At 52.9% G+C, this 112,520-nt stretch carries 115 protein-coding genes and 1 pseudogene; 65 read left to right on the forward strand and 51 right to left on the reverse strand.

Annotation, left to right across the window (positions count from 1 at the left end; all coding sequences use genetic code 11):
- Positions 1-103: 103 nt before the first annotated feature.
- Complete coding sequence (locus LGT44_RS00990; protein WP_230330862.1) at positions 104-493, reverse strand: hypothetical protein; 390 nt, start codon at positions 491-493, stop codon at positions 104-106.
- Between the two features lie 231 nt (positions 494-724).
- Complete coding sequence (locus LGT44_RS00995; protein WP_230330863.1) at positions 725-2,749, reverse strand: NADPH-dependent 2,4-dienoyl-CoA reductase; 2,025 nt, start codon at positions 2,747-2,749, stop codon at positions 725-727.
- A 113-nt stretch (positions 2,750-2,862) separates the two neighbouring features.
- Here LGT44_RS00995 and LGT44_RS01000 point away from each other — a divergent pair, with 113 nt between their 5' ends.
- Positions 2,863-3,411, forward strand: coding sequence for a PadR family transcriptional regulator (locus tag LGT44_RS01000; RefSeq protein ID WP_145470509.1), 549 nt, complete (start codon positions 2,863-2,865; stop codon positions 3,409-3,411).
- Between the two features lie 128 nt (positions 3,412-3,539).
- Here the strand turns inward: LGT44_RS01000 and LGT44_RS01005 are convergent, their stop codons facing one another.
- The 3 genes from LGT44_RS01005 to LGT44_RS01015 all read right to left on the reverse strand — a co-directional run bounded on the left by LGT44_RS01005 (position 3,540) and on the right by LGT44_RS01015 (position 5,931).
- Entirely contained in the window at positions 3,540-3,716 is a 177-nt protein-coding gene (locus tag LGT44_RS01005) for a hypothetical protein (RefSeq protein ID WP_230330864.1), read from the reverse strand.
- Positions 3,717-3,842: 126 nt separating this feature from the next.
- Positions 3,843-5,258, reverse strand: a complete 1,416-nt coding sequence (locus LGT44_RS01010; RefSeq protein WP_230330865.1) for a heavy metal sensor histidine kinase — start codon at positions 5,256-5,258, stop codon at positions 3,843-3,845.
- Positions 5,248-5,931, reverse strand: a complete 684-nt coding sequence (locus LGT44_RS01015) for a heavy metal response regulator transcription factor (protein WP_145470515.1) — start codon at positions 5,929-5,931, stop codon at positions 5,248-5,250. Before LGT44_RS01015 ends, LGT44_RS01010 begins: the two co-directional genes overlap by 11 nt.
- A gap of 166 nt (positions 5,932-6,097) precedes the next feature.
- Here LGT44_RS01015 and LGT44_RS01020 point away from each other — a divergent pair, with 166 nt between their 5' ends.
- The 8 genes from LGT44_RS01020 to LGT44_RS01055 all read left to right on the forward strand — a co-directional run bounded on the left by LGT44_RS01020 (position 6,098) and on the right by LGT44_RS01055 (position 13,629).
- A complete protein-coding gene (locus tag LGT44_RS01020; protein ID WP_230330866.1) occupies positions 6,098-8,071 on the forward strand; it encodes a copper resistance system multicopper oxidase in 1,974 nt (657 codons plus the stop codon).
- The gene (locus LGT44_RS01025; RefSeq protein WP_230330867.1) at positions 8,068-8,979 is read left to right on the forward strand and encodes a copper resistance protein B; all 912 of its coding nucleotides are present in this window, start codon (positions 8,068-8,070) and stop codon (positions 8,977-8,979) included. Before LGT44_RS01020 ends, LGT44_RS01025 begins: the two co-directional genes overlap by 4 nt.
- 36 nt (positions 8,980-9,015) lie before the next feature.
- On the forward strand, positions 9,016-9,333 hold the full coding sequence (locus tag LGT44_RS01030) for a hypothetical protein (RefSeq protein WP_230330868.1): 318 nt from the start codon (positions 9,016-9,018) through the stop codon (positions 9,331-9,333).
- A gap of 60 nt (positions 9,334-9,393) precedes the next feature.
- Positions 9,394-9,948 (forward strand): c-type cytochrome, encoded by a 555-nt coding sequence (locus tag LGT44_RS01035; protein WP_230330869.1) that lies wholly within the window; start codon positions 9,394-9,396, stop codon positions 9,946-9,948.
- Between the two features lie 168 nt (positions 9,949-10,116).
- Positions 10,117-12,348 carry a heavy metal translocating P-type ATPase gene (locus LGT44_RS01040; RefSeq protein WP_145470587.1) on the forward strand — a complete coding sequence of 744 codons (2,232 nt, stop codon included), beginning with the start codon at positions 10,117-10,119 and terminating at the stop codon, positions 12,346-12,348.
- An 11-nt stretch (positions 12,349-12,359) separates the two neighbouring features.
- Complete coding sequence (locus tag LGT44_RS01045; RefSeq protein ID WP_230330870.1) at positions 12,360-12,716, forward strand: cupredoxin domain-containing protein; 357 nt, start codon at positions 12,360-12,362, stop codon at positions 12,714-12,716.
- A gap of 109 nt (positions 12,717-12,825) precedes the next feature.
- A complete protein-coding gene (locus LGT44_RS01050) occupies positions 12,826-13,275 on the forward strand; it encodes a cation transporter (RefSeq protein ID WP_230330871.1) in 450 nt (149 codons plus the stop codon).
- A gap of 99 nt (positions 13,276-13,374) precedes the next feature.
- Positions 13,375-13,629, forward strand: a complete 255-nt coding sequence (locus LGT44_RS01055; protein WP_230330872.1) for a DUF5676 family membrane protein — start codon at positions 13,375-13,377, stop codon at positions 13,627-13,629.
- Positions 13,630-13,738: 109 nt separating this feature from the next.
- Here the strand turns inward: LGT44_RS01055 and LGT44_RS01060 are convergent, their stop codons facing one another.
- Entirely contained in the window at positions 13,739-14,407 is a 669-nt protein-coding gene (locus LGT44_RS01060) for a DUF4334 domain-containing protein (protein WP_230330873.1), read from the reverse strand.
- Between the two features lie 488 nt (positions 14,408-14,895).
- On the opposite strand from LGT44_RS01060, the gene LGT44_RS01065 reads away from it, so the two are divergent.
- Positions 14,896-15,114 carry a hypothetical protein gene (locus LGT44_RS01065; protein WP_230330874.1) on the forward strand — a complete coding sequence of 73 codons (219 nt, stop codon included), beginning with the start codon at positions 14,896-14,898 and terminating at the stop codon, positions 15,112-15,114.
- A gap of 260 nt (positions 15,115-15,374) precedes the next feature.
- Here the strand turns inward: LGT44_RS01065 and LGT44_RS01070 are convergent, their stop codons facing one another.
- Entirely contained in the window at positions 15,375-16,166 is a 792-nt protein-coding gene (locus LGT44_RS01070; RefSeq protein ID WP_230330875.1) for a crotonase/enoyl-CoA hydratase family protein, read from the reverse strand.
- An 85-nt stretch (positions 16,167-16,251) separates the two neighbouring features.
- On the opposite strand from LGT44_RS01070, the gene LGT44_RS01075 reads away from it, so the two are divergent.
- The 3 genes from LGT44_RS01075 (at position 16,252) to LGT44_RS01085 (ending at position 20,426) form a co-directional block, all read left to right on the forward strand.
- Positions 16,252-16,848 (forward strand): TetR/AcrR family transcriptional regulator, encoded by a 597-nt coding sequence (locus LGT44_RS01075; protein ID WP_230330876.1) that lies wholly within the window; start codon positions 16,252-16,254, stop codon positions 16,846-16,848.
- A gap of 325 nt (positions 16,849-17,173) precedes the next feature.
- Positions 17,174-18,121, forward strand: a complete 948-nt coding sequence (locus tag LGT44_RS01080) for an MBL fold metallo-hydrolase (protein WP_230330877.1) — start codon at positions 17,174-17,176, stop codon at positions 18,119-18,121.
- Positions 18,122-18,392: 271 nt separating this feature from the next.
- On the forward strand, positions 18,393-20,426 hold the full coding sequence (locus LGT44_RS01085; protein ID WP_230330878.1) for a bifunctional 2',3'-cyclic-nucleotide 2'-phosphodiesterase/3'-nucleotidase: 2,034 nt from the start codon (positions 18,393-18,395) through the stop codon (positions 20,424-20,426).
- Positions 20,427-20,489: 63 nt separating this feature from the next.
- Here LGT44_RS01085 and LGT44_RS01090 read toward each other — a convergent pair whose 3' ends face one another.
- Complete coding sequence (locus tag LGT44_RS01090) at positions 20,490-21,389, reverse strand: LysR family transcriptional regulator (protein ID WP_230330879.1); 900 nt, start codon at positions 21,387-21,389, stop codon at positions 20,490-20,492.
- Positions 21,390-21,518: 129 nt separating this feature from the next.
- Here LGT44_RS01090 and LGT44_RS01095 point away from each other — a divergent pair, with 129 nt between their 5' ends.
- The 3 genes from LGT44_RS01095 to LGT44_RS01105 all read left to right on the forward strand — a co-directional run bounded on the left by LGT44_RS01095 (position 21,519) and on the right by LGT44_RS01105 (position 23,429).
- Positions 21,519-21,965, forward strand: coding sequence for a DoxX family protein (locus tag LGT44_RS01095; protein ID WP_145470538.1), 447 nt, complete (start codon positions 21,519-21,521; stop codon positions 21,963-21,965).
- Positions 21,966-22,034: 69 nt separating this feature from the next.
- Positions 22,035-22,988 carry a glutathione S-transferase family protein gene (locus LGT44_RS01100; protein WP_230330880.1) on the forward strand — a complete coding sequence of 318 codons (954 nt, stop codon included), beginning with the start codon at positions 22,035-22,037 and terminating at the stop codon, positions 22,986-22,988.
- 231 nt (positions 22,989-23,219) lie between these two features.
- Entirely contained in the window at positions 23,220-23,429 is a 210-nt protein-coding gene (locus LGT44_RS01105) for a cold-shock protein (RefSeq protein WP_145468155.1), read from the forward strand.
- 117 nt (positions 23,430-23,546) lie between these two features.
- Here the strand turns inward: LGT44_RS01105 and LGT44_RS01110 are convergent, their stop codons facing one another.
- A complete protein-coding gene (locus LGT44_RS01110) occupies positions 23,547-24,407 on the reverse strand; it encodes a PA4780 family RIO1-like protein kinase (protein WP_225692803.1) in 861 nt (286 codons plus the stop codon).
- A gap of 97 nt (positions 24,408-24,504) precedes the next feature.
- On the reverse strand, positions 24,505-25,785 hold the full coding sequence (locus LGT44_RS01115; RefSeq protein WP_145468159.1) for a saccharopine dehydrogenase family protein: 1,281 nt from the start codon (positions 25,783-25,785) through the stop codon (positions 24,505-24,507).
- Between the two features lie 227 nt (positions 25,786-26,012).
- Between LGT44_RS01115 and LGT44_RS01120 the strand changes: the two genes are divergently transcribed.
- Genes LGT44_RS01120 through LGT44_RS01140 form a run of 5 tightly spaced genes read left to right on the forward strand, consistent with a single transcriptional unit; the run spans position 26,013 to position 29,141 of the window.
- Positions 26,013-26,351: a metalloregulator ArsR/SmtB family transcription factor gene (locus LGT44_RS01120; RefSeq protein WP_328296327.1), complete on the forward strand. Its 339-nt coding sequence runs from the start codon at positions 26,013-26,015 to the stop codon at positions 26,349-26,351.
- Positions 26,352-26,369: 18 nt separating this feature from the next.
- The gene (locus LGT44_RS01125; RefSeq protein WP_230330881.1) at positions 26,370-26,834 is read left to right on the forward strand and encodes an arsenate reductase ArsC; all 465 of its coding nucleotides are present in this window, start codon (positions 26,370-26,372) and stop codon (positions 26,832-26,834) included.
- Positions 26,835-26,837: 3 nt separating this feature from the next.
- Positions 26,838-27,869, forward strand: a complete 1,032-nt coding sequence (gene arsB / locus LGT44_RS01130) for an ACR3 family arsenite efflux transporter (RefSeq protein ID WP_230330882.1) — start codon at positions 26,838-26,840, stop codon at positions 27,867-27,869.
- Between the two features lie 25 nt (positions 27,870-27,894).
- Positions 27,895-28,605, forward strand: a complete 711-nt coding sequence (gene arsH / locus LGT44_RS01135) for an arsenical resistance protein ArsH (RefSeq protein ID WP_230330883.1) — start codon at positions 27,895-27,897, stop codon at positions 28,603-28,605.
- Positions 28,602-29,141, forward strand: a complete 540-nt coding sequence (locus LGT44_RS01140; protein ID WP_230330884.1) for a DUF6942 family protein — start codon at positions 28,602-28,604, stop codon at positions 29,139-29,141. The genes arsH and LGT44_RS01140 overlap by 4 nt, the downstream gene beginning before the upstream one ends.
- A 59-nt stretch (positions 29,142-29,200) precedes the next feature.
- Here the strand turns inward: LGT44_RS01140 and LGT44_RS01145 are convergent, their stop codons facing one another.
- Entirely contained in the window at positions 29,201-29,404 is a 204-nt protein-coding gene (locus tag LGT44_RS01145) for a hypothetical protein (RefSeq protein WP_230330885.1), read from the reverse strand.
- 228 nt (positions 29,405-29,632) lie between these two features.
- Between LGT44_RS01145 and LGT44_RS01150 the strand changes: the two genes are divergently transcribed.
- Positions 29,633-30,418, forward strand: coding sequence for a DUF599 domain-containing protein (locus tag LGT44_RS01150; RefSeq protein ID WP_222428527.1), 786 nt, complete (start codon positions 29,633-29,635; stop codon positions 30,416-30,418).
- A 40-nt stretch (positions 30,419-30,458) separates the two neighbouring features.
- On the opposite strand, the gene LGT44_RS01155 is transcribed toward LGT44_RS01150, so the two are convergent.
- On the reverse strand, positions 30,459-31,256 hold the full coding sequence (locus LGT44_RS01155; protein WP_230330886.1) for an alpha/beta hydrolase: 798 nt from the start codon (positions 31,254-31,256) through the stop codon (positions 30,459-30,461).
- 101 nt (positions 31,257-31,357) lie between these two features.
- On the opposite strand from LGT44_RS01155, the gene LGT44_RS01160 reads away from it, so the two are divergent.
- The 5 genes from LGT44_RS01160 to LGT44_RS01180 are packed head-to-tail and all read left to right on the forward strand — an operon-like array spanning position 31,358 to position 34,865.
- Positions 31,358-31,837, forward strand: a complete 480-nt coding sequence (locus tag LGT44_RS01160; protein ID WP_230330887.1) for an FKBP-type peptidyl-prolyl cis-trans isomerase — start codon at positions 31,358-31,360, stop codon at positions 31,835-31,837.
- Between the two features lie 6 nt (positions 31,838-31,843).
- Complete coding sequence (locus LGT44_RS01165; RefSeq protein ID WP_145468176.1) at positions 31,844-32,479, forward strand: hypothetical protein; 636 nt, start codon at positions 31,844-31,846, stop codon at positions 32,477-32,479.
- Positions 32,480-32,499: 20 nt separating this feature from the next.
- Positions 32,500-33,342, forward strand: coding sequence for a M90 family metallopeptidase (locus LGT44_RS01170; protein WP_230330888.1), 843 nt, complete (start codon positions 32,500-32,502; stop codon positions 33,340-33,342).
- A 55-nt stretch (positions 33,343-33,397) separates the two neighbouring features.
- The gene (locus tag LGT44_RS01175) at positions 33,398-34,138 is read left to right on the forward strand and encodes a substrate-binding periplasmic protein (protein WP_230330889.1); all 741 of its coding nucleotides are present in this window, start codon (positions 33,398-33,400) and stop codon (positions 34,136-34,138) included.
- A complete protein-coding gene (locus LGT44_RS01180) occupies positions 34,131-34,865 on the forward strand; it encodes a substrate-binding periplasmic protein (RefSeq protein WP_230330890.1) in 735 nt (244 codons plus the stop codon). Before LGT44_RS01175 ends, LGT44_RS01180 begins: the two co-directional genes overlap by 8 nt.
- On the opposite strand, the gene LGT44_RS01185 is transcribed toward LGT44_RS01180, so the two are convergent.
- Positions 34,866-35,414 (reverse strand): YaeQ family protein, encoded by a 549-nt coding sequence (locus LGT44_RS01185; RefSeq protein WP_225692515.1) that lies wholly within the window; start codon positions 35,412-35,414, stop codon positions 34,866-34,868. It abuts the gene before it with no gap.
- A gap of 484 nt (positions 35,415-35,898) precedes the next feature.
- On the opposite strand from LGT44_RS01185, the gene pdhA reads away from it, so the two are divergent.
- The 3 genes from pdhA to LGT44_RS01200 are packed head-to-tail and all read left to right on the forward strand — an operon-like array spanning position 35,899 to position 39,218.
- Positions 35,899-36,978 carry a pyruvate dehydrogenase (acetyl-transferring) E1 component subunit alpha gene (gene pdhA, locus LGT44_RS01190; RefSeq protein WP_230330891.1) on the forward strand — a complete coding sequence of 360 codons (1,080 nt, stop codon included), beginning with the start codon at positions 35,899-35,901 and terminating at the stop codon, positions 36,976-36,978.
- A gap of 1 nt (position 36,979) precedes the next feature.
- The gene (locus tag LGT44_RS01195; RefSeq protein WP_268866343.1) at positions 36,980-38,017 is read left to right on the forward strand and encodes an alpha-ketoacid dehydrogenase subunit beta; all 1,038 of its coding nucleotides are present in this window, start codon (positions 36,980-36,982) and stop codon (positions 38,015-38,017) included.
- Between the two features lie 43 nt (positions 38,018-38,060).
- The gene (locus tag LGT44_RS01200; RefSeq protein WP_230330892.1) at positions 38,061-39,218 is read left to right on the forward strand and encodes a dihydrolipoamide acetyltransferase family protein; all 1,158 of its coding nucleotides are present in this window, start codon (positions 38,061-38,063) and stop codon (positions 39,216-39,218) included.
- 7 nt (positions 39,219-39,225) lie between these two features.
- Here LGT44_RS01200 and LGT44_RS01205 read toward each other — a convergent pair whose 3' ends face one another.
- The 7 genes from LGT44_RS01205 to LGT44_RS01235 all read right to left on the reverse strand — a co-directional run bounded on the left by LGT44_RS01205 (position 39,226) and on the right by LGT44_RS01235 (position 45,963).
- Positions 39,226-39,714, reverse strand: coding sequence for an AAA family ATPase (locus LGT44_RS01205; protein ID WP_230330893.1), 489 nt, complete (start codon positions 39,712-39,714; stop codon positions 39,226-39,228).
- 90 nt (positions 39,715-39,804) lie between these two features.
- Positions 39,805-40,269 carry a 3'-5' exonuclease family protein gene (locus LGT44_RS01210; protein ID WP_230330894.1) on the reverse strand — a complete coding sequence of 155 codons (465 nt, stop codon included), beginning with the start codon at positions 40,267-40,269 and terminating at the stop codon, positions 39,805-39,807.
- 33 nt (positions 40,270-40,302) lie between these two features.
- Positions 40,303-42,252, reverse strand: a complete 1,950-nt coding sequence (locus tag LGT44_RS01215) for a putative bifunctional diguanylate cyclase/phosphodiesterase (protein WP_230330895.1) — start codon at positions 42,250-42,252, stop codon at positions 40,303-40,305.
- Positions 42,237-43,379 carry an FIST signal transduction protein gene (locus LGT44_RS01220; protein ID WP_225692522.1) on the reverse strand — a complete coding sequence of 381 codons (1,143 nt, stop codon included), beginning with the start codon at positions 43,377-43,379 and terminating at the stop codon, positions 42,237-42,239. The genes LGT44_RS01215 and LGT44_RS01220 overlap by 16 nt, the downstream gene beginning before the upstream one ends.
- Positions 43,380-43,386: 7 nt before the next feature.
- The gene (locus LGT44_RS01225) at positions 43,387-43,641 is read right to left on the reverse strand and encodes a DUF2789 family protein (RefSeq protein ID WP_145468197.1); all 255 of its coding nucleotides are present in this window, start codon (positions 43,639-43,641) and stop codon (positions 43,387-43,389) included.
- A gap of 111 nt (positions 43,642-43,752) precedes the next feature.
- Positions 43,753-44,820, reverse strand: a complete 1,068-nt coding sequence (locus LGT44_RS01230) for a fatty acid desaturase family protein (RefSeq protein WP_230330896.1) — start codon at positions 44,818-44,820, stop codon at positions 43,753-43,755.
- Between the two features lie 93 nt (positions 44,821-44,913).
- Entirely contained in the window at positions 44,914-45,963 is a 1,050-nt protein-coding gene (locus tag LGT44_RS01235) for an AraC family transcriptional regulator (protein ID WP_145468200.1), read from the reverse strand.
- Between the two features lie 132 nt (positions 45,964-46,095).
- On the opposite strand from LGT44_RS01235, the gene LGT44_RS01240 reads away from it, so the two are divergent.
- Both LGT44_RS01240 and LGT44_RS01245 read left to right on the forward strand, forming a co-directional pair.
- A complete protein-coding gene (locus tag LGT44_RS01240; protein WP_145468201.1) occupies positions 46,096-47,817 on the forward strand; it encodes an AMP-binding protein in 1,722 nt (573 codons plus the stop codon).
- A 226-nt stretch (positions 47,818-48,043) separates the two neighbouring features.
- Positions 48,044-49,849, forward strand: coding sequence for an acyl-CoA dehydrogenase C-terminal domain-containing protein (locus LGT44_RS01245; protein ID WP_145468202.1), 1,806 nt, complete (start codon positions 48,044-48,046; stop codon positions 49,847-49,849).
- Positions 49,850-49,921: 72 nt separating this feature from the next.
- On the opposite strand, the gene LGT44_RS01250 is transcribed toward LGT44_RS01245, so the two are convergent.
- Entirely contained in the window at positions 49,922-51,700 is a 1,779-nt protein-coding gene (locus LGT44_RS01250; RefSeq protein ID WP_230330897.1) for a HAMP domain-containing protein, read from the reverse strand.
- 328 nt (positions 51,701-52,028) lie between these two features.
- Here LGT44_RS01250 and LGT44_RS01255 point away from each other — a divergent pair, with 328 nt between their 5' ends.
- Positions 52,029-52,685, forward strand: coding sequence for an OmpW/AlkL family protein (locus LGT44_RS01255; protein WP_230330898.1), 657 nt, complete (start codon positions 52,029-52,031; stop codon positions 52,683-52,685).
- A gap of 95 nt (positions 52,686-52,780) precedes the next feature.
- Here the strand turns inward: LGT44_RS01255 and LGT44_RS01260 are convergent, their stop codons facing one another.
- The 4 genes from LGT44_RS01260 to murI form a co-directional block, all read right to left on the reverse strand.
- On the reverse strand, positions 52,781-53,431 hold the full coding sequence (locus tag LGT44_RS01260) for a chalcone isomerase family protein (RefSeq protein WP_230330899.1): 651 nt from the start codon (positions 53,429-53,431) through the stop codon (positions 52,781-52,783).
- Between the two features lie 101 nt (positions 53,432-53,532).
- The gene (cls, locus tag LGT44_RS01265; RefSeq protein WP_230330900.1) at positions 53,533-54,930 is read right to left on the reverse strand and encodes a cardiolipin synthase; all 1,398 of its coding nucleotides are present in this window, start codon (positions 54,928-54,930) and stop codon (positions 53,533-53,535) included.
- A 41-nt stretch (positions 54,931-54,971) separates the two neighbouring features.
- The gene (gene folE / locus LGT44_RS01270) at positions 54,972-55,523 is read right to left on the reverse strand and encodes a GTP cyclohydrolase I FolE (RefSeq protein WP_230330901.1); all 552 of its coding nucleotides are present in this window, start codon (positions 55,521-55,523) and stop codon (positions 54,972-54,974) included.
- A gap of 54 nt (positions 55,524-55,577) precedes the next feature.
- A complete protein-coding gene (murI, locus tag LGT44_RS01275; RefSeq protein WP_230330902.1) occupies positions 55,578-56,432 on the reverse strand; it encodes a glutamate racemase in 855 nt (284 codons plus the stop codon).
- Between the two features lie 129 nt (positions 56,433-56,561).
- Here murI and LGT44_RS01280 point away from each other — a divergent pair, with 129 nt between their 5' ends.
- The 3 genes from LGT44_RS01280 to LGT44_RS01290 all read left to right on the forward strand — a co-directional run bounded on the left by LGT44_RS01280 (position 56,562) and on the right by LGT44_RS01290 (position 58,977).
- Positions 56,562-57,557 carry a GGDEF domain-containing protein gene (locus LGT44_RS01280; protein ID WP_230330903.1) on the forward strand — a complete coding sequence of 332 codons (996 nt, stop codon included), beginning with the start codon at positions 56,562-56,564 and terminating at the stop codon, positions 57,555-57,557.
- Positions 57,558-57,620: 63 nt separating this feature from the next.
- Positions 57,621-58,481, forward strand: coding sequence for a polyphosphate kinase 2 (gene ppk2 / locus LGT44_RS01285; protein ID WP_230330904.1), 861 nt, complete (start codon positions 57,621-57,623; stop codon positions 58,479-58,481).
- Between the two features lie 274 nt (positions 58,482-58,755).
- A complete protein-coding gene (locus LGT44_RS01290) occupies positions 58,756-58,977 on the forward strand; it encodes a phosphatase (RefSeq protein WP_225692531.1) in 222 nt (73 codons plus the stop codon).
- A 39-nt stretch (positions 58,978-59,016) separates the two neighbouring features.
- Here the strand turns inward: LGT44_RS01290 and LGT44_RS01295 are convergent, their stop codons facing one another.
- From LGT44_RS01295 to LGT44_RS01315, 5 genes are all read right to left on the reverse strand, one after another.
- The gene (locus LGT44_RS01295) at positions 59,017-59,589 is read right to left on the reverse strand and encodes a YceI family protein (protein ID WP_225692532.1); all 573 of its coding nucleotides are present in this window, start codon (positions 59,587-59,589) and stop codon (positions 59,017-59,019) included.
- 45 nt (positions 59,590-59,634) lie between these two features.
- Positions 59,635-60,117: a DUF2489 domain-containing protein gene (locus LGT44_RS01300; RefSeq protein ID WP_230330905.1), complete on the reverse strand. Its 483-nt coding sequence runs from the start codon at positions 60,115-60,117 to the stop codon at positions 59,635-59,637.
- Positions 60,118-60,193: 76 nt separating this feature from the next.
- A complete protein-coding gene (locus tag LGT44_RS01305) occupies positions 60,194-60,379 on the reverse strand; it encodes a hypothetical protein (RefSeq protein ID WP_230330906.1) in 186 nt (61 codons plus the stop codon).
- Between the two features lie 17 nt (positions 60,380-60,396).
- Positions 60,397-62,103, reverse strand: coding sequence for a SulP family inorganic anion transporter (locus LGT44_RS01310; RefSeq protein ID WP_230330907.1), 1,707 nt, complete (start codon positions 62,101-62,103; stop codon positions 60,397-60,399).
- On the reverse strand, positions 62,090-62,446 hold the full coding sequence (locus LGT44_RS01315; protein ID WP_145468222.1) for an ArsR/SmtB family transcription factor: 357 nt from the start codon (positions 62,444-62,446) through the stop codon (positions 62,090-62,092). The genes LGT44_RS01310 and LGT44_RS01315 overlap by 14 nt, the downstream gene beginning before the upstream one ends.
- Before the next feature lie 100 nt (positions 62,447-62,546).
- On the opposite strand from LGT44_RS01315, the gene LGT44_RS01320 reads away from it, so the two are divergent.
- Complete coding sequence (locus tag LGT44_RS01320; protein WP_230330908.1) at positions 62,547-63,434, forward strand: MBL fold metallo-hydrolase; 888 nt, start codon at positions 62,547-62,549, stop codon at positions 63,432-63,434.
- Between the two features lie 82 nt (positions 63,435-63,516).
- On the forward strand, positions 63,517-63,954 hold the full coding sequence (locus LGT44_RS01325; RefSeq protein WP_230330909.1) for a DUF695 domain-containing protein: 438 nt from the start codon (positions 63,517-63,519) through the stop codon (positions 63,952-63,954).
- On the opposite strand, the gene ylqF is transcribed toward LGT44_RS01325, so the two are convergent.
- Positions 63,917-64,828, reverse strand: a complete 912-nt coding sequence (gene ylqF / locus LGT44_RS01330; RefSeq protein WP_268866344.1) for a ribosome biogenesis GTPase YlqF — start codon at positions 64,826-64,828, stop codon at positions 63,917-63,919. The two genes, LGT44_RS01325 and ylqF, sit on opposite strands and share 38 nt — an antisense overlap.
- A gap of 179 nt (positions 64,829-65,007) precedes the next feature.
- Here ylqF and LGT44_RS01335 point away from each other — a divergent pair, with 179 nt between their 5' ends.
- Positions 65,008-65,226 carry a hypothetical protein gene (locus LGT44_RS01335; protein WP_230330911.1) on the forward strand — a complete coding sequence of 73 codons (219 nt, stop codon included), beginning with the start codon at positions 65,008-65,010 and terminating at the stop codon, positions 65,224-65,226.
- 92 nt (positions 65,227-65,318) lie between these two features.
- Here LGT44_RS01335 and LGT44_RS01340 read toward each other — a convergent pair whose 3' ends face one another.
- Positions 65,319-65,945, reverse strand: coding sequence for a hypothetical protein (locus LGT44_RS01340; protein WP_230330912.1), 627 nt, complete (start codon positions 65,943-65,945; stop codon positions 65,319-65,321).
- A gap of 122 nt (positions 65,946-66,067) precedes the next feature.
- Between LGT44_RS01340 and LGT44_RS01345 the strand changes: the two genes are divergently transcribed.
- The 3 genes from LGT44_RS01345 to LGT44_RS01355 all read left to right on the forward strand — a co-directional run bounded on the left by LGT44_RS01345 (position 66,068) and on the right by LGT44_RS01355 (position 68,670).
- On the forward strand, positions 66,068-66,364 hold the full coding sequence (locus LGT44_RS01345; RefSeq protein ID WP_145468233.1) for a BolA family protein: 297 nt from the start codon (positions 66,068-66,070) through the stop codon (positions 66,362-66,364).
- Positions 66,365-66,527: 163 nt separating this feature from the next.
- Positions 66,528-67,187 (forward strand): START domain-containing protein, encoded by a 660-nt coding sequence (locus tag LGT44_RS01350; protein ID WP_230330913.1) that lies wholly within the window; start codon positions 66,528-66,530, stop codon positions 67,185-67,187.
- Between the two features lie 118 nt (positions 67,188-67,305).
- A complete protein-coding gene (locus LGT44_RS01355; protein WP_230330914.1) occupies positions 67,306-68,670 on the forward strand; it encodes a substrate-binding domain-containing protein in 1,365 nt (454 codons plus the stop codon).
- Positions 68,671-68,743: 73 nt separating this feature from the next.
- On the opposite strand, the gene LGT44_RS01360 is transcribed toward LGT44_RS01355, so the two are convergent.
- Positions 68,744-69,319, reverse strand: a complete 576-nt coding sequence (locus tag LGT44_RS01360; RefSeq protein WP_225692540.1) for a YecA/YgfB family protein — start codon at positions 69,317-69,319, stop codon at positions 68,744-68,746.
- A gap of 44 nt (positions 69,320-69,363) precedes the next feature.
- On the opposite strand from LGT44_RS01360, the gene LGT44_RS01365 reads away from it, so the two are divergent.
- On the forward strand, positions 69,364-70,062 hold the full coding sequence (locus LGT44_RS01365; RefSeq protein WP_230330915.1) for a M48 family metallopeptidase: 699 nt from the start codon (positions 69,364-69,366) through the stop codon (positions 70,060-70,062).
- A gap of 341 nt (positions 70,063-70,403) precedes the next feature.
- Here the strand turns inward: LGT44_RS01365 and LGT44_RS01370 are convergent, their stop codons facing one another.
- Genes LGT44_RS01370 through LGT44_RS01380 form a run of 3 tightly spaced genes read right to left on the reverse strand, consistent with a single transcriptional unit; the run spans position 70,404 to position 72,369 of the window.
- Positions 70,404-71,447, reverse strand: coding sequence for a polysaccharide deacetylase family protein (locus LGT44_RS01370; protein WP_230330916.1), 1,044 nt, complete (start codon positions 71,445-71,447; stop codon positions 70,404-70,406).
- On the reverse strand, positions 71,444-72,064 hold the full coding sequence (locus LGT44_RS01375; protein ID WP_230330917.1) for a DNA-J related domain-containing protein: 621 nt from the start codon (positions 72,062-72,064) through the stop codon (positions 71,444-71,446). Before LGT44_RS01375 ends, LGT44_RS01370 begins: the two co-directional genes overlap by 4 nt.
- A gap of 38 nt (positions 72,065-72,102) precedes the next feature.
- Positions 72,103-72,369, reverse strand: a complete 267-nt coding sequence (locus tag LGT44_RS01380) for a PGPGW domain-containing protein (protein ID WP_230330918.1) — start codon at positions 72,367-72,369, stop codon at positions 72,103-72,105.
- A 142-nt stretch (positions 72,370-72,511) separates the two neighbouring features.
- Between LGT44_RS01380 and greB the strand changes: the two genes are divergently transcribed.
- Both greB and LGT44_RS01390 read left to right on the forward strand, forming a co-directional pair.
- Positions 72,512-73,060, forward strand: a complete 549-nt coding sequence (greB, locus tag LGT44_RS01385) for a transcription elongation factor GreB (RefSeq protein ID WP_230330919.1) — start codon at positions 72,512-72,514, stop codon at positions 73,058-73,060.
- Between the two features lie 65 nt (positions 73,061-73,125).
- The gene (locus LGT44_RS01390; protein WP_230330920.1) at positions 73,126-73,620 is read left to right on the forward strand and encodes a hypothetical protein; all 495 of its coding nucleotides are present in this window, start codon (positions 73,126-73,128) and stop codon (positions 73,618-73,620) included.
- Between the two features lie 40 nt (positions 73,621-73,660).
- On the opposite strand, the gene ttcA is transcribed toward LGT44_RS01390, so the two are convergent.
- The 12 genes from ttcA to ccoN form a co-directional block, all read right to left on the reverse strand.
- Complete coding sequence (gene ttcA / locus LGT44_RS01395) at positions 73,661-74,512, reverse strand: tRNA 2-thiocytidine(32) synthetase TtcA (protein WP_145468252.1); 852 nt, start codon at positions 74,510-74,512, stop codon at positions 73,661-73,663.
- Between the two features lie 123 nt (positions 74,513-74,635).
- Positions 74,636-75,130, reverse strand: coding sequence for a hypothetical protein (locus LGT44_RS01400; RefSeq protein WP_145468254.1), 495 nt, complete (start codon positions 75,128-75,130; stop codon positions 74,636-74,638).
- Between the two features lie 272 nt (positions 75,131-75,402).
- Positions 75,403-76,170 carry a fumarate/nitrate reduction transcriptional regulator Fnr gene (fnr, locus tag LGT44_RS01405; protein WP_145468256.1) on the reverse strand — a complete coding sequence of 256 codons (768 nt, stop codon included), beginning with the start codon at positions 76,168-76,170 and terminating at the stop codon, positions 75,403-75,405.
- Positions 76,171-76,255: 85 nt separating this feature from the next.
- Positions 76,256-76,918: a sulfite exporter TauE/SafE family protein gene (locus tag LGT44_RS01410; RefSeq protein ID WP_230330921.1), complete on the reverse strand. Its 663-nt coding sequence runs from the start codon at positions 76,916-76,918 to the stop codon at positions 76,256-76,258.
- Positions 76,915-77,109: a cbb3-type cytochrome oxidase assembly protein CcoS gene (gene ccoS / locus LGT44_RS01415; protein ID WP_230330922.1), complete on the reverse strand. Its 195-nt coding sequence runs from the start codon at positions 77,107-77,109 to the stop codon at positions 76,915-76,917. Before ccoS ends, LGT44_RS01410 begins: the two co-directional genes overlap by 4 nt.
- 3 nt (positions 77,110-77,112) lie before the next feature.
- Positions 77,113-79,557 carry a heavy metal translocating P-type ATPase gene (locus LGT44_RS01420; protein ID WP_230330923.1) on the reverse strand — a complete coding sequence of 815 codons (2,445 nt, stop codon included), beginning with the start codon at positions 79,555-79,557 and terminating at the stop codon, positions 77,113-77,115.
- On the reverse strand, positions 79,554-80,054 hold the full coding sequence (locus LGT44_RS01425; RefSeq protein WP_230330924.1) for a FixH family protein: 501 nt from the start codon (positions 80,052-80,054) through the stop codon (positions 79,554-79,556). The genes LGT44_RS01420 and LGT44_RS01425 overlap by 4 nt, the downstream gene beginning before the upstream one ends.
- A gap of 136 nt (positions 80,055-80,190) precedes the next feature.
- Positions 80,191-81,597 carry a cytochrome c oxidase accessory protein CcoG gene (gene ccoG / locus LGT44_RS01430; protein ID WP_145468266.1) on the reverse strand — a complete coding sequence of 469 codons (1,407 nt, stop codon included), beginning with the start codon at positions 81,595-81,597 and terminating at the stop codon, positions 80,191-80,193.
- Between the two features lie 208 nt (positions 81,598-81,805).
- On the reverse strand, positions 81,806-82,729 hold the full coding sequence (gene ccoP, locus LGT44_RS01435) for a cytochrome-c oxidase, cbb3-type subunit III (RefSeq protein WP_230330925.1): 924 nt from the start codon (positions 82,727-82,729) through the stop codon (positions 81,806-81,808).
- Between the two features lie 2 nt (positions 82,730-82,731).
- Positions 82,732-82,908, reverse strand: coding sequence for a cbb3-type cytochrome oxidase subunit 3 (locus tag LGT44_RS01440; RefSeq protein ID WP_145468270.1), 177 nt, complete (start codon positions 82,906-82,908; stop codon positions 82,732-82,734).
- Positions 82,909-82,913: 5 nt separating this feature from the next.
- Positions 82,914-83,519 (reverse strand): cytochrome-c oxidase, cbb3-type subunit II, encoded by a 606-nt coding sequence (ccoO, locus tag LGT44_RS01445; protein WP_222428554.1) that lies wholly within the window; start codon positions 83,517-83,519, stop codon positions 82,914-82,916.
- Between the two features lie 16 nt (positions 83,520-83,535).
- Complete coding sequence (ccoN, locus tag LGT44_RS01450) at positions 83,536-84,969, reverse strand: cytochrome-c oxidase, cbb3-type subunit I (RefSeq protein WP_145468273.1); 1,434 nt, start codon at positions 84,967-84,969, stop codon at positions 83,536-83,538.
- 371 nt (positions 84,970-85,340) lie between these two features.
- Here ccoN and LGT44_RS01455 point away from each other — a divergent pair, with 371 nt between their 5' ends.
- From LGT44_RS01455 to LGT44_RS01480, 6 genes are all read left to right on the forward strand, one after another.
- Positions 85,341-85,976, forward strand: a complete 636-nt coding sequence (locus LGT44_RS01455) for an alpha/beta fold hydrolase (protein ID WP_230330926.1) — start codon at positions 85,341-85,343, stop codon at positions 85,974-85,976.
- Positions 85,977-86,127: 151 nt separating this feature from the next.
- Entirely contained in the window at positions 86,128-88,491 is a 2,364-nt protein-coding gene (locus LGT44_RS01460; protein ID WP_230330927.1) for a TonB-dependent receptor domain-containing protein, read from the forward strand.
- 230 nt (positions 88,492-88,721) lie between these two features.
- Entirely contained in the window at positions 88,722-89,345 is a 624-nt protein-coding gene (locus LGT44_RS01465) for a PepSY-associated TM helix domain-containing protein (RefSeq protein ID WP_230330928.1), read from the forward strand.
- 10 nt (positions 89,346-89,355) lie between these two features.
- The gene (locus LGT44_RS01470) at positions 89,356-89,895 is read left to right on the forward strand and encodes a DUF2271 domain-containing protein (RefSeq protein ID WP_230330929.1); all 540 of its coding nucleotides are present in this window, start codon (positions 89,356-89,358) and stop codon (positions 89,893-89,895) included.
- Between the two features lie 13 nt (positions 89,896-89,908).
- Entirely contained in the window at positions 89,909-90,736 is an 828-nt protein-coding gene (locus LGT44_RS01475) for a DUF4198 domain-containing protein (RefSeq protein WP_230330930.1), read from the forward strand.
- A gap of 2 nt (positions 90,737-90,738) precedes the next feature.
- Positions 90,739-92,121 carry a sulfite reductase subunit alpha gene (locus LGT44_RS01480; RefSeq protein WP_230330931.1) on the forward strand — a complete coding sequence of 461 codons (1,383 nt, stop codon included), beginning with the start codon at positions 90,739-90,741 and terminating at the stop codon, positions 92,119-92,121.
- 554 nt (positions 92,122-92,675) lie between these two features.
- Here the strand turns inward: LGT44_RS01480 and LGT44_RS01485 are convergent.
- On the reverse strand, positions 92,676-92,957 hold the full coding sequence (locus tag LGT44_RS01485) for an antibiotic biosynthesis monooxygenase family protein (protein ID WP_145468287.1): 282 nt from the start codon (positions 92,955-92,957) through the stop codon (positions 92,676-92,678).
- A 112-nt stretch (positions 92,958-93,069) separates the two neighbouring features.
- Here LGT44_RS01485 and LGT44_RS01490 point away from each other — a divergent pair, with 112 nt between their 5' ends.
- The 11 genes and pseudogenes from LGT44_RS01490 (at position 93,070) to LGT44_RS01545 (ending at position 106,594) form a co-directional block, all read left to right on the forward strand.
- Positions 93,070-93,816 carry an SDR family NAD(P)-dependent oxidoreductase gene (locus LGT44_RS01490; RefSeq protein ID WP_230330932.1) on the forward strand — a complete coding sequence of 249 codons (747 nt, stop codon included), beginning with the start codon at positions 93,070-93,072 and terminating at the stop codon, positions 93,814-93,816.
- A gap of 310 nt (positions 93,817-94,126) precedes the next feature.
- The gene (locus tag LGT44_RS01495; RefSeq protein WP_230330933.1) at positions 94,127-95,845 is read left to right on the forward strand and encodes a class I SAM-dependent DNA methyltransferase; all 1,719 of its coding nucleotides are present in this window, start codon (positions 94,127-94,129) and stop codon (positions 95,843-95,845) included.
- Complete coding sequence (locus LGT44_RS01500; protein ID WP_230330934.1) at positions 95,835-97,481, forward strand: restriction endonuclease subunit S; 1,647 nt, start codon at positions 95,835-95,837, stop codon at positions 97,479-97,481. Before LGT44_RS01495 ends, LGT44_RS01500 begins: the two co-directional genes overlap by 11 nt.
- Positions 97,474-98,604 carry a DUF4268 domain-containing protein gene (locus tag LGT44_RS01505; RefSeq protein ID WP_230330935.1) on the forward strand — a complete coding sequence of 377 codons (1,131 nt, stop codon included), beginning with the start codon at positions 97,474-97,476 and terminating at the stop codon, positions 98,602-98,604. Before LGT44_RS01500 ends, LGT44_RS01505 begins: the two co-directional genes overlap by 8 nt.
- A gap of 13 nt (positions 98,605-98,617) precedes the next feature.
- On the forward strand, positions 98,618-99,145 hold the full coding sequence (locus LGT44_RS01510) for a hypothetical protein (RefSeq protein ID WP_230330936.1): 528 nt from the start codon (positions 98,618-98,620) through the stop codon (positions 99,143-99,145).
- Between the two features lie 96 nt (positions 99,146-99,241).
- Positions 99,242-102,436 (forward strand): type I restriction endonuclease subunit R, encoded by a 3,195-nt coding sequence (locus LGT44_RS01515; RefSeq protein ID WP_230330937.1) that lies wholly within the window; start codon positions 99,242-99,244, stop codon positions 102,434-102,436.
- Between the two features lie 47 nt (positions 102,437-102,483).
- Positions 102,484-103,344: a radical SAM protein gene (locus LGT44_RS01520; RefSeq protein ID WP_230330938.1), complete on the forward strand. Its 861-nt coding sequence runs from the start codon at positions 102,484-102,486 to the stop codon at positions 103,342-103,344.
- Complete coding sequence (locus LGT44_RS01525) at positions 103,341-104,426, forward strand: AAA family ATPase (protein ID WP_230330939.1); 1,086 nt, start codon at positions 103,341-103,343, stop codon at positions 104,424-104,426. The genes LGT44_RS01520 and LGT44_RS01525 overlap by 4 nt, the downstream gene beginning before the upstream one ends.
- Before the next feature lie 84 nt (positions 104,427-104,510).
- Positions 104,511-105,068, forward strand: a pseudogene (locus LGT44_RS20235) (DUF6933 domain-containing protein).
- Positions 105,069-105,131: 63 nt separating this feature from the next.
- The gene (locus LGT44_RS01540) at positions 105,132-105,521 is read left to right on the forward strand and encodes a DUF3127 domain-containing protein (RefSeq protein WP_145468309.1); all 390 of its coding nucleotides are present in this window, start codon (positions 105,132-105,134) and stop codon (positions 105,519-105,521) included.
- Positions 105,522-105,742: 221 nt separating this feature from the next.
- Positions 105,743-106,594 carry a glutathione S-transferase N-terminal domain-containing protein gene (locus tag LGT44_RS01545; protein WP_230330942.1) on the forward strand — a complete coding sequence of 284 codons (852 nt, stop codon included), beginning with the start codon at positions 105,743-105,745 and terminating at the stop codon, positions 106,592-106,594.
- A 15-nt stretch (positions 106,595-106,609) separates the two neighbouring features.
- Here LGT44_RS01545 and LGT44_RS01550 read toward each other — a convergent pair whose 3' ends face one another.
- A complete protein-coding gene (locus tag LGT44_RS01550) occupies positions 106,610-107,092 on the reverse strand; it encodes an RrF2 family transcriptional regulator (RefSeq protein WP_230330943.1) in 483 nt (160 codons plus the stop codon).
- A 144-nt stretch (positions 107,093-107,236) separates the two neighbouring features.
- Here LGT44_RS01550 and LGT44_RS01555 point away from each other — a divergent pair, with 144 nt between their 5' ends.
- A complete protein-coding gene (locus LGT44_RS01555) occupies positions 107,237-108,196 on the forward strand; it encodes an NAD(P)/FAD-dependent oxidoreductase (protein ID WP_230330944.1) in 960 nt (319 codons plus the stop codon).
- Between the two features lie 56 nt (positions 108,197-108,252).
- Here the strand turns inward: LGT44_RS01555 and LGT44_RS01560 are convergent, their stop codons facing one another.
- On the reverse strand, positions 108,253-109,968 hold the full coding sequence (locus LGT44_RS01560; RefSeq protein ID WP_230330945.1) for a beta-ketoacyl synthase: 1,716 nt from the start codon (positions 109,966-109,968) through the stop codon (positions 108,253-108,255).
- Between the two features lie 225 nt (positions 109,969-110,193).
- Between LGT44_RS01560 and LGT44_RS01565 the strand changes: the two genes are divergently transcribed.
- Both LGT44_RS01565 and LGT44_RS01570 read left to right on the forward strand, forming a co-directional pair.
- Positions 110,194-111,180: a GlxA family transcriptional regulator gene (locus LGT44_RS01565; RefSeq protein WP_225692568.1), complete on the forward strand. Its 987-nt coding sequence runs from the start codon at positions 110,194-110,196 to the stop codon at positions 111,178-111,180.
- A gap of 97 nt (positions 111,181-111,277) precedes the next feature.
- The gene (locus tag LGT44_RS01570) at positions 111,278-112,315 is read left to right on the forward strand and encodes a hypothetical protein (RefSeq protein WP_230330946.1); all 1,038 of its coding nucleotides are present in this window, start codon (positions 111,278-111,280) and stop codon (positions 112,313-112,315) included.
- The last annotated feature ends 205 nt before the right edge of the window (positions 112,316-112,520 follow it).

The raw sequence follows: 112,520 nt of genomic DNA on the forward strand, positions 1-112,520 counted from the left end.
CGCCTGCAGCGCGGCTTCCATGTCGAAGGTTGGTTTGGTCATGTGTCATCTCTGTTTTGTATAGGATAAAGAAATGACACAGAATTCTGAACACTACCCTCAGCTATTCCTTTTCATCACCTTCCTGACTCACACCAGAAAACAGCAGCGGCAGCAGCGCTACGAGACTGGTCGTCTCTGACCATAACCCGAAGATGGCCAATGGAACCAGTAGCCAGGCTGAATAGCGGCGCTGTTTCAGAAGTAAAAACCCTGACAACATCATACTTAATGCCGACAGCAGGTGAATTGTCCAGAGCAGATAAAAACCAGTCAGGTCGGTGGAGGGGGCTACCCAGCTCAGGTAGTTAAACTTTGCCAGATCAAAACTTATAAAGGCTTCAATGGTTAAGGCCGTCGCGGCCAGCAGCAGAAGAAAGGCTGAGGCTTTGAACAGTATTTTCAGCCTCGGTGAGAGTTGCAATGCTGGCGCGTTATTTATATTCAGAGTCATGGTGGTGTCATCGTTTTATTATTATCGGGCCATTATAAAGGCGGTTACGGTGACGAATATTACCGCAGATTATACGTTTTATTCATTATGGTACGGCCAGGCCGGTCTGAAGTGGCGTCTGTTTTTCGCAGAGAAGGTCAGGCGGTTGTCATGGTGGCAGAACATTCTGAATAAACAGACTTTATGAATCGCCCCCTTATCTTTTAAAAAAGATAAGGGGGCGGGGCAGCATCAGAGTTTTGCTGCGAGGCGTACACCCTGATCAATCGCACGGCGTGCATCCAGTTCGGCGGCAACGTCGGCACCACCAATCAGGTGAACACTGAGGCCACTGTCCTGCAGTTCGTTAAATAAACCGCGCTCAGATTCCTGACCCGCGCAGATGACGATGTTATCGACGTCCAGCACCTTGGCTTCACCGTTAACAGTGATGTGCAGGCCCTGATCATCAATGAGGTCGTAGCTGACACCCGGCATCAGTTTTACGTCGCGTGCTTCAAGCCCTGCGCGGTGAATCCAGCCGGTGGTTTTGCCCGGCCCGGTCAGTTTTTTCTGCTTACGTTGCAGCAGGAAAATCTCACGCGGCGGCATTTCCACTTCGGGTGCTTTCAGACCACCGGCGGTGGCGTAGCTGGTATCAATACCCCATACCTGATTGAACTTGGCGGTGTTGAGGCTGGCGCTTTCGCCTTCGTGAGTCAGGAATTCAGCCACATCAAAACCAATACCACCGGCGCCAATAATTGCGACTTTTTTGCCGACTGGCTTACGGTCACGCAGTACATCCAGATAGCTCATTACTTTCGGATGGTCGATGCCCGGCACGGGTGGTGTGCGCGGCACAATACCAGTTGCCAGTACCACTTCGTCAAAGCCTGCTGCTTTCAGTTCTTCGGCGGTAACGCGGGTATTGAGGTTGAGTTTTACCCCGGTCAGTTCGATCTGCTTACCGAAGTAGCGCAGGGTTTCGTAGAACTCTTCTTTGCCCGGTACGGTTTTGGCAATGTTGAACTGGCCGCCGATCTGGCTGCCGGCATCAAACAACTCAACATGGTGTCCACGCTGGGCGGCGGTAACGGCGAAGCTTAGTCCCGCAGGACCAGCGCCGACCACCGCAATGCGTTTGGCGGCGGTGGTGTCCTGCAGTGGAATTTCGGTCTCGTGGCAGGCGCGAGGGTTGACCAGACAGGAGGTGATCTTCATGGCGAAGGTCTGGTCGAGACAGGCCTGGTTACAGCCGATGCAGGTGTTGATTTCGTCGGCGCGGCCCTGGGCGGCTTTTTCAACAAAGAAAGCGTCGGCCAGGAACGGACGCGCCATCGACACCATATCGGCACAGCCGTCCGCCAGTATCTGTTCGCCCACTTCCGGCGTGTTGATGCGGTTGGTGGTGACCAGTGGAATCTTCACGGCGCTCATCAGTTGTTTGGTGACCCAGGCGAACGCTGCACGCGGCACCTTGGTGGCAATGGTCGGTACACGCGCTTCGTGCCAGCCGATGCCGGTGGTGATGATGGTGGCGCCGGCCGCTTCAATGGCTTTGGCCAGCTGGATCACTTCGTCAAGGGTTGAACCACCTTCGACCAGATCGAGCATGGACAGACGGTACAGGATGATAAATTCCGGTCCGACACGTTCACGCACTTTGCGCACAATTTCGATCGCGAAGCGGATGCGGTTTTCGTAACTGCCGCCCCATTCATCGTCACGATGGTTGGTGCGCGCAGCAATAAACTGGTTGATCAGGTAGCCTTCGGAGCCCATCACTTCGACGCCATCGTAGCCGGCTTTCTGTGCCAGGCCTGCGCAACGGGCGAAGCTCTCGATGGTTTCCAGAATCTGGTCGTGGCTCAGTTCACGCGGTACGAAAGGGTTGATCGGGGCTTTTAAGGCGCTTGGCGCTATCTGGTTCGGCTGGTAGCTGTAGCGGCCGGTATGCAGAATCTGCATGGCAATTTTGCCGCCATTGGCGTGCACGGCGTCTGTGACCACGCGGTGATGTTCGGCTTCTTCCTCGGTCGTCAGCTTGGCTGAACCCTGAAAAACAACACCATATTCATCCGGTGAAATACCACCGGTTACGATCAGACCAACGCCACCACGGGCCCGTTCGGCGTAGAAGGCGGCCATACGCTCAAAGCCATGTTCGACTTCTTCCAGGCCCAGGTGCATGGAGCCCATAAGCACGCGGTTACGAAGGGTGGTAAAGCCCAGATCCAGTGGCGCAAGCAGGTGAGGGTAAAGCGTCGAGGTCATCACGGTGATCCTTTTATGCAATTAGTTGCATCTTTATACTCACTGGTGTCTTTAATTGCAACTTGTTGCATAAAAGCATTATCCTGCGCTGGAAATCACTAAATGAGTTACCTATGTCATTGCCTCATGCGTTACTGACCTCGTTGCTGGAGCAACCCTGCTCGGGTATGGATCTGGCGCGGCGCTTCGGGCGTTCCATCGGCTTCTTCTGGCCGGCGACGCATCAGCAGATATACAAAGAGCTGGGCAAGCTGGAGGCTGCTGGCTGGGTCCGCTCAACTGCAGAAGAGGGCGCGCGTGGCCGGAAGCGGTGCTACGAGGTCTTGCCTGCGGGTGAGCAGGAACTTAAACGCTGGGTGGCGGAGGCGGATGATCCGCCACCTCTGCGCGATGCCATGATGGTGCGCTTAAGGGCGGAAGCTGCACTGGGCACAGGCGCCGGGGTTGAGAATGATCTGCTGCACAGGCTGGCCCGGCACCGCACACAGCTGGCTTTGTATGAAGACATTGAACAGCGTGATTTCACAGGCCGGGAATTGTCGGCGGCTGAGCAATTGCAGTATCTGATTCTGCAGTCCGGTCTGGCAACGGAGCGCGAGCATATCCGCTTTTGCGAAAAAGCGCTGGCGCTGCTGGAAGCGCTGGAACCCGCAGAGAGTTAAGCGCGGGTAATCTCTTTTGCAGTCAACCAATGTGGCATGGTGGCCAGTTGCCCTGCCTTATAATCCTGCGCGGACCTTATCCCGGAGCAACTGATTTCGCGGCTGTTCCGTCGTCTCACCTTCCTGATTCATAGCAGAAAACGCCAGCGGGTTGATTGCACAGAGCAGGTAAAACCAGTCAGGTCAGCGGATGGGGCTATCCGGTTCAGATCGTTCAGTTTTGCCTGATCAAAATTAAGAAAAGTTTTAATGGTTAACGCAATGGCACTCTGCAGCAGAATCATGACTGCGGTATTGAGCAGCATTTTTTACCGGAGAAATAGTTGCAGAGGTGCTGAGTTTCAGAGGTGCAGAGCTGCGTCTATTCAGAATCACAACCGTATAGTTTGCGCCATACAGCATTTATCGGCTGTTTATTGAAGAGTTGGTATTTACTGATTCGGGCTGTTAATGGGCAGCCTGAGCATGAACCGGGTTTTATCCGGAACCGATGTCACCTCGATAGAGCCATGATGAAGCTCCGCAATGGATTTGACGATTGCCAGACCAAGCCCCACACCTTCACGCTGGCTGTTCCCTCTGGAGGGGTCTGTCTGGTAAAAGCGGTCAAACAGCCGGCTCAGGTGTTTCTCATCGATCTTTTTCCCGCCATTTTCAATCGTGATCAACGCCTGATTTTCCTGCTGTGTTACGCAGATACCGACGTCTGCTCCCGCCGGACTGTGGTTGATGGCGTTGGATATCAGGTTATTCAGAGCCCGCCGGAACATGGTGCGGTCTACCTCAGCCATTACGGCGTCACCCGATACTTTAAGCGGTACCTGTTTTTCTTCCGCCAGCGGTTCAAAGTAGTCGGTAAGCGCTTTGATTTCTTCTGCCAGGTTCAGTGAGGTTTTTTCCAGCGTTAATTGTTTATTGTCGGTTTTTGCCAGCCACAGCATATCGCGGATCATAACGCTGAGTCTGTCGTACTCTTCAAGGCTGGAATAGAGTATGTCGCGGTATTCTTCTGTGCTTCTGTCTTTATTAAGCGCTACCTGAGTTTGGGTGCTGAGGTTGGTAATTGGTGTTCGCAATTCATGGGCAATATCCGCTGAAAACTGGGAAAGCTTCTGAAAGCTCTCTTCAACGTGGCTGATCATCTCATTAAAGGCCTGAATCAGTTCGCTTAATTCTTCAGGTGCGTGGTCGGAATTCAGACGGTGGCTGAGGTTGTGTACATCAATATTCTGAATTTCTTTGCTCAGCCGGTGGAGTGGCCGGTGGCCGATACGAATAGCTACCCAGGCAGCAGCAATTGTCAGGATGCCGGCGAGCAGCATCAGGCCCCACAGGGTTTTACGGAAATTCTGCATAAAATCGTGGTGAAAATCGGTGGTCACCGCGACCGCAATTTTAGCGCCATCAATAAAACGATTCAGTGATTCTGGTGTGAGTATCGCTCCCTGATATTGGTGATCTCCGGTCTGCCATTTATATAAATTGTCTGCCCGAATTGATTTGATTACGGATGCATTGTTGAGCAGTGGCGAAAAGTCTGGCTCGGTACCTGTATAGATGGGTAACCCCTGCTTATCGAACACCGCAAAGTAAATACCGTGATGACCGGAAACGGCATTTTGCAGCCGGGATTCCAGTGTCTGCCCGGTAAATTTATCCAGCCCCAGAATCGCTTTTTCAACCGAAAGGGCAACCACGCGGAGCTCATCGGCATCCTGCTGATTAAAATGGTGCAGCACTGATCGTTGCACCAGCAAACCCAGAATGATAAAGCAAAGCACGATGGCCAAACCGACCAGCAGTGCCATATGCAGCGCTAATGACAGAGGGCGGCGGTCAGATTTCACGCTGAGCGTCCAGAACGTAGCCCATGCCGCGCACGGTATGAATTAATTTGGTTTCAAAATCGTCATCAATTTTTGAGCGTAAGCGCCGTATGGCAACATCAATAACATTGGTGTCGCTGTCAAAATTCATATCCCAGACCTGAGAGGCAATTAAGGAGCGTGGCAGAACTTCGCCCTGGCGTCTTAACATTAATTCCAGTAAGGCAAATTCTTTGTTGGTCAGATTAATACGTTGTTTATTGCGGTGAGCAACCCGGCGTTTGAGATCCAGGGTTAAATCGGCGATGTGCATTTCATCCAGTTCGGATTTGGGCTGTCCCCGCCGTAGCAGGGTTCTTACGCGTGCCAGTAATTCAGCAAAGGCAAAGGGTTTAACCAGATAATCATCGGCGCCAAGTTCCAGCCCTTTAACGCGGTCATCTACCGAATCCCGGGCGGTGAGAAACAGCGTAGCAGTATCGCAATGACGCTCACGCAGCGAACGCAATATCTGCCAGCCATCAATGTCCGGCAACATGACATCAAGAATGATCAGTTCGAAGGTTTCGGTGACTGCAAGGTGGTGGCCGTCCAGTCCGTTATTAGCCAGTGAGACCGAGAACCCCGCTTCGGTGAGCCCTTTGCGTAAGTACTCGCCCGTTTTAGCTTCGTCCTCAATGATGAGTAATTTCATCAGCAGACTCCCAGGTCAGAGGTGGCGCAGTCTAGTTATCGGTGGCTGACGATAAGATGACAGTTACATTACATCAATGTAATCAATGCGTCACTTTGAGGTCAGTTACCGGCTCTTATTCTACAGGCTATCCGTTGAATTCATTTTTTACATTAAGACTGAGTCTATGAATAAAAAATATTCTTTAACACAAGGCCAGGCTCCGCTGTCGAGACGGCGCTTTGTTCAGGGGCTGGGGACTGCCGGAGTTGCTTTATCACTGTCTGGTTTGATGGGAGCCCGCGCGTTTGCGGCCGGCGCAGAGGGTAGTGCGTCTGTTCCGCTGCTGAAGGGCACCAGTTTCGATCTCGAAGTGGCCGAGCAACGGGTTAATTTTACCGGTGTTGTACGGACTGCGACGACGATTAATGGCTCTGTCCCGGCACCGACGCTGATCTGGCGTGAAGGCGAGACGGTAACCATACGCGTGACCAACCGTCTGTCGGTACCTACCTCGATTCACTGGCATGGAATTATTTTGCCGTTTCAGATGGACGGTGTGCCGGGTATCAGTTTCCGCGGCATCGCCCCCGGCGAAACCTTTACCTACCGCTTTAAAGTGCAACAGAGTGGCACTTATTGGTATCACTCCCACAGCGGCTTTCAGGAAATGACCGGCATGTACGGCAGCATCATCGTGTTGCCGGCTGCGGGTGAGCGCTTCCCGGCAGACCGGGACTATGTTGTGCAGCTCTCAGACTGGACCGATGAAGATCCGATGGCGGTGTTCGCCAAGCTCAAGCACCAGAGTGATTACTACAATTTTAACCAGCCAACGGCTGTTGATTTTGCCCATGATGTTTCCGCTGTCGGGGTGCAGCAGGCGCTCTCCCAGCGGCGCATGTGGAATCAGATGCGCATGAGTCCGGGTGATCTGGCCGATGTTTCGGCAGAAACCTTTACCTACCTGATGAACGGTACAACCCCTGCCGGTAACTGGACCGGGCTGTTTAAACAGGGTGAGAAAGTACGTCTGCGCTTTGTTAACGGCGCCAGCAATACTTTTTACGATGTGCGTATTCCAGGTCTGCCGCTGACGGTTGTGCAGACAGATGGCCAGGATGTGGAGCCGGTAACGGTAGATGAATTCCGCTTTGGCCCAGGCGAAACCTACGATGTTGTGGTTGAGCCTGAGGAGGATGCGTACACCATTTTTGCGCAGTCTATGGATCGCAGCGGCTATGCCAGCGGTACCTTGTCAGTGCGCAGCGGACTGACCGCGATTGTGCCGGCGCTGGACCCTCCGCAGCCGCTGACCATGGCCGATATGATGGGCCAGATGAACGGTATGAACCACAGTGGCCACGGCAGCATGCCGATGGGGCAGATGAAGGAGATGAGCCACGACAGCATGCCGATGGATGGCATGAACATGAATCATGAAGGCATGAACATGAATCACGATGGCATGAGCATGAACCACGACGGCATGAGCATGAACCACGATGGCATGAGCATGAACCATGACGGCATGAGCATGAATCACGACGGCATGACCATGAATCACGATGGCATGACCATGAACCACGATAGCCGGGCACTGGCGAAGCCTTCTCAAACCGTACGTCATGCCCGCACCGAATACGGGCCTGGTACCGATATGCGCGTCGATAGCCCGCGTACAAATCTTGATGATCCGGGTGTCGGATTACGTGACCTGAGCCAGAGTGGATTGCGGCCGCCGGGTCACCGGGTGCTGACTCTGGATATGCTGCATACCATCGGCGGTTCGCTGGATAAGCGGCTGCCGGAACGGGAAGTCGAACTGCACCTTACCGGCAATATGGAACGCTACGCCTGGTCCTTTGATGGGCTGGAATTCGGCCAGTCTACGCCGGTGCATTTCCGTCACGGCGAGCGGCTGCGGGTGATTCTGCAGAACGACACCATGATGACCCATCCTATGCATATGCACGGCATGTGGAGTGAGCTGGAAAACGAACGCGGCGAGTTTGTTGCCCGCCGCCACACCATTCCGGTGCAGCCAGCGCAGCGCATCAGTTTTCAGGTTACGGCGGATGCGCTCGGACGTTGGGCCTGGCACTGCCATCTGCTGTTTCATATGGATGCGGGCATGTTCCGCGAGGTGGTGGTGTCATGAGCATGTACAAAGAGCTCTCCGTTCTGGCGGCCGCCATCGTTATCAGCAGTTACAGCCTGTCAGCCCCGGCTGAGAGCATGGCCGGTATGTCACATGATGATATGCCAGCCTCGTCAGCGGCGGACGCAGAATCAGCACCCATGACGATGGGCACGATGCGTATGCAGGGTGGCAAGGCACCGGCCGACGCCCGCGATCCGCACAGCTATGCCAATGGCATGACGCTGGACAGCGGTGCTTATGTGCTGCCGGCGGTCCCCCGTTTACGTCTGGCCGACGAGCACAATTTCTGGGCTGTGGCCTTTAACCGTTTTGAGGCCGTGAGAGCGGATGACGGCGATTACGGACTCTACGATGCCCAGGCCTGGTTTGGTGGCAGCTACGATCGCGCTGTAATCAAGGCTGAGGGCGAGGTGGTGGCCGGCACGCTGGAAGAAAGCCAGACCGAGCTGTTCTACAGCCATGCTGTAACCGCTTATTGGAATGTGCAGGCCGGTGTGCGCCACGACAGTGGTTCAGGCCCGGACCGTAACTGGCTCGGAGTAGGAATTCAGGGGCTTGCGCCTTACTGGTTCGAGGTTGATGCCACGCTTTACGCCGGTGAGCAGGGACGTTCGCTGTTGCAGGTTGAGGCGGAATACGAGCTGCTGTTAACACAGCGCTGGATTGTGCAGCCGCGCGCGGAAATGACCCTCTACGGCAAGTCTGATTCGGATAATGGTATCGGCCGTGGTCTTTCGGCCATCGATGCCGGCGTGCGCCTGCGTTATGAGTTCAGCCGCCAGTTCGCTCCCTATGTGGGCGTGGAATGGCAGGGCCGGTTTGGCGACACCGCCGATGCGGTCCGGGCCGGTGGTGATAGTCCCCGCGCTGCCGACTGGGTGGCCGGATTAAGGTTCTGGTTTTAACGGTAATAACCATTTTTCAACCATAAGGTGTGTGACATGAAAACAATATCAACAGCTGTTTGGGTACTGGTTTCCGGCATTGCATTTTCGGCGCTGGCCAATGCCCATGATCCTTCTGAACATGCGGCGAAAGGTGAAAGTCCTGACTGCAGTGCGATGCCGGACATGCATCAGGCGTCAATGAACGCATCCGATCCGGTGATGCAGGCGATGATGAAAAAATGCGCAGAGGCCATGCACGGTAATGCAAAGGATCAGAAGCAGGATCAGAAACATGGTTCCGCCCATAAAGATGACAGCGGGCATCATCAGACATCCGGCGGGCATGATGACGGTGATCAACATGGGCATTAATCCTGACGGCACAGGATGCATAACCCCTGAAGGGGCTATCAGGACCGGGCAGGAGATATCATGTTGAATATCATCAGGGGCATGATTCTGGCGGGCGTTATTCTGCTGCTGGCGGGCTTTGGCGTTATTTATTCCGGCGTGTATTCCGTGGCTGCCGACACGCCGCATAACCCTTTGACCTATTGGCTGCTGGAGACGTTACGGGAGCGATCGATTGACAGAGCCTCCCGGCCGCTTGATGTGCCGGATCTCAACTCAGCTGATTGGCTGCTGGCCGGTGGTCCGGATTACAACGAGATGTGCGCCGGTTGTCATTTACGGCCGGGAAAAACCTATAGTGATATGAGCCTTGGCTTGTATCCCGTGCCTCCCAATTTAACCGCCGGTCTGGATGAGCATGAACATGCGGATGACGATAAACAAAGCCTTGCCCGTCGTCAGTTCTGGATTATTAAACACGGTATTAAAGCCTCTGGCATGCCTGCCTGGGGTAAGACCCACGACGATCAGCGCATCTGGGCTATGGTGGCTTTCCTGCAACGTCTGCCGGAGCTGACTGAAGAGCAATATCAGATTCTGACGGCGAGGGATAAGGCCGGCTCCGGGCATCACTAGCCTTAGCGGGAAAATTACTGGCTCCGGCAGTGCTGCGCTGATCAGGCCCGGCCTGAAAGCGGGGGAATATGACCTGTTATTTAAGTGGAATATTGCGGACAAGAGGATAACAAAGTGGCTACAGAGACTACGGATAGTGCTGCATCAACGCGGTCACCCGACAAACATCTGCCGCGGCAGGAACTGTTGGTTGAAGGTGCCAGTTGCGCCAGTTGTGTGAAAAAAATTGAGACTGCACTGCAACATGTACCCGGTGTAACTAAGGCCGAAATGAACTTAGCGCAACGCACGGTCAGCATTGAGGGCAGCGCCGATGCCGGTGCACTGATTCAGGCGGTCGAGCAGGCCGGTTACGGTGCCAAAGTTCAGCAGGCGGAAAGTGAAAGCGACGCCCTGGCGGAAAAAGAGCAAGCCGACTGGGCCTATTACAAACGCCTGATGCGGGAAATGACCATCGCACTCGGCCTTGGGATACCGCTGATGATCTATAGCCTGGTCGTTGGCGAAATGACCGTTACCACCACCAGTGAACGCATAGTCTGGTTGATTGTCGGGCTGCTGACACTGGCCGTGATGGTATTTTCCGGCCGGCATTTTTATGTGGGAGCCTGGCAGTCGTTTAAAAATCATTCGGCAAATATGGATACCCTGATTGCTCTGGGGACAGGTACGGCCTGGATCTATTCGATGGTGGTGGTGTTGGCTCCTGATGTGATGCCGGGTATGGCACGCCACGTCTATTTTGAAGCAACTGCGATGATCATCGGTTTAATTAATCTGGGCCTCGCGCTGGAACTCAAAGCCCGTGGCAAAACCTCAGAAGCCGTCAAACGTCTGATCGGACTGCAACCTAAAACGGCGCGGATTATCCGCGATGGTTATGAAACAGATATTCCGATTTCACAGGTTGAACTGCACGATCTGGTGCGCGTGCGTCCTGGTGAGAAAGTCCCGGTCGATGGTGAAGTGACTGACGGCCATACCAGCATCGACGAATCGATGCTGACTGGTGAACCCATGCCGGTTGAAAAAGGTGAGGGCGATGAAGTGGTGGCCGGCACCATCAACAAAACCGGCTCCATAGTGTTCAAAGCAACACGGGTGGGGAAAGACACGGCACTGGCGCAGATTATCGATATGGTAAAACGCGCGCAGAATTCAAAACCGCCCATCGGCCGGCTGGCCGATGTTATTTCAGCCTATTTTGTTCCCATTATTATGATCATTGCGATTGTCAGTGCTCTGGCTTGGCTGAATTTCGGGCCGGAACCTGTGGTGGCTTTTGCGATGGTGTCGGCAACTACGGTTTTGATTATTGCCTGTCCCTGCGCACTGGGGCTGGCCACGCCGATGTCGGTGATGGTCGGCGTTGGTAAGGCCGCAGAAGCGGGAGTTCTGATCCGCAATGGCGAAGCCTTACAAACCTCATCCAGAATTACAGCCATGATTCTGGATAAAACCGGCACTATTACTCTGGGTTCACCTAAGGTGACCGATATTGTTACGGCCGCAGCGATGGATGAAACACGTACCCTGCAATTAGCGGCCAGCCTGGAATCTGGCTCTGAACATCCGTTGGCGCAGGCCATTGTCGAATCCGCCAACGAGCGGGGTATCGACCTGTTAGCGATGAGTCAGTTTAACGCCATCGCCGGCCATGGCGTTGAGGCAATCGTCGATGGGCAGCAGCTGCTGTTTGGTAATGAAAAGCTGATGCAAGAGCGCAGCATTACGCTGGGATCTTTTATTGATAAGGCTCAGCATCTGGCCGCCGATGCCAAAACGCCGATGTATCTTGCCGTCAATGGCACCCTGGCGGGCATTATCGCTGTGGCTGACCCGATTAAAGAGGACTCCATCGCTGCTATCAAACGCCTGCAACGGAGTGGCATTCGTGTGGTGATGTTGACCGGGGATAACCGTGCTACCGCCAAAGCGGTTGCAGAAAAAGCGGGTATCACAGAATTCTTCGCTGAGGTCTTGCCGGAAGATAAATCCAAAAAAGTACAGGAGCTTCAGATGCTGGGCGAGGTCGTGGGAATGACCGGTGATGGCATTAATGATGCGCCGGCATTGGCCATTGCCGATGTTGGTTTTGCCATTGGCACGGGTACTGATGTCGCTATCGAAAGCGCCGACATTACCCTGATGCGTGGTTCGCTGCATGGACTGGCCGATGCCATTGCCATCAGTAAGGCGACGCTGCGTAATATTAAACAAAACCTGTTGGGTGCCTTTTTTTATAACGTTGCCGGTGTGCCTTTTGCGGCCGGGGTGCTGTATCCGTTTTTCGGATTATTATTAAGTCCGGTAATTGCCGGTGCAGCAATGGCATTTTCATCACTGACGGTGGTTACCAATGCCAACCGTCTGCGCTTATTTAAAGCGCAGGAACATTAAGGGGAAATGGCATGATGATCTTAATTAATCTGGCCGGCTTAGCGTTAATTGCACTGATTGTCTGGTGGTTCTGGCTGTATCAGCCGCCGCAAACCACGTTGGCTAACGATGAACTGCTGATCATTGTTGAAAACGGCACCTATCAGCCGGCGCGTATCAGGCTTCCTGCCAACCAGCCCGTCAGTCTTAATTTTTTGCGTAAAGACGCATCGCCCTGTTCGGAGGTACTGCTGATACCGGATTTACATATCAGCGAGACCTTGCCGTTAAATAAACGCAAACGCATTGATTTACCACCGATGTCTAAAGGTGAGTACGCCTTTCACTGCCAGATGCAGATGTATCGCGGCCAGCTTACGGTGGAATAAAGGATGCTATCTGCTCTTTGGTTTGTCCGGGAGCCGTTGTGGTTGCCGAATACCGTACAGAGAAAGCTGAAATTGACTGACCGCCGTAAAACTCGGCTGGCAACGGCGGATGGGTGAAAATATTAAAGATCATGAAAAATATCGGGCACTCTTTTTTAACAAAATTCCATCTGATAAGAAGGAAATAAATATGAGCGATAAAAAACACCGATTAGGCGTATCAGAAGTGAACCTGGTGGTGCGTCATCTGCAACTGGAACCTGTTGACGAGAACAAACGGCAAGCAGCTATTGCTGAAATTGATCAGCTTTATGGTCTCGATTGCATATCCTTTGACGAAAAAAGCCGGGTGCTGAATCTTGCGTATGACGCCTCCAGAGTTAATCTGGACAATATAGAAGACATTTTGAGTGCCCATGATGTCGCCGTCAGTCATGACTGGTGGACGCACTTTAAAGAAGGCTATTACAAGTTTGTTGATGATAATGTTAAAGAAAACGCGATTCGTGAGCCCTGGAGCTGTCATAAATCCCCACCGGGAAGTGGACGAAAACGCTGATAGATAATGCTCAGGGGTGTGCAGATATTGTATCGCTGTGCTGAATACGATGGCTGATGTTTGTTTTGCTATTTTGGATTTCCAAAAGGATGGTGAAATATGAAACTGAATACTCAAAAATTTGCATTGGCTTGTGCTCTGACTGCAGCCGTTTTGTGGCTTGCCTGCAGCGCTTTGGTGAGTCTGTTGCCGGGCCTTATGTTATCTATGTCCGGGCATATGGTGCATATGCAGCTGGAAAATATGGGCTGGCACCTGACGGTAGTTGGCTTTATTGGTGGTTTGGTTGCCTGGTCAGTGATTGCGGGCGCTACCGGGGCACTGCTGAGCGCAATTTATAATCGATTGCTTTAAATTACCGTTCAATATCGGCTTACGCCATAAGCGCAGGTTGTTCTGAACAGCATAATAGCCACCAGTCGCGGGCTGTACTCTGAGCGCGACGAGTGGGATCGGGTCTGATTTATTCAGTATCTTCCAGCGTCAGGGTAAACCATCCTCCGGCAATATGCTTATGGGTCCAGACACCCAAAAGTACAACGCTTCCATTTTCATTACTGATCAGTTTGAAATAATCTTTCCAAGGCTGATGATCATAATTCATTGTTGCCGTGGCTTCTTCACGCCAGCGGATATCTGTCATGCCAACATTGCCCCAGATCGGGATCGGAAAGTACAGCTTGTCAGCCCAGCGGAATAACAGCGGGTCCCCCTGATGTTGTGTACGGTAGCGTTTACCCCACTTAATACCCAGAAGGCTGAGTGGGCGGACGATTACCCATTCGGCAAGATCCAATACAGAACCATTGGTTCTTAAAATTTTTCCTTTCCAGTAGCGACCCACCAGATCTTCTTTGGCGCTTACATTGGGCAGTGAGTCGTACAGGCGAACCAGATCTTCTTCGTTATAAGCGATGTCTTGCTGTTCAAGGATCTCGGTTTTGATTTGATCCAGCGGTTTGCCAGAGCCTTCGAGTCTCCGATTCTGCCACTTGCCTTCATTCCAGACCGATGACTTAGGCTGAAGGTGGCACATGCCGCTGATCAGCATATTCAGCGGAAACATTACCCATTGCGCCACGTCATACAGGATGCCTGGCAGGTTGATGACTAATTTACCTTTGGTATTCATAGGGATTTTTGCCTTTGTTGTTGTTCTGTTGGGCCAGTGGTGTGCCATGCTTTTTAAAACTGAATAGTGTGTCACTCTTGATTTTCAGGGTTTCATAAACAGGAGGGAGGGTCAAGCCATAAATATTTGCACCACCAGAGCCGTTCAGTCGTTCCTCTTCCCAAGTCGGTCGTATGGAGGTGGGCAGTACGGCGCTGCAAATAAGCTGAATAACGTCAGGGGAGATACCGCCCGAGAGAATAGCGGCGCTGTTTCAGCAGTAAACATTCCGGAAACGTCAGATCTGCTGCTGACAACAGGTTGATTGCACAGCGCGGTTGAAGGCCATTCGGGTCCGTGAGTGGGTTACCCGGGTTGTGCAGAACTTCTGCAGCTGGTTATTTATCAACTTTTATCGATGCGAAACGTTTCCGATACTCCGCAGGTGTAATCCCCACAAGGCGAACAAAAGTGCGTCTGAGAATATCGGCATCAGGAAAGCCACACGCGTGCTGCTTGTTCTGGGGCAGGTGGTATCTGTCGTTAAGGCTTTTCCTCGCAGTCCTGATTTTAAGGAGGATATTATTCAAACATTTTATGAGGGCATAAAGCATAAGCCTGATACTACCTTCGGAAATGTGAAGGCGGATGTGATTGCCGATAAGGAGCCTCATTTCCATCGAGGTAATTTCTGTAGCCTGATCCGTTGCTCGGCCTGGGCTGGCTGATATCGTTTTGTATTTGTTGCTTTCTCTGTTGCTGAATTTTATCTGGGCAGATAGGTTTCGGTGAAATATCAGCATCCGGTTTATCAGGAACCACAACAAGGTAAAAATCATGCTGTATAGGATCATTTATAGAATCCACTTGTCAGGCTAAACCACTCATGTGGTTTTTATTAGGTGCATATTCAAACAGTAAAATATTTGAATATGCACGGGGATAACTGATTTCTGAAGTGAACCTGATAATCGTATTTCCCTTAATTTTATCGACCGCTGTAGACAGGCTTTCGGCGCTCAATCCAGGCATCCAGTCCGGTAATAATGTCGTCCGTATGAAGCATGCGGGCGAACTGTTCTTTTTCTATTTCAAGCCCTTCACCAATGGTTGTGTTTAAGCCTCGGGTTACTGCTGAAATGATTCGGGCTGTGGCTAAAGGGGAGTGTTGCAATATACGGTTAGCCAGCTGAATGGCTGTCGGTATTAACTCTTCATGAGGGACAACCTGATTGACCAGGCCCATTTCATATGCCCGTTCTGGTGAGAATCTATCGCCTGTCAGGAGCAATTCCAGAGCGCGCTTTCGCCCGGCCAACCGGGGCAAACGCTGGGTTCCACCAAAAGTAGGGGGGATTCCGATGTTTATTTCAGGCTTGGCGAAGATAGCTTTTTCGCTGGCGACGGCCAGATGTGCTGCCTCTGTAATTTCACAACCGCCGCCAAATGCAATGCCATTCACCGCAACGATAATGGGTTTTGGAAAAGACTCAATTCTTGATGTCATTTGCTGTCCGCGACGAACAAATTCCCTCACAGCGACATCGCCTCCCTGTTTGATACTTTGGGTAAATTCGTGAATGTCGCCACCCGCAGAGAAAGCGCTTTCTCCTGCGCCTGTCAAAATTATGGCGCGAATCGATGTATCGTTTTCAATTTCATCCAGAAGTTTTAGCAAGAGATCATTTGTTGCATAGTTAAGGGCGTTTAATTTTTCTGGTCGATTTAATGTCAGGAATGCTATATCACTCTTTTTTTCGATAATAATCAGCGGTTTCATTATGTAATCCTTATAAGTAATTAGTGGTTGAAAAGATAATATTCGTAGATTAGGATTTTTTACACTCACTATACGGTATACATAAATGGCTGATGCGAAGAAGGATACGAAAACACGCATTCTGAATGCTGCCAAAACGCTGTTCTATATGACAGGAATCAGAGCAACAAGCGTCGATGCCATTGCAGCAAAAGCCGGTGTTACGAAGCGAACACTGTATTATCACTTTCAGAGTAAGGATGAACTGATTACTGAGTATCTGAGGTCCAGAGATCAGTTAAACCTGCAGGCGTATAAAAAATGGTTTGATGACGAAGAAGGTGAGATTACTGATAAAGTTCGGGCGGTTTTTAACGGAGTTTCAGAAACGACAAGTCATCCGAAGTGGAGAGGGTGCGGGTTTCAGAGAACAGTGGGTGAATTAGCTAATAAGCCAGGTCACCCGGCGATAAAAACAGCATCTTTACACAAGAAAAATGTCGAAGAATGGTTCGCTGAAGAATTTCGCCGCTATGGCTTGATAAACTCAGAGGCTACAGCGCGTTACGTCTTTCTTTTACTTGAGGGAGCATTATCATCGATGTTAGTTCACCATGACCCGGCTTATATCCATGAATCCGCTAATGCAGCGATATTACTGATTGCTCAGGGGATGCGTGTTAAGGACGCCACGGATAGTTGAGTCTTTTCAGACAGATATATGTTTAGTCAGTAGTATTTATTATCAAAACAAGGTGTTCTTGCCATTCTTCTATATATGCAAAGCTGGCGGAATTTAAATTATTTCCAGGTGCTATCTTGCAAAGCGATACTTTTCTTTACTTGTCTTATACCGGATATGGGGTTTGTCCCATTTTTACGGAAAGCCTGAGATTGCTGGTTCTGTACTCAAATGAAGCCGACCGTTAAAGCGAACTGTTGATAGCCGACTTTTGACAGCCGACTAATGTGTCATGGTATACAGCGTCAGGGCTGTTTAGTCTGTCAGTCAAACAGAGGAGAGTATTATGATTCAGCATCCGGCGGGCATTATGCAGATCGACGCCGATTACGTCGCGCACGGTCTGGCCAGTGTCTATTTAATCCGTCAGGGGGATCGTCTGGCGTTAATTGAAACCGGCACTGCCCATACGGTGCCGCATGTGCTGGCAGCGATTGCCGAACTGGGGTTAACGCCTGAGCATCTCGACTGGATTATTCTTACCCATATTCATCTCGATCATGCCGCTGGTGCCGGGGCGTTAATGGCACAATGCCCGAACGCCAAACTGGTGGTTCATCCGCGCGGTGCGGCACATATGATTAACCCGGCAAAACTCGAAGCCGGCACCATGGCGGTGTACGGCGAAGAAAATTACCGCAAATTATACGGTGCGTTAATTCCGGTGAGCGCAGAGCGGGTGGTTGAGGCGGCCGAAGGTTTTACGCTGAACTTTAATGGCCGTACCTTTACCTTTTTCGATACGCCGGGACACGCGCTGCACCATGTGTGTATTCATGATTCGCTGAGCAATGCGCTGTTCAGCGGCGACACCTTTGGTGTGTCATACCGTATTTTTGATACCGCAGAGGGTGATGTGCTGTTGTTTGTGACCACCACGCCGGTGCATTTTGATCCGCAGGCTATGCGTGCCAGTATTGAGCGGATTGCTGCGCTGGAACCTGCGGCGGTGTATCTCACCCATTACGGCCCGGTTGCTGCTGATAACACCAATGTGGCGCAACTGCTGGCGTCGCTGGATGCCTTTGTAGCTATTGCCAGCGCCGAAAAAGAGCACAAAGAAGGGCGGGTTGAACGTATGGCCGCTGCCATTCTTGACTGGCTGATGGCCCGTGCGCGAGAGCTGAATCCGGCGCTGGATGACGCCCTCCGCTGGCGCTGGCTGGCGACTGATGCCCAGCTTAATGCGCAGGGGCTTGAGGTCTGGCTCAGCCGTCAGGAAGCCTTATCGTGATCAGCTTTCTTCCTCAACTTTCCGTCATTAACCCTTAGTCATCAACTCTCAGGCATTAACCTTCTGCTATGAGTCTGACGCGGTATAAGCGCGACTGCAGGTGACTGGTGTCACTTGCAGTCTGGTTTATCTGTGTTGCTGTTTCTGACAGATAAATTCTATTGGCTGTGCTGTCATGGCGCAGACTTAATTCTGTTATTTTCTATTAACTTTACTGTCATTAAACTCTTTTAGTGTCATGGGCTTTCTGCTACTAAGGACAGCCCGATCCATGAAACCGACCCGTACACCTTTTCTCCGTCTGGCCCTGTATTCTACCGTTGCTCTGGGGCTCTCGGCCTGTGGTTCTGACGATGACAACAGCGACAATAGCAATAACGGCAATACAGATGCTGCTGGCAAGGCTGCTACCGTTATCCTGCGGGTAATGGAAACCACCGACCTGCACGCCAATATCATGAATTTCAACTACTACCAGAACGCGCAGGACGACACGGTCGGTCTGGTGAAAACGGCGTCGCTGATCAATGCCGCCCGTGCAGAAGTGAAAAACAGCGTACTGGTGGATAACGGTGATTTACTGCAGGGCAGCCCGCTGGGTGATTATGTTGCCAAGGTTAAGGGGCTGAATACCAATGAGGTTCATCCGATTTATAAAGCGATGAACCTGCTCGATTATGACGTGGCGAACATCGGTAACCATGAGTTTAACTATGGTTTGCCTTTCCTGAAAGAAGCACTGGACGATGCCGGTTTTCCTTATATCTCCGCCAACGTTTTCTTTGATGATGCCGACAACGACAGCACGAACGATATTCCTTACTTTAAGCCTTATGTGCTGCAGGATAAGCAGGTGCTGGACAGCGAAGGTCTGGCCCACACCCTGACCATTGGCTATATCGGTTTTGTGCCACCGCAGATTCTGCAGTGGGATAAAAATAATCTGGAAACGCGGGTAATTGCCAAAGACATCGTCGATATGGCCAGGCACTATGTTCCGCAAATGAAGCAGGAAGGTGCCGATATTATTATTGCCATCGCGCACTCCGGTATTACCACCGAGGCCCGTAGCGGCGGCGAAGAAAACGCCAGCCTTTATTTGTCGCAGGTTGAAGGTATTGACGCCATTATGTTCGGCCATGCGCATCGTAATTTCCCGGGTGACAGCGGTTACGATAACGTTGCCGGTATCGATAATGTTAAGGGAACATTAAACGGTATTCCGGCGGTTATGCCTGGTTACTGGGGGAAATATCTGGGTTATATCGACATGACGCTGGCGCTGAATACGGATGGTCAGTGGCAGGTAAGCGACAGCCAGTCGACCCTTAAACCCATTTCGCAGAGCAATCCGGACCGCTCTGTTACCTCGTTGGTGGCGAATCATGCCGGCATTGAAGCGGCTGTTGCGGCGGATCATGCCGATGTACGCCAGTGGGTGAGTGAGCCTTTTGCCAAAATCTCGGCACCGGTAAACAGCTTTTTTGCACTGGTGCAGGATGATCCGTCTATTCAGGTCGTCACCGATGCCCAGACCTGGTACGTGGAATCGATTGTTGCGGGTACGGAGTATGCCAGTTTGCCAATTCTGTCGGTCGGTGCGCCGTTCCGCGCCGGGCGTGGTGGCGCCGATGATTTTACCGATCTGAGTGCGGGTAATGTGTCATACGGTAATGTGGCCGACCTGTATATTTATCCGAACACGCTGAAGGTGATGAAGCTCACCGGTGCGGACGTTAAAGAATGGCTGGAAATGTCAGCCGGTCAGTTTAATACCATCGTGCCTGGCAGCTCAGGTTCTGAACTGATTAATGCCAGTTTCCCAAGTTATAACTTTGATGTGATTGACGGCATTACCTACGAGATTGATGTCAGTCAGGAAGCGCGTTACGACGTGTCCGGTAATCTGATTGACGCGGCGCACAACCGTATTAAAAATGTCCGTTATAACAATGCCGCTATTGTCGATACCGATGAATTTCTGGTGGTCACCAACAATTACCGTGCCGGTGGTGGTGGTCATTTCCCTGGCGTCAGCAGCGATAAAATTGTAATTGATGCACCGAATGAAAATCGTCAGACCGTTGCCGATTATCTGATCGCCATGACCGAACAGAATCCGGTAACGGGTTTTGATCCATCAGCTGATAATAACTGGTCGTTTACCTCGCTGAGCAATACCAGTGTGGTGTTCAGAAGTTCGGCAAAAGACTCGGCAAAAGCCTTTGCTGCCGGTAACGCCGCTGTTACCTATAACAGCACCGATGCCGATGGTTTTGGTGTTTACAGTATTAATCTGCAATAAGCTTTATCGGCGAATTAAAAACGGGAGCCAGCGGCTCCCGTTTTTATTGCAGGCGAGCGGTCGTCAGGAAAAATTATCCCAGTAGGGCGTGTCGCCGTAATAATCGCTGATAAAGTCGAGAAAACTACGTACCTTGCCGGATAATAACTGGCGGTGCGCATACACCGCATACAGGCCGATGGCTTCAGGTTCTGAGCCTTGTAAAATCACCTGCAGTTTTCCTTCCCGGATCGCTGGCCCGGCAATAAAGGTGGGCTGTACCACAATGCCTGCGCCGTTAATGGCTGCCTGGGTTAATACATCACCGTTATTCGCCTGAAAGGCGCTGTTAAGCTGGCCGCTTAAACCGGCCCCGGGCACCAGAATGGTTTCTTCCGTGGCGTAGCTGTAATGCAGATAACGATGGTCTTTCAGCTCTGCGCGGCTTTGTGGGGTTCCGTACTGTTTTAAATAGTCCGGTGAGGCGCAGGTCACCAGTCTTATTGGCGCGATGTGCCGGGCAATGAGTGACGAGCTTTGCAGGCGGCCGATGCGCAGGGCAATATCGAAACCTTCTTCAATAATATCCACCTTGCGATCGTTCAGTTGCAGATCGATGCGTACATCCGGCCATTGCGCCTGAAATTCGGTGAGCGGTTTTGCCAGATGGCTGATGGCAAAGGATACCGGCGCGCTGATGCGTAATACGCCGCGCGCTGTGTTCTGCAGCTCGCCGAGCTGATTTTCCAGATCATCCATATCGGCCAGTATCTGCTGCGCGCGCTGAAAACAGGCGTTGCCGGCCTCGGTAATGCTGACCTGACGGGTGGTGCGGTTAAGCAGTCGGGTATTCAGATGCGCTTCCAGTTGCGACACGTATTTGCTGACCAGCTGCGGGCTCAGATCAAGCCGTTCGGCGGCTCGGGCAAAGGAACCCTCGCTGACGACGGCAACAAAGGCTTTCAGGCTGTCGATGCGATCCATGGTTTGTCTTCATTTTGTTGATAATTAAACAATGATAGCGATATTTATCGCCAAAATGAAAACAACTACAGTGTATTCAAGCAGTGAGGAATTCCCCTCAGCCCAAACGCATCTCAGCGGGAGCACATTATGAACACTCAACTTATTCAACGCGTACTGAACACCAATGCAGGTCTGGCCGCACTGGCCCTGCGTATTCCTGTTGGCCTGATTCTGGCCGCTCACGGTTCGCAAAAACTGTTCGCCTGGTTTGGTGGTTACGGTCTGGAAGGTACCGGACAATGGATGGCCAGTATCGGTCTGGAACCGGGTTACCTGATGGCCTTACTGGCTGGCAGTGCCGAGTTCTTCGGTGGTTTGGCGCTGGTCTTCGGTCTGCTTACCCGTCCGGCGGCTCTGGTCAGTGCTTTTACCATGCTGATCGCGATCTTCAGTGTGCATATCAGCAATGGCCTGTTTATGAGCAATAACGGCTACGAATACGCGCTGACCCTGTTTGCAGTAACCGTTGCGCTGGCGATTCAGGGCGGTGGTGCACTGTCGGTTGACCGTGTGCTGGCGGAGCGTCTGCGCTGAGTTTAAGGCATTCTCAAGCCCGCTTTGGCGGGCTTTCTTTTTCAGTTAATCGTGCGGCGGGAGGTCGTTATGTTAGTGAATGGTGTGTGGACTGCCGACTGGCAGCCGGTGCAGGCAAAAGATGAAGACGGGCGTTTTATCCGTCAGACATCGTCATTCCGCCACTGGATCACCGCCGATGGCAGTGCCGGGCCAACGGGTGATGGCGGCTTTAAGGCCGAAGCCGGGCGTTATCATCTGTACGTGGCTTATATCTGCCCATGGGCGTCACGTACGCTGATGGTGCGCGAGTTAAAACAACTGCAGAAACTGATCAGCGTCAGTGTGGTGAATCCGGTATTGACGGAGCAGGGTTGGGCCTTTGGTGGTTATCCGGGTGCCAATACCGATGAGCTTAACGGCGCACAGTATATGCATGAACTGTACAGCCGTGCTGACAGCCAGTTTACCGGTCGGGCGACGGTGCCGGTGCTGTGGGATAAAAAGACCGGCACCATCGTGAATAATGAGTCGGCCGACATCATCCGCATGCTGAACAGTGCTTTTGATCATCTGACCGGTAATACGCTGAATCTGTATCCGCAGGCGCTGGCGGGGATAATCGATGAGTTGAATGCGCGCATTTACACAGAGCTGAATAACGGCGTCTATCAGGCCGGTTTTGCTTCATCGCAGGCAGCTTATGAAGAAGCGTATCTGCGTGTGTTCGCGATGCTGGATGAGCTGGAAAGTCAGTTGTCTGATGGCAGGGCGTATTTATTGGGTGATGTTTTAACAGAAACCGATATCCGCACTTTTGTGACACTGGTGCGCTTTGATGCGGCCTATCACGGTCTGTTTAAGTGTAACCGTAATACGCTGCGCAGTATGAAGGCTTTACAGAGCTATATGCAGCGTATTGCTGCCTTACCGTCCGTGGCGGCAACGGTGAATATCGATCATATCAAGGCGGGTTACTATTCGGTTAAAGCGCTTAACCCATCGGGGATTGTGCCGCTGGGGCCGGACAGTATTCTGAACTGATCGAAAAATAAACGTTGACAGGGTGGGGGATAGGTATAGACTGCCCCCAGCTTGTTAGTTCGTCCTTATATTTATGGTCACCGCTTGATGTCCGCCCCGCAATGTTGTCTCAGTCTCTGAGCAATCTGCAGAAGCTCTTCATCCTGTTTTGTTTTTCATAAGTTATTTGTACATCTTCCAGCATACCGGCCATCTGGCCATCCAACTTTTGAAAAAACAGGAATATTGATTATGTCTAATCAAATCACCGGCACTGTAAAATGGTTTAACGAAGCTAAAGGTTTTGGTTTCATCGAACAGGAAAACGGTCCAGACGTTTTCGCTCACTTCAAAGCGATCACTGGTACTGGTTTCAAAACTCTGGCTGAAGGCCAGAAAGTTAAGTTTACTGTTACTCAGGGCCAGAAAGGTCCTCAGGCAGAAGACATTATCCCTCTGTAAGTATTTGTCTTTATCTGTCCGACGGGACGATAAAGAATTAAATATCTGAGAGAAAAAAAGCGAACCTTAGGTTCGCTTTTTTTGTGCCTGAATATTTTTAAAAAATAACGTTGTTTATCAGTCGTCGCCTTCTTCTGCTTCTTTCAGGCGTGCGCGGCGTGCTTCTTCTTCAGCCAGTACGGCTTTGATTTCATCCAGTACGGTAGCCACATCGGCACTTTCTTCACTGTCGGCAAATTCGCCGCTGAGTTCGGTGTCGGGCAGTAATTCGCCTTCTTCGTATAATGCCCACATTTCCTGCGCATAACGTGTAGCGCTTAATTGCGGCGCATACTGTGCGTAGTAATTGGTCATATTGTCGACGTCGCGCTGCAGCATACTGCGGGCATGGTTATTGGCGGCGGCATCTACGGCCTGCGGCAGGTCGATAATCACCGGACCGTAATCGTCGACCAGAACGTTAAATTCGGATAAATCACCGTGTACCAGACCTTCGACCAGCATTAATTTAACGTAATGCATGACTTCGTAATGATCTTCCAGCGCCTGCTCTTCGCTCATGGCGACGTCGTTCAGGCGTGGTGCTACGTTACCGGCCTCATCCGTGACCAGTTCCATTAACAATACGCCGTCGAAACAGCCATAGGGCGCAGGAACCCGTACGCCGGCGCGGGCCAGACGATACAGCGCTTCTACTTCGGCGTTGTGCCAGGCATCTTCCTGCTGTTTGCGACCAAATTTTGAGCCTTTCTCCATGGCGCGCTGACGCCTTGAATTACGGACTTTACGGCCTTCCTGATACTGCACAGCCTGTTTAAAGCTGCGTTTATCAGCTTCTTTATACACTTTGGCGCAGCGGATCTCGTCGCCACAGCGTACTACGTAAACAGAAGCTTCCTTGCCACTCATCAGCGGGCGGATGACTTCGTCGATCAGACCATCATCCACCAGGGGTTGTAATCGTTTTGGTATTTTCATCGGCGTGTTATACCCCAGATAAGGGGCAGATGGAATCGGTGGGAGCCGCAGCATCCGCCGCTCAGCAGGATGCTAAGCGGTTGATGCTGCTGGAGTTTCAGGCCAGAACTTCGAAGGTCAGGTCGGCTTTTTCCTGTAAACGCTGGATAAAACGCTCGTCAAACATGGAGGCCGGAGTCCAGAAGCCGCCTTCGCGATCGCATTTTTTCCCGTCGCGGTAAAAATCAAGCGCCAGCCCACTGGCCGCCTGACCCAGTACTTTGGCGGTGGAGCCATAACCCGGGTCACCTTTGCCTTTTACGCGGGTAATGATGGTCTGACCATCGTCGCTGCGGCCGATAAAGCGGATATCAAAATAGCCTTCCTGCTGCTGTTTTGGTGTCGGGCCTTCACCGGGCTTGGGCAGTACGTATTTTTCCAGCAGCCAGCGGCTGGGCTTTAACGCCGCACCGATCATAAAGGTGCCCATACCACCAACCAGTGCCGCCGCCAGTGCATAGCCTTTGGCGCCGCCGCCGGTAAGCATGGCTTCGTCGTACATAAAGTTGTCGCCATAGAGTTTGTTGCGCAGGGCGTTGGAGCGGTGCACCACGCGGGTATTAATGGCGGCCATAATAAAAGGCACAGACCAGCTGAGCAGGTCGGTGTCTTTTTCAACACCTTTCTGGTTGATCTGACGGGCGCGGAAACCGTGCTCCGGCGGACAAAGGGAATAGGGGTTCGCCAGTTCTTTACGCAGTGCCGGATCGGCCATCACTTCTTTGGTGAGCTGGATAATACTGGCCACGGTACCACCGGACATACCGCCTTTGGCGGCTTTTACGCGCATTTTAATGCGGCTGGCGGTTTTGCCGTTCCAGGCCTTTTGCGCTTCGGCCTGCAGAAAGTAGACGCCCATATCGGAAGGCACTGAGTCGAAGCCACAGCAATGCACAATGCGTGCGCCGGAGGCTTTGGCGCTGGCTTCGTATTTTTCCAGCATGCGTTTGATCCACTGTGGCTCGCCGGTTAAATCGCAGTAGTCGGTGCCGCTTTCAGCGCAGGCTTTGACCAGCGGTTCGCCATACAGGGCGTAAGGGCCAACGGTGGAGACAATGACATTGGTCTGTTCGCACAGGGCGCGCACCTGCTCATCGCGCGCAGCATCGGCCAGCAGAATCGGCAGGTGTTTGGCCTCGTCTCCCAGTACCGGCACCAGGCTGCCGCGCACCGATTGCAGTTTGCTTTCTGAACGGCCGGCAATGGCCCATTTCAGTTCGCCATTAAGGCCGTAGGTTTCCGCCAGATAGCGGGTCAGAATCTGGCCGACAAAACTGGTGGCGCCAAATACAATCAGATCGAAATGAGGTGTGGCCGTATCAGGGCTGGTGGCTGTCATCGCTGGGCTCCTTGTTATTTTCTTTTGGGCTGCTGCGTTAGGGTCGATAAACCCTGCTAACGGCAACGCTTTTTATTATCAGAAGCAGGCAAGTTACCTCTAAAAGCGGGGGAATGTAAGGGCTGGGAAGACCGCTGAAGGTGGCATCCGGGTCAGGATGCGTTTGGTGATTGTATATATGAAAAAACATATATATGATTTTCCAGATATTTCTGCTGGTAAGAGTCGTGAACCCGTTAACCCTGTTCAAGTGTCTGAATGATGAAACCCGGCTGGTGATGGTGCTGTTGCTGCAACAGCATGGCGAGCTGTGTGTGTGCGATTTAATGGCGGCGCTGGAAGAAAGCCAGCCGAAAATTTCCCGCCATCTGGCGCAATTACGCACGGCGCAAATACTCAGCAGTGAAAAACGCGGCCAGTGGGTGTATTACCGTCTGCATCCGCAACTGCCGCCATGGGCCGGGGAGGTGATCGCCACCACGCTGGCGGCTAATCATGATTTTATTGCCCCTTACGTCAAACGCTGCAGTGCCCTGACTGCTGCAAATTCGTCTTCCTGTTGCTGAGCCTATCCGGATATTTTTATGAAATTGCTATTTGTTTGTACCCATAACCGCTGCCGCAGCATTCTGGCGGAAGCCATTTGCCGCGCAGAAAGTGGCGGCGTTTTCGAGGTGCGCAGCGCCGGCAGTCAGCCGGCGGGTGTGGTGTATCCGGGTACGCTGAATTTTCTGCAGCAGCAGGGAATCCGCAGCGATGATCTGCGCAGCCAGAGCTGGGATGAATTTGCAGATTTCGCCCCGGATGTGGTGATTACCGTGTGCGACAGTGCCGCCGGAGAGGCCTGCCCGCTGTGGATGGGTAGCAGTCTCAAAGTGCACTGGGGATTACCTGATCCGTCAAAATTACCGGAGGCCGAACAGAGCGCGGCGTTTAATCAGGTAGCGGCTGTTTTACGTGAGCGTATTCGTGCGCTCAGCGCCATCGACTGGTCGGATAAAACAGCGGCCGATATTCAGCATTTATTTCAGCAGCAGAGCGGAGTCTGAATCATGGGTATTTTTGAACGTTTTTTAACCCTGTGGGTAGGCGCCGGCATGGTATTGGGTGTGGTGCTTGGGCTGTTATTGCCTGATCTGTTTGCCAGTATTGCGGCGCTGGAAGTGGCGCGGGTAAATCTGGTGGTGGCGGTATTAATCTGGCTGATGATTTATCCGATGATGATTCAGATTGATTTTTCGGCTATTAAAAATGTCGGTAAAAAGCCACAGGGATTGCTGCTGACGCTGGTGATTAACTGGCTGATTAAACCGTTCAGCATGGCCTTGCTGGGCTGGTTATTTTTTAAAGTCTTTTTCGCCGGGCTGGTCGATGCCCAGACCGCCAGTGAATACATTGCCGGGATGATTCTGCTCGGCGTCGCACCGTGCACGGCGATGGTGTTTGTCTGGAGTCAGTTAACCAAAGGCGATGCCAATTACACCCTGGTGCAGGTGTCGGTTAACGATCTGATTATGATTTTTGCCTTTGCCCCTATTGCTGCTTTCCTGCTCGGCGTATCCGATATTCAGGTGCCGTGGCAGACCCTGCTGATCTCGGTACTGTTGTATGTGGTGCTGCCATTGGTAGCGGGGGTACTGACCCGCAAGTGGTTATCGGCCGATCGTCATACCGAGCGCCTGACGCACTTTATGGCGGCGATAAAACCCTTCTCCATTCTTGGTCTGATCAGTACGGTGGTGATTCTGTTTGCCCTGCAGGCGCAGACCATTGTCGCCAAACCGTTTGACATTCTGCTGATTGCCATTCCGCTGATGCTGCAGACTTACGGCATCTTTTTTATTGCCTATTTTATCGCCCGCAGAATGCGTCTGGCGCATAACATTGCCGCGCCTGCGTGCATGATCGGCACCAGTAATTTCTTTGAACTGGCGGTTGCGGTGGCCATCTCGCTGTTTGGACTGCATTCCGGTGCAGCGCTGGCGACGGTGGTGGGGGTGCTGGTGGAAGTGCCGGTGATGTTATCGCTGGTGGCCTTCGCCAATAAAACCCGCCATTGGTTTCCAGCGGCACTTGGTAAATAAAAACAAAGGTGAATGAGGACAAGCCATGAGCGATTTACCGAACCTGATACCGGAGTTATTTAAAGTACCGGCCGCTGATGAATTATTTTCCCGCCAGGCGGCGAGTCATAAGCCGCGGATTCTGTTGCTCTACGGCTCGCTGCGCAGCCGTTCGTTCAGCCGGCTGGTGGTGGAAGAAAGTGTGCGCTTATTAGAGGCCATGGGGGCCGAAACCCGGGTATTTAATCCCAGCGGTTTGCCGCTGCCGGACGACAGTGACGACAGCCACCCGAAAGTGCAGGAATTACGCGAACTGGTGAACTGGAGTGAAGGCATGGTGTGGTGCTCACCGGAGCGCCACGGTGCCATGACCGGCATTATGAAAGTACAGATTGACTGGATTCCGCTGAATATGGGTGCAGTGCGGCCTACGCAGGGTAAAACGCTGGCGGTGATGCAGGTATGCGGCGGTTCACAGTCGTTTAATGCGGTGAACCAAATGCGCATTTTAGGCCGCTGGATGCGGATGCTGACCATTCCGAACCAGTCGTCGGTAGCCAAAGCCTGGGCTGAGTTTGACGATAACGACCGTATGAAACCGTCACCGTATTACGACCGCATTGTCGATGTGCTGGAAGAGCTGCTGAAATTTACGCTGTTAACCCGCGACCGCAACGATTACCTGCTGGACCGTTATTCTGAGCGCAAAGAAAGCGCGGAAGAATTAATGAAGCGGGTTAATCAGCGCTCAATATGAGTAAGCAGAGAATTGGCCTCGGCGATGCTGACGCCGGTATTCAGGTATTTATCGCCAACCGTCCGCCGCTGGCGGAATACCAGCAACTGCAGATAATGCAGCCGCTGCAGCGCGGAGATATTGCCCGTATTGCCAGCGAAACCGGCAATCATTGGCGCAAGATTTTTAATGTGTACGCCAAGCTGATCTTTGCATTGCAGCAGACCGGTATTAACGGAGATAACAATCAGGACGTGTCTGGCTATACACGCTGGCAGGATCTGCGCGATCAGCAGTTATTGCAGGCGGGCAGTGGCCAGGCGTTATTGTTTTCGCCGCCGGAGCTGAACCGGGATACGACAAAAATCCGTTTATTATTGGCTAAAGGCTATGCCCAGACTCTGGGTTTAAGTACCGAACTGATCTGGCTGGATAATGACTTTGCCCTGCATCAATCATCGGGCATTGTGGTGTGTCCGTATTTTGATTACCGCCAGTTGTCGGATATTAAAATTCAGCGCTTGGTTGAGTGGTTAAAACAGAGAGCGGAGCGGTGAAAGGTAAGAACGGAGCGATAAGCCGTTCGGGGATAGGGTCGGGTAGGGAGGTAAGCCGCTCAGGCAATGATGGTAAATAACAGGCAATAAAAAGGGGAGCTGTTGCCCCCCTCACGCATTGCCTTGTTCAGTTGCCGTTTGGCCTGATTACGTTTGGCCTTGGTCGTGGTTTCGTGTACGCCACCTTTGCGCATAATGGCTGCACAGGCATGCAGGTTACGCCGTACCGGCTGGCCAGCCAGTGCCTTGGTTTTCTTGCTCATATTGCTCTCCGTTATTGTGATCGCTCTGATCATTACTGGTCAGGCCTTTCCTGCTCAGGTCTTTAGACGGCAGTTGCTGCCGCAGCGCTATGATTGCAGAAAGCGGCAGCAGTTCAATCGTTATCTTTATAAACACAGAACTTTCCTGTCAGTTGTTCTGCCTGACTGGTAAAACTACTTAGTCAGGCTTGCGGTACGGGTGTATTCATACCGGGCTTTAATCCGGTTATGCTGACGTATCTTTGTACTGTGATTTATCTGGAGAATGGCTGCATGTCGGAAATTGGTTTAATTAACTGGCTCAGCCTGGCCTGGTTTATCGGTTGCTGGGTAGCCTATACCCAGTTTGCCAAGTACAAAGCGAAAACCTCTGCCTCTCTGTCGTCTGTTTTGCATGTACATCGCATCAACTGGATGAGGCGCCTGCTGCAGCGCGAAGTGCGGGTGGGCGATGCCGCTCTGCTGGCCAATCTTGAGCGTAACGTTAATTTCTTCGCCTCTTCCTGTGTGCTGATTCTTGCGGGTTTGCTGACTGCGCTGACGGCCGTCGATAAAGTTGAGGGCATGTTGTCCGGAGTCTCGTTTGCGGTGGTCGATACCTTACTGGCGCTGGAACTGAAAATCCTGACCTTAATCGGCGTGTTTATTTATGCCTTCTTCACCTTTACCTGGTCGATGCGCCAGTTTGGCTTTGCCTCCGTTCTGGTGGGTGCAGCCCCGTTACCGGGCGATGATTCGGTAACCGCGGCTGAACGCCGCAGCTTTGCGATTTATGGTGCTAAAATCATTGATCAGGCCAGCCGCAGTTATAACTACGGGTTGCGCTCTTTTTATTTTTCACTCGCCATCCTGACCTGGTTTATCCATCCCTGGGCGTTTATTGCCGCAGCAGCATTGGTGGTAGTGGTGCTGTATGAGCGGGAGTTTTTGTCAAACTCGCTGGAAGCTCTGAAAAAGGTTGAGAACGTCGGCGATAAGTTATTTAAGGATGATAAAGAACTGTCGCGTTACTGATGCACAATTCAGTAAAAAACGCCGCATCTGCGGCGTTTTTTTATGCGCTCTGCCCGTGCTTCTGCTCAAGCCAGTCCGCGATATCTCCGGCAATGCTTTGCCAGCCGGGTTCTGCAATCAGCCAGTGGGCATGGTTGGTGTAGTAGCGATACTCGGCGTTGGTATAGCGCGCTGCGACTTTTTTATTGATGGCTGCGGGGGTGATGTGATCGTCGGCGCCGGAGATGACCAGTAACGGCTGGGTAACTTTGCGCTCATCAACCCGGCTGGCCTTATTCCGGTCAAGCAACCAGAAACCAATTTCGAAGGCGGCGCGGCCACTTTCATGGCGCATTTGCTGATAAGCATCCTGTGCGGCGTCATCTGGCAGACGATTAAACAGGGCGTAGCGCGCTGCTGCCGGGGAGAGTTTGTTGGGCTTTTTCCAGAAACCCCAGCGTGTCATCACTGTAAAAAAGCTGCGCACAACGGATGCTGTCAGAGCGTGTACGCCGGCCGGTGATGCCGGGCAAATTAACACCGCAGCTGTTGCTAATTGGCGTGCACACAGCATTTGCGCCAGCAATCCTCCCATAGAGTGACCAATCAGCACCGGCCGCTGTGGCAAGGTGCGGATAAAAGCCTCCAGATCGGCGGCATAATCGCGCAGACTGAGTTGGCCAAGCGCTGTGCTTTCGTTGTCCTGAATATCGTGCTGACGTAATGCCGGGGTATGGCACTGGTAACCGCGCTCAGTAAAAAATTGCCGGTAGGGCTCAAACACCTCTGGCCCGCACCACATGCCGTGAATAAAAACGATGGCTGGGCGCGGTTCTGCTGCGCTGTGAACGGTTGGCATAGTGATATTCCTGTTATTCGGCCGAAGGTCATTAAACGGCATGGTACTGATGACGTCCAGTCGCTAGAATGCCCGATTATTTTATTGCTCCGGGAGTTCGTATGCTGAATATTTTGCTGGTAGTGATCATTGCAGGTCTGTTGTTCTATGCATTACGTCGTGCCGGTATGGGCAGTGGCAAAAGCGCGGTTGACAATGTTGCAGCGGGTGCTGAATTTCTGGCGGAAAATAAAAAGCAGGATGGCGTAAAAGAAACCGCATCCGGTCTGCAATATCTGGTATTGGAACCGGGTACTGGTGAGAAACACCCGGGCCCGCGCGACCGGGTGCTGGTGCATTATCACGGCACCTTGCTGGATGGCTCGGTGTTTGACAGCTCTGTGGTGCGTAACGAACCCATTGCCTTTGGCCTGAATCAGGTTATCCGCGGCTGGACTGAAGGTTTGCAGCTGATGGTGGAAGGTGAAAAAACACGTTTATTTATTCCGGCCGATCTGGCCTATGGCAATCAGCGTGCCGGAACCATTCCGGCCGGCTCATTGCTGATCTTTGATGTTGAATTATTAAAAATTGAGAGTTGAAAAATAATGAGAAAGGGAATTCGTATCACCCTGGCCGGTATGCTGATGGTTTGTGCTTCCGGCTTACATGCCGAAACCTCACGGGAATTCCGGGCGAGTCATCATGTTGGCATTGACGGAGCATTTTCGCTGGTGTCGCTGCCTTTTCCGGCAGCTAAGGGCGTGGCGTTGAATGTCAATCTCAGCGACCAGTGGCAGCTGGGACTGTCCTATATGAACAGTGGTTTTGAGGTGAATTTTTCTAAGTTAAAACTCGCCGGATTTAAAGAACGTCATGCAGGCCTGTTGGTGCGTCGCTTTTTCGGCAACAGTTTTAATCTTAGCGGTGGTTATGTTTATCGCACCAATGAAGTGTATCTTGATCCCGAAGTGTATGGTTTTCCGCTGACAGATCAGGGAATCCGCACTGAAGCTTATACCCATATGGCGCAGTTCAGTATTGCCAATCACTGGCAGCAGGGGCCATGGACGCTGGCGGTCGACTGGCTGACTCTGGTGGTGCCGGTGTCCGGTGAGGTTACCCGTTCTTCTGCTGATCTGGCTGATGAAGACAAGCGTGATGATGTACGTCAGGCCGAAGACGTTCTGACCTGGTATCCGAATATGGCGGTATCAACGTTGCGTCTCGGATATATGTTCTGAGTAACAGGGATAAATACACAATGTGGCAGTGGCTGTTAAATAAACTGGCAATCTGGGCGAAACCCGAGGTTAAGGTATTACCTGTGTGGCAGCCGGAATGGTCTGATTTTCTGTTGTCGCACGTGGCGTTTTATCAGCGTCTGGATGAGTCGCAGCGGCATGAATTTGAGCACCGTTGTCAGCTGTTTCTGGCGACCACTGCGGTTGAAGGTGGTGTCGATGTTGAGGTTACCGATGAAGATCGCCTGCTGGTTGCCGCGAGTGCGGTGATTCCGGTTTGGGGCTTTCCGGGCTGGCATTATTTTAATGTGCGGGCGGTTTTTTTACTGCCGGCAGCGTTTAATCCAGAGTTTCAGTGTGGCGCTCCGGATTCGCGAATTACCGGCATGGTCGGAACCGGTCCTATGGCGGGAAAAGTGGCGCTGAGTAAGCCCGATCTGCATGCCGGTTTTGCCAATCAGAAAGATAAGCACAATGTTGGCATTCATGAATTTGTCCACCTGGTGGATATGGCTGATGGTGCGCTGGATGGTTTTCCGGAGCGGCTGGAAAATTATCGTACCAGTGATGCCTGGTTCAGTCTGGTTCAGCAAAAAATTGGCGAAATGGAGCAGAGCAAAACCGGTATTCCTGAATACGGTGCAACCAATCAGGCCGAATTTTTTGCTGTGGCGTCGGAATACTTCTTTGAACGCCCCCAGCTGCTGAAAAAAAAGCATCCGCAGCTTTATGGGTATCTGAGTGATTTTTATCAGCAGAATCTGGCGGATCTGAGGCGTGATGCCGCGCCACATAAAAACAGCCCGTGTCCCTGTGGCAGTGGTAAAAAATATAAGCGCTGCTGTATGCCGGCAGGGCGTTAGTAACCCCGCGGATTCTGATGTAGCATGACCTCTTCATTTCGGTTGTGGACAGGTTATGCGCACAGGCCAATTACTGATTGTTTTCTGTGTATTGCAGGCGCTTTCTGCCGTGTCGGCCGCGCGCCCCCTGGTGTTTGGCACATTTCCGATTCCGCTGATGGTGGAGTCTGAACAGCAGGGAATTTTCATCGATCTGACCCGTGCTCTGGCTGCCGAAGCCGGGCTGGATATCCACATTACTGTCTTTCCCGCCAAGCGTGCCTTGTCTGAATTTGAGCAGGGCAATCTGGATGGCCTGTTTCCGGCGCTCAGCGTCACTATGCCAGTGGCTTATGAGCGCAGTCTCAGTATTTACAGCAAAGATGACTTTGCCTTCACTCTGAAGGGGCAACCGGTGTTGAGCACTCCGGAGCAGCTGCAGCACAAGCGGGTAGGTATTACCGCAGGTTATCCTTATTCGCCTTTATTGACCGGGCAGCCGGGTATTCAGTTTATGAGTGCCAATACCGATATTCAGAATGTACAGATGCTGCTGGCCGGGCGTATTGATGTGTTTGTGGTGGAGGAACATTCCGGTCTGCGCGCGCTGGAGCAGGCGGGGGCTGTCAGCCGGGTGCAGTATGATCCGGCACGGCCACTGAGCAGGCAGGATACGTTTTATGCCTTCCGGGCGGATCAGGAAGGCCATATTCTCGCCGGGCAGATTAATGCGGCTCTGCAACGTCTTCAAGACAGTGGCACTCTGGCCAATATCATGGCCAGAAGACCTCATGCGGGAGCGCAGGATCATGATTGAGGGCTGCGTGATCAAATATTATCGTCTGACCCTGACAGCGCTATTGGCACTGGCGGTATGCATGCCGCTACAGGCAGAGTCTGTGCGCATGGGGACTTTTACAATCCCGCTGATGGTTGAGTCGGCAACCCGGGGTGTTTTTATCCGCCTCGCAGAAGCGGTTGCGGCTGAAGCCGGCGAGGAGCTGGTGATCAGCCTTTTCCCGACCCGAAGGGTGCGCGAGGTTTTTGCTGAGCAGAATCTGGATGTTATTTTTCCGGCGATTGATCTGTCGATGAACTCGCCATATCTGGCAACAACGGCGGTGTACAGCAAGCGTGTTTTTGCCTTCACCCGCGTTACCGAACCATTGGTAACCAGAGTTGAAGATATGACTGGTAAACGTATCGGCTATACCTCTGGTTTCAGTTATTCCAGCGATGTTTTATCGGTGCCAGGCGCCAATTATCAAAGCACTATTACCGACCCGCAGAGCATCAAAAAACTACTGGCTGGCCGCATTGATGTATTTGTTGGCGATGAAAAGTCAGCTTTGCGTGCGGTCAGTGAGGAGAATGCCGGCCACCTGGTGCATTACGATGCGGCCAGCCCACTCAGCACTCATTCGGTGTTTTTTGCCTTCCAGCCGACAACACGAGGTACCGAGTTACGTCGTCGTTTTAATGAGGCGCTCGGCAGAATGGCTGCGGATGGTCGGCTGGAGACCATTCTGAGTCAGACGCGCTGATCAGCGGCTGCTTTCCTGTAACACCGTCATACCGATTTCTATGGTCTGGCTGCTGTCACCCAGCCACAACATGCCATCCTGAATACTGGCCTGCAGACGCATGGTGCGGCTTGTTAATTGCTGCAGTTGTTCGATGGCGGCCGCATCAAAATCCACCACCTGAAGATTATTGAAACGCCGGCAGCTGTTTTCGATCTGTTGCCACCATAATTGCGCGGCACGTCCGTGGTAGCCGTAAATAATGACCTGTTTTGCACGGTTACAGGCTTTGCGGATGCGTTTTTCATCGGGCTGGCCGAGCTCAATCCACAGATCTATTTCATCACTCAGAGAGTGTGCCCATAAATCCGGTTCATCATCGGTGCTGAGGCCTTTGGTAAATTCCAGCTGCTCACCGGCGTTCAGGGCAAAAGCGGCAAGACGTACCATCATCCGCTCGGTGGTTTCTGACGGATGCTGGGCAATGGTCAGGTTGTAAGTCTGGTAATGATTGCGGTCCATGTCGGACACATTCAGTTCGGCTTTATAAATGGTTGCTTTCAGCGCCATGGGTGTAATTGCCAGAAAAAATAAGCGCGTACTCTAATGGTTTCATGGGCTGACGGCTATGGGCGTAAGCACGGAATACGCCGCAGAGCAGATCGTCTTATATTCGATCACACTATTTGCCATCGTATTGTTTAGCTCAAAGTGGTCTTTCACCTTTCTGGCTGGTCTTTTTTCGGCTACACATTAACTGTGTCTGTTCTGCCAAAAGCAGGGCGGATGCACCTGTTCAATTAGCCGCCCGTCAGGCGGACTCAGGCCAAAAGCCGGAGGTGCAGGATGCGTTTTCATTTGCTTTGTCAGTCTGTCGCCAGACAGATCTTTGTCAGTTGTATGACGTATCGCGTCGCTGCGGATGGCGTGCGGCTTCTGTTCTGTTTTCTTTCCTGTCTGTATCTGAGTGGCTGGCCGGGCAACCGGGCTCGCACATTTATCTGTACCACTGACAAGTGTGCCTGCGCTACCGGCGCTGAGGGAGGGTTGTGTTATGGGTAATGTTCCTGGTGTTCATGCTGCAGCCATGGTGCAGTATCTTGGTGAAGATGGCGTACCGGTGCGGGAAGTTCCGCTCTGGGCCCATGAGCCTGAGCCTTTGCTGCGTGCCTATGAATGGATGATGCTGACGCGGATGTTCGATCAGAAGGCGGTTGCTCTGCAGCGCACGGGTCAGCTTGGCACTTTTCCATCTTCTGTCGGGCAGGAAGCCATTGGCGTTGCCTGTGGCCTGGCGCTGGAAGAACAGGATATTTTTGTTCCTTATTACCGTGATCATGCCACTCAGCTTATCCGTGGTGCGGCCATGCACGATCTGTTGCTGTATTGGGGAGGAGATGAGCGTGGCAGTCATGCTGGCCCGGCACAGGATTTACCGGTTTGTGTGCCGATTGCCAGTCAGTGTGGCCATGCAGTCGGGGCTGCGGCTGCACTGAAGTTCCGTAAACAACCACAGGCCGTACTCTGCACCCTGGGCGATGGTGCAACTTCTAAAGGTGACTTCCTCGAAGCACTGAACCTGGCCGGTACCTGGCATCTGCCGGTGGTGTTTGTGATCAACAATAATCAGTGGGCGATTTCGGTGCCGCGTGCTGCACAGTGCGGAGCCCCCACGCTGGCCCAAAAAGGCTGGGGTGCGGGTATACACAGCGTGCAGGTGGATGGTAACGATATTATCGCCATGCTGGATGTGGTCGGCGATGCACTGGAGCGGGCACGGCACCGTAAGGGGCCGACGCTGATTGAAGCGGTAAGCTACCGCCTGGGGGATCACACCACCGCCGATGATGCCAGCCGTTACCGGACCGATGATGAAGTTAAAGCCGCCTGGGAGCGGGAGCCGGTTCGGCGTTTATGTCAGTTCCTGACAACTCAGGGCGCCTGGAACGAAGCCATGGATGCGCGCTGGCAGGATCACTGCCATACGGTTGTCAGCAAGGCCGTTGAGCAGTATCTGGCAACACCAGCGCAGGCAGCAGAGGCCATGTTCGACCATCTGTACGCCGAATGGCCACCTGCACTGGATGAGCAGCTTGATCTGTTTGCAGCACGTATGACGGCACGGGAGGTGTGACATGGTCAATCAAACAACAGACTCATTCAGCAGTGCATCTGCATCCCGTGATCTGACTCAGGGCGATCTGACTCTGGTCGAAGCGGTGAACCTGGCGCTGGCACGGGCGATGACCGAAGATCCGAACGTCGTCCTTCTGGGCGAAGATATCGGCCGCAATGGCGGTGTGTTCCGCGCCACACAAGGGCTGCAGGATCGCTTTGGCCGTGAGCGGGTAATGGATACGCCATTGGCAGAGACGCTGATTGCCGGTACGGCGATCGGTATGGCCAGTCAGGGACTGAAACCGGTCGCTGAAATTCAGTTTATGGGCTTTATTTTCCCGGCCATGGAGCAGCTGGTGACCCATGCCGCGCGGCTGCGTAACCGCACCCGCGGACGGTTGCATTGCCCGCTGGTGGTGCGTGCTCCTTTTGGCGGCGGCATTCATGCGCCCGAGCATCATTCCGAAAGTACAGAGGCATTATTTGCCCATATCCCCGGTATCCGGGTGGTGATTCCATCTTCGCCACGGCGTGCCTATGGTTTGTTGCTGAGTGCGATTGATGACCCGGACCCGGTGCTCTTTCTTGAGCCCAAGCGCCTGTACCGCGCGCTGAAACAACCGCTGGTGGATGACGGCGCGCGTCTGCCACTGGACAAGGTTTTTATTCTGCGTGAGGGCAGTGATATCACACTGGTCAGCTGGGGGGCCTGCATTCAGGAAACCCTGGAAGCGGCGCAGGCGCTGGAACAGCAGGGCATCAGCGCCGAAGTTGTGGATGTGGCGACGGTCAGTCCGCTGGATATGGACAGCATCCGCGCCTCGGTCGAAAAGACCGGCCGTTGTGTGATTGTGCATGAGGCCGCGCGCAGTGGCGGTATCGGCGCAGATATTTCCGCCCGCCTGAGCGAGCAGAGCCTCGATTTACTGCAGGCTCCGGTGATCCGGGTGACAGGCTTTGATACACCAATGCCGTATTTCCGCCAGGAGCAGCTGTATCTGCCACAGGTGGCCGACATTGTGGCCGCCGTTAACCAATGCATGAGCTACCGTTAAAACAGACATAAAAAATCAAAAGCCTGATACCTCAGGAGTGTTTATGCGTTATTTCCGCTTGCCCGATCTGGGTGAAGGGCTGGCCGATGCCGACATCGTGGAGTGGCATGTAAAAGCCGGTGATACGGTGGCGGTTGACCAGCTGTTGTTATCGGTTGAAACCGCAAAAGCCATTGTTGAACTGCCATCTCCCTGTGCCGGGGTGGTCAGCCACTGCTTTGGTGAACCCGGTGATACCGTCAATACCGGTGAGCCACTGGTTGAGTTTGTGCAGGATGAAGGCTCTGACACTACAGGGCGTGAAGATAACGGCTCGGTGGTCGGCGAAATGCCGGTTGCGCGCGAACGCAGCGAAGATCATTTTGTGATTGGCCAGGGCAACAGCCTGAATGCCGGCGCACGGGTGCGGGTCACGCCCAGTGTTCGGGCACTGGCACGGCGTCTGAATGTGGATATTCAGCAGATCAGTGGCAGTGGGCCGGATGGCCGCATTACGGCCGATGATGTGGAAAAAGCCGGGCGTCTGGATCAGCAACTGGGGCAGGGGGAACGCCTGACCGGTGTGCGCAAAAGCATGGCCCGTACCATGGCGCTGGCTCATGCTCAGGTAGTGCCCGTTACGCTGTTTGATGAAGCCGATGTGTCGCACTGGGAAACCACTGAGGATGTCAGTGTCCGGCTGGTGCAGGCCATTGCTGCAGGCTGTGCGGCGGTACCGGATTTAAATGGCTGGTTTCACGGTGATGAACAGCATCAGCAGATGACCCGGCGACTGATCAGTCAGATTGACCTGGGTATTGCGGTTGATACCGAGCAGGGCTTGTTTGTACCTGTACTGCGTGACGTTGCCAACCGCAGCGCAGATGACCTGCGTGCCGGCCTTGACCGGCTGAAAGCCGATGTTCGGGCCCGTACCATTCCGCCGCGGGAAATGCAGGGCGCAACCATTACCCTGTCGAACTATGGCGCCATCGCCGGGCGTTATGGCACTCCGGTGGTGGTACCTCCCACTATGGCGATTCTGGGTGCTGGCCGGGTGCTGGAGAAACCTCTGTGTGCCATGGGGGAACTCTTTGCCGGTAAGGTGCTGCCCTTATCACTGACCTTTGATCACCGGGCGGTCACTGGCGGGGAAGCCAGTCGTTTCTTAGCGGCTGTTATTACCGATTTGCAGAAAGAGCCGGATTTGATTGACCGCTGATCCGGTTTTAATCCTCCGGCCATTCAACCGTAAAACCTTCATCTTCTGTCGGTAACTGAAAATACTGACTCAGATGATAGAAGGTTTCCTCGTTATCAAATGCCGCGCGTTGCGGTTGTTCTTTGCGGCGTTGAGCAAGCTGCTTCAGGCAGCGCTCATCGCTGTGATCCAGGCAAATTAACCGGTGCCGGCACTGACTGTTATCAATAAGATGTTTAAACCAGCGGCGTTGCTCAATGGTGTTGCCGGGAAAATCGAGAATCAGTGTCAGGCCATTGTTTAGCAGCAGGCTGATATGGTCGCTCAGGATATTTTTTAACTGAGCCGAGCAGCGCAGATAATCCTTTATGGTATGGATCTGTTGTGGGTAAAGGGCCGCCAGCCACTGATCTTCTGAAATAAGAATGGTGTTATTTTCTTGTGACAATTGCCGGGCGAGAGTGGATTTTCCCGCTCCCATTTTGCCGCAGAAAAAAACCAGCATTCCGCTCGCCATGACACTCTCCTGATAATGTTGATTGTTATCAGGTTTTATCAGGAGAGCACGGCGCTGGCAATGTACTCTGTTTGTTATTTCCGGCTTGTGTTATTCGCGAGCAGCGGCGTGTTCCTGTGCCCAGGCCAGCAGCATACGGTGAACCCGCTCGTCGCAGGGCAGGTGGTGCAGTTCACTTTCATCCAGTGCGTTAGCATCCTGCCATTCGTCGCGGCAGTCACTGATTTCAATGCTCAGATCGCGGCTGCAGGCGTCATAGAGTTTTTCCAGCAGCTCAGTTACCCGCACAGGATCGTCGGCAAACAGATAAGGCTGTTCCAGATCGTGTTCCAGTTCACGCATCACCGACCAGGCGGTTTCACCACGCTGATACAGGGTGTCGGGGTTGATGCCGTGCAGATCCTGCAGGCCGATATCCCAGTCGTCCCAGTCATCTTCCGGCTGAATAAGAGTGGTTTTGATCTGGCCGTCAGACTGCGACCAGGCAATGGCAACCGGATGGGCGTGTTCTTCAAACGAACTGCCGTCGATGGCAATAAATTGCGGATATTTCACAGTGGCCTCTCAGGATTCAGGAATGCGGCGAATCTACTCAGATGCACCGGGTTTGACAAGGGGGGAGGTGGCGGCAGGCAGCGTCGGACTTAACTGAAAATAATGCCGGGCAGCTTCGCCGTTAACCGGGCGGCCATAAAAATAACCCTGTGCCAGATCGCAGCCGCTGTCGATCAGAAAATTGGCCTGCTCAACGGTTTCGATACCTTCGGCCACGATCAGTTTATTTAACTGTTTACCGAGGGTGATGATGGTGTTGGCGATGGCACGGTCGGCGCGGCTGGTGCTTAAATCGCGGACAAAAGTGCGGTCAATTTTGATCGCATCGACCGGTAGTGTCTTCAGATAATTCAGTGAAGAAAATCCACTGCCAAAATCATCCAGATAAACAAAGACATCGTGTGCGCGGAAATATTCCAGCACGCCTCTGGCACTGACCAGATCCTGCATCAGCAGGCTTTCCGTAATTTCAACCGAAATCATCGCCGATGGAATACCGTAAGAGCGGATGGTATCGACAATATCTTCATGAAAGCCGGGAATCAGAAACTGGCGCGGTGATAAATTGATGCTGATATTGCTTTCATAGCCTTCATTCAGCCACTGGCGGGCCTGATGACAGGCTTTTTCAACCACCATCTGGCCGATCTGGGAAATCATGCCGGCTTCTTCGGCGATATGAATAAAACTTTCCGGTGATACGAAACTGCCGTCCGGCCGCTGCCAGCGCAGCAGGGCTTCAAAACTGTGCAGCTGGCCGGTACGGGCGCCGCGCGGATCACTCTGCAAAAAGACTTTGGGCTGGTAATAAAGCTCGAGCTGATCCTGTTCAATGGCTTTGCGCAGTTCGGTTTCCATCTGCAGGCGATGCTGGGCGATACGTTCCAGTGACGGGGTAAAAAAGTGGAAGCAGTTTTTACCGTTGGCTTTGGCGCGGTACATGGCAATGTCGGCATTACGCATCAGCAGGCCGGTGCTTTCTCCATCATTAGGGTACATGGCAATACCGATAGAGGCGCCGATAAAAAAGCTGCGCTGATCCAGTTCGACCGGTGGCATCAGGGTGGCCAGCATATTATCGGCTCGCTGTAGTACTTCGTCCTGACTGCTGATGTCATCCATGATGACCACAAATTCATCACCGCCGACACGGGCTAACGTATCCTGCGGTTTGATTCCCTGTTTCAGGCGCAGGGCCACTTCGATCAGCAGTTTGTCACCGCTGGCATGGCCAAGGCTGTCGTTGATGGTTTTAAAGCCATCAAGATCGATATAACACAGAGCAATGCGCGAATGCTGCACCTGTGCGCGGTTAATACTCAGTTCCAGCCGGTCCTGCAGCAGTACCCGGTTAGGCAGACCGGTCAGGCTGTCGTGTTGTGCCTGATAGGTGATGGTTTCTTCTTTTTCACGGATTTCGCTGATATCACGCAGCATCCAGATATAACCGGCGACCGGGTGTTTGACTGCATAGACTTCAAGCCAGCCGCCTTTACGCATCGGGTAAATACGGTGACTGCCATGCTCATGATTGCGCATTTCTTTCAGCTGATCATACAGTTGCTGACCTTCAAATAATTGCAGAAAAGAATTACGGAACAGATCTGCGCCGGTCATATGATTAATACGTTCTTCGCTCAACCCCATCAGCAGTAAATAGTGTTTATTGACGGCAATCGGCCGGTCGGTATCGGCACTGACGACCAGAATCCCTTCTTTTGAGGCATTCAGGGTAGCATCAAGAATTTCATAGGAGGCTTTAAGATCGGCTTGTGCCTGTTGCTGCGTCTGCAGGTTCTGGCTCAGACGCTGATTGCGCTCCAACAGCTCTTCTGCTGTCAATGCCAGTGAACGTTCGAGCATTTCGCGGTCAAGATCTGCCTGCTCGTAAGCGCTGCTGATAGCCTGCAACAGAGGCTGGAATGTTTCCGGGACAGTTTCCTGAAAATGTCGTTTTAGCTGTCGTTTCAGCAGTCGGTGCATGCTGTTCGCTCAGTAAATGTAGTAATGGTCAGCGTTTGGTTGTGCAGATTGCACTTACCGACTCCGCGGTTGGGTGCAATTTCTCCGTAAGAGTAGAAACCGCAGACCGGGATATCGGCCCCCAGTGTCTCGCTGAAGGCTTCCAGTTCTTCATCAATTAATTGTTGCATCACCACCCGTCTGCCGACGCAGCTTACCAGCAGGGCAAAATCCGGTGTTGCCTGGTTTTGTTGGCTGACCTGCTGGCAGGCGGTATGAGCACCGTCGATCAGACGGTCAACATTCGCACGCATCAGTTGCGCGAAATGTTGCTCAGGGATGTCGGCGCCAAACAGCAGGCAGCGTTCCTGCCAGTCAATGCCGAGCACCGAGCAGACGACGGGGTCGTTGTCTGCAGCGGAGATCAGCAATGGAAAGCGCAGGCCGGATGCCGGCAGCTGGTCGGCATAATGACCCAGGTATTTTTCATACAGATCAAGGGCGCAGATATCATCAAGTTCATACAAGCGATTACCCCGGGCGCGGGTAATGCGGCGTTTTGGGCCGAACGGGTCCCAGCCGCCATAGCTGCCACAGCTCACACTGAGATGTTGGCCGTAAAATCCGATACCGCAGACGTGGTGGCTGAACCGGCCATCGCTGGTGTACAGCCAGGTTTGTTTAAAGCGTTCACCATCGGCGGCAATACCACCGGATATATGGTTGAAGGGGGCTAGCTGTTGGTTAAGTCCGGCTACCAGCTGGCTGCCATTCACACTGAGGCCATTGGCAAACACCAGTATGTGAATTAAATCGTCCTGCTGCAGTTGCTGCGCCACACGAATGCCGGCCTGGCGGCTGCCTTCAATACCGTCAACGCATTCGGTCACGAGTCTGATCCGGGTATGGGCAAAGCGGATAACCGTAAGAGTGATGCTGTTGTCGATCACCCGTTGCTGATGAATTTCGCCGCTGGCTGAGCAGCCGCATAAAGGTGTTTCCGGAAAGTGTTGCTGCAACGTGCTGATCGCTGCGGCCGGATCAACAGAGGCAAACAGCAGCAACAGATCAGCCTGACCTTCAGTCAGGGCCGGGGACCACTGTGGCGGGACGCTGGTGGCATCCCAGATATGCTGGCTGACCTGCATTCAGTAATCAGCAGGGACGGATGTCAGCGGCATGACGCAGAAGGCTGTCGAGGGTATCGATAACCTCGGCCCAGTCAGCATCCTGAGCCAGCGATTCACGCAGAAACGCCTGCTGTGAATTATTGAAAAAGTCGAGTTCGGCCAGCTTTTTATTGTCTGCAACGGGTTTATGCTGCTCGATAAAGTCGGCGATATTCTGGTCGGAGTTTGGCAGGCCGAGTTGTGCAAACAGGCCGTTAAGGCTGTGTACTGGCGATTCCATGAGCATACTCCTGAAACATGAGTGTATTTTTGGTAATCCTCTGATTTAGTTCAGAAATCAGCGGTTAAAACTCTCAATGTTCAGTTTAGCAGCTTGCTGGAAGAGTGTTGCCTATCCGTCGCTGCGGCCAAGCTGGCGCAGATGATGGTAATGACCTTTCAGTGCCGCGCCGAGGCTGGGATAACTGCGGATAGAATGACCCTGACGGTTGCAGGACTCCTGCAGTAAACGGTGCAGTGCTGGGTAGTGAATATGACTGACCCGGGGAAACAGGTGGTGTTCGACCTGAAAGTTCAGCCCTCCCAGAGCCCAGGTCAGGAAACGGCTGTCGGTGGCAAAGTCGACGGTGGTGCGTAACTGGTGTGCCGCCCATTCGTCTTCCATGCTGCCATCGGTCGTGGGCTGCGGAAATTCCGCCTGTTCGACTATGTGAGCGAGCTGAAATACCACAGCAAATAAAAAGCCTAAGATGGCATGCATGAGTAAAAAGCCGGTAATAACGGTGGTGCCGTCGGCAAGGCTCAGCGGCAGCGCGATATAAATCAGCAGATACAGCAGCTTGCTGGCCCAGAATTCCAGATGATCTGCGGCGGATAAGCGATGGCTGAACGGCCGCTGTGCGATTTTCTGGCGAAAATATGCTTTGTAGTCGAGAGCAAAAAACCAGAACAGACTGGTCAGCGGATACAGCAGCCAGACATAAATATGCTGATAACGGTGAAACCAGAAACGACGCTGGTGCGGGCTCATTCGGAACAGCCCCAGCGCATCAATGTCTTCATCAACCTCGTCCACATTGGTAAAGCTGTGATGATTGCGGTTGTGTTTCTGTGCCCAGTAAAAACGGTTACTGCCGATCAGATTAAAGGTAAGCGCGGCCAGCCGGTTGAGACGCCGTGAGCGGCTGAAAGATTCGTGAGCGCCATCGTGCATCACGTTAAAACCCACAAGGGCGGTGGCTATACCATGTATAAACCAGGCGGCCAGACTCCATGGGGCTGGCAGTAACAGCAGGGCGGCATAGCTGGCGCTAAACAGCAGCAAAATAAGAATGGCTTTACGGTACAGACGCTGGTCACCGCTTTTGGCAATGCCCTGCTGCTGAAAATACTGATTAACCTGAGCGGAAAGCTGCTGATATACCGGGCGCTGGCCGGCAGGAAAATGAACCTGATTCATGATTTATTATGATTGTTATCGTTGCCGCCATGCTACCTGAGTTTGAGATTTTGTAAAACGCCCGTCTCAGGATTGCTGCTGCGCACCAGCACTTTATTCGTCGGGCTGAGCAGGATATTGCTCCCGTGCTCTTTTACGGAAAGCCCGTGGTGATTCCCCCAGCCAGCGACGGAAGGCACGGCCGAAGTTTGAAGGGTCGTTGTAACCCAGCTGGTGGGCAATATCTTCCACCGAGGTATTGGTTTCCAGCAGCAGATGCAGGGCCTGTTCGCGCCGTGCCTCATCAATAATATTCTGATAGGTAGTGTTCAGCTGGGCCAGCTGGCGGTTAATGGTGCGCGGGCTGGAGTTCAGCGTTTTAGCCATAACGGTAAGCGTCGGAAACGCATCCATACGGTCGAGGCGGCGGCGGATCTGGGTTACCAGATCCTGGCCCCGGTCCAGCTCGGCCAGCTGCTTTTCACATTCGGCTTCCGCCATACGCCGCGCGGTGGTGTTGGCGGTAGATACCGGAGTATCCAGCAGCCAGGCCGGTATACAGAGCTGATTGTGTGGCTGGTTGAACATCACCGGAATGCCGAGAACACCTTCGTAACAGGAACCCGGGCGCACCGGGGCATCGGTAAATTTGGCTACGGCTGTCAGTTCTTCACTGTTCTGGGTCAGAAAGCGGGCAATGGTGACCAGCGTTGAAATAATATTCTGCACGACAAAACTGAAGGTGCTTGGCATGGCGGCCAGACGGTTGATCTGAATGATGGCGGTGTCGTGATCATGCAGAAAACGGATATCGGCCAGCAGGGTGCGGGTGCGGGCATAACGGATGGCCAGAGACAGTGCCTGCCCCAGCGTATCGCTGGCCATAATGGCAAAGCCGAGAAAGCCATGGCTGGAAATATTCATCCGTTTCCCATGCTCCAGCCCGAGCAGCGGATCGCCGCTCAGCGCCAAAGCATTCTCCACCACCTTGTGATACTGCAGGGGGGAGATAAATTCCTGTGCAGAAGCCAGCGTCTTACCACTCAGACCAGTGCCCTGAGCTAACTGTGCGGTGCTGATCCCCTGCTGGGCGAGCAGGTCAATCAGTTGTGACAGATATTCAGTGCCGATAAATGCCCGGCTGGCAGCGGAGGACTGTGACATAGTGGTCGGAATGTTTCAGTTGGCGTGTTATGACCGGAAGCATGTCACGTTTTCCTCTTTAACTCAACGCGGCTTTCGGTCATAGTTTTGGCCATTAAAAAAACAAAAACCTGAATTCTGAAGGGGAACCCTGTGGAAGCATCTTTCTGGGACGGCAAGCGCGCACCTGGTGTCAGTGATCAAATCGATCTGAATAAATACAATGCAGTAGTGGAAGTGGTGGAAAGCGCATTTCAGCGTTATGCCGACCGTGCCGCGTTTACCAGTATTGGTTACACCCTCACTTATCGTCAGATTGACGAGTACAGCGCAGCCTTTGCCGCTTATCTGCAAAATCACACCACGCTGAAGCCCGGCGACCGTATCGCCATTCAGATGCCGAATATCCTGCAATTCCCGATTGCTATGTACGGTGCCCTGCGTGCTGGTATGGTGGTGGTTAACACCAACCCGCTGTATACCGAACGGGAAATGCTGCACCAGTTTAATGACTCCGGTGCCAAGGCGCTGGTGTGTATGGATGTCTTTGCCAAATCGGTACAGAACATCCGCGCGGAAACCGGTCTGAAGCATATTATCGTGACCAGTCTGGCCGATATGCTGCCATTCCCGAAACGTACACTGATCAACGCCGCAGCCAAATACGTGAAGAAAATGGTTCCGGCTTACAACCTGCCGGATGCCATTCCGTTCCGTAAGGCACTGGCACAGGGCGCTAAGTTTGGCGGTTTTGTCGCCAACTACATCAAGAACCCGAATGACACCATTATTCTGCAGTACACCGGTGGTACAACCGGTGTGGCCAAAGGCGCAGAGCTGACCAACCGCAACCTGGTCGCCAACATGATGCAGGCCCGCGCCATGCTCAGCCAGACCGACAGCAATGGCCAGCAAATCAAGCCGGATACCGGTGTAAAAGTGGTTGCGCCGCTGCCGCTGTACCACATTTATTCTTTCACCGTGCATCTGATGGCGCTGTTTGAACTGGGTGATCACAGCATCCTGATTGCCAATCCGCGCGACACCAATATGTTCGTGCGTATGATCAAACCACATCAGCTGACCGGATTTATTGGTCTGAACACGTTGTTTGTATCACTGCTGAACCACCCTGAATTCAAGAACTGCGATTTCAGCCAGCTGAAGCTGACGCTGTCAGGCGGTACTGCGCTGGTGGAAGACACGGCCCGTCGCTGGAAAGAAGCAACCGGCTGTGGCATCTCTGAAGCCTATGGTTTAACTGAATGTTCGCCTGCGGTGTGTATGAACCCGGCCGGTGGTCTGGAGCAGATGGGCACTGTTGGTCAGGCCGTTCCCGGTACTGCGCTGAAGTGTATCGATCCGGAAGGTAACGAAGTGGCCGTCGGTGAGCGTGGCGAGCTGTGTGTTAAAGGCCCGCAGGTAATGAAAGGCTACTGGAACCGTCCGGAAGCGACCGCCGACAGCTTTACTGCGGATGGTGAATGGCTGCGTACCGGTGACGTTGCGGTGATCGATGAAGACGGCTTTGTGAAGATCGTTGACCGTATCAAAGATATGATTCTGGTATCCGGTTTTAACGTTTATCCGAACGAAATTGAAGACGTGGTAGCGATGCACCCGGCGGTTGAAAACTGTGCCGCTATCGGTGTACCGGATGACAAAACCGGTGAAGCGGTGAAATTGTTCGTGGTTGCAACCGACCCGAACCTGACCGTGGAAGAAATCAAGAAACACTGCCGTGAAAACATGACCGCTTATAAAGTGCCGCGTCATGTAGAGTTCCGCAGCGAACTGCCAATGACTCCGGTTGGTAAGATTTTGCGTCGTGAACTGAAGGATGAAGAAGCAAAAAAGCAGGCTGAGCCAGCCTGATTGGCTCCAGCCCTGAGTAAAAAAGCCCGCGCCTGACGCGGGTTTTTTTATTTCAGCCTCCGGCGTCTGACCGCCAACCTCCGACAGGTTACCCAAGTGACGCGCAGCATCGGCCGCGTAGCCAATGGCGCTGGGGCCGGCTGTTGCCAAAATCGCCGCACATTTTTACCCGATAGCGGGCAGTCCATTGTTGCCCTGAGTTCCGCGTTATTCTGAGGATGTGCAAATGATTCAGTACAAGGCTCCACTTAAAGATATTCAGTTTCTGATTAACGATGTATTCGATTTTCAGTCCCATTACAAAAACATTCCGGGTGGCGATGAAGCAACGCCGGAAATGGTTGATGCCATTCTGACCGAAGCCGCGCGCTTCAGTGAGGAAGTGGTTTCTCCGCTGTATCAGGTCGGCGATGAAGGCTGTGTGTGGAATGACGGTGAAGTCACCACGCCAAAAGGCTTTAAAGAAGCCTACGGCCAGTATGTTGAGGGTGGCTGGCAGGGGATGTCGGCGCCGGTTGCCTACGGCGGTCAGGGCTTACCTCTGTCTCTTGGTGTTATCAAATCTGAAATGATCGGTACCGCCAACTGGGTATGGGGTATGTATCCTGGGTTGTCGCTGGGTGCGATGAACACCATTTACATGCACGGTACCGAAGAGCAGAAGCAGACTTATCTGGTGCCTATGACCGAAGGTCGCTGGACCGGCACTATGTGTCTGACTGAGCCGCAGTGCGGTACCGACCTGGGTCAGGTAAAAACCAAAGCCGAGCCTAATGGTGATGGCAGCTACAGCCTGACCGGCACCAAAATTTTTATCTCATCCGGTGAACATGATCTGACTGAGCAGATTGTGCATATCGTACTGGCCCGCCTGCCGGGGGCGCCGGAAGGCACGAAAGGTATTTCGCTGTTTATTGTGCCGAAATTCCATGTGAACGCTGATGGCTCACTGGGTGATCGTAACCCGGTGGCTTGTGGTTCCATTGAAGAGAAAATGGGCATTCATGGTTCATCCACCTGTGTGATGAACTTTGACGGTGCCAAAGGTTTTCTGATCGGACCGGAAAACAAAGGTCTGATGTGTATGTTTACCTTTATGAATACCGCCCGTATCGGTACTTCGATTCAGGGCGTTGGTGCGGCTGAACTGTCTTTCCAGGGCGCTCTGCCTTACGCCAAAGACCGTCGTTCCATGCGTTCTCTCAGTGGTACCAAGCATCCGGATAAAGTGGCTGATTCGCTGATCGTGCACCCGGATGTGCGCCGTATGTTGCTGACCCAGAAGGCCATAGCTGAAGGTGGTCGTGCGATGCTGTATCACGCCGCCCGTCTGGCCGATTTTATGATGGCTGCACACGATCGTGGTGACAATAAAGGCTACGAACAGTTTGACGATAAACTGGGTTTTCTGACTCCGATTCTGAAAGCTTTCCTGACTGAGCTGGGCTATGAAGCCGCTAACCACGGTGTGCAGGTTTACGGTGGTCATGGCTTTATTAAAGAGTGGGGCATGGAGCAGATTGTTCGTGATACCCAGATTGCCAAGCTGTATGAAGGCACCACCGGTGTGCAGGCGCTGGATCTTTTGGGCCGTAAAATTCTGCTGGGTAAACTGAAGTCCTTTAATGAATTCCGTGCAGAAGTCACGGCTTTTATTAAAACTCATGAGAACCGTGCAGAAATGAAGCCGCTGATCAAACAACTGAAGCGCTATATGCTGCAATGGCGTATCAATACCTTCCGTGTTGCTTATAAAGCATCAAAAAACCGCGATATGGTGGGTGCGGCATCGGTGGATTATCTGATGTTCTCCGGTTATGTGGTGATGGCATATTTCTGGGCACAGATGGCTGATAAAGCTTACAGTGGTATTAAATCCGCTAAAGGTGACCGTGATTTTTATCAGGCTAAAATTCATACCGCTGAGTTTTATTTTGACCGTCTGCTGCCACGGGCAAAAGGCCATGCCAAAATGATGCTGAAGGATCCGAAAACCCTGATGCAGATGAAAGAAGAGCATTTCGCTTTCTGATTCTGAAGAAAACAAAAAAGCCCGGCATGGCCGGGCTTTTTTGTTTCTGTTATTACTGAAATTACGGTGAATTTACAGCCGTGCCATATCCAGACTGAATTCCAGATGCAGTTGCGTGGGCGTTTTAAGCTGGCGCTGCAGTGCGCCATCAAAACGCAGTGAAATTATATGATCACACAGCGCGTAAAATTCGCTGTCAGGAGTAATCTGTCCGGCTTCAAATGGAGCGTTCAGGTGAAAATCGATACTGGTCAGAACCATATCGTCGACCAGGCGGAGTTGCAGATCCAGCTTGCGGCAATGCTGCAATGCAGGATCTTTCAGCAACAGGTAATCAAACAGAAAGTGAATAAGATCCGGGTTTTCTTCAATAATCAGCGAGAAGGGCAACAGCCGGTTAACTTCTATTGATTGCAGTTCCTGTGCCTGATTCAGCCAGCCTTCAATGCAGTGAGTCAGGTTGATGCTGGTGCGTGTATCCTGGGTGGTAATGCGCAGATACTGCAGAAACACCTGAATGCCGGGCAACATTTCCGGCTGATGGATATGTTTAGCCAGATGCTCAAGTTGATTAAGCAGCAGGTGGTTGATTTTTTTCTGTTGCTGCTGACGCTCACTGGCATTCATCTGCTCCAGCTCGGATTCCAGCTTTTGTACCGTGGCTTTAGTGCGCAACTGCTCGTTATATAGTTCTTCTGTGCGTTGCGTGACTTTATTCTCCAGTGAGATGGTCAGTTCCTGGGCGTGGCGCCGGGCAATCTGTTCTTTGGTCCGGTCAACTACGCAGATTAATATCTGTTGCGGGCGGTTTTCATCATAACGGGTGATCTGCAGAGTGATATCGAAGTAGCATTCTTCCTGGCGGAAGTTGTACAGGCAGAACTCATCATGAATACGTGCGATGCGCCCCTGCAGCAGTTTGTTAATCCGTTCTCTTTGCTCCACCCCATGCGGGCCGCTGATCATATCCATCAGCCGGTCCATTGGATGCTTCATGCTTTCCAGCTCCAGTTCGGTACTGGCCAGCTGGTTGGCAAAGTGGTTGTTGCATTCGAAGCTGTCGTTGTCCGGCAGATAGCGGCAAAAACCAATTGCGGCATTATTAATGGCCATGCTGAGCTGTTCTTTGGTGTTTTCCAGCTGCATCCGCGCGCGTTCGCGCTCATCAACATCCTGCTGCAGAGTGTCACGCATACGGTTAATGGCATCGGCCACCATATTCAGCTCGTCCCGCTTATGCGGCGGATCGTTCAGCACCAGAGGATGATCCAGTTTGTTCAGACTGAACTGGCTGGCCCATTCCGCCATCCGGCCAAGGCGCCGGGTAATCACCTGATGGACAATAAACAGCACAAAGATCGAAACGGAAAAAGTTTTAATAAACTGCGTCAGCAGGATATTTACGGTTTTGTGTTTGAGTTCGTTGTACAGCCCGGTGTAATCCAGGTTCAGGTGCAGATTTCCCAGATGGTAGGACTGGCCGGCGCTCTGATAATCAAGGGCGAAAGAATAGCGTTGGTCAGACTGGCCGTAGACATCGCCTGCACTGTGCAGCACGTTGCCACGGTTTTCGATGTAGACGTAGACCACGCCGGGGAAGTTAAGAATACCGTTGAGCTGAGACTCAATCTGGCGTGAATCAAAATTCCAGAGGCTGTAACTGATGCTCTGCTGGTAACTGGTCTGAATCTGGTGCAGGTTTTTATCATAACTGCTCATGCCGCGCTGATAATCGGACATGAGGATGTACAGAAAAGCGGCGAGGGTGGTCACGAAGCTGAAGGCAAGCAGGTAGGAGAGCAGCTTGCGGCCGATGGATACGTAGTTCTTGTTGCTGGCTGGATTGTTCAAATTAATGCTTCGCAGTCAGTTGTCTGGTCTGTGGCTTAACCTGGTTTACAGCATGACTGTAATGATGGCTATCGTTACGGTCCGGGCTGCTCTGTGCTGGCAATTTCAGGCCAGTGTTATTCATTCTGGCGGCCTTATTGCGATAAAACAATGAAATACTCATGCCAGAAGCGCTGAAAATGGCGGTTAATGTCGTCCGAAGTTGATTTGTCACAACTTCTTTGGGGGTATAAGCCTAACCATTTTTATTTCTTGATTTGCATCAAATGGCACCCCGGATTAACCGTTAACCTGAGCTCATCTTTTAAGCATAGATGAGGAACACAGAATGAAACTGTTGAAAACTTTGTTAGCAAGCGCAGTCGCGGTTTCTGCAATGCCAGCTCTGGCTTATGAAGCCGGTGATATTATTGTTAAGGCTGGTGTTGTTAACGTGAATCCGAAATCAGACAGTGGCGCAGACTCAAGTCCGGTAACAAGCACATTGGTTCCAGGCGATAAAAGCGAGCTGGTTGTTGGTGATGATACCCAGTTAGGCCTGACTCTGACCTATATGGTGGCTCCTCAGGTGGGTGTTGAAGTACTGGCGGCCACTCCATTCCAGCATCAGGTAGAAGTTGAGGGTGGTGCTTTAGATGGTACTAAAGTGGCTGAAGCCAATCATCTGCCGCCGACAGTATCTGTTCAATACTACCCAATGGATGCTGCTTCAAAAATTCAACCTTATGTTGGCCTGGGTGTTAACCATACTTTCTTCTTCAATGAAAAAGACAGCACAGGTTTAGGCATTGTCGGTGGGTTGAAAAAGAGCTGGGGGCTGAGCTACTCAGCAGGCTTGGATTACATGATTGATGATCATTTTCTGGTTAACGCTGCAGTATGGAAAATGGATATTGATACAGAAGTCCGCGGTGGTGCAGCAGATGGTCTGAAAGTTGAAATCGATCCTCTGGTATTTATGGTTGCTGCCGGTTACAAGTTCTGATCTCAGTGTGATTATGAACAGATAGCAAAAGCCACGCATTGCGTGGCTTTTTGTTTTATCTGTTGTTATTGGTTGAGAAGTTATTTGTTAAGAATTTAATCTGCAGCAATGTTGGCATGCTGCTGGTCAGACAGGCCCAGAATTTCATTTTTAAAACGATGGGATACCGGATATTCGCCGATCCAGATTTTCAGTAAGGCGTCATACAGATCTTTACCGGGCAAAACACCTTTCACCTCGTCGTTGATGACTACCCGTGAACCAACACCGGGCACATAGTCGACATAACCTGCATCACCGCGCTCCAGTTTTCCGTCAAACATTTTTACCAGCATATCCAGCCGCTCATCCATCTGTTCGGCCTCGTCGCTGCTAATGTTCAGTTGCAGGGCATCATACATCGCCGTGGCGATACGGCGTCCGCTGACGCGATTAACCAGAATGTGGTAAACGATGCGTTTGTAGCTTTCCTGTTCGATGAGCTGACTGGCATCGGCGGATGGGGATTCGACATACAACAGACCAACGTAGGTATCGACCAGATAGTACAACGTGCGTACTGAGGCGCCGTTCAGCTGCAACTCCGGATGATCGCTGGATTGCGGCAGAACTTCCGGAAATTCAAAACCTTCTATTGTGCGTGCGTGGCTGGTTGCGCTCAGTGCGAGCAAAGAGATCAGCAGAGCGGGTTGCAGAGCCGATACGAGCGGGTGTTTGAGTGCTTTGCGGAATAACAGATTAACCATGGCGATCCCTCTGGTTTCTTATTGTTATGTCTTCACTCTATGCCCCTGAGCATGCCGGGGCAATGATTGTCATAATTAATTCATCAAACTGTGGTTGGCGGTTAAAGCAAAGGTGCGAGTAAGCGGCTTGTTTTGGCCAGCAGCACGGGCCACCAGTGTTGGCTTATTTGCGTTGGTTCGGAATGGTCGAAATCAATTTGCAGCATGCTTTCAACATCGCTGGCAAAACTCCGGCTCTGGATCAGCGCGCCGATTTCAAAATTAATCCGCAGGGAACGGTTGTCGAGGTTGGCACTGCCGATACTGCTCCATTCATTGTCGATCAGCAGTACTTTCTGATGCAGGAAGCCTTTTTTATAGGTAAAAAAGCGCACGTTGCAGCGGCTGAGGGATTGGATATAACCGCGCATGGCCTGTTGTACCAGCCAGCTGTCGCTTTTTTCCGGCACCAGAATGCGGATATCAATACCGCGCAGACCGGCCAGCTGCAGGGCGCTGACCAGATTCTGGTCCGGCACAAAATAGGGGCTGACCAGCCAGCAGCGTTCCTGTGCGCTGTGAATCAGGTGAGTGAAATACAGGCTGGCACTTTCGGTTTCATCGGCGGGGCCAGAGGCAATGCACATCACATTGTTATCACCGGTCGCCGGGCTGCTGTTCCATTCAATGGTTGGGATATATTGAGTGGCCCAGTGCCAGTCTTCGGTAAAAGATAACTGAAAACTGAGTGCTGCCGGACCATGGATTTCGACATGGGTGTCGCGCCAGAAGCCGTCTTTCTGACTGTTGCCACGGTACTCATTACCGACGTTATAGCCACCAACGTAGGCATATTCGCCGTCGCAGATCACCAGTTTACGGTGATTACGGAAATTCAGTTGAGTCCGGTTGCGCAGTTGCAGCGGATTAAAGCGTGATACCCGTACCCCGGCATCTTCCAGAGGTTTCAGAAAATGCCGGCCCAGGCTGCGACTGCCAATTTCATCGTACAGAAGATAGGTCGCAACACCGGAACGGGCCTGTTGGCATAACAGGCGGGCCAGTTCCTGACCGGTATCGTCGTCGCGCAGAATATAAAACTGTACGCAAATATAACGCCTGGCTTCAGCAATACGCCGGAACATGGTGCTGAAGGTGGTTTCTCCATCCGTTAATAACCGGCACTGATTGCCGGCAATTTGTGGCAGGCGGAAAAGAGGATAAAGAGGGCGTGTAAGGTGACCAGGGGGCAGGGCAAAGTGTTCAAGTCCCGTCTGAACCTGATCAGCAATAAAACTCAGACTGTGGTCACCATGGCGGCGGGCGCGCAGATAGCCGTGAAAGCGGCGGCTGCCAAAGAACGCGTAAAGGGGCAGGGTAACCAGAGGCATCAGCAATAAGCCCAGCACCCAGGCAATGGTGCCCTGAGACGTTCTTCCCTGCCACAGGGCATCAATGGCTGCCAGTACCCCAAAGGTGTACAGCAGCAGCGGCCATATCCACCACGCTTGCTCCGGCATGATTTCCCCTTAATTCATCATGGCCTGAGTAAACGGGATTATCATAGGCCAATCAAGCGCATAAATTCGTCACGGGTTGCTGCGTTTGAACGGAAGTCGCCTTTCATCACTGAAGTACGCATCATCGAATTCTGTTTCTGCACACCGCGCATCATCATGCACATGTGCTGCGCTTCGACGATCACACCAACGCCGCGGCAACCGGTTACTTCTTCCACGGCTTCTGCAATTTGCTTGGTCATGTTTTCCTGAATCTGCAGACGACGGCCGAACATGTCGACAATACGGGCAAACTTTGACAAGCCCAGGACTTTGCCAGAAGGCAGGTAGCCAATATGGCAGCGGCCGATAAACGGCAGCATGTGGTGTTCACACAGGGAATAAAACTCGATGCCCTGAACCACCACCATCTCATCGTTGTCGCTGGTGAAAACAGCGTTGTTGACCACTTCGTGCAGGTCGGTGGTGTAACCGCTGGTGAGGAATTGCATTGCCTTGGCGGCGCGCTTTGGCGTATCCAGAAGGCCTTCACGCTCAACGTTTTCGCCCAGTTCCGCCAGTACCTGTTGGTACAGGGATTCGAGATTTGACATGTCTATACCGTTGTTAATTTAAATACCTGAGCATTTTACTCAATTTTATAAAACTTATACAAACTGGTTTTTGTATAAGAAATTATCTGCCGGTAACACCGCGCAGCGACTTAACTGGCCGAGCGCTTCGAGATAACGGATCGCGCCGCCCGGTTCTTTGGCTACATCCGTCCAGAAACACTGCAGAAAACCATTACCGTCCGCCGCTGTGCCAGCCGGCAACAGGTCAGCCACACGGCGGGCGATGGCTGCACCAGAGTCAACCCAGCAGACGTTGGGCCACAGCTGCTGCAGCTGTGCTTTCAGTAACGGAAAATGCGTGCAGCCAAGAACCACATGGGTCAGCGGTTCGGGTTGTCTGAGCCATTTATCCAGGTGAGTGAACAGATCCTGTGGCGGTTGCTGGTGAGTGATCCAGTCTTCGGCCCACTGCACCAGTTCTTTGCTGCCGAAGCGGCGCACATTGCAGTGTCCGGCGAAATCACGGATCAGATCATCGGTGTACGTCCGGTTCACGGTTGCCGGAGTGGCCAGCAGGCCGATATGACAACCGGCTGCGGTGTTGTCTGTCTGCTCTGCGGCCTGTTCTGCTGCAAGAGCCGCGGCCACTTTAATGGCCGGTACAACCCCAACGACTGGAATATCGAGCTGTTGTCGCAGCTGAGGCAGAGTCAGCGTACTGGCCGTATTACAGGCGATGATCAGCAGATCGGGCTTTAACTCCCGTACCGCGCTTGTACAGACCTGAAGCACACGGGGGATCAGTTCTTCATCGGTTTTCAGACCGTAAGGAAACGCTTCGTTATCCATCAGATAATGCAGTGACAGGTGCGGTAACAGCTGTCGCACTTCACTGAGAATGCTGAGTCCTCCGACGCCGGAGTCGAAGATCAAAACCGATGGCTTCATGGCGGTACTGGTTATGGAAAGCGCGGCAGTTTAGCAAATGTTTCTGTTTATATCTGCAGCGCGGCGCAGCGAGCGCGAAATGACAGGAAGCAACTATACTGCTCTGGACGGAAAAGGAGCTGTAACTGAGTGGATTTACAGGAATTACTGGATAACGCCCGGCGCAATGAAGCGCTGCTGCGCCGCCTGCAGGCGTTTGAGCTGCAGTTACTGTCCTGCCAGACCTGGTTTGATTTTCTTACCCTGTTGCTTGATGGACTGCCTGCTCAGTTCGACCTGGATGCTGCAACCCTCAAAGTGTGTGATCCCGACGGTGAGTTAAAAGCTGCAATGCTGCAGTCTCTCGATCTGGAGCAGGGGGTGCTGCTGAATCAGCTCGAATTTCAGAGCCGTGTTCCTATTATTGATGCTGCCCCGATTGCGCCACCGCCTCCCTGGCAGAGTGGTCTGGCCTTACCTTTGTTGCGCAACGATGTGTATCTGGGGCAGTTACGCCTGTACTCGACCAGTCCGGCACGCTTTCAGGGCGGTATGGCCACCGATTTTATGCAGCATCTGGCGGCGGTGATTGCCGCCTGCCTGATGATGGTTAAGCAGTCGGAAGAGCAGGCTCGGCTGGCTCTGACCGACCCTTTAACCGGTGCTGAAAACCGCCGTGGTTTTGAGCGGGCTTATCAGCGTGAATGGGCGCGGGGTCAGCGTCAGTACCATGTGTTTGCCATGATATTGCTCGATCTTGATCACTTTAAGCGGGTGAATGATGTGCATGGTCATGGCACCGGCGACCGGGCGTTAAAAGCGTTGTGCCGGACACTGAAGAGTGTGATGCGTCCGACCGATCATATCGGCCGTTTGGGCGGCGAAGAGTTTGCTGTACTGTTGCCAGGTTGCCAGCCTGACCAGTTGCGCGCCGTGGTTGAGCGGGTGCAGCAGGCCATTCGTTCGATGAGCGTACACAATGATCTGCAACAACCGGTGCCGATGACGGCTTCGGGCAGCTTTGTTTCTGTTACCCCGCGTCCGCATCAGAATCTGGAGCTGGGGCAGATCATTGATCATCTCGACAGCTATCTCTACCAGGCCAAACGTAATGGCCGCGATTGCTTTGTCAGTGCCGAACAGTGACGGGTATCAAATACCGGTTCACTGCTTCGGTTAAAGTCTTGTTTTAAACCGACCGGAGGTGTCATGTCCGATTCTTCTTCTCACCCATATCCTCTGATACTTCCCGTGGATAAAACACCTGCCGATAAAGCCCCTCCGGCAGAACCGGAAAAAACCCTGCATTTACCGTACGGCGAGCGCATGACCCGCGAACGCTACGAGCAGGAAAAGCAAAGCCTGCAGATTGAACTGTTAAAAATGCAGAGCTGGGTAAAGGAAACCGGGCAAAAAGTCGTCGTGTTGTTTGAAGGGCGCGATGCGGCCGGCAAAGGTGGCACCATCAAGCGCTTTATGGAACATATGAATCCGCGTGGCGCCCATGTCGTGGCGTTGGAAAAACCCAGCGACAGCGAACGTACCCAGTGGTATTTCCAGCGCTATGTGCAGCATCTGCCGGCGGCGGGAGAAATCGTGATGTTCGACCGCTCCTGGTATAATCGCGCAGGTGTGGAACGGGTGATGGGCTTTTGCAGTAATACCGAATATATGGAGTTTATGCGCGAGGTGCCCGAGCTTGAGCGCATGTTTGTACGCTCGGGAATTCATCTGATCAAATTCTGGTTTTCCGTTAGTCGTCAGGAGCAGTTGCGCCGTTTCCAGAGTCGTCAGGTTGACCCGTTAAAGCAATGGAAACTCAGCCCGATTGATCTGGCATCACTGGATAAATGGGATGATTACACCGAAGCCAAAGAAGCCATGTTTTATTACACCAATCATCTGGATGCGCCCTGGACGGTGGTGCGCTCGGACGACAAAAAGCGTGCGCGGCTGAATACCATGCGCCATGTGCTGAATCAGCTGGATTACACCAATAAATCGACCTCGCTTGATCTGACGCCTGATCCGCTGATTATTCAGCCCGCCACTCAGTCTATGGACTGCTAGGGCCTGTTAATACTCAGTGAATCCGGCCTGCTGAGCGCCAGTTTTTCTCAGAGCAAGGAGAGAGAAGTGATATTAGCGGGCTAAATGAATAACGAACGACGACGTTAATGGGGAAAACTGGCCTCAGCCCGAAGGGTTATGGCTAAAAATCCCTCATCCTGCGTTGCTGTTCGCTCGCTTAACCCGTTAGGCCACACTCTCAGCGCCTTGTTTGAGAAATTTTTAGCCAATAACAGGCCTGTTTAATTAGTGTTAACAGGCCCTAGGACATAACATGCAGGACAGACCTCATCGTAAGCACGCGCAGAGAATTGTGCAGAATTTCCGTAACGAACTGGGACAGGATCTGGCCGACAAGATTGGTGACTACCATTTTGGCAGCCTTGAGGTGCTGATCGAGTCGGCACTGAATACTGTGGTGATGAGCGCAATGAACGACACTGTCACCGATATTGAGCAGTTACTGAAGCTGGCACAGAAGCGCGCCAAAGGCTGAAACGGACTGCAGGTATTGTTGCCTGCAGTCCGGTCTGATTTATTGAGCCGGGCTGAAGGTCAGGGTGAAGCTGACGGGTACCACTTCGGCAATGCGTTCCAGCTTGGCAATGTCACGCAGTTTCTGAATACCGGCGGTCAGGGCGAAGCTGTCAGCCTGCACCAGTACTGGCTGCAGGCTGGTGATCACCACTTGTTTGTCCTGTGCCGGAACAATCATTACCGGCACGCTGATTTCTTCTTCGCTGCCATGCAGCATCAGTTTACCTTTCAGATCCAGTGTCTGGCTGATACCGTCGCGCGCTTTTTTCATGGCATCGGCCGGGATGACAGCGCTGAAGGTTGCGCTGCTGAAGCTGCTGGTTTCAAACAGGAATTCCTGCATGCGCTCATCGCGGATCGGAATGCCGGAATCAATGCTGGTCAGATCAATATTCAGCTCAGCCATCCCCTGATCGGTCACTTTGCCGCTGATTTTGCGGAAGTGGTGCACTTCGGTCAGATGAGTATTTTTGGTGGTCAGAAAGGTGAGGGTCGAGGGGGACTGCAATGTCCACTCAGCCTGAGTAAAAGCGCTGAACAGCAGGGCAGAAGCAAATAGTATAGGGCGCATGATGTTTTCCTTGTCTTTGTTATCGACGGGTTAGCGGACTGGCGCTTACTGAATAAGAGTAACCGCCGGGAAAGAATAACTGACCAGCCAGCGCAGTTCGCGTTCAATACCGGTTTTGTTTTCGTTTTCCAGTGTCCAGCGTTGCTGATCCAGTTTGAACTGCTCTTTACGGGACAGCTGTTTGTAAGCATCCAGAATCGGCATTGATGATGTTGACTGATAATGGCTGCGTACGGTGCACAGTTCATCCTGTTCCCATACTGCGGGGTCCAGCGCAGACATCAGGTATTGGATGCGTAACACGCCTTCGGTAATTTCGCACTGTTCGTCGAGGACTGCACGGGCGATAAAACGGATATCCTGCAGCAATTCCAGCTGGCGGTTACGCAACTGCATGGCCGCCTGAGCTCCTTCTTCCTGCTGACGTTGTTCAACAGCCTTAACCTGACGGGTCAGGCGCCAGGCGTAACCGGCCAGCAGGGCGATAATTAACAGACCCAGAATAATCAGGCTGTAAGTCAGAATCATGAAAGGCTCCGTCACATAGCAGGCCGGGCATCATAGCCTGTCGTGGTGGAGAAATTAACCTGCAGTTACTGGGGGATTAGCGACACAGACGGCAACTTGAGTCGCGGGTCGTGCCTTCACGGTAGCGCACACGCAAACGTGCCGCTCCCCGTTGTGGCTGAACCTGATAGAAACGGCCGTCGCTGCGCTGTTTGTTCGTATCATCAGCACTGCAATCTTTCGTTGCTGCCGGATCTGCACTGCTATCTGTTTTGTTAATCATCGTTTGCTCCGACAGGGTCAGCAGTGGCCAAGGGTGCGTAACGCTTCACTGGCGGTGAAAAAAATCTTTCCGGGAGACAGGTCGTCCAGCAGGCTGGTTTTACCCAGCTGATCCATCACCGGACCTTTGACTTCGGCCAGATGCAGCTGAATATTCTGAGCACGTAATGTGTTCAGCAAATGCTGCAGGGTTTCAAAACCGCTGAAGTCGATATGGTTAATGGCGCTGCCGACCAGCACCACGTGGCGGATATCCTGACTGCTCTGCAGGCGCTGGCAGATGACATCCTCCAGATACTGACTGTTGGCAAAATACAGATTCTCATCAACGCGGATCATCAGCACCTGCGGGCAGGTAATAACCTGATGGCGTTTGACGTTACGGAAATGATCGCTGTCTCCGACCCGGCCGATTTCGGCAATGTGTGGTTCGCTGGAGCGGCGCAGATACAGTGCCAGAGAGAGCACCATGCCGAGCAGAATGCCATCCACCGCGCCGGCAGCCAGTACGGTGATGAATGTTATCAGCCATACCAGACCATCACTTCTCTGGAAATGCCAGGCACGGCGGGCGTCACTGAAACTGATCAGCGGCAAGACTGCACTGACAATAATCACGGCCAGTACGGCATAGGGCAGATCGACAAATAAGCGGCTGGCAAACAGACAGACGAGTGCCACCAGTATGACGGTCACCACGGAAGCCAGCTGCGTGCGGGCACCGGCTGCGCGGTTAACCACACTGCGGCCGAAACCTCCTGCCACAGGAAATGCCTGGCTGACAGCCGCGCTGAGGTTAGCGATACCAAGAGCCAGTAACTCCTGATTAGTGCGCAGACGTGGAGCGGGTGTGTGGCCGGAGTCTGATAACTGGCGCGGTGCCAGAGCCTCGGCCACCGACAGGCTGGACAGATAACCAATCAGCGCGATGATGGCAGCGGCTGGTAATAATGCCTGCCACTGTTCCACAGACAGCGATGGAAGCGCAGGTGCGGGTAGTCCGGCAGGAAGCTCACCAATGGTGGTGATCGTAAGTCCCGCCGTTTGTACTGTGGCAATCCCCAGAGCAACAGCCGCCAGTGGGCCGGCTTTATTCAGCAGGCTGCTGAGCCAGGCGGGCAGGCGGCGAGTCGCTTTGGGCATCAGCCACTGCCAGCCATACAGCAGGGTGACTGCGGCCAGCGCCATCAGCAACGCACCGGCCTGTGCCTGCGGGTAATCACGGCTGAGGTGTGTCAGTGTTTGCCACAGCGAGCCGCCACCGGGAAGGGGAATACCGGTTATGTATTTCAGCTGGCTGATTACAATCAGAATGGCGGTTGCGCTGGTAAAGGCGGAGATCACCGAGTGGCTGATAAAGGTTGTCCAGCGCCCCAGATCAATCAGGTAAAACAGCAGCAGCCAGAGCCCGGTCAGCAATGCCAGAGCACTGGCCATATGCAGATAATCCGCACTGCCCGGAGTTGCCAGCGTATGTAAGGCTTCAAAGGTCATCAGAGAAATAACAGCCACCGGACCAACGGCTAGCACCGGGCTGCTGCCCAGCAGGGCATAAGCCAGTACCGGCAGCAGCGCGGCATAAAGCCCGGCCTGTGGCGGCATGCCGGCCAACAGGGCGTAGGCCATGGCTTGCGGTGTGATCAGTGCAGCGACAACCAGCCCGGCGGTAATATCCGGCATCAGCCAGCGCCGCTGATATCCGGAGAAGGTGTTAGTCAGGTGCATGCGGATTGATCTCCCGGTGTGGCATTGGCGCTGTTGTTTCTGGCTGGATATCGCAATAAAGGCTGTTCAGAACATTGATGATGCGTTCGGCTTTGTCGTCACTGAGCTGATAATAGACGTTCTGGGCGCTGCGGCGGGTATGCACCAGATGCTCACTGCGCAGCCAGGCCAGATGCTGGGACAGGGCAGACTGGCTCAGCGGCAGACGGCTGATCAGTTCGCTGACCGAAATTTCACCATGGCGCAGGCAACAGAGAATGGTCAGACGGTGTTCGTTGGCCAGAGCCTTAAGCAGGCGGACAGCATCCTGGCGGTGGTGATCAAGGGCGTCGTGGTTAATCATGATGTGTGTTCCGGACAGCGCTCTTTAAAGTGTATATCAAATATTGCTAAATAAGAATATGCTAATATAATCACTTTAAATTTTATCGCCGGAGGCCGTAATGACCCGCCAGCCAACTGATGCTGCAGTGATCAGCATCGAGACATTTTTCCACGAAGATACTTTCACCTTTACCCATCTGCTGGTCGATAAAAGTACTGCCCGTGCGGCCATTATCGACCCGGTACTGGACTTTGATCAGAAATCCGGACGTACCAGTACGGCCTTTATTGACGCCATTCTCGCCGAGGTCAGGGAGCAGTCTCTGATTCTGGATTATGTACTGGAAACCCATGCCCATGCCGACCACCTGACCGCGGCGGATTACATCCGCAGCCAAAGCGGTGCGCGCATCGTTATCGGTGCCGCGATTTGTCAGGTGCAGGGCACCTTTAAGAAGATCTTCAATGAGGGGGAAGGCTTTATCGCCGATGGCCATCAGTTTGACCTGTTGGTCAGCGAAGGCGATAGCCTGCAGCTCGGCGACAGTCATATTGATGTAATGGCCACTCCGGGACACACCCCGGCCTGTGTCAGCTATCAGGTGAATCAGCGCGATGTGTTTGTCGGTGATACCCTGTTTATGCCGGATGTCGGTACGGCCCGCTGTGATTTCCCCGGTGGTGATGCTGCGACTTTATATCTGTCGGTACAGCGTTTACTGGCCTTACCGGAAGAGACTGTGCTGCATTTATGCCATGACTATCCGCCGTCTGAGCGGCCGGTTTGCTCGGTCGTAACCGTTGCGGAGCAGCGGGCGGCAAATATCCATGTAAAAGCCGGTGTCAGTGAAGTTTCCTTTATCACAATGCGCACGGAACGTGATGCCGGGCTGGATATGCCGCGGCTGATTCTGCCATCGCTGCAGGTGAATATCCGCGCCGGGGCGTTTCCGCAGGCGGAAGATAATGGTGTGTCTTACCTGAAACTGCCGTTAAACCTGCTCTGACGGGGCGTGTATGGCAATGACTTTTTGGCATTTGCACCGATTTCTATTAGTCTGAATGCAACCAAACAAAAAGGAATAAGCCATGCTGGCGAACAACCGTTGGGTCAGGGCTACCGGTAGTCTGAATGACAAGCCCATCAGTATTCAGTACCGCGAAGACTGGGAGCTTGCCCGCCAATCGGAAAGCTATCCGTTGTGCGTGCAGATTGCCTGGAACGCCGGCAGCGTTGATGACAGCACCGGCTTTCCCGGTCTGGCTGAACAAGGCAAAATCCTGACCTTCGGTGAGCACCTGCAGCAACAGCTTGAACCGGCAGAAAATGCACTGGTTACCATGGTGATTACCCATGACGGAGTGTGCCAGTGGATTATCTACTGCAAAGATATTGAGCTGTTAAAAGAAGGTCTTGACCGCATTCCCACCGGCGAGGGCTTGTACCCGATTGAGGTGGTGGCCGATGAAGACCCTCAGTGGCAGACCTTTACGCAGGTGTATCAGGCGATTCGTCCAGAAGCCTGAGCGTCTCCTGCCGGCGTTCTTCAATCTCCGCCAGCTCCGCTTCGACAATGGCCGGGTTTTCCAGCGTGATCCGGCCTATCTTTCCAGCCCGCAGTTCATGCAGACATAATTCCGCCGCTTTATGCAGATCGGCAATACCGCCGGGCTTCAGACAGCCGCGTTTGGCGGCAATGGTGTTCAGTGCGTCGGATGCGCTGGCCGGTAACTCCTTAAAGCGGAAACGGGCTGACAACTCGGTGGCGTACTGATCAAGCAGATAACCCAGGGCATAGGTGGCAACATCGGTGTATTCCATGGCGGTGTCTTTGACGGCGCCACTGGCCGCCAGACGATAGCCGCTGTGTTCGTTCTCAAACTTGGGCCAGAGAATCCCCGGAGTGTCGGACAGCACGATGCCATTTTTCAGGTCGATCATCTGGTTGGCTTTGGTCACCGCCGGCTCATTACCGGTTTTGGCGATATAGCGCCCGGCGAGTGCGTTGATCAGGGTGGATTTACCGACATTGGGAATACCCATAATCATTACCCGGATGGAGAGCTTTTTCTCCAGTCGTGCCGCTCCCAGTTTTTTACACAGCGCGATCAGCTTTTTAACCTGATTGCGGTCTTCAGCAACCAGTGGAATGGCCTGGGTATTGTGCTGCTTGCCGAAATAGTCGACCCATTGCTGGGTAACCTTAGGGTCCGCCAGGTCGGCCTTGTTCAGCACTTTGATGCAGGTTTTATCACGACGCAGCTCGTCAACCAGAGGGTTGGTGCTGGAGTAGGGCAGGCGGGCGTCAAGCACTTCGACCACGATATCGATGTCTGGCATCGCTTCGCTGATTTTCTTGCGGGCTTTGTTCATGTGCCCTGGGAACCATTGAATTGCCATAGTGACGCTTTCCAATTGACGAGTGATTAAAAGGGCGGCACATTGTAAAGCAAGGCCAGTGGAGAGCAACCGCTCACTTGTACGCAGTGGCCTGAGTATGACTGATTACTGCGTTACCGGTGAAAATCTCCGACACTGGACTGTCATAATTGCGGGTTACTTTAACCTCATGCGGCAAGGTGAAATTGATCGGATTGGAGACAACTATGGATGTCTTACCAGAAAATTTTGCCCGGAGTGCCAAGAAGCAGGGGCGGCAGGCCTCAGCAACGGTGTCCGGTCGGCGGCGGGCAGGCTTTCTGCTCGGCAATAAATTTGTTTTTTCAGATCAGGCCGAGGTGGTCTGGGTAGAGGCGGGGCCGGGAGAGTTCCGGGAACTGCGTCTGTGGCGTAAATAGCTGTCTATGATCGACGGTTCAGCCCCGGCGCTAATCGTGCTGGTTATATAAAGTACACCAGAGCTGCTGGGCAGCTCTGGCTTCTGTACTGATCAGCTGCCAAACATCGACATTGGCTGGCTTTCTTCTTTGTGTTCAGTTGTTTCTTCGGTGCTCTGGTCTGTGTTTTCCGGCTCTGTTGTCATCGCTGCAGCCGGAGCGCTGTCGTTCTGTGCAGTCATTGGCTGATTATCCGTCTGGTTACCAGTCTGTGCTGCTGCTTCATCGTCAGTATCTGCATCATCATTATCGGCACTGTTGCTTTGCGGACGGTTGCCGGATTCCTGCATTTTGGCTTTTTTGCGCTCAATTTTGGTGATCTGACGGTCGTGGTTGGCCCAGACACCGGTCTTGATCTCAACGCTGTGAATGCCGTTTTCTTCGGCGATTTCATCGGCCAGCGAGCGGGCAGCTTCGTCAGCATCGCGGGCCAGCAGCTTGCGTTCGCCGGCATCCAAACGGGCAAACAGATCGATCAGGGCGTTGGACAGCACTTCCTGAGCAATTTCATCGCGGTTCTTGCGGAAGCGGCGGGCAATAACGTTAAGCATGGCCAGATCATTAGCGTCCATGCGCATGGTAAAAGCGGCCAGGGTCTGTTCGCGTTCACGTTTTGCTTTCTCTTCTTCGTAGTAACGGTCAACAAGAGATTGGGTGCTGGTGGTATCGATATCCTGCATGATTGGCTTCCGTCTGGTGGTTCAAATTCAGTCCGGTACTGTATATGTTTACATAGGTTTTGTGCAACCGTCCGTGGTTGTTTTATAGTAGCCATTATTGTCATTTTTCTTACGGGCTGATTATGAACACCGCTGACTCCATCGCCGCTAAACTTGCTGTTTTATCCCCTCTGCACCTCGATATCCTTAACGAAAGCCACATGCATGCCGGGCCTGCTACTGAATCACATTTCAAATTGGTTGTGGTCAGTGCGGAATTTGATGGCAAACGACCTGTTGCCCGTCATCAGCGTGTGTATCAGCTGCTGGCTGAAGAGCTGACCGGGCCGGTACATGCTCTGGCTTTGCATCTTTATTCTCCGCAGGAGTGGCAGGATGCGACCGTGCCGCCGTCGCCTCAGTGTCAGGGCGGTCATTGACCGGAGCTGTCCCAGGGGCATGATAGTGACGGGCTGGCTTCCGGGTCTGCCTTCGCTGTGAATCTGCGGTTATTGCCAGTACGATTTTGGCTGATGTGCACCTACAGTGATAATCAAAGTGCAGGCATGCTCCACCTGCAATAAAGCATAGCGGGATCTATTTATGTGGTTGGTTACTCGTCTGCTGGTGATAGCGTCTTTAATGGTAAGTCAGGCCTGTATGGCTGACTGGGAACTGGCAAAAGAAGACAGCAAGCGGCAGATTCTTGTGTATACCCGTGCGGCTGAGCAGTCTGATATGCGCGAGTTCCGCGGTGAAATGCGTTTGCAGACAACCCTGTCGGCGCTGGTGGCATTAATCGAAGATAATAAAGCCGGCCCTGAATGGATATACCACTGCCGGGCTCTGGAAGTGATCGAACAGGTTTCTGAGCGCGAGCGTCTTTTTTATATGGTGACGGAAGCACCCTGGCCAGTAAAAGACCGTGACAGCGTTATCTACAGTGTTCTCACTCAGACTGATGATTATTCGGTGCACGTTGATATGCAGGTGCGTAACGATGTGTTTCCGGCCAACGATGATTTTATCCGCATAACCAATATGAAAGGCTTTTGGGAATTCCGCCCGGAAGGCGATGGCTGGGTTACCGTGATTTATCAGGTTCACGCCGATCCGGCGGGTGGCATTCCGGCCTGGCTGGCGAACAGTATGGTGGTGGATTCGCCATACTACACCTTGAAAAATATGCGCAAAATGGTGGCCAAAGAACCCTATGTCAGCAGCCGCCTGCCTCACATTCGTGATATTGCCAGCGGGGAGTAACAGGTTTTTATTGCGCCTGTGCAATTGCTGGCTGTTCCGCAACTCCTGATATTTGTCATTGCATTGTCATAAAAGCGTCATACAATCGCGCCCAAATTTAAACTCAGAAGTAAGTCCTATGAATTTCTGGCGCAATTTCTTTTCTTCAGTACTGACTTTTATTTTTGCTGTAACGGTTCATGCCGGGCAGATCGCTCGTTTTGACGGGTTGCCTGTTGATGGTGAAATTAACCTTTTTTCTGTACAGGGATCGAACACCATTGGTGCCGAATTAGCCCCGAATCTGGTAAAAGCCTGGTTACAGGAAAAGGGTGCTGAGAAAATTGAGGTGCAAAACTCCGGCATTGATAACGAGGTTGAAGTCAGCGGTTTTTACCCGGCGACCCGTACCCGTGTAATGGTAAAAATTGCAGCACACGGCTCCGGTACCGGTTTTAAAGGCCTGGCAGCAGGCAGTGCCGATATTGCTGCGGCCTCCCGGCCGATTAAAGATAAAGAGTTCAACCTGCTGAAGCCGCTGGCGAATATGCGCAGTCCGGGCAGTGAACATATTATCGGGATTGATGGTCTGGCGATCATCGTACATCCGGATAATCCGGTCAGTGATCTGAGTGTGGAAGAAATTGCCGAAATTTTTTCCGGCGGTTACAGCGACTGGTCAGAGGTGGGTGGTAAACCCGGCCCGATTCATGTGTATGCCCGTGACGATAAATCGGGTACCTGGGACAGCTTCAGCGGTATGGTTTTAGGTGAGCGTAACTTAATTGCCGGTGCCGAACGTTTTGAATCCAATGCGGAGTTATCAGACCGGGTTGCAGCAGACACGGCCGGTATTGGTTTTGTCGGGCTTTCTTCAGTACGTTCTGCCCGGTTGTTGTCGGTTTCGGATGGCAGCGCCAAATCTTTACTGCCTAATAAACTGACGGTAGCAACCGAAGATTATGCTCTGGCACGTCGTCTCTTTATGTACACCGACGACGAACCTGCCAATGACTATGTTAAAGAATTTATTGATTTTTCATTACAGGATGCAGGCCAGAAAATTGTGGCCGATACCGGGTTTATTTCGCAGGAGCTGAAAGCTGTTATTCCGGAGTTTTACGACGAACTGCCAGAAGATTTCCGTCAGCTGACTTCCGATGCCAAGCGTCTGACCATTAACTTCCGCTTTCAGGAAGGCAGTGCCAAGCTGGATAACAAAGCCCTGAAGGATCTGGAGCGTCTGGCCGATTTTCTGCACGCTAACGGTTCAGCTGAAGTTGTGCTGATTGGTTTTGGTGATAAAAAGAAAACCGAAAAACGTTCGCAGTTATTATCTAAATTGCGCGCCATGGCAGTGCGCCGCGAGCTGGTACGTTACGGTATCTATCCGAAAAATTCTGTTGGTTACGGTGAAAACCTGCCAGTTGCTTCCGTGAATGGTATGGAAGGTCGCAATAAAAACCGCCGGGTGGAAGTCTGGGTGCGTAAAGCCGGGGCCTGATGCCCTGGTTATTCAGACGCATAAAAAAGCCCGGTTAAATCCGGGCTTTTTTATGTTTGCTTTTGAGCGCGGATTAATCTTCGGCGTGCAGCAGCAGATACAGTTCAACAACGGCAGCAGGAATATTACTGCACATCTGATTGGACAGGTCGATGTCCTCGTCGATGTCTTCCATTTCCGGCTCGTCCATAAACAGACCAGAGGCATACATGATCGGGAACAGGTGCTGGGCAACGGTTTCTTCGTCACGCGCGTACCACTGTTCTTCCTGCAGCAGGACACCGGTCATAAAGCCCATGGCCCAGCTTTCCAGTGGTGGCTCTTCTTCTTCGTCGACCAGGGTCAGGTCGGCCGGAACCGGGAAATCCTGACCGGAGTCGAGCCATGCCTGAATCTCTTTGGCGAGTTTCAGGAACAGGGCATTTACCTGTTCTTTCTCCGCTTTGCTGAAACCCAGTTGTTCATCGAAGGCGCAGTCCCACACCTGCTGAACACTGAACTCTACCGGGCCCGCGATTAACGCGGTGATCAGGCCGTGTACGGCGAAAAAATCGAAACTGTCCTGGCGTTCGGCTTCGTCTTCGAGCAGTACGCCCAGGGTTTCCAGTTCGTCTTCATTAAGGGATGGGATACTATTGAGGTCGGACATACGCTACTCCTGAATTTGGCGCTAATCCTAACAGGCTTGAGACCGTGCGGAAATCTTACAAACAACAATTCTGGCTGACTGTCGGCGGCGAGCAGGTCGCTGTGCATCTCTCAGCGATGCGGCGTAAGAGCATGCGTATGCTGGTGAATGCCGAGGGTGAGGTGGATCTGCGCATCCCGCTGGGGTATCCCAAGGCGGAGGTGCTGGCGTTTGTGAATGCCAATCATGACTGGCTGCTGAAGCGCCGCAGCGAGGTGCTGGCACGACAACAGGAAGCCCGGCAAAGTGTACTGATCCGCGGACGCGAATTACCGTTTAAAAGCAGTGCTCTGGGCGAGTTTATGGTCGCTGAGCAGGCGGTCTGGGTGCCTGAGGGCTGGACGCCTGCGCAAACGCAGCAAGCGCTGGATAACTGGCTGCGCGGGCAGGCGCGGCATGAATATCCGCAGATGATTGAACGCTGGTGGCCGTTCTTCAGCCAGTTTGATGTGCGCCGCCCGCAGCTGCGTATTAAAAAGATGCGTACCCGCTGGGGCAGCCTGTCGCAGCGCGGTTATATCAACCTGAATCTGGCGTTAATGCAGCTGCCAGCGGAGCTGATGGAACTGGTGGTAGTGCATGAGTTGTGTCATTTGCGCCACTTTGATCATGGCGCGGGCTTTAAGGCGCTGATGACCCAGTGTCTGCCGGACTGGAAGCAACGCGAGCAACAGTTAAATCAGCTGTCGCGCCGTTTGCTCTAGGGCCTGTCGACACTAAGTAAATCCGGCCTGCTGAGAGCCAGTTTTTCTCAGAACAAGGAGTGAGGACTGATATTAGCGGGCTAAATGAATGACGAACGACGATGTTAATGGGGAAAACTGGCCTCAGCCCGAAGGGTTATGGCTAAAAATTCCTCATCCAGCGTTGCTGTTCGTTCGCTTAACCCGTTACCAATCTGTCTGGAACAGATTGGCGTGCCAACCCCGAAGGGGTGAAGCACAGGGATGTGCTGAACTTTCCACACTACCAGCGCCTTGTCTGAGAAATTTTTAGCCAATAACAGTCCTGTTTAATTAGTGTCGACAGGCCCTAGGTCTGCCCGTCAGCGCGATTTCACTGCGCTGTTAATCCACAATTGCGAATACCAGTAATACCAGCCCGGATGGCGCACGCTGGGAGCGGTACAGTTGTAACGGCTGCGGCCGCCACGAATAGGGTTTTCTGCACGGGCGGTCAGGTTGACCACGCCGTTATCGGCTTCTGTCTGAGTGCTGATTGCACCTTCACCACTGGCAAAACACTGAATCTGGCGCGGACGCAAATCCACTTCCGGGAAATGAATGGCTAGGGTTGGCGGATTCTCTGCCGCCAGTACCGGTTCGATAAGCTGGGTTGGCGGCACCGGCAGGGCAAGGGTGTACAGCTTGGTTTTCAGGGTTTTGACGTTGGCATAAATACCGGAGGCCGGGAAGCGCGGCAGGGCCTGCGGATGAGACATGGGGCCTACCGGTCCGGACTGCTGACCAAAAGCAAGGTAACCGTTCGCTGCCAGCCAATCGATAATCTCCAGATCAAATTCCCCATAAGGGTAGGCCAGCAGCTTATGGCTGGTGCCCAGTTCTTTCTGCAGACGCGCTTCCGGCTCTGCCACTTCCTGAGTCAGCCAGGCATCCAGAGTCATGCCATCCGGGCGCTCAATCAGATAAGGATGATCCGCACTGTGGTTGGCAATCAGAGCACCGTTATCCTGCAGTTCTTTCAGCTGCTTCCAGTCCATTACCACGCCGTGTTGCTCATCCACCGCATTGGTATTCACAAATACGGTAAAGGGCCAGTTGCGTTGTTTCAGCAGCGGGTAGGCGTTGTCATACACCGAGCGGTAGGCATCGTCGAAGGTAATGGCGACGGATTTTTCCGGTAAGGATTCACCTGCACGGATTTTGGCCAGCGCCTGGCCAAGATCAATCACATGCATATTTTCCTGCTCCAGCAGCTGCAGATGGCTGGCAAAACCTTCCGGACTGATACTGGTCGACGCGGGTGTATTGGCCGACACATGGTGATATTGCAGAATCACCAGCTGGGCGCGTACCGATGCAGAGAAAAGCAGTGCGAAGAGAACGAACGGGAGAGAAAACTTAATCATGAATACCGGTGCTTGAGTCGTTGAAAGGCCGCCTGAATGGTGCGGAAACGGGTTTCATCACCGCCACGGTCGGGATGATGCTGCATCGCCAGGCGGCGATATTGTAGTCGAATCTCTGCCCCTGTCACGGGCTTACTGAGTTCCAGTTCAGCAATGTCCTGATCTTCCTGTTCGGGTTGTAACATTTTTTGCCAGAAGCTGCGCAGCAGTTCATCCACCTCTTCCTGAGCGGTATTCAGCTGGCTGAGATCGAGGTAATACTGTGCCAGCGGCTGATGTTCGGCCAGCTCGGTGTTGCGGGCGTTATCGGGCCAGGGCGAGCGGCGGATACTGAGCGCGCTGATTTCCAGCAGGGCAGATTGCTCATCAGCCCATTGCTGCTGCAGGCGGTAGAGGCAATGCATCAGAATAAAATGGCTGCGGAACATGGTGAGTGAATCGCGCAGAGCGTCGGGGCGGAAAATTCCCTGTTCGGGTGCCTTCAGCCAGCACAGCACGTCGTATTCACTGTGGCTCTGGCCGTCGGCCAGATACAGGCTCAGCAGTTCAAGCAGGGGAGCAAAATCGTCGATGGCGCTGTTGCTGGCCGCCAGAGGAGAAAGGGCATCTGAGTTCATGCTCTTATGCTAGCACAGGGTGGTTTACAGGGGAGGCCTCAGGGCTGGTCCGGGTCGGTATCTTCAATCAGCTGGCGCGCAAATGCCGGCAGGCGATGTTTAATGCTGTTCAGCTTGTGCGAAAACACGTGATAACGACGGCGCAGAAACTGCAGAAATGTGCGCACTCTGGGGATAGTCGATACCAGTATAGACAGGCCCAGAATGATCAGGATAATGCCAAGCGGAATCGGCATTGGCGTAATAATAATTCCCAGCAGCAACAGCAGAATACCGGTCACCATTTTAAAACTGCGTTTGATCATTCTGCATCATCATCCGGATGTTTGTGCCGGTTTTCCCGGTTCTGGAGGAATGCTGTACGTTGTTGTTCAGGCATGCCCATGCTTACACCCTGACATGACTGTGTTGCGAAACCATGAAATCTTTTGGTACAGGCCGTTGTTTATGAGTGAGAAGGAAAAAAAGCCGCTGCCGAAACGCAGCCATCTGATTACCCCGGAAGGGGAGCAGGCCTTACGCCGGGAATATGATTACCTGTGGCGCACTGAGCGTCCGAAAGTGACGCAGGAAGTTTCAGATGCCGCCAAGCTGGGGGACCGCTCGGAAAATGCGGAATACATCTATGGTAAGCGCCGTTTACGCCAGATCGACAGTCGCGTCCGTTTCCTGCTGAAGCGTCTGGAGATTCTGACGGTGGTCGATCGTCTGCCGGCTGATCCGCAGAAAGTCTTTTTTGGCGCCTGGCTGGAACTTGAAGACGATGATGCTGAAATCCATCGCTACCGTCTGGTGGGCGAGGATGAAATTGATCTCAAACGCGGCTATATCAGCGTTGATGCGCCGTTGGCGCGGGGATTACTGGGAAAACGTGTCGATGATGAAGTGACCGTGCGCCTGCCGAAAGGAGAAGAAACCTTTTACATCCTCAGCGTGTCTTACCAGCGCCCTGAATGGGATGCCGGCGGCAGTAATCAGGCCGTTTTCTCCGCCTGATGTATCTGCCTTCTGCAACAGCATGAAAGCTGACCTCTGCTAGGCTTAATGGCAGGAGGATCATTATGATATCAGTACGCACGATCATGGCTTTGCTGTTGGCTTTTCTCACGTTGACAGCCTTGGCCACCGACGCCGGAATGCAGAACGAAGCAGCCGCCGAAGGCGAAACCTGGCCCTTTGCCGGCGTCTATAAAATGCCGGTCTGGATTGATCAGGTACAGCGGGTCTGCCCGTGGAAGTCTGACGCCGGAGAGGGGTACATCCGCGTTGTCCGTACTAATGTGAAAGGCCCGCATGGCATTTATCTGCAGTGGATCCGTAAAGGCATTGCCGGCAGTGAAACTCAGGCGATCTCAACGGTGCGGGTAGAAGAGCTGGAAGGACAGTATCAGGTTCATCTGCAGATGCCCCAGCCGCAACTGAGTCCTGATGCCTGTCACCTGACGGCAATGGCTGAATCCATCATCACTGACCGGCGTTATAAAATGGAGCTTGTTGTGAAGGGGCCGGGAGAATATCAGCTGCTGGTCACCAGTATGTTGCAAGGCGGTCTGTGACCGCCTTTTTCTTTTGGCTGCGCCCGGTATCAGCTTCAGATCAGTCGATCTGAACCACATCCAGACGGGTAAACAGATGGCCTTTATCCTGCTTGTCCTGCAGGGTGACAAAATCAAACAACTGGGTATCGCCTAACTGTGACGGTGCCACATTACAGATGGCGGCAAAGATATTCTCACTGCGTCCCGGCTGCTCTTTGTCCCACTGTTCCAGCATCATCTTAATATTCTGACGTTGCAGGTTTTCCTGTGAGCCACACAGGTTGCACGGAATGATCGGGAAGCCCCGTGCCTGGGAAAATTTCTCGATGTCTTTTTCTTTGCAATAAGCCAGCGGACGGATCAGTACGTGTTTCTGGTCGTCACTCAGCAGTTTCGGCGGCATGGCCTTGAGCTTGCCACCATGGAACATATTGAGGAACAGGGTTTCGATGATGTCGTCACGATGGTGACCAAGAGCGATTTTATTGGCGCCAATACTCTCGGCAAAGCCATACAGGGTGCCACGACGCAGGCGGGAGCACAGGCTGCAGGTGGTTTTACCTTCCGGAATAATTTCTTTCACTACGCTGTAGGTATCTTTCTCGACGATGTGATACTCAATACCCAGCTGGCTCAGATACTCCGGCAACACATGTTCAGGAAATCCGGGCTGCTTCTGATCCATATTCACCGCCACGATATCAAAGTGAATCGGTGCGCTTTTCTGCAGACTCAGCAGAATGTCGAGCATGGTGTACGAATCTTTACCGCCAGACAGGCAAACCATGACCTTATCGCCGTCTTCGATCATGCGGTAGTCTTCGATGGCCTTGCCGACATTGCGGCGCAGGCGCTTCTGCAGTTTGTTGAACTCGAGTTGCTCTTTGCGCTCGGCAGCGGATTCGATCATAAAAACACCCTGAATAATTGCGCCCGCTTTATAGCAGAATGCATCGGGTGAAGGAACCGCCTGCGCAGGTCAGGCAGTTAAAAAGGAATGTTGTTCGGGGACTTTGAGAAAAGGTACGCCTGCTCAGGCTGCACGGTCGAGCAGGGCGGTGGCGGCACCGAGACTGGCGCAGAACTCTTCAATGCTGACGCCACTGCGGGGATGGTAAAAACGTTTCCACAGACGTGCGAGCTGTTCTGCGGTTGCATCGGCGGGCAGAACAAAATCATCATTGCGGGCATAGATAAACCAGGCAATGGCGGTGGCATAAGACAGATTGGTGGTCAGCTCGGCATGGGGGTGACTGAGAAAATCATGCTGGCTGGCAAGGCCGCGCACGGTGCTGGCCAGTTCCGGCTGTTGCGCCAGATAAGCGTCCCATACATGGCGGTGGGTCAGGCTGTGAATGCGGTAAATGCCGAGAGCCCGTTGACCGGCGGCTTTGAGGTGCGATCCAAGAGCCGATTCCTGAGCCGCAGTTGCCAGTAGCAGGGTGCTGGCCATCGGGTTACTAACCCCGATGCGTTGCAGGGTTGGCTGGATTACCCAGCGGGTCAGTTCATTTGCGCAGATGCCCATGGTCACCTCCTTATACGTCATATCGGCTGAATGACGCTGTTTCTGCAATCTTAGATCAGATTATTTTATCTGCTGCGGTTTTATACCAATTGCCAATAGATGGTCTGGATACCGGCGCCAGAAAAATAACGTCTGTTCAGCCTTTATTCTGGTAAAAGCATTTCCCGTACCAGAGGGCGTTGCATAAGTGTTCATAAGCAGAAAACAGGCATAAGAGGGCAGGCATAAAAAAACCGGCCTCTGGCCGGTTTTTTTGCTTACGGGTGAGCGGCTTACTCTTGCGGGTGAGCGGCACACTCTTTTTCAGTATTCAGACCGGCCAGTTCATACAGCATATCGGGGTCCTGCAGAATCACTTCTTTACCCTGGGTTTCGATCAGACCGTTTTTCTGGAAGCGGGTAAACACGCGGCTGATGGTTTCTACCGCGAGGCCCAGATAGTTGCTGATATCCACCCGCGACATCGGCAGGCGGAAATGACTGGCCGAGAAACCACGACGGGAATAACGCTGGGAAATATCAATCAGGAAAGAGGCCACGCGCTCTTCGGCGTTTTTCTTGCTGAGCAGCAACATCATGTTCTGATCATGACGGATTTCGGTGCCCATGGTACGCATCAGCTGCTTACGCAGATCCGGCAGATCATCGGCCAGACTGTCGAGTTGCTGCAGCGGAATTTCACAGACGGTGGTGGTTTCCAGCGCTTTGGCGGTTAACGGATAGTTGCCGTTATCGTAACCGGCCAGGCCAACCAGCTCAGAGGCCAGATGAAAACCGGTAATCTGTTCTTCGCCGTTACTCGCCAGAGTGTAGGTTTTCAGGGCACCGGTGCGTACGGCAAATACGGATTGAAACGCTTCGCCCTGCTGGAACAGCAGCTGACCTTTCTGGATCGGACGGCCACGGCGGATGATATCGTCGAGGCGCTCCATATCGGAATCGTTCAGGGACAATGGCAGACACAACGCATTCAGTGAGCAGGTCTGGCAGTGTGGTTGAGTGCCCCGCAGTGGAGCAGGCGCAACATGTGTCGTTTTCATGACTGATTCCTGAGTGAAACCCCGGTGTCGGAGTAAGTAACAAGTGCAGCAGTTGCGGCTATGTTCGGCATTAGCGCGCGATCTGTCAAGAAAGTAACCAGACCGATGTTGCCGTCCACAAACCAAATCCGATCAGTAATCCCCCGGCAACCTGACGCACGCGGTTGTTGCTCAGAAACGGCGTCAGTACATTGGCCGCCAGTGTGCTGGCAAACAGGGCTGGCAGGGTACCCAGACCAAAGGCGAACATCGCAGCGGCTCCCAGCAAAGGCTGGCCATTTGCGGCAACCCAGCTCAGCGTGCTGTAAATCAGGCCGCAGGGCAACCAGCCCCAGAGCATGCCCAGCCACAGACGATCTATCGCACGTGGAGATTGCATAAAACGGCGGGTCAGAGGCTGCAGGTATTTCCAGATTCCCTGGCCCAGTTGCTCAATACGGGTCAGCATCAGTGACCAGCGGGCAATATAGAGCCCCATCAGTATCAGCATCAGCGCGGCCAGTGTCCGCAAGATCAGCATCAGCCACTGGTGCTGGCTCTGCAGCCACAGACCTGCGCTGGCGACTATCAGCCCGGCGATGCTGTAGCTCAGTATGCGCCCGGTGTTAAACAGCAGCGTCACCCGGACACGCTGTGAACCGGCGCTGCTGCCAATAGCCGCAGCAATACCACCGCACATCACCAGGCAGTGGCTGGAGCCAAACAACCCCAGCAGAAAGGCGGTCAGCAGTGACAGGGGTTCAATCATGGCTTGTCAGATGGGGTTTGATCGCTGTCGTCCTGACGGCGACTTATCGGCTCATCGTCATCAAACAGAATGCGGTGGGCGGGGGACTCCATGTCTTCAAACTGGCCGCTCTTCACCGCCCAGAAAAAGATCAGCACGGCAATGCCGATCAGCAGTAAAGACAGCGGTACCAGAATGTAAATGATATCCATCGATCAAACCTCAGAGGAGTCAGGAGCCGGCAGGCGATTCAGGCGCAGGGCGTTGGTGACCACCAGTAACGAACTGAATGACATGCCAATCGCAGCGGCCCAGGGCGGAACAAAACCTGCCGCTGCCACCGGTAATGCGATGAGATTGTACAGCAAAGCCCAGCCGATGTTCTGAGCAATAATACGGCGCGTCTTGGTGGCTCCATCCAGAGCGGTCAGTAAGGTTTCCAGACGGCCGTTGGTAAGCATGGCATCGGCGTTGGTCTTGGCCAGATCGGTGGCTTCGTTAACGGCCAGAGCAATATCCGCACCGGCCAGTACCGGCACATCGTTAATACCGTCGCCGACCATCATGACCCGCTCACCGGCCTGCTGCCAGGCGCGCACTGCGGCCAGTTTCTGTTCCGGCGAGACGCCGGTCTGCAGGTCGGTAATGGCCAGTGCATCCGCCACCACCTGACCGGATGCGCCGGGGTCGCCGGTCAGCAGAGACACGGCGATACCGCGTTGTTGAAGTCCGCTGACAATTGACGCGGCGTTGCGGCGCAGGCTGTCATTCAGGCGCACCCAGGCCAGTGGTTGCTGATCACTGGCGAGCAACAGCCACTGGCCAGCGGCCTTGTTGTCGGGCTCCGTCAGGGGGGCAACTGGCCAGGCATAATCGGCGCGGCCAAAGCGCAGAGTGTGCCCGTTCCACTGGCCGCTGATGCCCTGGCCGGCGGTTTGTTCGGTGTTCTCTACGGCAGCCGCTTTGATGGTGCGGAAGGCACGGGCAATTGGATGGGTTGAGTGTTTTTCAAGGCCGGCGATCAGGCCCAGCAGCTGGGTTTCGTCCAAGTCTGCCAGAGGTTCGACCTGCTCCAGGGTTAGTTTGCCCTGAGTAAGGGTGCCGGTTTTATCGAACACCACACGGTTTATCTGTGGCAAAACTTCCAGCACATGGCCTTTGCTGATTAACAATCCGCGTTCGCGCAGTGCGGCCGTGGCGGCTGTCAGAGCCGTTGGCGTAGCCAGTGACAGGGCGCAGGGGCAGGTTACAACCAGCACGCTGAGGGCGATGAAAAAGGCGTGTTCATCGCCTTGCAGCCACCAGAAGGTGAAGACCGAGCTGGAGATGATCAGCACCGCCGCAACAAAGTGGCTGGCAATTTTGTCGGCCAGCAGCGCAGCGCGCGGCTTCTCCTGCTGGGCGCGGTCTATCAGACGCATGATGGTCGATAACTGCGCTTCGGCGCCGGTCGCGGTGACCTTCATCAGCAGCGGGCTTTCAACGTTAAACGTACCGCCGATCAGGCGATCACCGGCTTTCTTGCTGATGGGCAGGTATTCGCCGGTCAGTGCGGCTTCATCAACCGAGCTGCGGCCTTCGATCACCACTCCGTCAGCGGGAATGGCATGGCCGGGTTTCAGACGCAGCACGTCACCAATACGGATGTCTTCACTGGCAATAACCTGCTCAACACCGTCGTCACCAACCTTTAACGCAATATTGGGCAGCAGCGTCAGCAGATTATTACCGGCTTTCCCCATCCGGTGACGGGCGCGCATTTCGAGAAAACGGCCAAGCAGCAGGAAGAAGGTAAACATACAGACCGAGTCAAAATACACTTCGACGCCCTGATTCATGGTGCTCCAGATGCTCGAACAGAATGCCAGCACAATGGCCAGCGATACGGGCACATCCATGGTCAGATGACGGGTGCGCAGATCACGCAGGGCAGCAGTAAAGAACGGCCGGGCGCTGAACAGCACCACCGGCAGGGTCATGACCATTGAGGCCAGGCGCATAAAAAATTCGTATTGCTCAGCCATGCCCACATACAGAGGCACCGCGAGCATCATCACCTGCATGGTGCCGATACCGGCAACCGCGAGACGGCGGATCGCCAGTTTACCCTCGCGATGGCGCTGCTCTTCCTGTTCCGTGGCAGAAAACGGCGAGGCTTTATAGCCGAGGCGGTAAATCGCCTCGGCAATACTGGATACGGCAATCTGGTCGTACTGCCAGCGTACCACCAGGCGGTGGTTGGACAGGTTAAGTACAGCGTTTTTTACGCCCGGCAACTGGCTGATACGGTGCTCAATCAGCCAGGCACAGGCGGCACAGCTGATGCCGTCGATGATAAACGTGGCTTCCGCTTCGCCTTGCTGATTGCCGCTCAGATGGGCGACAAAGCGCCGCTGCAGGGCTTCGCTGTCGTACAGGGTGAGGGATTCGCGCGCCGAAAGATCGCTGTCTTCCAGTTCAGCCGGCGACAGTTCCGGCAGTTCGGTGCGGTGGCGGTAATAGTCTTTCAGGCCACTGGCGACGATGGTTTCGGCAATGGCTTTGCAGCCCGGGCAGCACATCGGCTGCCGTTGGCCATCAATCAGGGTTGACCAGCGCTCACCTTCGGTGGTGGCTTCACCACAGTGAAAACAGCGCTCTTGGGCTGAATGGGCATTCATTTGGCGTGTAAGTTAATAACCTTGTCAGCTTCAATCAGTTCGGTACCACGGATACGCCACTGCTGTTCGTGGCTGAGCAGCCAGATATGGCGGCGTTCCGGCAATACCAGTTCATTGACACCGGCATAGTGGCCATCGCCCAGGCGTTGCAGCAGCACGGTCAGGTCACGTTCCTGCAGGGTAGGGTGAATCAGTTGCAGTTGCAGGGTTGCAGGTTCTTCATCCAGATAACCGTTCAGGGTCAGGTGGATTTCGTTTTCGCTGAACGTCAGATCGGCCTTGATCTGCAGGCGGGCAGCATGGGCATCGGCTTCGACGTTTTCGGTGTAGCTGACGCCGTCTTTGTAGTAGCTGTCGCTGACCAGGGAATCCTTGGATTCAAGGGCCAGTGTCAGCATCACAAAACCCCAGCAGATAGCCAATAGCGGAAGGCCCGCAACCAGCCACACCATGGGTTCTTTGTACCAGGGAGCGTGTTCTTTGGATTCAGTGTTCATATACTTCTCAATCGGCATCGGGCGGGATAAAAAAAACCGCCCAAGTTTAACCACTTGGGCGGTCAGTCTCCAGTTTGGATTTGTCAGATTCGCTGACACGGGTCATGGTTTCGCGGAGGCGAATCTTTTCCTCAGATTAATTGCGTGGGGCAATAAAGCGGCTTTCTTCACGCGCCACTTCTTCACCGGTATCGGCATCGGTGATGACGAATTCAATATCCACTTTACTGGCTGGCATATGCACTTCTTCCGGATCAATTTCGATGGTCAGAAGCACTTCTTTCAGCTCGTTCACACGCAGAAACTGAGTGGTTGGCGCATCCATCTTCATACCTTCCAGGCCATCCAGGCTCAGAGTGTAGGTTTTTGGGCTTTGCGACATGTTGATCAGCTTCAGCGTATACGCATTGGTTACGGTGTCGTTGGCGGTCATTTGATAGAGCGCGCTGCGGTCACGTTCAATATCCAGCTTGAACGGTGTGCGGGTGCCGATGGCGTACATGAATGCGCCCATCATAATCAGCAGCAGTGCGGCATAACCGACCAGACGCGGACGGAAGAAGTGAGTCTTTTTACCTTCCAGCTCATTTTCGGTGGTGTAACGGATCAGACCCTTCGGCTTATCCAGTTTTTCCATAATGGAGTCACAGGCATCGATGCACAGAGCGCAGCCGATACACTGGTATTGCAGACCATCACGGATATCGATACCGGTCGGACATACCTGCACGCACAGGGAGCAGTCAACACAGTCACCAAGCTGGGTTGTGTCGCTTTCTTCCTTGGCTTTTTTGCTGCGTTTGCCTCGTGGTTCACCACGGTTAACATCGTAGGAAACGGCCAGGGTATCCGGATCGTACATAACCGACTGGAAACGCGCATAAGGGCACATATAAATACAGACCTGCTCACGCATCCAGCCGGCATTGATGTAGGTGGCCGCGGTAAAAAACGCAATCCAGAATAAACCCCAGCCACCGATGTTCAGGGTGAAGAAATCCGGTACCAGTTCGCGGATCGGGGTGAAGTAACCGACGAAGGTTATGCCGGTCCAGATGGCGATAATCATCCACAAAGTATGCTTCAGGGCTTTTTTGCGGAATTTGCTCGCGCTCATCGGTTCTTTATCGAGTTTCATGCGGGCGTTGCGGGTACCTTCGGTACGCTCTTCAATCCACATAAAAATAAATGACCAGGCCGACTGCGGGCAGGTGTAACCACACCAGATACGACCGGCAAGGTTAGTAATGGTGAACAGGCCAAAGGCGCAGATAATTAACAGCCACGACAGCAGCATAAAATCCTGCGGCCAGAAGGTAATACCAAAAATATGAAACTGGCGCGCCGGCAGATCGAACAGAATGGCCTGTCGGCCTTCCCAGTTAAGCCAGGCACTGCCGAAATAGCCGAGCATTAACGCCCACAGCGACCATGTACGTAATTTCTGGAAAAAACCCTCAATTTCACGCACGTAAATTTTCTTACGTTTTTCATACATGCTTTGGGTTTTTGGTGTGACATCTTTGACCGGAATATTACTCATAACGGCAAATCACCTTGGTTGGATGTGCATGACGGCGCTTTGCGAAACCAGAGACGGAGCAGGGCCCCACAGCGCTCTATATAACGCGGCAATTATATAGCTTGTTGCCTGTCGCTATAACGAAAAAAGCGGCTTTAAGCCGCTTTTTTCTGTTTTTATTGCCTTAGCTCAACCCCGGTTGGTTTGCCTGACCGGGGTCTTACTGCGCTTACTGCTGATGAGACAGCGAGTAAACGTAAGTGGTCAGCAGGTGGATCTTGGCTTCAGCGTTGTTGCCAAGAATTTCCAGATGCGCTGGCATTTTACCGTTACGACCATGCTTCAGAGTGAACTCAATCTGCTTGGAAGAACCGCCATATAACCAGATATCGTCAGTCAGGTTTGGTGCACCAACCAGCTGGCTGCCTTTACCATCTGCACCGTGACAAGCCATACACAGTTGCTGGAATTTAGGCGCTGCTTTTTCAGCGGCTTCTGCATCGTGCTTCAGGCCAGACAGGCTGCGAACGTAGTTCACCATGTCAGTGGTACCTTCTTCACCCAGTACTGCGCCCCATGCAGGCATCGCGCCCTGACGACCGTAAGTCAGAGTGTGCTTGATGTTCTCAGGAGCGCCACCGTACAACCAATCGTTATCGGTCAGGTTAGGGAAGCCCTGAGCACCTTTGGCGGTAGAGCCGTGGCACACAGCACAGTTGCTCTTGAACAGGCGCTGGCCGGTTTGCAGAGCGTCTGCGTCTTTGACCAGTTCTTCAACCGGAGTAGCGGTGTACTTGGAGTACAGTGGTGCGATGTCAGCATCGAACTTCTGTACTTCAGCTTTCCACTGGTTGGTAGAAGACCAGGCAACCTGTTCGCCGTCGACTTCAACAGTCAGCAGGCCGTTAACGTTGCCCAGGCCGTACACGCCCAGATAGCCAAAACCAAACACGATGGTTGCCCAGAACATAAATACCCACCAGCGTGGCAGCGGGTTGTCCAGTTCCTGAATACCGTCGTAGTCATGACCAGTAGTCTGGTCAGTTTCATCTTTACGCTGGCCGCGGCTGGTGTACATGATCAGTACGCCGCAACCAATCATGGATCCCAGTACGATGACCGCGACCCACACTTGCCAGAAAGTGCTTAACATATTTATTTACTCCGATCTTTATCGTCGTGCGCCGGCATTTCTTCGTTTTCGAGAAATGGAATCTGAGCGTCGTTGTCAAAACGCTTTTTACGGCTGGAGCCATAGGCCCACCAGAGTATGCCGAGAAAAGCTATCAGGGCGAAAACGCTGCCCAAACCGCGCACGTCGTTAATATCCATGGGATTTACCGTTTAGTGACTACAGTGCCCAGGTGCTGCAGATAAGCAACCAGAGCTTCGATTTCACGTTTGCCATCAACGGCCTCTTTGGCGCCTTCGATGTCAGCATCGGTGTACGGTACGCCGACCATACGCAGAGCTTCCATTTTCTTCGGAGTCAGGCGGCCATCGACCTTATCTTCAAACAACCATGGATAAGATGGCATGATGGACTCAGGTACAACGTCACGTGGGTTGTACATGTGTGCACGGTGCCACTCATCAGAGTAACGGCCACCAACACGTGCCAGGTCAGGACCGGTACGCTTGGAACCCCACAGGAACGGGTGCTCGTATACCGATTCACCAGCAGTGGAGTATGGGCCGTAACGCTCGGTTTCTGCACGGAACGGACGAACCATCTGGGTGTGACATACGTGGCAACCTTCACGGATGTAGATGTCACGACCTTCCAGCTGCAGAGCAGTGTAAGGTTCCAGGCCTTCAACCGGCTTGTTGGTGTCGTTATGCCAGAACAGTGGAACAATTTCCGCCATGCCGCCCCAGCTCAGTGCGATGACAATCATCACCACCATCAACGGCAGGCTTTTCTCAATATTGTCGTGCTTAATCATGTTTCAGTACTCCTTAAGCCTGTGCTGCGACTGCGTTGCCAGCTTCTTTCTTGGCCGCGCGAACAGTCATGAACACGTTGTAAGCCATGATCAGCATACCGGTCAGGAACAGTGCGCCACCCAGTACACGAACCACATAGCCGCCATGAGAGGCTTCTACGGATTCAACGAAGCTGTAGGTCAGGGTGCCGTCAGCGTTAACTGCACGCCACATCAGACCCTGCATGATGCCGTTTACCCACATCGCAGCGATGTACAGTACGGTACCAATGGTGGACAGCCAGAAGTGAACGTTGATCAGTTTGATGGAGTGCATGTCACCGGCTTTGCGGCCGAACATGATTGGGATCAGGTGGTACAGAGCACCGATAGATACCATGGCAACCCAGCCCAGAGCACCGGAGTGAACGTGACCAATGGTCCAGTCAGTGTTGTGAGACAGCGCGTTTACGGTCTTGATCGACATCATCGGGCCTTCGAAGGTAGACATACCGTAGAAAGACAGAGATACAACCAGGAAGCGCAGGATAGGGTCGTTACGCAGTTTGTGCCATGCACCAGACAGCGTCATCATACCGTTGATCATACCGCCCCAGCTTGGTGCCAGCAGGATCAGAGACATAACCATACCGGAAGTCTGAGCCCAGTCAGGCAGAGCAGAGTAGTGCAGGTGGTGAGCACCGGCCCATACGTAGATAGAGATCAGGGCCCAGAAGTGCACGATGGACAGACGGTAAGAGTAAACCGGACGGCCAGCCTGCTTAGGCACGAAGTAGTACATAATCCCCAGGAAGCCTGCAGTCAGGAAGAAACCTACCGCGTTATGGCCCCACCACCACTGGATCATGGCATCAATAGTACCGGCCCAGATGGAGTAAGATTTGGTCAGGGATACCGGTACGGCCAGGTTGTTACCCACGTACAGGATCGCAATCATGATCATGAAGGCTGCGAAGAACCAGTTGGCAACATAGATGTGGCTTTCTTTACGGATAGCCAGCGTGCCGAGGAAGTTCACAACATAAGAAACCCATACCAGAGTTACCAGAATATCGATTGGCCATTCCAGCTCAGCGTATTCCTTGGTAGAGGTCAGACCCATTGGCAGAGTAATAGCCGCTGCAACGATCACGGCATTCCAGCCCCAGAAGGTGAAGCTTGCCAGTGTGTCTGAGAACAGACGCGTACGGCAGGTGCGCTGCACAATGTAGTAAGAAGTTGCAAACAGTGCAGAACCACCGAAAGCAAAAATAACCGCATTGGTGTGCAGCGGACGTAAACGACCGAAAGACAGCCAAGGCGTATCAAAGTTCAGTGCAGGCCAAGCCAGCTGGGCAGCGATAAGTACACCGACCGCCATGCCAACAATGCCCCAAACTACGGTCATGATGGCAAATTGTCTTACCACCTTGTAGTTGTACTCGGGATGGTCAAATGCTGTGCTCATGATCAGATTCCATTTAACAGCGAGGATTGAGGGTTAAAAAAATCGGCGCAATTATGGTGTTTGATGCTGTTATTTGCAATCAAACACCGGAAAAACACCAGATTTTACAGCAGGTTATCCTGCTTTTATGGAGCTTATGAACAGCTAACTGAGAACGTCTCTCACCATCGTGCTGATGGTTTGCTCCAGCAAACAGCCCACACTCTCTGCCGCTACAGAATAGCTGTAAGTTATCCTGATAACGGTTGAGCAAATCATAAGGAAGTGGCAACCGTGAATCTTGATATAGCGCAAGAAGCACTGGGGACGGGAAATACAATTGCAAGTCATGCGACAATTTTCCCTGAAGGCCATGTCTGAACGGAATTTAAATGAACAAAAAATACACAGAAAATGGTAATTCGCGTGATCCGTTATTTATTTTCGCCCATGGCGCCGGTGCCGGCAGTGACAGCGAATTTATGCAACGGATGGCAGAATTGATTGCCGCGCAGGAAATCTATGTCGTGCGTTTTGATTTTCCTTATATGGAACAGCGCGCCATCGATGGTAAACGCCGCCCGCCACAGCGTATGCCGGCACTGCTGGACGATTACCGCGCATTAATCCGCCAGTTGGATCGTCCTTGTATCATTGGCGGAAAATCCATGGGCGGGCGGGTTGCTTCTTTATTAATGCAGGACGCAGAGAAAAATGCCGGCACCGATATCCGCGGTTGCGCCTGTCTGGGGTATCCGTTTCATCCGCCGGGTAAACCTGAGTCGCTGCGCACAGATCATCTGCAACAGTTGCAGCAACCTCTGCTGATTGTGCAGGGCACGCGTGACGCATTGGGCGATAAAGAAGAAGTGGACGGCTATGCCCTTGATGCTGCACTGCAGTTGTTGTGGCTGGAAGACGGCGACCATGACTTAAAACCGCGTAAAAAATCCGGCTATAGCCATGAGCAGCATATGCAGCACGCTGCGGCAGCGGTGGCGGCCTTTGTTCGTTCCCGGGTGCAATAACCGGCCAGACAATACAAATGAGATTTAATTTCTTATCTAAATAAAAACTATTCGTAAATGTGTTTTGTTCTTGTTAGCATGCCGGCGTTTTTGATGGGCTTGTCAGAAAAGCCTGATTTATGACCAGCATGTTTTAACAGGGGATAGCACAATGATCAGACCGACTCTCTGGCGCCAGGCCGTTTTGCCAGCCGCGATTGCCTTGGCCGGTTTTTCTGCGCAAGCGGAACAGGCAGAAAAAAATCCGGTAGACCTCAGCAAAATGGTGGTATCAGCCGCTGGTTTTGAGCAGAAGGTCGTTGAAGCACCGGCCAGTATTTCTGTGATTACTCAGGAAGATCTGCGCTCCCGTCCTTATATGACTCTGCTGGATGCCGTGCGCGAACTGGAAGGTGTGGATATTGGTGAAACCCGCGATAAAACCGGCCAGGGTTCGGTCAGTATCCGTGGCATGGGAGCGGATTACACCCTGCTGCTGATCGATGGCCGCCGCCAGAACAACCATGGCGATATTTACCCGAATAATTTCGGTGGTAATCAGTTCAACCATGTTCCGCCACTGGATGCGATTGAACGTATCGAAGTTATCCGAGGCCCGGCTTCAACCCTCTATGGTGCCGATGCGCTGGGTGGTGTGATTAACATCATTACCAAAAAAGTTACCGATGAATGGGCGGGTTCTGTCACTCTCGGCCGTTCATTCCAGGAGCAGGACGAATACGGTAATGACACCACCGCCGATTTCAGCCTGATGGGGCCGGTGATCAAAGATGTACTGGGTGTTGAGCTGCGCGGCAGTTTTTATCAGCGCGATGCGTCAGAGCCTGAATATGAAGATGCAACCGACCCGGCTGGTGTCAGCCACACCCGCACTCTGGGCTTTGGTTCCGGTGGTAAAACCACCGATAACACCAACACCAATCTGGGTTTTGGCGTGAACTGGAAACCGGCCGCCAATCAGACCCTGACGCTGGATATTGATCAGTCAAAACAGACCTACGACAACAAACCACTGGCGGATGGCAGCTTCCCGCTGGGCACCGTCGACAGCATCGACACCATCTGGCGTGTGCGCGGTGGTCAGGTGCAGCCGCGGGTCGGTTATGCCAAAGATCAGGAATTCACCCGTGACCAGTGGGCCATTGCCCATGAAGGCGAATGGTCCTTCGGCAGCAGTTGGGTGTCGCTGCAGCATATTTCTACCGCCAACAAAGGCCGTACTGTGCCTTTCTCGGTGGCTGAGCGTGAACTGCTGCAACAGATGTACGACGGCACCGGTGCTTATGCCGGCCTGAGCGAAGATGAGCGCAAAACCATCGCGCAAAACACCTTCCTGCCGCGCCCGAAACGCACCATGGAAAGCAGCCAGTACACCCTGGATGCCAAAGTCGATATGCCGGTCAACGATTTCTATGGTCACCACCAGGTCGTGGTTGGCGGTCAGGTGATTGTTGCTGAGCTGGAAGACGGAGTCTTTGGTCTGGAAGGCGGTGACGCCGGCAGTGAAACCTCCGACTTCACCATGTACTCGCTGTTTGCTGAAAATAACTGGTCGATGCTGAATGATTTCACCCTGACCACCGGTGTGCGTTATGACAACCACGATGTCTTCGGCAGCAATGTCAGCCCGCGCCTGTACGGTGTATACAACCTCGATCTGAGCTGGACAGTCAAAGGTGGCGTATCGACTGGTTATAAAACCCCGAAAACCACCGACTTGTTTAACGGCATCACCGGTTTTGGCGGGCAGGGCACCAGTCCGTTTGCCGGTAACCCGGATCTGGAGCCGGAGAAAAGCGTCAACAGCGAGTTGGCGCTCTACTGGGAGGCGACCGAAGGTGGCCATAACTTCAATATCACCGCCTTCCATAACAAGTTCAAAGATAAGATCGCCAGCGGCGACCGGGTACCAACCTGTGCCAGCACCAACGGCGCCAAGCCGTGTGTGAATCTGGGTGAGTACGAAACGCTGAACTACACCACCTACAGCCAGAAAATCAATATCGACGAAGCGCTGGTGCGCGGCGCTGAAGTAGCGGCCCGCTGGCAAATGAGTGAAGCGCTGTCATTGCGTGCCAACTACACCTACACCGACAGCAAACAGCTGTCCGGTAATGAACAAGGCCAGCCACTGACCAACAGTGCCAAGCACATGTCGAACCTGACGCTGGGCTGGGACATCAGCGACAAAGCCAACGTTTATCTGACCAGCGAAACCCGCTCGTCACGTTTCCGTGATGTGGATGAAGACGGCAACGCGCTGTACTTCAAAAACTACAACGTACTGCACCTCGGTGCGTCGTATGAAATCAGCGCCAACCTGAGCGTTAACGGCCGTATCAATAACCTGCTGGACGAAGACTTCACCACTTATCAGACCCGTTTTCAGGATGGGGTTGAGGGTGATGCCGCCGACGGTGATTACGATGACGACGGTGAAATCACCTACATCGACGATTACAACAACAAAGACAAACGCCGCAACCTGTGGCTGGGCGTGAACTACCGCTTCTGATGCTGTTGCCGCCACCACCTGCGTAAGCACACGGCCCCATTCGGGGCCGTATGCTTGTGCCGTTGTTTGTTTCGCTGGCTTCTGGGCGCAGCCGGGAAGTAAGAAATCTTATTAAGTGATAAGTGAATAGAAATGTAAATTTGCTAATGCTAATTGTTCGTATTTGCGGCTTTACTGCTAGAATGCTGCCCATCTAACGCCGTCTGAGCCCTGCCTGTGAAGTATCCCGGATGATCCGATCTTTATCTGCCCGCCTGCCTGTATCGGGCATCGTTTTTGGCAGCCTGCGCCAGTGGCACTGGATCAGCTCCGCCCTCTGTCTGGTGGGCATGATTCTGTTTGCCTTTACCGGCATCACGTTAAACCACGCGGCGGACATCAAGGCTGAACCGGTGACGGTAACGCTGGAAACCGAGCTGTCTGCCACCTTGCTGAAAACCCTGTCCGGGCGCAGCGCCGGGCCGTTACCGCTGGCGCTGCGCCAGTGGCTGCTGCAGGAACACGGCATCAGCGTGCCTGCGGCGGACGCCGAATGGCAGGGCAATGAAGTGTATCTGGGCATGCCCAGACCCGGCGGTGATGCCTGGCTGAGCATTGAAACCGACAGCGGAGTGCTGCTTTACGAACGCACCGAACGCGGCTGGATTTCGTACCTGAACGACCTGCATAAAGGCCGCAATACCGGCCCTCTGTGGTCATGGTTTATCGATATTTTTTCGCTGCTGTGTCTGGTTTTCTCACTCAGCGGTTTATGGCTGCTGGTGCGTTACGCCCGCCAGCGCCCATCCACCTGGCCGTTGGTGGCACTGGGCGTGGTTATCCCGCTGCTGATCATTATTTTGAGCGTGCATTAAAGGAATGAATATGAAGAACCCGATACCGCGTTCGCTGCTGCCGGCGTTGCTGCTGGCCGCAACACGATGCGTGAGTGTGCAATCGGCAAGCGCCGCCGAGCTGAGCCTCGCGGTCGAAATACCGCAACTGAACGTCGCTGAATATCACAAACCCTATGTTGCCATCTGGATTGAAAACAACAGCACCAGAGCCGTCACCAATCTGGCCGTTTGGTACGACGCAGAAATGCGCAATAACGAAGGCGAAAAATGGCTGAAAGATATGCGCCAGTGGTGGCGTCGCAGCGGCCGCACACTGCAGATGCCGGTGGATGGTGTTACCGGCGCGACCAAGGGGCCGGGTCAGCATCATCTGCAATTCCACTTCGGCACCGCGCCTCTGAATGAACTGGCCGGAGGTGATTACACCCTGCGGGTAGAAGCCGCGCGTGAAGTGGGCGGGCGCGAAGTGGTCGATATTCCGTTCAGCTGGCCGCTAACCCAAACCGCTACTTTCACCGCCAGCGGCAGCACCGAGCTGGGTGCTGTGGCTGTAAGCATTAAACCCTGAACAGGACACCAACATGTTGAATAAAACCCCATTCAAACCATTCTTTGTCGCCGCGTTGGTGCTGGGCAGTGTGGCCGTACAGGCACACCGCGCCTGGATCGTACCGCAGGAAACCGTACTGTCCGGCGAAAACCGCTGGGTCAGTTTTGATGCGGCGGTTTCCAACGATATTTTTCTCGCCAACTACAACCCCGGCCGCTTCGTTGGCGTGCAGGTCATTAACCCCGACGGCAGCGCCGGTCAGGTTGAAAATCTGCACACCGGCAAATACCGCAGCGTGTTTGATCTGCCGTTAACACAGGAAGGCACCTATCGCCTGTTTATCGCCTCATCCGGTCTGCGTGCCTTATGGGAAGAAGACGGGCAGCGCCGCATGTATCCGGGCCGTGGTGAGCAATACAGCGCCGAAGGTTTTGCCAAAGCTGTCCCGGAAAACGCCGACAAATTAGTGGTATCGCAGGCCTCCCGCCGCATGGAAACCTTTGTCACCCTGGGCGCGCCAAGCCGCAACGCACTGGCAGTCAGCGGGCAGGGACTGGAGCTGTTGGCCGTCACGCATCCGAACGATCTGTTTGCCGGTGAAGAGGCCAGCTTCCGTTTTCTGATCGACGGTGAAGCCGCGCAGGGCGCCGACGTTACCCTGATCCGCGAAGGCACCCGCTACCGCAATGCGCAGGAAGCAATCACCCTCAAAACCAACAGCAAGGGTGAAATCACCGTACGCTGGAACGGTGCCGGACGTTACTTTCTGGAAGCCGAATACAAAGACAATAAAGCGCAAAAACCGGCCACCGAACGCAGCGGCAGCTATGTGGCCGTGCTTGAGGTTCTGCCGGACTGATCATGATCTCTCTGCAACCCTGGGGGCAGGCCAGCCTGCTGATACTTGGCTGGTGCCTGCTCGCCCTCTGGTGTTTTCGCGCTTCCCTGCGGCAGCGCTGGCATAACCGCTGCGCTGCTCATCCTGATTTGCCTGTAACCCTTGTTGCCTATGCCAGCGAAGGCGGCACGGCTGCCGCACTGGCCGGGGATTTAGCGCAGCAGTTAGAGCAGGGTGGTGAGGCAGTTAGCCTGCTGCCTCTTAACCAGCTGAGCCGGCAGCAACTGGCCATCAGCCGTCGCTTACTGATCATTGCCAGCACCTGTGGCGATGGTGAAGCGCCGGCCAACGGCCAGCATTTTCTCCGCCGTCTGCAGCACAGTCAGCGGCAGGGCCAGCATGTTGTGCAGGATGTACGCTACGCGGTGCTGGCGCTGGGCGACGACGACTACCCACAGTTCTGCGCTTTTGGTCTGCAGCTGCACAAACAGCTGCAACAGGCCGGTGCGCAGCCGATGTTTGCGCCACTGTGCGTGAATCGTCTTGAGCGCCAGTCTCTTGAGCAATGGCAGCAGCAACTGGCAGAACAGGGATTCACCCTGACGGGCGCTGTAGCAGACAGTCACGCCGCAACAGAAGAGCTGACGCTGGAGCAACGGCTGTGGTTAAACCCCGGCAGTCCGGGAGCTGCTTTGTATGAACTGCATCTGAGTAAGCCGCAACACAGCCACTGGCAGGCCGGAGATATTGCCCGCTTATGGCTGGCCGGCCGTTACCGCGACTACAGCATTGCCAGCCTGCCAGAAGAGAATCATCTGCGCCTGCTGGTGCGTGAACAGCACCACGATAACGGCGAACCCGGACTGGGCTCCGGCTGGTTGTGCCAGCAATGGCAGCCCGGCAGCACAAGCCGGTTCAGCGTACGCAGTAACCCTGCTTTTCATGCACCGTCAACGGCTGTACCACTGATACTGATCGGCAATGGCACCGGCCTGGCCGGACTGCGTGCCCACCTTAAACAGCGCAGCCTGCAAAACTCACAAGCCCCTTGCTGGTTGCTGTTTGGTGAACGCAGCCCGGAACATGACCGCATCTGGCAGCAGGAACTCGACCACTGGTATCAGAGTGGCGTACTCACCGAACTCGACCGCTGTTACTCGCGCGCCTCCGGCGCTGCAGAACTGCCCGCGCTGTGTGGACGAAGCCACCGCGGCTATGTGCAACATGCGCTGCAGCGTGAACAAAAACGCCTGCGGCAATGGCTGAAACAAGGCGCAGCGATTTATATCTGCGGCAGTCGTGATGGCATGGCCAGCGATATCGACCAGCTGCTGCAACAATGGCTCGGTAAACGTGCAATAGAGCGCCTGCAACAGCAGGGGCGTTACCGTAAAGACGTCTATTGAACATAGTTAAAACCCTATTGTTTGTGGGAACGGCATTTTGCCGCGATGACCAACATCCAACATCACGACTGAAAGTCGTTCCCACAGATGTCATTCCCCAGGCATCGGAATTATTGGAGTGGGAGCGGCATTTTGCCGCGATCGCAAACCGCCCGCGAAATGAAACGCCGCGCATATCTGAAAATGTCGCCTTTCCCGTAGGAGCGGGCCATGCCCGCGAAATGAAACGCCGCGTATATCTGAAAATGTCGCCATTCCCGTAGGAGCGGGCCATGCCCGCGAAATTACTGCAGCGGGAACGGCATTTTTGCCGTCATAACTAACATCACGACTGAAAGTCGTTCCCACAGGTGTTATTCCACAAAGGTCATTCGCCGCGTCATCTCACTCGCTTCATTCCTCAAAAATTCTCGCTTTCGCAGAGTGCGGCTTTTAAAACAACAACGCCTAAAACAACAATGCCCGCCCTGAAAACAGGGCGGGCATTGCTGGTTGCTCTCTGTGTCACTGCTGGCTGTCAGGCCAGGCATGTCAGAACAAAAACAGATCGTTCATTACACCGTCAGCAGGGTAATTTTCTCTTCATCCACCAGGATCGGTTTAATCGCCGCCAGCAGTGCCGCGCGCTGCTCGGTATGCTTCCACATATCCCACGCCTGTTCGCTCTGCCAGGTGGTGATAATCACCCGGTGGGCGCTGTTTTTCATATCGATATAGTTAACACCGGAGGTATAGCCCGGTGCTTCAACCATCGTGCGCAGCATGGTTTTCATAATCTGCTCATAGGTAGATTCCATACCCTCGGCAATATTGCGCTCGATAATCACCTTAATCATGCGGATGTTCCTTACTCTGTTTGTCTGTTTCCAATAAGGTAGAGTCGCTGCCGGTTGAATGCAATGCAGCAGCCCGCTTTAAACCGCAAAAAGAAATAAAAAAGGACATAACATGCGCACATTGTGGATTGCCGGTAGCGGCAGCGAAATTGCCAAAGCCTTAATTGAGCGCTGGCAGAGCCAGAATCAGGGCCAGAGTCAGGGCCAGGCACAACACCAGACCGCCCAGACCGTGCGCTTGATCAGCAGTGGTCGCGGGCCAGACTCCGCCGCCAGCGCCCATTGCCAGACCGATACCCGCGAGCCGCACAGCGTGGCCGAGCTGCAGGCCTTTATCCGCCGTGAAGGCACACCCGATGCTGTGATCGTCTGCAACGGCATACTCCATAACCAGCAAAACGGCCCGGAAAAATCCCTGCAAGAACTCAGTGCCGACTGGCTGCAGCACAGTCTGCAAAGCAACGTGATAAGCCATATTCACACCGCTCAGGCACTGGCTCCCTTTATTAAACGCGACAGCCAGCTGCGCTGGTTATCGTTATCGGCGATGGTCGGCAGCATCAGCGACAACCAGCTGGGCGGCTGGTACAGCTACCGCATGAGCAAAGCCGCGCTCAATATGTTTATAAAAAACCTCAGCATAGAATGGCAGCGCAAAGCGCCGAACTGCCTGGTTGCCGCCGTACACCCCGGCACCACCAACACCAGCCTGTCGGCACCGTTTCAGCAGAATATCGCCGCCGGCAAACTCTACACCCCGCAACAAACCGCGCAGCGCATCAGCGACGTATTGCTTAATTTACAACCAGAGCAGCACGGCCACCTGCTGCACTGGGATGGCCACGTGCTGCCGTACTGACAGCGGCTGTACGTTGGTACGGATATTTACTAATCACAAAAAAGTTATTATCGTCGCGACTGGTCAAAAAAAGACAACACTGCTGTCAGGGAAGGCTTTGTTTTATCTGCATATCCCTTCCTCCGGTCTTTCCTCAGTTTACCCGGCCTGTACCCAGTTTTGGCGTGGCAGGCTGCAGCGGTAGGCACTGAGAAAACAGCCGTTATAATCCGCCACCATGCTGCCGCAGAGTTTTATTGCTACAGCAAAGCAGTAGTGGCACTTAATCCGGTCGTGATTTACCGACCTTATAAACGCTGACGAGACAGACATGACCCATCAGGAAGAACAGAAATTTCTCAACGAGCTGGAAAAGAAGCTCTGGACCGCCGCCGACAAGCTGCGCTCCACCCTCGATGCCGCCCAATACAAACACGCCGTACTTGGCATCATCTTCCTTAAATATGTATCCGATGCTTTCGACACCCGGCGCAACGAACTCAAAGCCCAGTTTCTGACCCCGGATCACGAATACTTCCTTAATCCCGACGACTTTGGCGGTGCGGAAAACCCTGAATATGCCGAAGAAGTGGCCATCGAGCTGGAACAGCGCGACTACTACCAGGAAGCCAATGTCTTCTGGGTGCCACAGGAAGCACGCTGGCATTTCCTGCAGGACAACAACAAAACCGTCATCGGTGGCGAGCTGGATGTCGATGGTAAACGCATCCGCAGCGTCGGCATGCTCATCGACAACGCGCTGGAAGCCATCGAACGCGACAACCCCAAACTCAAAGGTGTACTCAACAAGCGCTACACCCAATTACAGATCGACCAGGCCAAACTGGCCGAACTCATCGACTTGATTGCGACTATTCCTTTCACCGGAGCAGGCTTAAACAGCAAAGATATTCTTGGCCATATCTACGAATACTTTTTAGGTCAGTTCGCCTTGGCCGAAGGCAAAAAGGGCGGTCAGTTCTACACGCCCAAATCCATCGTGTCGCTCATCGTCGAAATGCTCGAACCCTTTAAAGGCCGCGTGTACGACCCGGCCATGGGTAGCGGCGGATTTTTTGTACAATCCGAAAAATTCATCCGCGAACACGCCGGCAAAGTGGGCGATATTTCCATTTACGGGCAGGAATACAACCATACCACCTGGCAGCTGGCCGCCATGAACATGGCCATCCGTGGGCTGGATTTTAACTTCGGCAAAGAACCCGCCAGCACCTACACCAACGACCAGCACCCCGATTTACGCGCCGATTTTGTTATGGCCAACCCGCCATTCAACATGAAAGAGTGGGACGCAGGCGTAAGCGACCACGACCCGCGCTGGCAATACGGCCGCCCGCCCAGCGGCAACGCCAACTTCGCCTGGCTGCAACACATGCTCTGGCATTTAGCTCCTAACGGCAGCCTTGGCCTGTTACTCGCCAACGGCTCCATGAGCTCCAACACCAACAACGAAGGCGCTATTCGTAAACGCCTTATTGAAGAAGATTTGGTGGAGTGCATGGTGGCGCTGCCCGGCCAGTTATTCACCAACACCCAGATACCCGCCTGCATCTGGTTTTTAACCAAAAACAAACAGGCCCGCGTATCCGCCTCTGGTCGCCAGTTACGCAAACGCGAAAATGAAGTACTGTTTATTGATGCGCGCAATCTGGGCTATATGAAAGACCGCGTACTGCGCGATTTTACGGCGGAGGATATTGCCAGGATTACCGAGACGTTTCATGCGTGGCAGACCGTTGGCTTGCAAGACGCTGGACGGGAGACGGGAGACGCCGAACAGGATAAGGGCAACGCCTACGCGGATATTCCCGGCTTCTGCAAAGCGGTGAAACTCGATGAAATCCACAAGCACGATTATGTGCTCACACCCGGCCGTTATGTCGGTGCCGAAGAACAGGAAGACGACGGCGAACCCTTTGCCGACAAAATGGCCCGCTTAACCCAGCAGCTGGGAGAACAGTTTGCCGAAAGCGCCCGCTTGGAAGCTGAGATTAAAAAGAATCTGGCGGGGTTGGGTTATGGTGAGTAAGTGGACTCAAGTTCGATTAGATTCAGTTGCCGTACTTAGGAATGGCGCAGGAATAAAACAGGATTTCTTTAGTGAATCAGGTATTCCTCTGGCGCGTGTTTCTGATTTTACTCAGGATTCAATAGATTTATCCGCGTGTAAAAAAGTAGAATCTAGTCACGCTGCATGTTGGAAATCTCATGTTTTAAAAGAAGGTAATGTAGTAGTCGCGACAGTGGGCTCGTGGCCCCCTAATTGGACATCTGTTGTTGGCAAAGTTGTTAGAGTACCCTTTGGAGCATCCGGAGCTCTGCAGAATCAGAATACATGTTGTGTTCTGCCGTTATCCGATTTTCTGAACCAAGAATTTCTATTTTATCGATTGAAGCTTGAAGATTTTGCATTGTATGCAGCGAACAATGCGGGAGGCAGTGCTAATCAGGCTCGATTACCTATAAAAAAGTTAGGCGAATTTCAATTCTTGTTACCGTCATTGGTTGAACAAAGACTCATTTCTTCTGTACTTTCAGCTCTTGATCGGAAAGTTGATTTAAACCGCCAGATCAACCAAACCCTCGAACAAATGGCGCAGGCCATTTTCCAGTCTTGGTTTGTCGATTTCGACCCGGTAAAAGCCAAAATTAGTGCCCGAGAAAACTGGCTGACCCGGCAGGCAGATCAGGCCCAGCCGCACGCCGATGCGCCGCCATTCGAGGCAGCGGCCAGCGCTGCTCAACCGTTCGCCCAGGTTAGCAATCAGGCCTCCAACCAAGCTGCTAAAAAGGCCAGTAACGAAACCGCCGCCGACGCCGCGCAATCTCCGGCAGCACAATTCCCGGCAGTGCTATCGCCTGCAGAGCAGGCCGACCTTGAAATCTTTATAAACCGCGCTGCTATGTGCGCCATCAGCGGCAAAACCGACGCCGACCTCGACGCCATGCCCGCCGCCGACTACCAGCGCCTGTACCACACCGCCAGCCTGTTCCCCGACGAGCTGATCGAATCCGAACTCGGTGAAATCCCGAAGGGGTGGGCGATTGGAGCTATCGGAGATATGTTGGAATTCAATCCAAAGCGATCGCTGAAAAAGGGTTCCTTGGCTCCATATCTCGATATGAAAAATGTTCCGACTTCAGGGCATCTGGCGGATGAGGTTGTTTTTCGGGAAATGGGAAGTGGCTCTAAATTTATAAACGGTGATACTCTTTTAGCAAGAATAACGCCGTGCCTTGAAAATGGGAAAACTGCTTTTGTGGACTTCCTGAATGACGATGAAGTTGGCTGGGGCTCGACTGAGTTTATCGTGATTAGGCCGAAAGATGGGTATCCGTACTCACTAGGTTATCTTCTAGCCAGAGACTCTAACTTTCGGCAAGTTGCAATTCAATCAATGACAGGAACAAGTGGTCGACAAAGGGCTGATGCAAAGGCATTGGCTGAAAAAAACTGGGTCGTTTATCCCAAAGCTCTGATGATGGAGTTTGGTGCCTTTTCTGAAAGCTATTTACAGTTAGCTAAAAGGAATGGTGATCAAATCTCTACATTAACGCATTTACGTAATTCACTCCTTCCTAAGCTCCTCTCCGGCGAACTCGATATTTCTGCCTTAACTGATCTGGCGGATCACGCCGCCGAACCCGGTGCCACCCATGTATAAAATCGACCGCAGTCAGAACCGTATTCAGCCTTTGCAGCCACGCAAGTTCAGTGAACTGAACTTTACCGAGCGCCATCATCTGCAGGAGTGGCTGGCTAATGCGCCTGAGGCGCTGGGCGAAGAGCTGTTGATTATCCAGAAGGAGTTTGACGGCTTTGATGATACGCGCGAGCGTTTAGATCTGCTGGCTCTGGATAAAGACGGCAATCTGGTGATTATCGAAAATAAACTCGACGACACCGGTCGCGATGTGGTGTGGCAAACGCTGAAATACGCGTCGTATTGCTCCAGTTTAAGTAAGCTACAGATCATCGAGATTTATCAGCGCTATTTAAACCGCTATGAGGGCGGTGGTGATGCCAGCAGCCTGCTGTGTGAGTTCTTCGGTGTGGAAGATATGGAGGAACTCAAACTCAATAAGGGCAACAGTCAGCGCCTGATGATGGTGGCGGCGAATTTCCGCAAAGAAGTGACCAGCACCGCGTTATGGCTGCTGGGCTACGGTATTCAGGTGCAGTGTTTTAAAACCACGCCGTTCAGCGATGGCAACGAGCTGTATTTAAACATCGAACAGATTATCCCCACGCCGGAAGCCAAAGAACTGATGATTGGTATCTCGGCTAAAGAAGCCGAAGAGAAAAATACCGATACCGAAGTCAAGCAGCGGCATAAAGTGCGCACGGCCTTCTGGGAGCAGGCGCTGGAAGCCTTCCGCCACAGCGACTGCGCCTTGTATAACAATATCAGCCCTGGGCGGGACCACTGGCTCAGTGCCGGTTCCGGGATTTCCGGTGTGGTGTACAACATTATCTTCGCCCAGAAAGAAGCCCGTATAGAACTCTGGCTGGCCCGCACACCGGCAGAAGATAACAAAGCCCTGTTTGATATTCTGGCAGAGCAAAAAGCGGCACTGGAAACAGCCTTTGGTCAGCCGTTTAACTGGCAGCGGCTGGATGGCAAAAAATCCAGCCGGATATCGGTTGCCCAGAGCTTCGATGGCTACAACCCGGACAGCTGGCCTGCTATGAGTCAATGGCTGGTGGATAAGATGAGCCGCTTTGAACAGGTTATCAAACAACCATTGATCGATGCCTGGATTCAGGTGAAGAATAATAATCAGTAAGGGAGGATTGATTGTGTTTGAAGAAGAGTTTGAAGTTTTTAATCGGCGTTTTCACGAGTACTGTGCCAGACGCGAGGCAGTTAGGCCTTTTTCCGGTTTCAGGAGTTACATCTTTAGTAATCAGAGCCGTTTCAATCAAGAGATTTCAAGGCTGACGGTAGAGTTAAGCAACATAGAACGGGACACCACTGTTCTGGTCGCCGCGGATATTCTTGAGCGCCAGATATCCGGCGATGCAATCGCATCGTATCAGAAAGGGCTGGCTGCCCAGCCAGGGTATTCCAATGTTCGCGCAAGTTTTATTGCAGGTGTTTCAGGGATGACAGGCTTATTTTTTGGTTTATTTACATCAAAGATTTCGGAAGATCTGGGCGGTTGGCAAATGTCTTTGGTTGGCATTTTTGGCATTTTAACGCTGATGTTTTTTATTTATAAATTGAATGATGAATTAGCTAAAAGAGCTCATGTCGCAGCCTGTGCTCAGACGTTCAGCAACATATTGGACAGGTCAGTTGTTGAAAGCAGGTCGTCGACAATATAGAGGCTCTGATATTAACCTGTCAGCGATTAACCAATTTCGAAGAGTGCAGCACTGTAAGAACGTAAAGCGTTTTCATATTGCAAGGAGTGCGGAAGTTTGATCACCGAAGACCAACTGGAGCAGCTGTGCATCGACTGGTTTAAAGAAGCCGGCTACCAATACGCCTATGGACTGGACATTGCGCCGGATGGCGACACGCCGGAAAGGCGCGATTACCGCGGCGTGGTGCTGGAAGGGCGTTTATTGCAGCAGTTGCAGCGCATTAATCCGCACATTCCGCTGGCAACGCTGGAACAAGTAGTCGCGCAGGTGGCCAAGCCCGACAGCCCGGTGCTGATTAACGCCAATAAAACCTTTCATCAGTGGTTGCTGGAAGGCGTTAAGGTGGAATACCGCGACAATGGCGAAGAAAAGCACGATTACGCCCGCCTGATCGACTTTGTCAGTGTGCAAAACAACCAGTTTCTGGTGGTCAACCAGTTTTCCATTACCGGCAGCAAAGGTCTGCGTCGCCCGGATGTGGTGGTGTTTATTAACGGCCTGCCGCTGGCCGTCATTGAGCTGAAGAACCCGGCGGATAACCACGCCGATATTTTAAAAGCCTACGATCAGCTGCAAACCTATAAAGATGAAATTCCCGATCTGTTTGTTTTTAACGAAGCGCTGGTCATTTCCGATGGCTGGGATGCCCGTATAGGCACCCTTACTGCCAGCCGCGAGCGTTTTATGATCTGGCGTACGGTAAAAGACGAAAGCGATAAGCCCGCGTGGGAATACCAGCTGGAAACCCTGGTGAAGGGCTTTTTTAACCCGGAACTGCTGTTGGATTATCTGCGTTTTTTCCAGCTGTTCGAGCAGTCCGGTGACCGCACCATTAAAAAAATGGCCGGCTACCATCAGTTTCATGCGGTGCGGGCAGCGGTGCAGGCAACTTTAATCGCCGCCAACAAGCGCGCACAGGTATCGGAAGAGCGTGCCGATTATCATAAGAGGGTTGAGCCGGGTTCCGGTAAAGCGGGGGTGGTGTGGCATACGCAAGGCAGTGGTAAGTCGATTTCTATGGTGTGTTACGCGGCTAAATTGCTGGCGCAACCGGAAATGAATAATCCAACGCTGGTGGTGGTTACTGACCGCAATGATCTGGACGGCCAGTTATTCAATACCTTCAGCATGGCCGCAGATATCCTGAAACAAACCCCGGTGCAGGCCGACAGCCGCGATACACTGCGGGATATTCTTTCCAGCCGTCAGGCCGGTGGTATTGTGTTTACCACCATCCAGAAATTTGCTCTGTTGGGCGAGGAAAATACTCACCCGGTGCTCAGCAGCCGCCATAACATTGTGGTGATCAGCGACGAAGCGCACCGCAGCCAATATGGCGATAAAGCCAAATTCAATGAGAAGTCCGGCCAGTTTACCTATGGCTATTCCAAGCACCTGCGCGATGCGCTGCCGCTGGCGTCCTTTATTGGTTTTACCGGCACGCCGATCGACAGCGCCGATAAAGATACCCGCGCCGTGTTTGGCGACTATGTGTCGGTGTACGACATTCAGGATGCGGTGGAAGACGGCGCGACGGTGCCTATTTATTACGAATCGCGCCTTGCCAGGCTGGATATTAACCAGCAGGACATTGAGCAGCTGAACGCCGAAGTCGATGAAGTGCTGGAAGACGCCGGTGACGATGACGAAGGCACGGCATTACGGGAGAAAACCAAATCCAAATGGGCGGCGCTGGAAAAGCTGGTAGGCAGTAAGCCCAGAGTCGAACAGATAGCTGCTGATCTGGTGCAGCACTTTGAAACCCGCACGGCCAGCATGCCAGGCAAGGGCATGATAGTGGCCATGAGCCGTGAAATCTGTGTTGATTTATACGATGCCATCGTAGCGTTAAAGCCAGAGTGGCACGGCGCTCCATTAGGTGAACTAGCAGATCCGCATAAAGGCGCGATTAAAATTGTGATGACGGGTTCCGCTGCCGATAAAGCCAAGCTGCAACCCCATATCTACAGCAAAGACATTAAAAAGCTGTTTGAAAAACGCTTTAAAGACGTCAACGACCCGCTGCAACTGGTGATTGTGCGCGATATGTGGCTGACCGGCTTCGACGCCCCCAACTGCCACACTATGTATATCGATAAGCCGATGAAAGGCCACAACCTGATGCAGGCCATTGCCCGGGTAAACCGCGTGTTCAAAGACAAGCCGGGCGGTCTGGTGGTGGACTACATTGGCATTGCCAACGAGTTAAAGCAGGCACTGAAGACCTATACCGACTCAAAGGGGCGTGGCAAGCCGACGGTCGATACCGCAGAGGCCTTTTCCGTTTTTCTGGAAGAACTGGATAAGCTGCATGGCCTGATGCACGGCTTTGATTATTCCCGTTTCCATGAAGGTGGCACGGTTGCTCTGCGTTTATTGCCCGGTGTGATTGGCCATCTGGCCGGTCTGGTCGGCCCGGATAATAAGCTGGATGGTAAGCGGCGTTTCTTTGATGTGATGGCGCGCCTGAGTAAAGCCTTTGCGTTATGCAGTACGTTAGACGAAGCCTTGTCTTATAAAGCCGAAGTGGCTTTCTTTGCCGCCGTCAAAAAAGCCTGGATGAAAAACGCCAGTGTTGACCGGCGCATGAATGACGATGAGACAAATTCAGCGCTCAGGCAGATTATCGATAATGCCATTATTGCCGACGGCGTCGATGATATTTTCGCCATGGTTGGACTGGATAAGCCGAATATCGGCTTATTATCACCGGAGTTTCTGGAAGATGTTGCCCAGCTGGAGCAAAAAAACCTCGCCGTCGAGCTGTTGGAAAAACTGCTGAAAGACGAAGTTAAAGCCAGAATGCGTACGGATAAGGTGTCGGAGAAGAAATACTCCGACCGGATTATGGAAACCCTGCGTAAGTACCATAACCGCGCTATCGAAACCGCTCAGGTGATCGAAGAACTGATTAATATGGCACGAGATATGGCAGTCGATGCTGAATTAGCAGAGAAGTCCGGGCTTAATGCGGATGAAATCGCGTTCTACCGCGCGCTGATTCAGAACGAAGCTGCCGTGCGTGAGCTGGGTGACAACAATCTGCGTGAACTGGCTAAATTTGTAACGGCAGAGCTGCGTAAATCGGTGACGGTAGACTGGTATGAGCGTGAAAGCGTACGTGCCCGGCTGCGTAATCTTGTTCGTCGCGCTCTGCGCCGCTGGAAATACCCGCCGGATAAATCCGACGAAGCGGTTGATCTGTGCTTGCAGCAGGCCGAAGCGCTGGCGGAAGAGTGGGCGGTTTGATACTGATAGGTATCAGGAAATAAATTCAAAATGTACAGGGATATGAGATGAAGTCTGGCATAAATAGCCTTGGTAATAACTCATCAGAAAGAGAAAAGAAACCGGCCAAGCCATATTTTGATGAAGCAGGGTATTTGATCAGAGAGTTGGAAATCTCCTTAACAAACGTTTGTAATTTGACTTGCGTAGGATGTGGATTTGCTGTTCCAAATCAGGCATTACCATTCGACAGTCAAGGTGTTCGTCATCATTTGAATTCTTTGGAAATTTTAGGTGCTGCGGGGGTTCGTGTTAAGCGTATTGTACTTGTCGGTGGGGAAGCCGCTTTAGTTGAAGGACTTGCTGAATTCATCCTTCAGCTAAGAAAGATTAATGTATGCGACGAAATTGAGCTTGTTACTAATGGTTTATACCCTAGAGGCATAAATGCGAATGTTCTAAAAGAACTGGATCGCTTTGTCGTCAGTGATTATGTATATGACGATGAGTTCGAGGGACTTTGGCTTCATTATTTAAAATTATCTGGTTTTGAAGGTGAGTGCTATTTTAGGCGCAAAGATTTCTGGGATGATCTTATGGGAGATAGATCAAATGATCCTGTTGTTGTAGAGCAGCACTGGAAAACCTGCTTTTACCGGAGCTATGACGTAACCCTTGAGCGAGGTCGGCTTTTCTCCTGCTCAAGGATTGCAAAGAAGTTGCAGGATCATCAGGGGTTGTTGTTGACTGGTTATCTCAGCGCGGAAGATGTTCGCTCCTACCTGATGTCGGTTAAACCAAAAGAGTCTTGTTATTCGTGTCCGACTGTTGGGGCTTCTTCAAATATACCGGTTGCTGTACAACTGGACTCTGATATTGACAAAATTCTGGTTAAGGCGAAGAAGTATCTGAGGTTGCAAGTATTATGACTCAGGGTAGTATTTTTTATCTTGTTGGTATTCATGGTTCCGGAAAATCCAGGGTATGTGGATATTTAGCAGAGGCAGGCGCCTCGTATGCTCATGTGAAAACGTCGGAGTGCTTGCTAAAATTTATTCAGGCGAATGGTATTCCGGATTATAAGCACTTTAATAGCCTCGACACGTATGACAGAGATATTTTAGTACGTGATTTTCATGGATCTCTGCGGGCATATAAGAGTATGTTTGAAATTTCATTTCTTGATGGGCATATACTTTTTCCTGATTCTCAAGGAGGGTATTTGCATGCTATGCCAGATGCTAATAATGGTGTGGCGAACGGTTTAGTATATGTTCATTGTCTGTCGGGCGTTGTTATTTCAAATATTGGGAGAGATAACGATAGAGAGTCAAGAAAAAGACCGGACTATACCGTTGATGCTCTCCAGGCGTGGGCTGAGAACGAGTTTGTGTCTGCGGAGTCGCATGCTATTAAAAATAATATAGATTTTGGCGTAATTTTTAATGATGGTTACAGCCTTGCGTCGTTTGATGACATCGCGTGGCTCAATAAATACTACATTTCTTCAAGCGCCAGGTTACGCACTCTGTATCTTGAGCAATTCAACTCCAGACTGAAGCCCTCGGAGCTAAGAGCGATGCATTATCGCCTTGGACTTATTATGCGGGAAGGCTTTGAACATAAAACAGGTATCGATGTTTCTGTATGTTCCGGGGTTATCGTTCCAAGGTCTGGCCGGTTTCTTGGGTATGGATTTTTCAGTGGTACTGATGAAGTTTTGATTGAATTCGGAGGAGGTGATTATAACGAGTGTATAGGAAAGACTGTCGTTGTTATTGATTCGGTCGTTGATGCCGGAAGTACTGCTTCGGAAGTTATCAAGGCCTTATTATCTGCCGGAGTAACAAATATTCATTTTGTATGTGCGGCTATAAATATCAAGTCCCTTGATGTTATAAGCAGCTTTCCTGATACCGTATCGTTTCATTGTATTGGATTTTCTAATAAAGAAGTACGTCCTGTAGGTCAGGGAGATATGGGGGCTCGGTTATACGGTACGGCTGGATAACGTTGTTAGCTGCTTTGCCGCCTTGCCTGATACTGTTTTGCTACCCGCGCTTTTCGGCGTGATGCTTTTGTTAAGGCTAATTTAATGATCCGCCTCCACGCCTCAAACAAGCTGTTTGAAAAGCTGCCGCTGAACGAAGACGGTATGCTTTATCTGACTCCTAATACACATTCTCTGTATCAACAAGCAGCGCTTGATAATAATCCGTTAAGCGGCTGGCACGGCCATCTGGTCGATTTTGATGGTTATGACTGTGTGTTTTTTGTTCATGACGAAACACGTTTCTCGTTGTTTCTGCCGGCGTTAACCAAGCCTGATTTTGCTGAGCTGAATGATCTTTTTATCTATGTATTTATGAACACCTTGCTGAAGTGCGGGGCAGATGATCGTCATATGACCACAGCGCAGTAGTGCCTGCGCCCGTTGCAGGTTGATACTCAGTGCAACCGTTCGGTGCAGGGCACCCTTAACCGGGTGAAGTTTGAGGTTGAATGCATGCTGGAGGATGAGTCGGTCGATTTAGCTGACGTCGCAGGCTACAGCGTTGGTGCCTGGCTGTCGGATACGCCGCGTAATATCAAAGGCAAGGGGATGCTCTGGCCGGATCGGGCGATGCTGAAGCTGTTGGAAAGTCTGGATTAAGACAGGTTGTTACCGCTTGCCGGCATCCCTACAATGGGCGTCAAATTGATTAAGGAAGGTAACATGTCCAAAAACTTCGAAGCTCAGGGAATCATCCATTCCATCGACGAAACCCGTTCTTACGGTGCCAATGGTTTTACCAAACGTGAGTTTGTGATCAAGCTGACCGGCGATGGCGAGAAGCCGGAGTACCCTAATTACGTCGCACTGGAGCTTCTGAAAGATAAGTGTGCGCTGATGGATGCTTACCGCGTTGGCGAAGAGGTGGTGGTGCATTTCAATCTGTCCGGTCGTCTGTGGGCCAAGCCGGGTAACCCGGAAAAATGCTTTACCAGCCTGCAGGCATGGCGTATTGAGCGTGCCGGTGCTGAAGGTTCTGCTCCGTCGGCTGGGGCAGATTATGATCAGTTCGCGCAGACCATGCCAAACTACGATGATGATGTGCCGTTCTGAGTATCGGCCTCCCGCTGAATAAACGAATCTGAAAAGGCGCAGCCATTTGGCTGCGCTTTTTTTTAACCTCTTGCTGTTGGCAGTGTATTGCCTGTCAGCCTTCAGTTTTTTGCCAACTACGCCACCGACAGGGGTTTTCCGGCCTTTATTCTCTCCGGTTTGAACCTTACCCCGGTGTACGGGCGTGCGCACAATAGCCGCTTTTCTGCCGGAGTGGTTGTATGGCAAACAGGGCGCTGACGTTATTCACCATTAATATGTCGCATTACAGCGAGAAAATCCGCTGGCTGCTCGACTATGAAGAGATTCCCTATCAGGAAATTGCGCTGACGCCGGCGCTGCATACTGTACCGATGTGGCTGAAAGGGCGGCGCGCGCAGACCACGGTGCCGTTACTGCAAAGCGGTAAAACCTGCATTCAGGACAGCCCACGCATTGTTAACTGGCTGGCCGGGCATCACAGCCCGCTGGACAGTATGCCCAGCGAAAAACAGCAGGAAATACTGGCCATTCAGCAACGTTTTGATGCCATTGGTAAGCCCATTGCGCGTTATTTATATCTGCCGGGTTTTGCCCATGATGCCTTAATCCGCACCATCTGGACGCAGTTTGCAAAACCCTGGGAACGGCGTTTTATTACGCTGGCGTACCCACTGATTAAACCGGCATTCAGAATTAAATTGCGTATTTATCCGCGTGCGGTGACGCAGGCAGAGCAGCTGATTAATGCTGAAATCCGCTGGCTGGAGCAGCGCTTGCAGCAGCTGGAGCAAGGTGAACAGGAAAAAGGGCAGCCCAAAAAAGGGCAAAAGGAAAAGCAGGGAAGGCAGAGCAAGAAATGCCGTTATCTGGTAGGCGATGCATTTTCGTTTGCCGATATTGCCGCAGCGGCCATTCTGGCGCCGCTGGCCTGTCCACGTGAACATCCTATTTACGGTGAAGCAGAATTCCGCGCCAAAATGGCCGGGCCGGCGCAGCAATGGGCTGACAGTCCGGCGCTGCAGTGGGTGCGTGATATCTATGCAGAACACCGCGGTAAGGTCTGGGCAAAATTGCCGGCTAAGGCTGCTTAAGTTTTACTGCTTCTGTCACTCTGGGTTGGCTGCTTTGCCGGCCGTTTTGTCGGTGGCTTTGTCAGTAGCTGCGGGCAAGCGCCCGTCGGGCGAATACCCCACGGCCAGCTGATCCAGTGTCACCCGGCTGAAGCGCTCCAGTACCAGCGCTTCGGCTTCCTGCAATACATCGGTAATCGCGCCGTTTACCGCCTGTTCTATCGGGCAGGCGGTGTGTTCGTCGGTCAGACCGATGGTAAATAACGAGCTTTCTTTCAGTGCGCGGTGAATATCCTGCAGCGTAATGTCGACCAGCGGTGTGGCCAGTTGCCAGCCACCACCGTGGCCTTTGCCCGAGCTTACATAGCCTTCGGCTTTCAGAATCGCCATGGTGCGCCTTACCACCACCGGGTTGGTGTGCAGCATCTGCGCAATCTGGTCCGATGTCAGCGGAGCGGTCTGGTAATGCATATGAACCAGTACGTGCAGCATGCGTGACAGGCGGCTGTCTTTTCTCATGATGTATCCGTGATGTGAGTGGCGATGGCTGATGGCGCATATTCTACGCGGTTTTATCATGACACATTAAAAGTATCATGAGTTGATTTTCTCATCTTAAGTAACTTATATTGTTTCGTGAGTGAATGAGACGGAGGAAATGTCATGACGCACGCAACTCACCCACAAAACAGCCATACCTTTAACATTCAGACCCGTACGCCGGACATCTACGATTGCCTGATCATCGGCGGCAGCTTTGCCGGTTTATCGGCGGCGCTGCAACTGGCCCGCGGCCAGCGTCAGGTGCTGATTCTTGATGCCGGGGAAACACGCAACCGTTTTGCCGAAGCATCCCACGGCTTTTTCACCCTCGATGGTGTCTCTCCGGCCGAGGTACGTCAGCGCGCGCTTGAACCCTTGCTGGCCTACCCAACGGTCAGCCTGCGTCAGACCCGCGTCACGGCGGCACGCAAGAGCGAAGAGGGCTTTGTGCTGCAAAGTGACGATGGCCAGGAGGTAAAAGGGCGAACCTTAATTCTGGCGACGGGTGTGGCCGATCAGCTGCCGGATATTCCGGGTCTGAAAGAGCGCTGGGGTAAAAGCGTAATTCACTGCCCCTACTGCCACGGTTATGAACTGCGTGGTCAGCCGATTGCCGTTCTGGCTGGTTCAGCGCATTCGGCGATGCAGGCCGCGATGTTGCCGGACTGGGGGCCGACTACGTATTTCACGCAGGGCGATTTCGAGCCGGACGATGACCTTCTGCCGGTTCTGATACGGCGTGGCGTCGTCATTGAGCGCACGCCGATCGTTGCTATTGAAGGAGAGGGTGATGCGGTGTCAGCTGTACGTCTGGCCGATGGTCGCCGTATTGCGGTCGGCGCCGTTTATGTGGCGCCGCAAACTCAGATTGCGCAGGCACTGGTTGAGCAATTGGGGCTCGCTACCGAAGAGGCACCCACCGGGCTGATGATCAGCGCCGATGCCATGCGCCAGACCAGCGTGCCGGGTGTGTTTGCCGCCGGTGATACGGCAATGCCAATGCATAATGCCACGCTGGCTTCCGCATCCGGTGTAATGGCCGGAGTAGCGGCGCATCGCTACTTAATTTTTAACCAGTAACGGCGCACGGTTATTTAAATAAAGTTTATACAGCACGATCAAAAACAGAGCAGCCGTCAGAGACTGACGGCCTGCTCCCAGCCTTTAATACGGATTTCGCTGTCGGAAATCTGCAGGTCTTGCGGTTCCAGCACATTTTCACCAAAACAGTAGCGCGGTTTAATCTTCCCGGCGGTCATATTCTGATCGTAATCCTGTGCCTGTTGCTGAATAAATTCATTGCGTGACAGATAGTCTTTCCAGCGCTGCGGACCGTATTTATGTGCCAGTAATTTATGCGTTTGCTGCGGGCTGACAAAAAATCCGGAGGCGTTATTACCGCCAAAACCTTTGGCATTAATAAAGGCTAACGGCATTTTTTCGGCATTAATCGGCTGGTGCTGCAGCAGAATATTCAGCCCCTGCTGGTGCACATCGTCGGCAATTTCGGTGGTCGTGGTAATACCGGGAATCATATGGTTAGCCCAGCTGCCGAGGCTCATCAATAACTGGTCGGCGGAGGCGGCGGCAATGGAGTGGCCGAGGTGTGCTTTAACGGCGGTTACCGGCCAGTTCTGGATATTAAAGGCGCCGGCCAGTTTGCTGAAAATATGCGACTCTGTTGTACGGTTCGCTGGCGTACTGCTGCCGTGGGCCTGAACAAAAGAGCCATGACGCAGGGCATCTTCACCCAGCCAGCGGCGGGCTTCGGCCATGGCTTTGCCCATGGTCAGGTAGTTGCCGACACCGGGGTTGGATATGGATTTTTTATAACCGTCGGCATTTACAAATACATCACCTACCGCGGCATGAATGGTCAGGCCTAATTCCAGTGCTAATTCATCATCACAGAGCACAAAAAACTGCGCAGATTCGGCGATGGTAAAACCACCGTTATGGCCAAACGGGCGGCTTGCCCGGCGGAAATCAGGAGTTTGTCCGGTATTTAAACCGTCTAAGTCGCGTAATTTCTGTTCGGTAATCAACGCCGTCATGGCGCTGTAACCTTCGACAATTTCCGGCGTGAGTGGCGCTTCGCTGTTACCGACAATCACCAGCCGGCGGCGGCCACTCTGAATATCATCCAGTGCGACTTTTAAATTGTATAAAAAGGTAGCGCAGGCACCGACCATACTGCCGGTGGCACCGACATTACCCAGTACATAGGCGTTAATAAAATCGGCGGGCATTTCGCTCAGGCCCAGCGCACATTGTTTGGAACTGGTGCGCTTGCCCAGCAGGGAAGATTGCAGCATGCCACCGTGGCCATTACCGTCGAGCTGACCCATGGCAGAGCCGGCATAAACGGCGATTTCGTCAGGCTGTAAACGCTGGCGGATAGCATCCCAGTTCATACCCAGCTGGCCCAGAGCGTCGGAGGCGGCATAGACCGCCATCTGCAGTCCGCGGGGATGATGGTGTGATGGGTACAGCGCGGCCGGGTCAAAGCCTTTGGGTGTTTGTCCGGCGCTCTGTACCGCCAGGCGCTTATGGCTTAAACGCCAGCAGGGAGTGCCATCGCTGTCGGTAAATGGCTGGTGAAAAGGTACGGCACTGGCATCCCAGTCAATATTGTCCCAGCCGCGTACCAGAGTGCCGTTGATGATCTGTTCACGCCAGACAGCATCGCCGTTCAGTGGCAGGTTCATGCTTTGTGCCAGAGCATTCAGGGTGGCCTGTTGCTGTTGGCTGCCCAGCTCATCCAGAACCAGACGCTTATAGGCGTGGTGTGCCGAACTGCGGCCCGCAGCGTTAATGCCACCAAAGGCGGTAATAACGGCCAGTTTTCTCATGATTGCTCTCCTGATAACGCAGGCCCGGCGGGGTAAAACGTCTGCCGGGCGGACAAATGGGGAATAAGGCCATTGTAGGAGTGCATTCTGCTTAGCTATTAGGATACTCTGGACAAATATGGTGACAAAAAAGACGTTATTGCAGAGCAAAGGGCACAGCAGTGTTGCAGCCTCTGTTAAGTGAATGTTGCCCTTGCTGTTTAAGGAGCCGTTTAAGGAGCCGAAATGATCCGCCATGTCACCCTGCTGGCCATGGGCCAGATGCTCAGTTCCAGTGTTGCTATTCCGCTGGAAATGCTTGAGGCCACACGGGCGCGATTACGTCTGGCGCGCGATCCGCGTGCGGTGTTTCAGGTAGACGTGGTGGCACAGCAATTACAGCCGCTGACCATGCTGGGTGGTTTTCAGATCCGCCCGAGCAAAATTCTGGATGAAGTTGAACACACCGATTTAATTGTGGTGCCGGCACTGTGGCGTAACCCAAAACCGCAACTGGCGCAGCAGGCCGATACCATTGCCTGGCTGGCGCGTCAGTATCGAGCCGGTGCCAGCATTATTGCCATTGGTACCGGCGTTTGTTTGCTGGCAGAGGCCGGACTGCTGGATGGCAAGCCGGCCACCACACACTGGCATTATCTGGATCAGTTCGCGCGCGATTACCCCAAAGTAAAATTGCAGCGCCAGCATCTGCTGACACAGGATGGCCGGCTGTATTGTGCGGCCAGTGTGAATTCCGGTGCCGATTTAATGGTGCATTTTATTGGTCTGCAATATGGCCGTGAGCTGGCGTTGCAGGTAGAGCAGCAGTTCTCGCCGGAAGTACGTAATCCCTTTGAGAAAAAAGTCTTTTACGCCGATCAGGCGCATCAGCACCCCGATGAAGTAATAGCCTTAGCGCAAACCTGGCTGCAGCAAAATGTGCAGAAACCATTGTTGTTAAGTCAGCTGGCGGCTGATGCCGGTTTAAGTGAGCGCCAGTTTGACCGGCGCTTTCGTGCAGTTACCGGTACCACACCGACGCAATATCTGCAGAAATTACGCTGTGACAATGCCCGCGATTTATTGCAGAACTCCAATCTGAGTGTGGCCGATATCGCCGCCGCCGTGGGGTATAACGACGGTGGTTATTTTACCCGGATTTTCCGCCGGCTGGCCGGGCAGACGCCGGCAGAATACCGCAAAAAAGTGCGGGCCAAGTTGTTCAGTAGCTGAAACAGGCTGTTTGGGATAACGACTTTAATAATACGGTCATCCTTTCCATTTCTATTGTAATCTTGAGCCCGTCAGAGAAATTACTTTATGGATAAAAATGTACGGAAACTTATTAAAAATACTGCTGTTTGTTCAGCTGGCGTTAATTATTACTCCTGTGCAGGCAGGTAAAAATAAAGATTATTCAGATCTGACCTATTATTCGCTGAGCAGCAATAATACCTTTCCGGACGCTGCTTATCAGTCGCTCACCGGGTTGGGTGATGATGATCTGGTTGTGGCTATCAGCCTTGATGACACTCCCTATCAAAAGGAGATCAGTTTCAGGGTGGAAGCCGTAGCCGGAAAACTTTATGCGCCGGATATTGTTGTGCTGGATGAACATTTTCGCGTTATTCAGTTAACCAGCTCTTATGTGGATATTGATGCCTGCGATGACGATCTGGATCATTATGTTGTACTCAATAGCGAAGCCCGTTATCTGGTGATAAAACCAGGGCATCGGGGAAACAGAAAAGAATGGGATATTTGTTTCGCGTGGCAGTTGCTGCCTATATTACCTTTGCCAATCTTCTATCCCTCTTCGGTTTATTCCGCATATGAGCCGGAAGGGAAGTCCAGTCTGGAAATAGACAAGGTATGGAATGAACGAACGCGCTTTTTCTGGTCTTCTGAGCTGGAAAGTAATGGTAAGGATTTTTTGCGCAGCAGCGACAATCCGGACTTTAAAACCCCACCCAGCGTGAACTTTCATCTCGGCGCTGATGTGCCTTTAAATCCTACGTCCTTTCTCCGCGCCACCCTGGGCGCGCGCTTTACCACGGTCAACGATCAGCAGCAAAAAGGTCAGATGCTGTATCTCGGCGCCGGTTACCGGCCAACACAAAACTGGAATATCAGTGCCGGACTGCGGGCGGAGTTTAAGCGCAGCCAGATTGCTCCCTGGATTGATTATCAGGGCAATGCAGCGGTGAAGTATGACACCAGCTATGGCTTGCGCCTGGGAGCGGGTTATCACCTCGGCCGTTCCTGGAGCTCTGAATTGTCAGCAACCTTGCTGGAGCTGGAAACCCAGTCGGGCGTGTCGGTGTCTGGTAGCAGTTTGTCGCTGGCGCTCGTTTATCACTTCAATTAACCGCTATCAGCGGGACGCCCGGGCAGTGTTACTGGTCGGGCGTCGCTCTCCGTTTTTGCGCCTCCTGAATTCCTCTCTACGACCTTGGTGGTAAAAATTGGTCATTCTGTAAAAAAACTACAGGAATCCATTGTCAACGCCGTTTGTTCAGTGCAGACTGGGTTTTGTCAAGGATTTATGGGCTTTTATTCTGTAAAAGTACTAC

It is taken from the genome of Thalassolituus alkanivorans, assembly GCF_020447205.1.
In the GTDB taxonomy this organism is placed as follows: Bacteria; Pseudomonadota; Gammaproteobacteria; order Pseudomonadales; family Oceanobacteraceae; genus Venatoribacter; species Venatoribacter alkanivorans.

Bases quoted from the DNA above. Each gene is read 5' to 3' on its own strand.
- LGT44_RS01560 (WP_230330945.1), bottom strand. From the start codon at position 109,968: ATGAGAAAACTGGCCGTTATTACCGCCTTTGGTGGCATTAACGCTGCG.
- LGT44_RS01375 (WP_230330917.1), bottom strand. From the start codon at position 72,064: ATGAACTCAGATGCCCTTTCTCCTCTGGCGGCCAGCAACAGCGCCATC.
- LGT44_RS01155 (WP_230330886.1), bottom strand. From the start codon at position 31,256: ATGCCAACCGTTCACAGCGCAGCAGAACCGCGCCCAGCCATCGTTTTT.
- LGT44_RS01080 (WP_230330877.1), top strand. From the start codon at position 17,174: ATGATTCAGCATCCGGCGGGCATTATGCAGATCGACGCCGATTACGTC.
- LGT44_RS01050 (WP_230330871.1), top strand. From the start codon at position 12,826: ATGGGTGAAAATATTAAAGATCATGAAAAATATCGGGCACTCTTTTTT.
- LGT44_RS01215 (WP_230330895.1), bottom strand. From the start codon at position 42,252: ATGCACCGACTGCTGAAACGACAGCTAAAACGACATTTTCAGGAAACT.
- LGT44_RS01045 (WP_230330870.1), top strand. From the start codon at position 12,360: ATGATGATCTTAATTAATCTGGCCGGCTTAGCGTTAATTGCACTGATT.
- LGT44_RS01180 (WP_230330890.1), top strand. From the start codon at position 34,131: ATGATTGAGGGCTGCGTGATCAAATATTATCGTCTGACCCTGACAGCG.
- LGT44_RS01110 (WP_225692803.1), bottom strand. From the start codon at position 24,407: ATGAAAATACCAAAACGATTACAACCCCTGGTGGATGATGGTCTGATC.
- LGT44_RS01200 (WP_230330892.1), top strand. From the start codon at position 38,061: ATGCGTTATTTCCGCTTGCCCGATCTGGGTGAAGGGCTGGCCGATGCC.
- LGT44_RS01235 (WP_145468200.1), bottom strand. From the start codon at position 45,963: ATGTCACAGTCCTCCGCTGCCAGCCGGGCATTTATCGGCACTGAATAT.
- LGT44_RS01160 (WP_230330887.1), top strand. From the start codon at position 31,358: ATGCTGAATATTTTGCTGGTAGTGATCATTGCAGGTCTGTTGTTCTAT.
- LGT44_RS01425 (WP_230330924.1), bottom strand. From the start codon at position 80,054: ATGAACACTGAATCCAAAGAACACGCTCCCTGGTACAAAGAACCCATG.
- LGT44_RS01505 (WP_230330935.1), top strand. From the start codon at position 97,474: ATGTATAAAATCGACCGCAGTCAGAACCGTATTCAGCCTTTGCAGCCA.
- LGT44_RS01230 (WP_230330896.1), bottom strand. From the start codon at position 44,820: ATGAATCAGGTTCATTTTCCTGCCGGCCAGCGCCCGGTATATCAGCAG.
- LGT44_RS01390 (WP_230330920.1), top strand. From the start codon at position 73,126: ATGATATCAGTACGCACGATCATGGCTTTGCTGTTGGCTTTTCTCACG.
- LGT44_RS01420 (WP_230330923.1), bottom strand. From the start codon at position 79,557: ATGAATGCCCATTCAGCCCAAGAGCGCTGTTTTCACTGTGGTGAAGCC.
- folE (WP_230330901.1), bottom strand. From the start codon at position 55,523: ATGTCAAATCTCGAATCCCTGTACCAACAGGTACTGGCGGAACTGGGC.
- LGT44_RS01175 (WP_230330889.1), top strand. From the start codon at position 33,398: ATGCGCACAGGCCAATTACTGATTGTTTTCTGTGTATTGCAGGCGCTT.
- LGT44_RS01090 (WP_230330879.1), bottom strand. From the start codon at position 21,389: ATGGATCGCATCGACAGCCTGAAAGCCTTTGTTGCCGTCGTCAGCGAG.
- LGT44_RS01470 (WP_230330929.1), top strand. From the start codon at position 89,356: ATGAAGAACCCGATACCGCGTTCGCTGCTGCCGGCGTTGCTGCTGGCC.
- LGT44_RS01440 (WP_145468270.1), bottom strand. From the start codon at position 82,908: ATGGATATTAACGACGTGCGCGGTTTGGGCAGCGTTTTCGCCCTGATA.
- pdhA (WP_230330891.1), top strand. From the start codon at position 35,899: ATGGGTAATGTTCCTGGTGTTCATGCTGCAGCCATGGTGCAGTATCTT.
- LGT44_RS01005 (WP_230330864.1), bottom strand. From the start codon at position 3,716: ATGCTGCTCAATACCGCAGTCATGATTCTGCTGCAGAGTGCCATTGCG.
- LGT44_RS01370 (WP_230330916.1), bottom strand. From the start codon at position 71,447: ATGATTAAGTTTTCTCTCCCGTTCGTTCTCTTCGCACTGCTTTTCTCT.
- LGT44_RS01000 (WP_145470509.1), top strand. From the start codon at position 2,863: ATGTCATTGCCTCATGCGTTACTGACCTCGTTGCTGGAGCAACCCTGC.
- LGT44_RS01035 (WP_230330869.1), top strand. From the start codon at position 9,394: ATGTTGAATATCATCAGGGGCATGATTCTGGCGGGCGTTATTCTGCTG.
- LGT44_RS01260 (WP_230330899.1), bottom strand. From the start codon at position 53,431: ATGGTTAATCTGTTATTCCGCAAAGCACTCAAACACCCGCTCGTATCG.
- LGT44_RS01310 (WP_230330907.1), bottom strand. From the start codon at position 62,103: ATGCACCTGACTAACACCTTCTCCGGATATCAGCGGCGCTGGCTGATG.
- LGT44_RS01455 (WP_230330926.1), top strand. From the start codon at position 85,341: ATGAACAAAAAATACACAGAAAATGGTAATTCGCGTGATCCGTTATTT.
- LGT44_RS01565 (WP_225692568.1), top strand. From the start codon at position 110,194: ATGATCCGCCATGTCACCCTGCTGGCCATGGGCCAGATGCTCAGTTCC.
- LGT44_RS01540 (WP_145468309.1), top strand. From the start codon at position 105,132: ATGTCCAAAAACTTCGAAGCTCAGGGAATCATCCATTCCATCGACGAA.
- LGT44_RS01020 (WP_230330866.1), top strand. From the start codon at position 6,098: ATGAATAAAAAATATTCTTTAACACAAGGCCAGGCTCCGCTGTCGAGA.
- LGT44_RS01070 (WP_230330875.1), bottom strand. From the start codon at position 16,166: ATGAAACCGCTGATTATTATCGAAAAAAAGAGTGATATAGCATTCCTG.
- LGT44_RS01220 (WP_225692522.1), bottom strand. From the start codon at position 43,379: ATGCAGGTCAGCCAGCATATCTGGGATGCCACCAGCGTCCCGCCACAG.
- LGT44_RS01410 (WP_230330921.1), bottom strand. From the start codon at position 76,918: ATGATTGAACCCCTGTCACTGCTGACCGCCTTTCTGCTGGGGTTGTTT.
- ccoP (WP_230330925.1), bottom strand. From the start codon at position 82,729: ATGTTAAGCACTTTCTGGCAAGTGTGGGTCGCGGTCATCGTACTGGGA.
- LGT44_RS01325 (WP_230330909.1), top strand. From the start codon at position 63,517: ATGCTGGCGAACAACCGTTGGGTCAGGGCTACCGGTAGTCTGAATGAC.
- greB (WP_230330919.1), top strand. From the start codon at position 72,512: ATGAGTGAGAAGGAAAAAAAGCCGCTGCCGAAACGCAGCCATCTGATT.
- LGT44_RS01400 (WP_145468254.1), bottom strand. From the start codon at position 75,130: ATGGGCATCTGCGCAAATGAACTGACCCGCTGGGTAATCCAGCCAACC.
- LGT44_RS01305 (WP_230330906.1), bottom strand. From the start codon at position 60,379: ATGATTAACAAAACAGATAGCAGTGCAGATCCGGCAGCAACGAAAGAT.
- LGT44_RS01350 (WP_230330913.1), top strand. From the start codon at position 66,528: ATGTGGTTGGTTACTCGTCTGCTGGTGATAGCGTCTTTAATGGTAAGT.
- LGT44_RS01550 (WP_230330943.1), bottom strand. From the start codon at position 107,092: ATGAGAAAAGACAGCCGCCTGTCACGCATGCTGCACGTACTGGTTCAT.
- fnr (WP_145468256.1), bottom strand. From the start codon at position 76,170: ATGAAAACGACACATGTTGCGCCTGCTCCACTGCGGGGCACTCAACCA.
- LGT44_RS01195 (WP_268866343.1), top strand. From the start codon at position 36,980: ATGGTCAATCAAACAACAGACTCATTCAGCAGTGCATCTGCATCCCGT.
- LGT44_RS01485 (WP_145468287.1), bottom strand. From the start codon at position 92,957: ATGATTAAGGTGATTATCGAGCGCAATATTGCCGAGGGTATGGAATCT.
- LGT44_RS01520 (WP_230330938.1), top strand. From the start codon at position 102,484: ATGAAGTCTGGCATAAATAGCCTTGGTAATAACTCATCAGAAAGAGAA.
- LGT44_RS01465 (WP_230330928.1), top strand. From the start codon at position 88,722: ATGATCCGATCTTTATCTGCCCGCCTGCCTGTATCGGGCATCGTTTTT.
- LGT44_RS01170 (WP_230330888.1), top strand. From the start codon at position 32,500: ATGTGGCAGTGGCTGTTAAATAAACTGGCAATCTGGGCGAAACCCGAG.
- ccoN (WP_145468273.1), bottom strand. From the start codon at position 84,969: ATGAGCACAGCATTTGACCATCCCGAGTACAACTACAAGGTGGTAAGA.
- ccoG (WP_145468266.1), bottom strand. From the start codon at position 81,597: ATGAGTAATATTCCGGTCAAAGATGTCACACCAAAAACCCAAAGCATG.
- LGT44_RS01340 (WP_230330912.1), bottom strand. From the start codon at position 65,945: ATGCAGGATATCGATACCACCAGCACCCAATCTCTTGTTGACCGTTAC.
- LGT44_RS01345 (WP_145468233.1), top strand. From the start codon at position 66,068: ATGAACACCGCTGACTCCATCGCCGCTAAACTTGCTGTTTTATCCCCT.
- ppk2 (WP_230330904.1), top strand. From the start codon at position 57,621: ATGTCCGATTCTTCTTCTCACCCATATCCTCTGATACTTCCCGTGGAT.
- LGT44_RS01245 (WP_145468202.1), top strand. From the start codon at position 48,044: ATGATTCAGTACAAGGCTCCACTTAAAGATATTCAGTTTCTGATTAAC.
- murI (WP_230330902.1), bottom strand. From the start codon at position 56,432: ATGAAGCCATCGGTTTTGATCTTCGACTCCGGCGTCGGAGGACTCAGC.
- LGT44_RS01460 (WP_230330927.1), top strand. From the start codon at position 86,128: ATGATCAGACCGACTCTCTGGCGCCAGGCCGTTTTGCCAGCCGCGATT.
- LGT44_RS01115 (WP_145468159.1), bottom strand. From the start codon at position 25,785: ATGACAGCCACCAGCCCTGATACGGCCACACCTCATTTCGATCTGATT.
- ccoS (WP_230330922.1), bottom strand. From the start codon at position 77,109: ATGGATATCATTTACATTCTGGTACCGCTGTCTTTACTGCTGATCGGC.
- LGT44_RS01205 (WP_230330893.1), bottom strand. From the start codon at position 39,714: ATGGCGAGCGGAATGCTGGTTTTTTTCTGCGGCAAAATGGGAGCGGGA.
- LGT44_RS01095 (WP_145470538.1), top strand. From the start codon at position 21,519: ATGAACACTCAACTTATTCAACGCGTACTGAACACCAATGCAGGTCTG.
- LGT44_RS01145 (WP_230330885.1), bottom strand. From the start codon at position 29,404: ATGAGCAAGAAAACCAAGGCACTGGCTGGCCAGCCGGTACGGCGTAAC.
- LGT44_RS01480 (WP_230330931.1), top strand. From the start codon at position 90,739: ATGATCTCTCTGCAACCCTGGGGGCAGGCCAGCCTGCTGATACTTGGC.
- LGT44_RS01490 (WP_230330932.1), top strand. From the start codon at position 93,070: ATGCGCACATTGTGGATTGCCGGTAGCGGCAGCGAAATTGCCAAAGCC.
- LGT44_RS01495 (WP_230330933.1), top strand. From the start codon at position 94,127: ATGACCCATCAGGAAGAACAGAAATTTCTCAACGAGCTGGAAAAGAAG.
- LGT44_RS01085 (WP_230330878.1), top strand. From the start codon at position 18,393: ATGAAACCGACCCGTACACCTTTTCTCCGTCTGGCCCTGTATTCTACC.
- LGT44_RS01320 (WP_230330908.1), top strand. From the start codon at position 62,547: ATGACCCGCCAGCCAACTGATGCTGCAGTGATCAGCATCGAGACATTT.
- LGT44_RS01545 (WP_230330942.1), top strand. From the start codon at position 105,743: ATGGCAAACAGGGCGCTGACGTTATTCACCATTAATATGTCGCATTAC.
- cls (WP_230330900.1), bottom strand. From the start codon at position 54,930: ATGCCGGAGCAAGCGTGGTGGATATGGCCGCTGCTGCTGTACACCTTT.
- LGT44_RS01185 (WP_225692515.1), bottom strand. From the start codon at position 35,414: ATGGCGCTGAAAGCAACCATTTATAAAGCCGAACTGAATGTGTCCGAC.
- LGT44_RS01300 (WP_230330905.1), bottom strand. From the start codon at position 60,117: ATGATTCTGACTTACAGCCTGATTATTCTGGGTCTGTTAATTATCGCC.
- LGT44_RS01380 (WP_230330918.1), bottom strand. From the start codon at position 72,369: ATGATCAAACGCAGTTTTAAAATGGTGACCGGTATTCTGCTGTTGCTG.
- LGT44_RS01150 (WP_222428527.1), top strand. From the start codon at position 29,633: ATGCTGACGTATCTTTGTACTGTGATTTATCTGGAGAATGGCTGCATG.
- LGT44_RS01315 (WP_145468222.1), bottom strand. From the start codon at position 62,446: ATGATTAACCACGACGCCCTTGATCACCACCGCCAGGATGCTGTCCGC.
- LGT44_RS01355 (WP_230330914.1), top strand. From the start codon at position 67,306: ATGAATTTCTGGCGCAATTTCTTTTCTTCAGTACTGACTTTTATTTTT.
- LGT44_RS01255 (WP_230330898.1), top strand. From the start codon at position 52,029: ATGAAACTGTTGAAAACTTTGTTAGCAAGCGCAGTCGCGGTTTCTGCA.
- ttcA (WP_145468252.1), bottom strand. From the start codon at position 74,512: ATGATCGAATCCGCTGCCGAGCGCAAAGAGCAACTCGAGTTCAACAAA.
- LGT44_RS01055 (WP_230330872.1), top strand. From the start codon at position 13,375: ATGAAACTGAATACTCAAAAATTTGCATTGGCTTGTGCTCTGACTGCA.
- LGT44_RS01140 (WP_230330884.1), top strand. From the start codon at position 28,602: ATGAGTAAGCAGAGAATTGGCCTCGGCGATGCTGACGCCGGTATTCAG.
- arsB (WP_230330882.1), top strand. From the start codon at position 26,838: ATGGGTATTTTTGAACGTTTTTTAACCCTGTGGGTAGGCGCCGGCATG.
- LGT44_RS01105 (WP_145468155.1), top strand. From the start codon at position 23,220: ATGTCTAATCAAATCACCGGCACTGTAAAATGGTTTAACGAAGCTAAA.
- LGT44_RS01570 (WP_230330946.1), top strand. From the start codon at position 111,278: ATGTACGGAAACTTATTAAAAATACTGCTGTTTGTTCAGCTGGCGTTA.
- LGT44_RS01165 (WP_145468176.1), top strand. From the start codon at position 31,844: ATGAGAAAGGGAATTCGTATCACCCTGGCCGGTATGCTGATGGTTTGT.
- LGT44_RS01475 (WP_230330930.1), top strand. From the start codon at position 89,909: ATGTTGAATAAAACCCCATTCAAACCATTCTTTGTCGCCGCGTTGGTG.
- LGT44_RS01555 (WP_230330944.1), top strand. From the start codon at position 107,237: ATGACGCACGCAACTCACCCACAAAACAGCCATACCTTTAACATTCAG.
- LGT44_RS01100 (WP_230330880.1), top strand. From the start codon at position 22,035: ATGTTAGTGAATGGTGTGTGGACTGCCGACTGGCAGCCGGTGCAGGCA.
- LGT44_RS01295 (WP_225692532.1), bottom strand. From the start codon at position 59,589: ATGCGCCCTATACTATTTGCTTCTGCCCTGCTGTTCAGCGCTTTTACT.
- ylqF (WP_268866344.1), bottom strand. From the start codon at position 64,828: ATGGCAATTCAATGGTTCCCAGGGCACATGAACAAAGCCCGCAAGAAA.
- LGT44_RS00995 (WP_230330863.1), bottom strand. From the start codon at position 2,749: ATGACCTCGACGCTTTACCCTCACCTGCTTGCGCCACTGGATCTGGGC.
- LGT44_RS01015 (WP_145470515.1), bottom strand. From the start codon at position 5,931: ATGAAATTACTCATCATTGAGGACGAAGCTAAAACGGGCGAGTACTTA.
- LGT44_RS01500 (WP_230330934.1), top strand. From the start codon at position 95,835: ATGGTGAGTAAGTGGACTCAAGTTCGATTAGATTCAGTTGCCGTACTT.
- LGT44_RS01060 (WP_230330873.1), bottom strand. From the start codon at position 14,407: ATGAATACCAAAGGTAAATTAGTCATCAACCTGCCAGGCATCCTGTAT.
- LGT44_RS01075 (WP_230330876.1), top strand. From the start codon at position 16,252: ATGGCTGATGCGAAGAAGGATACGAAAACACGCATTCTGAATGCTGCC.
- LGT44_RS01290 (WP_225692531.1), top strand. From the start codon at position 58,756: ATGCAGGACAGACCTCATCGTAAGCACGCGCAGAGAATTGTGCAGAAT.
- arsH (WP_230330883.1), top strand. From the start codon at position 27,895: ATGAGCGATTTACCGAACCTGATACCGGAGTTATTTAAAGTACCGGCC.
- LGT44_RS01025 (WP_230330867.1), top strand. From the start codon at position 8,068: ATGAGCATGTACAAAGAGCTCTCCGTTCTGGCGGCCGCCATCGTTATC.
- LGT44_RS01525 (WP_230330939.1), top strand. From the start codon at position 103,341: ATGACTCAGGGTAGTATTTTTTATCTTGTTGGTATTCATGGTTCCGGA.
- LGT44_RS00990 (WP_230330862.1), bottom strand. From the start codon at position 493: ATGACTCTGAATATAAATAACGCGCCAGCATTGCAACTCTCACCGAGG.
- LGT44_RS01030 (WP_230330868.1), top strand. From the start codon at position 9,016: ATGAAAACAATATCAACAGCTGTTTGGGTACTGGTTTCCGGCATTGCA.
- LGT44_RS01360 (WP_225692540.1), bottom strand. From the start codon at position 69,319: ATGTCCGACCTCAATAGTATCCCATCCCTTAATGAAGACGAACTGGAA.
- LGT44_RS01125 (WP_230330881.1), top strand. From the start codon at position 26,370: ATGAAATTGCTATTTGTTTGTACCCATAACCGCTGCCGCAGCATTCTG.
- LGT44_RS01225 (WP_145468197.1), bottom strand. From the start codon at position 43,641: ATGGAATCGCCAGTACACAGCCTTAACGGCCTGTTTGCACAACTCGGC.